Source organism: Mycolicibacterium sp. ND9-15 (assembly GCF_035918395.1).
In the GTDB taxonomy this organism is placed as follows: Bacteria; Actinomycetota; Actinomycetes; order Mycobacteriales; family Mycobacteriaceae; genus Mycobacterium.
In genome coordinates this window covers 3857365-3972151 of record NZ_CP142362.1, presented here as the reverse complement: position 1 = coordinate 3972151, position 114787 = coordinate 3857365, and the positions used below count along the sequence as shown (strand labels likewise).

103 protein-coding genes, 1 tRNA gene and 3 rRNA genes (2 of these 107 running past the window's edge) are annotated in these 114787 nt (G+C 66.4%); 40 read left to right on the top strand and 67 right to left on the bottom strand.

All coding sequences use genetic code 11. The annotated features are described in order from the left end of the window. The 3 genes in view from QGN32_RS18965 to QGN32_RS18955 are tightly spaced (at most 43 nt apart) and all read right to left on the bottom strand, a layout consistent with a single transcriptional unit that may run on beyond the window. Nucleotides 1-674 carry the 5' portion of a tetratricopeptide repeat protein gene (locus QGN32_RS18965; protein ID WP_326545830.1) on the bottom strand. It extends 220 nt beyond the left edge of the window, so the window shows 674 of its 894 coding nt (coding positions 1-674); the start codon lies at nt 672-674; its stop codon lies off the left edge, out of view. Between the two features lie 13 nt (nt 675-687). Further along, on the bottom strand, nt 688-1071 hold the full coding sequence (locus QGN32_RS18960) for a DUF3817 domain-containing protein (protein ID WP_326545829.1): 384 nt from the start codon (nt 1069-1071) through the stop codon (nt 688-690). Nucleotides 1072-1114: 43 nt separating this feature from the next. Next, nucleotides 1115-2296, bottom strand: a complete 1182-nt coding sequence (locus QGN32_RS18955; protein ID WP_326545828.1) for an acetyl-CoA C-acetyltransferase — start codon at nt 2294-2296, stop codon at nt 1115-1117. Between the two features lie 82 nt (nt 2297-2378). On the opposite strand from QGN32_RS18955, the gene mce reads away from it, so the two are divergent. After that, nucleotides 2379-2858, top strand: a complete 480-nt coding sequence (gene mce / locus QGN32_RS18950; RefSeq protein ID WP_326545827.1) for a methylmalonyl-CoA epimerase — start codon at nt 2379-2381, stop codon at nt 2856-2858. Here the strand turns inward: mce and QGN32_RS18945 are convergent. Then, nucleotides 2855-3145, bottom strand: a complete 291-nt coding sequence (locus QGN32_RS18945) for an Rv1322 family protein (protein ID WP_326545826.1) — start codon at nt 3143-3145, stop codon at nt 2855-2857. The two genes, mce and QGN32_RS18945, sit on opposite strands and share 4 nt — an antisense overlap. Further along, on the bottom strand, nt 3145-3816 hold the full coding sequence (gene nucS, locus QGN32_RS18940; RefSeq protein WP_326545825.1) for an endonuclease NucS: 672 nt from the start codon (nt 3814-3816) through the stop codon (nt 3145-3147). The genes QGN32_RS18945 and nucS overlap by 1 nt, the downstream gene beginning before the upstream one ends. 135 nt (nt 3817-3951) lie before the next feature. On the opposite strand from nucS, the gene QGN32_RS18935 reads away from it, so the two are divergent. Together QGN32_RS18935 and QGN32_RS18930 are read left to right on the top strand one after the other, a co-directional pair. Continuing rightward, on the top strand, nt 3952-5358 hold the full coding sequence (locus QGN32_RS18935) for an IS1380 family transposase (RefSeq protein WP_326545277.1): 1407 nt from the start codon (nt 3952-3954) through the stop codon (nt 5356-5358). Nucleotides 5359-5559: 201 nt separating this feature from the next. Beyond that, on the top strand, nt 5560-7164 hold the full coding sequence (locus QGN32_RS18930; RefSeq protein ID WP_326545824.1) for an adenylate/guanylate cyclase domain-containing protein: 1605 nt from the start codon (nt 5560-5562) through the stop codon (nt 7162-7164). Here the strand turns inward: QGN32_RS18930 and glsA are convergent. Beyond that, nucleotides 7153-8436: a glutaminase A gene (gene glsA / locus QGN32_RS18925; RefSeq protein ID WP_326545823.1), complete on the bottom strand. Its 1284-nt coding sequence runs from the start codon at nt 8434-8436 to the stop codon at nt 7153-7155. The genes QGN32_RS18930 and glsA overlap by 12 nt on opposite strands. Before the next feature lie 149 nt (nt 8437-8585). Further along, nucleotides 8586-8858, bottom strand: coding sequence for a DUF1918 domain-containing protein (locus tag QGN32_RS18920; RefSeq protein ID WP_326545822.1), 273 nt, complete (start codon nt 8856-8858; stop codon nt 8586-8588). 221 nt (nt 8859-9079) lie between these two features. On the opposite strand from QGN32_RS18920, the gene wrbA reads away from it, so the two are divergent. Beyond that, nucleotides 9080-9679: an NAD(P)H:quinone oxidoreductase gene (gene wrbA, locus QGN32_RS18915; protein ID WP_326545821.1), complete on the top strand. Its 600-nt coding sequence runs from the start codon at nt 9080-9082 to the stop codon at nt 9677-9679. 7 nt (nt 9680-9686) lie between these two features. On the opposite strand, the gene QGN32_RS18910 is transcribed toward wrbA, so the two are convergent. Then, entirely contained in the window at nt 9687-10118 is a 432-nt protein-coding gene (locus QGN32_RS18910) for a hypothetical protein (protein WP_326545820.1), read from the bottom strand. Nucleotides 10119-10336: 218 nt separating this feature from the next. On the opposite strand from QGN32_RS18910, the gene QGN32_RS18905 reads away from it, so the two are divergent. Both QGN32_RS18905 and QGN32_RS18900 read left to right on the top strand, forming a co-directional pair. Next, entirely contained in the window at nt 10337-11821 is a 1485-nt protein-coding gene (locus tag QGN32_RS18905; RefSeq protein ID WP_326545819.1) for an AlkA N-terminal domain-containing protein, read from the top strand. Then, nucleotides 11821-12324: a methylated-DNA--[protein]-cysteine S-methyltransferase gene (locus tag QGN32_RS18900; protein WP_326545818.1), complete on the top strand. Its 504-nt coding sequence runs from the start codon at nt 11821-11823 to the stop codon at nt 12322-12324. The genes QGN32_RS18905 and QGN32_RS18900 overlap by 1 nt, the downstream gene beginning before the upstream one ends. An 80-nt stretch (nt 12325-12404) precedes the next feature. Here the strand turns inward: QGN32_RS18900 and rrf are convergent. The 4 genes from rrf to murA all read right to left on the bottom strand — a co-directional run bounded on the left by rrf (nt 12405) and on the right by murA (nt 19210). Beyond that, nucleotides 12405-12519 (bottom strand): 5S ribosomal RNA (gene rrf, locus QGN32_RS18895). Nucleotides 12520-12609: 90 nt separating this feature from the next. After that, a 23S ribosomal RNA gene (locus QGN32_RS18890) occupies nt 12610-15737 on the bottom strand. Between the two features lie 373 nt (nt 15738-16110). Further along, nucleotides 16111-17632, bottom strand: a 16S ribosomal RNA gene (locus QGN32_RS18885). Together the 16S, 23S and 5S rRNA genes form the textbook arrangement of a ribosomal RNA operon. Before the next feature lie 324 nt (nt 17633-17956). Further along, a complete protein-coding gene (murA, locus tag QGN32_RS18880) occupies nt 17957-19210 on the bottom strand; it encodes a UDP-N-acetylglucosamine 1-carboxyvinyltransferase (protein ID WP_326545817.1) in 1254 nt (417 codons plus the stop codon). Nucleotides 19211-19280: 70 nt separating this feature from the next. On the opposite strand from murA, the gene QGN32_RS18875 reads away from it, so the two are divergent. Beyond that, complete coding sequence (locus tag QGN32_RS18875; protein WP_326549149.1) at nt 19281-19859, top strand: cob(I)yrinic acid a,c-diamide adenosyltransferase; 579 nt, start codon at nt 19281-19283, stop codon at nt 19857-19859. On the opposite strand, the gene QGN32_RS18870 is transcribed toward QGN32_RS18875, so the two are convergent. The 16 genes from QGN32_RS18870 to fadD1 all read right to left on the bottom strand — a co-directional run bounded on the left by QGN32_RS18870 (nt 19856) and on the right by fadD1 (nt 34470). Beyond that, nucleotides 19856-20302 (bottom strand): DUF2550 domain-containing protein, encoded by a 447-nt coding sequence (locus QGN32_RS18870; protein ID WP_326545816.1) that lies wholly within the window; start codon nt 20300-20302, stop codon nt 19856-19858. The genes QGN32_RS18875 and QGN32_RS18870 overlap by 4 nt on opposite strands. A 39-nt stretch (nt 20303-20341) precedes the next feature. Next, a complete protein-coding gene (locus QGN32_RS18865; RefSeq protein WP_326545815.1) occupies nt 20342-20707 on the bottom strand; it encodes a F0F1 ATP synthase subunit epsilon in 366 nt (121 codons plus the stop codon). A gap of 2 nt (nt 20708-20709) precedes the next feature. Then, complete coding sequence (gene atpD, locus QGN32_RS18860) at nt 20710-22239, bottom strand: F0F1 ATP synthase subunit beta (protein WP_326545814.1); 1530 nt, start codon at nt 22237-22239, stop codon at nt 20710-20712. Nucleotides 22240-22261: 22 nt separating this feature from the next. Continuing rightward, on the bottom strand, nt 22262-23188 hold the full coding sequence (locus QGN32_RS18855; protein ID WP_326545813.1) for a F0F1 ATP synthase subunit gamma: 927 nt from the start codon (nt 23186-23188) through the stop codon (nt 22262-22264). A 13-nt stretch (nt 23189-23201) separates the two neighbouring features. Then, the gene (gene atpA / locus QGN32_RS18850; RefSeq protein ID WP_326545812.1) at nt 23202-24851 is read right to left on the bottom strand and encodes a F0F1 ATP synthase subunit alpha; all 1650 of its coding nucleotides are present in this window, start codon (nt 24849-24851) and stop codon (nt 23202-23204) included. Between the two features lie 78 nt (nt 24852-24929). Beyond that, entirely contained in the window at nt 24930-26261 is a 1332-nt protein-coding gene (locus tag QGN32_RS18845) for a F0F1 ATP synthase subunit B/delta (RefSeq protein ID WP_326545811.1), read from the bottom strand. Between the two features lie 4 nt (nt 26262-26265). Further along, nucleotides 26266-26784, bottom strand: a complete 519-nt coding sequence (locus QGN32_RS18840) for a F0F1 ATP synthase subunit B (RefSeq protein ID WP_326545810.1) — start codon at nt 26782-26784, stop codon at nt 26266-26268. An 8-nt stretch (nt 26785-26792) separates the two neighbouring features. Next, complete coding sequence (locus QGN32_RS18835; protein WP_064347125.1) at nt 26793-27041, bottom strand: F0F1 ATP synthase subunit C; 249 nt, start codon at nt 27039-27041, stop codon at nt 26793-26795. Nucleotides 27042-27106: 65 nt separating this feature from the next. Then, nucleotides 27107-27889, bottom strand: a complete 783-nt coding sequence (gene atpB / locus QGN32_RS18830) for a F0F1 ATP synthase subunit A (RefSeq protein ID WP_326545809.1) — start codon at nt 27887-27889, stop codon at nt 27107-27109. Then, nucleotides 27886-28341, bottom strand: coding sequence for an ATP synthase subunit I (locus QGN32_RS18825; protein ID WP_326545808.1), 456 nt, complete (start codon nt 28339-28341; stop codon nt 27886-27888). The genes atpB and QGN32_RS18825 overlap by 4 nt, the downstream gene beginning before the upstream one ends. A gap of 234 nt (nt 28342-28575) precedes the next feature. After that, on the bottom strand, nt 28576-29784 hold the full coding sequence (locus QGN32_RS18820) for a glycosyltransferase family 4 protein (RefSeq protein ID WP_326549148.1): 1209 nt from the start codon (nt 29782-29784) through the stop codon (nt 28576-28578). A gap of 11 nt (nt 29785-29795) precedes the next feature. Continuing rightward, nucleotides 29796-30449: an L-threonylcarbamoyladenylate synthase gene (locus QGN32_RS18815; RefSeq protein WP_326545807.1), complete on the bottom strand. Its 654-nt coding sequence runs from the start codon at nt 30447-30449 to the stop codon at nt 29796-29798. Nucleotides 30450-30490: 41 nt separating this feature from the next. Then, a complete protein-coding gene (gene prmC / locus QGN32_RS18810) occupies nt 30491-31324 on the bottom strand; it encodes a peptide chain release factor N(5)-glutamine methyltransferase (RefSeq protein ID WP_326545806.1) in 834 nt (277 codons plus the stop codon). Further along, nucleotides 31321-32421 carry a peptide chain release factor 1 gene (gene prfA, locus QGN32_RS18805; protein WP_326545805.1) on the bottom strand — a complete coding sequence of 367 codons (1101 nt, stop codon included), beginning with the start codon at nt 32419-32421 and terminating at the stop codon, nt 31321-31323. Before prfA ends, prmC begins: the two co-directional genes overlap by 4 nt. An 82-nt stretch (nt 32422-32503) precedes the next feature. Then, nucleotides 32504-32737 (bottom strand): 50S ribosomal protein L31, encoded by a 234-nt coding sequence (gene rpmE, locus QGN32_RS18800; RefSeq protein ID WP_326545804.1) that lies wholly within the window; start codon nt 32735-32737, stop codon nt 32504-32506. Nucleotides 32738-32898: 161 nt separating this feature from the next. Further along, nucleotides 32899-34470, bottom strand: a complete 1572-nt coding sequence (fadD1, locus tag QGN32_RS18795; protein ID WP_326545803.1) for a fatty-acid--CoA ligase FadD1 — start codon at nt 34468-34470, stop codon at nt 32899-32901. 101 nt (nt 34471-34571) lie between these two features. Here fadD1 and QGN32_RS18790 point away from each other — a divergent pair, with 101 nt between their 5' ends. Together QGN32_RS18790 and QGN32_RS18785 are read left to right on the top strand one after the other, a co-directional pair. Next, nucleotides 34572-35180: a TetR/AcrR family transcriptional regulator gene (locus tag QGN32_RS18790; protein WP_326545802.1), complete on the top strand. Its 609-nt coding sequence runs from the start codon at nt 34572-34574 to the stop codon at nt 35178-35180. A gap of 97 nt (nt 35181-35277) precedes the next feature. Then, the gene (locus tag QGN32_RS18785; RefSeq protein WP_326545801.1) at nt 35278-35475 is read left to right on the top strand and encodes a winged helix DNA-binding protein; all 198 of its coding nucleotides are present in this window, start codon (nt 35278-35280) and stop codon (nt 35473-35475) included. 57 nt (nt 35476-35532) lie between these two features. Here the strand turns inward: QGN32_RS18785 and rho are convergent, their stop codons facing one another. The 6 genes from rho to argS all read right to left on the bottom strand — a co-directional run bounded on the left by rho (nt 35533) and on the right by argS (nt 44128). Then, nucleotides 35533-37407: a transcription termination factor Rho gene (gene rho, locus QGN32_RS18780; RefSeq protein WP_326545800.1), complete on the bottom strand. Its 1875-nt coding sequence runs from the start codon at nt 37405-37407 to the stop codon at nt 35533-35535. Nucleotides 37408-37699: 292 nt separating this feature from the next. Continuing rightward, nucleotides 37700-38647 carry a homoserine kinase gene (gene thrB / locus QGN32_RS18775; RefSeq protein WP_326545799.1) on the bottom strand — a complete coding sequence of 316 codons (948 nt, stop codon included), beginning with the start codon at nt 38645-38647 and terminating at the stop codon, nt 37700-37702. Nucleotides 38648-38650: 3 nt separating this feature from the next. Then, on the bottom strand, nt 38651-39736 hold the full coding sequence (thrC, locus tag QGN32_RS18770) for a threonine synthase (RefSeq protein ID WP_326545798.1): 1086 nt from the start codon (nt 39734-39736) through the stop codon (nt 38651-38653). Then, the gene (locus QGN32_RS18765; protein ID WP_326545797.1) at nt 39733-41058 is read right to left on the bottom strand and encodes a homoserine dehydrogenase; all 1326 of its coding nucleotides are present in this window, start codon (nt 41056-41058) and stop codon (nt 39733-39735) included. The genes thrC and QGN32_RS18765 overlap by 4 nt, the downstream gene beginning before the upstream one ends. 2 nt (nt 41059-41060) lie before the next feature. Then, nucleotides 41061-42479: a diaminopimelate decarboxylase gene (lysA, locus tag QGN32_RS18760; protein ID WP_326545796.1), complete on the bottom strand. Its 1419-nt coding sequence runs from the start codon at nt 42477-42479 to the stop codon at nt 41061-41063. Beyond that, a complete protein-coding gene (gene argS, locus QGN32_RS18755; protein WP_326545795.1) occupies nt 42476-44128 on the bottom strand; it encodes an arginine--tRNA ligase in 1653 nt (550 codons plus the stop codon). Before argS ends, lysA begins: the two co-directional genes overlap by 4 nt. A gap of 99 nt (nt 44129-44227) precedes the next feature. On the opposite strand from argS, the gene QGN32_RS18750 reads away from it, so the two are divergent. After that, nucleotides 44228-44303 (top strand) — tRNA-Arg (locus QGN32_RS18750). A gap of 183 nt (nt 44304-44486) precedes the next feature. Here the strand turns inward: QGN32_RS18750 and QGN32_RS18745 are convergent. Next, the gene (locus QGN32_RS18745) at nt 44487-44954 is read right to left on the bottom strand and encodes an ArsI/CadI family heavy metal resistance metalloenzyme (RefSeq protein WP_326545794.1); all 468 of its coding nucleotides are present in this window, start codon (nt 44952-44954) and stop codon (nt 44487-44489) included. Between the two features lie 97 nt (nt 44955-45051). Here QGN32_RS18745 and QGN32_RS18740 point away from each other — a divergent pair, with 97 nt between their 5' ends. Together QGN32_RS18740 and QGN32_RS18735 are read left to right on the top strand one after the other, a co-directional pair. Next, nucleotides 45052-45411, top strand: a complete 360-nt coding sequence (locus QGN32_RS18740) for an Rv2640c family ArsR-like transcriptional regulator (RefSeq protein ID WP_326545793.1) — start codon at nt 45052-45054, stop codon at nt 45409-45411. 125 nt (nt 45412-45536) lie between these two features. After that, nucleotides 45537-45848, top strand: coding sequence for a hypothetical protein (locus tag QGN32_RS18735; protein WP_326545792.1), 312 nt, complete (start codon nt 45537-45539; stop codon nt 45846-45848). 46 nt (nt 45849-45894) lie between these two features. Here the strand turns inward: QGN32_RS18735 and QGN32_RS18730 are convergent, their stop codons facing one another. Next, on the bottom strand, nt 45895-46785 hold the full coding sequence (locus tag QGN32_RS18730) for an SDR family NAD(P)-dependent oxidoreductase (protein ID WP_326545791.1): 891 nt from the start codon (nt 46783-46785) through the stop codon (nt 45895-45897). Nucleotides 46786-46847: 62 nt separating this feature from the next. Here QGN32_RS18730 and QGN32_RS18725 point away from each other — a divergent pair, with 62 nt between their 5' ends. Further along, nucleotides 46848-47291, top strand: coding sequence for a nuclear transport factor 2 family protein (locus tag QGN32_RS18725; protein WP_326545790.1), 444 nt, complete (start codon nt 46848-46850; stop codon nt 47289-47291). A gap of 9 nt (nt 47292-47300) precedes the next feature. On the opposite strand, the gene QGN32_RS18720 is transcribed toward QGN32_RS18725, so the two are convergent. Next, the gene (locus tag QGN32_RS18720) at nt 47301-47540 is read right to left on the bottom strand and encodes a hypothetical protein (protein ID WP_326545789.1); all 240 of its coding nucleotides are present in this window, start codon (nt 47538-47540) and stop codon (nt 47301-47303) included. Between the two features lie 133 nt (nt 47541-47673). Then, nucleotides 47674-48558 (bottom strand): LLM class flavin-dependent oxidoreductase, encoded by an 885-nt coding sequence (locus QGN32_RS18715; RefSeq protein ID WP_326549147.1) that lies wholly within the window; start codon nt 48556-48558, stop codon nt 47674-47676. A 48-nt stretch (nt 48559-48606) separates the two neighbouring features. Here QGN32_RS18715 and QGN32_RS18710 point away from each other — a divergent pair, with 48 nt between their 5' ends. Further along, nucleotides 48607-49020 (top strand): VOC family protein, encoded by a 414-nt coding sequence (locus QGN32_RS18710; protein WP_326545788.1) that lies wholly within the window; start codon nt 48607-48609, stop codon nt 49018-49020. 2 nt (nt 49021-49022) lie between these two features. Here QGN32_RS18710 and QGN32_RS18705 read toward each other — a convergent pair whose 3' ends face one another. After that, nucleotides 49023-50036 (bottom strand): nitronate monooxygenase, encoded by a 1014-nt coding sequence (locus tag QGN32_RS18705; RefSeq protein WP_326545787.1) that lies wholly within the window; start codon nt 50034-50036, stop codon nt 49023-49025. 54 nt (nt 50037-50090) lie between these two features. Between QGN32_RS18705 and QGN32_RS18700 the strand changes: the two genes are divergently transcribed. Beyond that, on the top strand, nt 50091-50483 hold the full coding sequence (locus QGN32_RS18700; protein ID WP_326545786.1) for a VOC family protein: 393 nt from the start codon (nt 50091-50093) through the stop codon (nt 50481-50483). A 9-nt stretch (nt 50484-50492) separates the two neighbouring features. Here the strand turns inward: QGN32_RS18700 and QGN32_RS18695 are convergent, their stop codons facing one another. From QGN32_RS18695 to QGN32_RS18655, 9 genes are all read right to left on the bottom strand, one after another. Continuing rightward, nucleotides 50493-50969, bottom strand: a complete 477-nt coding sequence (locus QGN32_RS18695; protein WP_326545785.1) for an Rrf2 family transcriptional regulator — start codon at nt 50967-50969, stop codon at nt 50493-50495. Nucleotides 50970-50977: 8 nt separating this feature from the next. Beyond that, a complete protein-coding gene (locus QGN32_RS18690) occupies nt 50978-51709 on the bottom strand; it encodes a 3'(2'),5'-bisphosphate nucleotidase CysQ (protein ID WP_326545784.1) in 732 nt (243 codons plus the stop codon). Continuing rightward, nucleotides 51706-53574, bottom strand: coding sequence for an adenylyl-sulfate kinase (cysC, locus tag QGN32_RS18685; RefSeq protein ID WP_326545783.1), 1869 nt, complete (start codon nt 53572-53574; stop codon nt 51706-51708). The genes QGN32_RS18690 and cysC overlap by 4 nt, the downstream gene beginning before the upstream one ends. Next, complete coding sequence (gene cysD / locus QGN32_RS18680; RefSeq protein ID WP_326545782.1) at nt 53574-54515, bottom strand: sulfate adenylyltransferase subunit CysD; 942 nt, start codon at nt 54513-54515, stop codon at nt 53574-53576. Before cysD ends, cysC begins: the two co-directional genes overlap by 1 nt. Before the next feature lie 390 nt (nt 54516-54905). Beyond that, complete coding sequence (locus QGN32_RS18675; RefSeq protein ID WP_326545781.1) at nt 54906-55397, bottom strand: beta-class carbonic anhydrase; 492 nt, start codon at nt 55395-55397, stop codon at nt 54906-54908. A gap of 75 nt (nt 55398-55472) precedes the next feature. Further along, nucleotides 55473-57002 (bottom strand): sensor histidine kinase, encoded by a 1530-nt coding sequence (locus QGN32_RS18670; protein ID WP_326545780.1) that lies wholly within the window; start codon nt 57000-57002, stop codon nt 55473-55475. Further along, entirely contained in the window at nt 56980-57684 is a 705-nt protein-coding gene (locus QGN32_RS18665; RefSeq protein ID WP_326549146.1) for a response regulator transcription factor, read from the bottom strand. The genes QGN32_RS18670 and QGN32_RS18665 overlap by 23 nt, the downstream gene beginning before the upstream one ends. Before the next feature lie 120 nt (nt 57685-57804). Further along, nucleotides 57805-58050, bottom strand: coding sequence for a hypothetical protein (locus QGN32_RS18660; RefSeq protein WP_326545779.1), 246 nt, complete (start codon nt 58048-58050; stop codon nt 57805-57807). Nucleotides 58051-58152: 102 nt separating this feature from the next. Next, nucleotides 58153-58419, bottom strand: a complete 267-nt coding sequence (locus QGN32_RS18655; RefSeq protein ID WP_326545778.1) for a hypothetical protein — start codon at nt 58417-58419, stop codon at nt 58153-58155. A gap of 156 nt (nt 58420-58575) precedes the next feature. On the opposite strand from QGN32_RS18655, the gene QGN32_RS18650 reads away from it, so the two are divergent. The 5 genes from QGN32_RS18650 (at nt 58576) to QGN32_RS18630 (ending at nt 65467) form a co-directional block, all read left to right on the top strand. Continuing rightward, entirely contained in the window at nt 58576-59553 is a 978-nt protein-coding gene (locus QGN32_RS18650; RefSeq protein ID WP_326545777.1) for an ABC transporter permease, read from the top strand. Next, on the top strand, nt 59550-60482 hold the full coding sequence (locus QGN32_RS18645) for an ABC transporter permease (protein ID WP_326545776.1): 933 nt from the start codon (nt 59550-59552) through the stop codon (nt 60480-60482). The genes QGN32_RS18650 and QGN32_RS18645 overlap by 4 nt, the downstream gene beginning before the upstream one ends. Then, complete coding sequence (locus tag QGN32_RS18640) at nt 60479-62320, top strand: dipeptide ABC transporter ATP-binding protein (RefSeq protein ID WP_326545775.1); 1842 nt, start codon at nt 60479-60481, stop codon at nt 62318-62320. Before QGN32_RS18645 ends, QGN32_RS18640 begins: the two co-directional genes overlap by 4 nt. Before the next feature lie 11 nt (nt 62321-62331). Next, nucleotides 62332-64002: an ABC transporter family substrate-binding protein gene (locus tag QGN32_RS18635; RefSeq protein WP_326545774.1), complete on the top strand. Its 1671-nt coding sequence runs from the start codon at nt 62332-62334 to the stop codon at nt 64000-64002. Nucleotides 64003-64102: 100 nt separating this feature from the next. Further along, nucleotides 64103-65467, top strand: coding sequence for a wax ester/triacylglycerol synthase domain-containing protein (locus QGN32_RS18630; protein ID WP_326545773.1), 1365 nt, complete (start codon nt 64103-64105; stop codon nt 65465-65467). Nucleotides 65468-65557: 90 nt separating this feature from the next. Here the strand turns inward: QGN32_RS18630 and QGN32_RS18625 are convergent, their stop codons facing one another. Genes QGN32_RS18625 through QGN32_RS18615 form a run of 3 tightly spaced genes read right to left on the bottom strand, consistent with a single transcriptional unit; the run spans nt 65558 to nt 69826 of the window. Continuing rightward, entirely contained in the window at nt 65558-66034 is a 477-nt protein-coding gene (locus tag QGN32_RS18625) for a DUF309 domain-containing protein (protein WP_326545772.1), read from the bottom strand. Nucleotides 66035-66059: 25 nt separating this feature from the next. After that, nucleotides 66060-68681: an AAA family ATPase gene (locus tag QGN32_RS18620; RefSeq protein WP_326545771.1), complete on the bottom strand. Its 2622-nt coding sequence runs from the start codon at nt 68679-68681 to the stop codon at nt 66060-66062. After that, nucleotides 68678-69826, bottom strand: a complete 1149-nt coding sequence (locus tag QGN32_RS18615) for a metallophosphoesterase family protein (protein ID WP_326545770.1) — start codon at nt 69824-69826, stop codon at nt 68678-68680. The genes QGN32_RS18620 and QGN32_RS18615 overlap by 4 nt, the downstream gene beginning before the upstream one ends. A gap of 104 nt (nt 69827-69930) precedes the next feature. Here QGN32_RS18615 and QGN32_RS18610 point away from each other — a divergent pair, with 104 nt between their 5' ends. Next, entirely contained in the window at nt 69931-70449 is a 519-nt protein-coding gene (locus QGN32_RS18610; protein WP_326545769.1) for a SixA phosphatase family protein, read from the top strand. Here QGN32_RS18610 and QGN32_RS18605 read toward each other — a convergent pair. Together QGN32_RS18605 and QGN32_RS18600 are read right to left on the bottom strand one after the other, a co-directional pair. Beyond that, complete coding sequence (locus QGN32_RS18605) at nt 70446-71006, bottom strand: DUF3558 domain-containing protein (RefSeq protein WP_326545768.1); 561 nt, start codon at nt 71004-71006, stop codon at nt 70446-70448. The two genes, QGN32_RS18610 and QGN32_RS18605, sit on opposite strands and share 4 nt — an antisense overlap. Next, the gene (locus QGN32_RS18600; RefSeq protein WP_442791727.1) at nt 71003-71569 is read right to left on the bottom strand and encodes a DUF3558 domain-containing protein; all 567 of its coding nucleotides are present in this window, start codon (nt 71567-71569) and stop codon (nt 71003-71005) included. The genes QGN32_RS18605 and QGN32_RS18600 overlap by 4 nt, the downstream gene beginning before the upstream one ends. A gap of 77 nt (nt 71570-71646) precedes the next feature. Here QGN32_RS18600 and QGN32_RS18595 point away from each other — a divergent pair, with 77 nt between their 5' ends. The 3 genes from QGN32_RS18595 (at nt 71647) to QGN32_RS18585 (ending at nt 77566) form a co-directional block, all read left to right on the top strand. Beyond that, the gene (locus QGN32_RS18595) at nt 71647-73395 is read left to right on the top strand and encodes an ABC transporter ATP-binding protein (protein WP_326545766.1); all 1749 of its coding nucleotides are present in this window, start codon (nt 71647-71649) and stop codon (nt 73393-73395) included. 8 nt (nt 73396-73403) lie between these two features. Further along, nucleotides 73404-75308, top strand: coding sequence for an ABC transporter ATP-binding protein (locus QGN32_RS18590; protein WP_326549145.1), 1905 nt, complete (start codon nt 73404-73406; stop codon nt 75306-75308). Between the two features lie 89 nt (nt 75309-75397). Continuing rightward, nucleotides 75398-77566, top strand: a complete 2169-nt coding sequence (locus tag QGN32_RS18585) for a molybdopterin-containing oxidoreductase family protein (RefSeq protein WP_326545765.1) — start codon at nt 75398-75400, stop codon at nt 77564-77566. Here the strand turns inward: QGN32_RS18585 and abmR are convergent. The 3 genes from abmR to dtd form a co-directional block, all read right to left on the bottom strand. Further along, nucleotides 77556-78122 carry an ATP-binding transcription factor AbmR gene (abmR, locus tag QGN32_RS18580; RefSeq protein ID WP_442791726.1) on the bottom strand — a complete coding sequence of 189 codons (567 nt, stop codon included), beginning with the start codon at nt 78120-78122 and terminating at the stop codon, nt 77556-77558. The two genes, QGN32_RS18585 and abmR, sit on opposite strands and share 11 nt — an antisense overlap. A 63-nt stretch (nt 78123-78185) precedes the next feature. Further along, nucleotides 78186-78389 carry a hypothetical protein gene (locus tag QGN32_RS18575; RefSeq protein WP_326545764.1) on the bottom strand — a complete coding sequence of 68 codons (204 nt, stop codon included), beginning with the start codon at nt 78387-78389 and terminating at the stop codon, nt 78186-78188. Nucleotides 78390-78450: 61 nt separating this feature from the next. After that, nucleotides 78451-78882 carry a D-aminoacyl-tRNA deacylase gene (dtd, locus tag QGN32_RS18570; RefSeq protein WP_326549143.1) on the bottom strand — a complete coding sequence of 144 codons (432 nt, stop codon included), beginning with the start codon at nt 78880-78882 and terminating at the stop codon, nt 78451-78453. Between the two features lie 85 nt (nt 78883-78967). Here dtd and QGN32_RS18565 point away from each other — a divergent pair, with 85 nt between their 5' ends. Both QGN32_RS18565 and QGN32_RS18560 read left to right on the top strand, forming a co-directional pair. Then, the gene (locus QGN32_RS18565) at nt 78968-79174 is read left to right on the top strand and encodes a heavy-metal-associated domain-containing protein (RefSeq protein ID WP_326545763.1); all 207 of its coding nucleotides are present in this window, start codon (nt 78968-78970) and stop codon (nt 79172-79174) included. Continuing rightward, nucleotides 79174-81396: a heavy metal translocating P-type ATPase gene (locus QGN32_RS18560; RefSeq protein WP_326545762.1), complete on the top strand. Its 2223-nt coding sequence runs from the start codon at nt 79174-79176 to the stop codon at nt 81394-81396. Before QGN32_RS18565 ends, QGN32_RS18560 begins: the two co-directional genes overlap by 1 nt. Here the strand turns inward: QGN32_RS18560 and QGN32_RS18555 are convergent. Next, nucleotides 81380-81790 carry a hypothetical protein gene (locus QGN32_RS18555; protein ID WP_326545761.1) on the bottom strand — a complete coding sequence of 137 codons (411 nt, stop codon included), beginning with the start codon at nt 81788-81790 and terminating at the stop codon, nt 81380-81382. The genes QGN32_RS18560 and QGN32_RS18555 overlap by 17 nt on opposite strands. 138 nt (nt 81791-81928) lie before the next feature. Here QGN32_RS18555 and QGN32_RS18550 point away from each other — a divergent pair, with 138 nt between their 5' ends. Then, nucleotides 81929-83473 carry an adenylate/guanylate cyclase domain-containing protein gene (locus QGN32_RS18550; protein ID WP_326545760.1) on the top strand — a complete coding sequence of 515 codons (1545 nt, stop codon included), beginning with the start codon at nt 81929-81931 and terminating at the stop codon, nt 83471-83473. Nucleotides 83474-83509: 36 nt separating this feature from the next. Here QGN32_RS18550 and QGN32_RS18545 read toward each other — a convergent pair whose 3' ends face one another. Next, nucleotides 83510-84628, bottom strand: coding sequence for an adenylate/guanylate cyclase domain-containing protein (locus QGN32_RS18545; protein ID WP_326545759.1), 1119 nt, complete (start codon nt 84626-84628; stop codon nt 83510-83512). 123 nt (nt 84629-84751) lie between these two features. On the opposite strand from QGN32_RS18545, the gene QGN32_RS18540 reads away from it, so the two are divergent. Continuing rightward, nucleotides 84752-84967: a hypothetical protein gene (locus QGN32_RS18540; protein ID WP_326545758.1), complete on the top strand. Its 216-nt coding sequence runs from the start codon at nt 84752-84754 to the stop codon at nt 84965-84967. A 49-nt stretch (nt 84968-85016) separates the two neighbouring features. Here the strand turns inward: QGN32_RS18540 and QGN32_RS18535 are convergent, their stop codons facing one another. Next, nucleotides 85017-86396 carry an amidase gene (locus tag QGN32_RS18535; RefSeq protein WP_326545757.1) on the bottom strand — a complete coding sequence of 460 codons (1380 nt, stop codon included), beginning with the start codon at nt 86394-86396 and terminating at the stop codon, nt 85017-85019. Nucleotides 86397-86510: 114 nt separating this feature from the next. Here QGN32_RS18535 and QGN32_RS18530 point away from each other — a divergent pair, with 114 nt between their 5' ends. Then, nucleotides 86511-86948: an HIT family protein gene (locus QGN32_RS18530; RefSeq protein WP_326545756.1), complete on the top strand. Its 438-nt coding sequence runs from the start codon at nt 86511-86513 to the stop codon at nt 86946-86948. A gap of 11 nt (nt 86949-86959) precedes the next feature. Beyond that, on the top strand, nt 86960-87427 hold the full coding sequence (locus tag QGN32_RS18525; RefSeq protein ID WP_442791849.1) for a nitroreductase family deazaflavin-dependent oxidoreductase: 468 nt from the start codon (nt 86960-86962) through the stop codon (nt 87425-87427). On the opposite strand, the gene QGN32_RS18520 is transcribed toward QGN32_RS18525, so the two are convergent. Both QGN32_RS18520 and QGN32_RS18515 read right to left on the bottom strand, forming a co-directional pair. Next, a complete protein-coding gene (locus QGN32_RS18520; protein ID WP_326545754.1) occupies nt 87424-88461 on the bottom strand; it encodes an LLM class flavin-dependent oxidoreductase in 1038 nt (345 codons plus the stop codon). The two genes, QGN32_RS18525 and QGN32_RS18520, sit on opposite strands and share 4 nt — an antisense overlap. Nucleotides 88462-88537: 76 nt before the next feature. Then, nucleotides 88538-89380, bottom strand: a complete 843-nt coding sequence (locus tag QGN32_RS18515) for a uracil-DNA glycosylase (RefSeq protein ID WP_442791725.1) — start codon at nt 89378-89380, stop codon at nt 88538-88540. Between the two features lie 60 nt (nt 89381-89440). Here QGN32_RS18515 and tap point away from each other — a divergent pair, with 60 nt between their 5' ends. Further along, nucleotides 89441-90670: a multidrug efflux MFS transporter Tap gene (gene tap, locus QGN32_RS18510; protein ID WP_326545752.1), complete on the top strand. Its 1230-nt coding sequence runs from the start codon at nt 89441-89443 to the stop codon at nt 90668-90670. 94 nt (nt 90671-90764) lie between these two features. On the opposite strand, the gene QGN32_RS18505 is transcribed toward tap, so the two are convergent. Then, entirely contained in the window at nt 90765-93380 is a 2616-nt protein-coding gene (locus QGN32_RS18505; protein ID WP_326545751.1) for a LuxR C-terminal-related transcriptional regulator, read from the bottom strand. 72 nt (nt 93381-93452) lie between these two features. Here QGN32_RS18505 and QGN32_RS18500 point away from each other — a divergent pair, with 72 nt between their 5' ends. The 3 genes from QGN32_RS18500 to QGN32_RS18490 all read left to right on the top strand — a co-directional run bounded on the left by QGN32_RS18500 (nt 93453) and on the right by QGN32_RS18490 (nt 96755). Next, nucleotides 93453-94817 carry an FAD-binding oxidoreductase gene (locus QGN32_RS18500; RefSeq protein ID WP_326545750.1) on the top strand — a complete coding sequence of 455 codons (1365 nt, stop codon included), beginning with the start codon at nt 93453-93455 and terminating at the stop codon, nt 94815-94817. A gap of 127 nt (nt 94818-94944) precedes the next feature. Continuing rightward, on the top strand, nt 94945-96174 hold the full coding sequence (locus QGN32_RS18495) for a cytochrome P450 (RefSeq protein WP_442791848.1): 1230 nt from the start codon (nt 94945-94947) through the stop codon (nt 96172-96174). Then, on the top strand, nt 96174-96755 hold the full coding sequence (locus QGN32_RS18490) for a TetR/AcrR family transcriptional regulator (protein ID WP_326545748.1): 582 nt from the start codon (nt 96174-96176) through the stop codon (nt 96753-96755). Before QGN32_RS18495 ends, QGN32_RS18490 begins: the two co-directional genes overlap by 1 nt. Before the next feature lie 12 nt (nt 96756-96767). Here QGN32_RS18490 and QGN32_RS18485 read toward each other — a convergent pair whose 3' ends face one another. The 3 genes from QGN32_RS18485 to QGN32_RS18475 form a co-directional block, all read right to left on the bottom strand. Next, a complete protein-coding gene (locus QGN32_RS18485; protein ID WP_326545747.1) occupies nt 96768-97484 on the bottom strand; it encodes a siderophore-interacting protein in 717 nt (238 codons plus the stop codon). A 146-nt stretch (nt 97485-97630) separates the two neighbouring features. Further along, the gene (locus tag QGN32_RS18480; RefSeq protein ID WP_326545746.1) at nt 97631-98773 is read right to left on the bottom strand and encodes an acyltransferase family protein; all 1143 of its coding nucleotides are present in this window, start codon (nt 98771-98773) and stop codon (nt 97631-97633) included. Beyond that, nucleotides 98770-100443 carry a DEAD/DEAH box helicase gene (locus QGN32_RS18475; RefSeq protein ID WP_326545745.1) on the bottom strand — a complete coding sequence of 558 codons (1674 nt, stop codon included), beginning with the start codon at nt 100441-100443 and terminating at the stop codon, nt 98770-98772. Before QGN32_RS18475 ends, QGN32_RS18480 begins: the two co-directional genes overlap by 4 nt. Nucleotides 100444-100531: 88 nt before the next feature. On the opposite strand from QGN32_RS18475, the gene QGN32_RS18470 reads away from it, so the two are divergent. From QGN32_RS18470 to QGN32_RS18460, 3 genes are all read left to right on the top strand, one after another. Further along, nucleotides 100532-101092 carry an LppP/LprE family lipoprotein gene (locus tag QGN32_RS18470; RefSeq protein WP_326545744.1) on the top strand — a complete coding sequence of 187 codons (561 nt, stop codon included), beginning with the start codon at nt 100532-100534 and terminating at the stop codon, nt 101090-101092. A gap of 133 nt (nt 101093-101225) precedes the next feature. Continuing rightward, complete coding sequence (locus QGN32_RS18465; protein ID WP_326545743.1) at nt 101226-104660, top strand: TM0106 family RecB-like putative nuclease; 3435 nt, start codon at nt 101226-101228, stop codon at nt 104658-104660. After that, nucleotides 104660-106012, top strand: coding sequence for an FAD-binding oxidoreductase (locus QGN32_RS18460; RefSeq protein WP_326545742.1), 1353 nt, complete (start codon nt 104660-104662; stop codon nt 106010-106012). Before QGN32_RS18465 ends, QGN32_RS18460 begins: the two co-directional genes overlap by 1 nt. Nucleotides 106013-106053: 41 nt before the next feature. Here the strand turns inward: QGN32_RS18460 and QGN32_RS18455 are convergent, their stop codons facing one another. Together QGN32_RS18455 and QGN32_RS18450 are read right to left on the bottom strand one after the other, a co-directional pair. Continuing rightward, entirely contained in the window at nt 106054-107997 is a 1944-nt protein-coding gene (locus QGN32_RS18455) for an MFS transporter (RefSeq protein ID WP_326545741.1), read from the bottom strand. Nucleotides 107998-108082: 85 nt separating this feature from the next. After that, nucleotides 108083-109297, bottom strand: coding sequence for a multidrug effflux MFS transporter (locus QGN32_RS18450; protein WP_326549142.1), 1215 nt, complete (start codon nt 109295-109297; stop codon nt 108083-108085). 220 nt (nt 109298-109517) lie between these two features. Here QGN32_RS18450 and QGN32_RS18445 point away from each other — a divergent pair, with 220 nt between their 5' ends. The 3 genes from QGN32_RS18445 to QGN32_RS18435 all read left to right on the top strand — a co-directional run. Further along, entirely contained in the window at nt 109518-110282 is a 765-nt protein-coding gene (locus QGN32_RS18445) for a hypothetical protein (RefSeq protein WP_326545740.1), read from the top strand. A 214-nt stretch (nt 110283-110496) separates the two neighbouring features. Further along, complete coding sequence (locus QGN32_RS18440) at nt 110497-114231, top strand: multifunctional oxoglutarate decarboxylase/oxoglutarate dehydrogenase thiamine pyrophosphate-binding subunit/dihydrolipoyllysine-residue succinyltransferase subunit (RefSeq protein WP_326549141.1); 3735 nt, start codon at nt 110497-110499, stop codon at nt 114229-114231. A gap of 147 nt (nt 114232-114378) precedes the next feature. Continuing rightward, nucleotides 114379-114787: the beginning of an SDR family NAD(P)-dependent oxidoreductase gene (locus QGN32_RS18435; RefSeq protein ID WP_326545739.1), read on the top strand. Its footprint extends 422 nt past the window's final position; 409 of the gene's 831 nt are visible here — the first part of the coding sequence; the start codon lies at nt 114379-114381; its stop codon lies beyond the right edge, outside the window.

The following is a 114787-nucleotide window of genomic DNA, read 5'->3' as shown; positions in this document are numbered from 1 at the left end:
GCGGCGTCGGCCGCGACGATCGCATCGGGGGCCCGGGCGGTTGCGCGCTGCAGGAACTCGATCTGGCGCACGGCGCCCTTGGCCTCGGCGTGATTGGGATTGGCCTCCAGGATCGCCTGGTAGGACGTGCGGGCCGCGTCGAAGTCACCGGCATCCAGATGTGAACGGGCTTGTGCGAGAGCGGGATCAACCTCTTCGGCTTCACCCGGCTCACCGTTTCCGGGCAGCTTCCCCGCGACGGCGTTCAACAGGGAATCGATCCACCTGCGCAACTGCTCGGGCGGCTGCACTCCCTGAAAACTCGACAGTGGCTGACCGGCGGCCAACGCCACCACGGTCGGAATCGCCTGCACCCCGAACATCTGGGCGACCCGGGGCACGACGTCGACGTTGACGGTCGCCAAAGACCACTTGCCGTGGTCGGCGGTGGACAGTTCGGCGAGCGCATCGCCCAATTGCACGCTGGCGTCGCTGCGCGGCGACCAGAGCAACACCACGACGGGAACCTGGTTGGACCGGACCAGCACCTCGTCTTCGAGGTTGGTCTCGGTGATCTCCACCCCGCCGGCCGGCGCCGACGAACCGCCGTCACCGGTCGAGGGCCGCTGTTTGAGGGCGGACAGATCAACCGCACCGGCCATCGAGGCCGCTATAGGGGGGCGTGGACGACTCACGCCCTCAAGTTTGTCATGTCGTTTCCGGAACTGACCGCCCCGGTTGCGACATGCCCGCGACGGCCGGCTCGGCACCCAGCCGGCCGGTGCGATCCACCCAGATGAGGAAGACCACACTTGCCAGCGGCAAGATGCTCGCCAGGACCCCCAGCAACCACGTGCCGGTCGTCCATCTGAAGGTGATGGCGGCGACCAGGCCCAGCACGACGAACGCGATGAAGACCGCCCCGTGCGCCGGCCCGAACACCTTGACACCGATCTCGGTTCGCGGAGTCCCGAGGTACTTGAAGTACATGCCGATCAGCAGCCCCGCCCAGCTGACGGCCTCGAGCAAAGCTACGAGACGAAACCACCCGGCGACGGACCGCAGATCGAAGGCGCTAGTCATGGCCGCCATTGTGCCCGAAGACCGGGCCTATTACTACGCGCCGTCGTAGAACTTACGGTCTGCGCAGGATCAGCGCGTCACCCTGACCGCCGGCGCCGCACAACGCCGCCACGGCGTAGCCGGAACCGCGTCGGGCCAGTTCGAGCGCGGCGTGCAGGGTGATGCGAGCACCCGACATGCCGATCGGGTGGCCGACGGCAATCGCGCCGCCGTTGACGTTGACCTTGTCGGGGTTGACGCCCAATTCTTTGGTCGACGCCAGGGAGACCGCGGAGAACGCCTCGTTGATCTCGATGACGTCTAGCTGATCAAGCGAGATTCCCTCGCGCGCAACGGCTTTCTTGATGGCATTGGCCGGCTGAGACTGCAACGTCGAGTCCGGCCCCGCGACGACACCGTGCGCGCCGATCTCCACGAGCCAGCTCAGGCCCAGCTCCTCGGCCTTGGCCTTGTTCATCACGACGACGGCACACGCGCCGTCGGAGATCTGCGACGCCGACCCGGCGGTGATCGTGCCGTCCTTGCGGAAGGCTGGCTTGAGACCGGACAACGACTCGGCGGTGGTGTTGGCGCGGATGCCCTCGTCCTCGTTGAACTCCAGCGGGTCGCCCTTGCGCTGCGGGATCTGCACGGGCACCACCTCATCGGCGAACACACCGTCTTTCCATGCCGCGGCAGCTTTTTGATGCGAACGGGCCGCGAACTCGTCCTGCTCGGCGCGGGTGAACTGGTCGGCGTCGTTACGTTGTTCGGTAAGGGCGCCCATCGGCTGATCGGTGAACACGTCGTGCAGTCCGTCGTAGGCCATGTGGTCGAGCACGGTGACGTCGCCGTACTTGTAGCCCGACCGGCTGTTGATCAGCAGGTGCGGCGCCTGTGTCATCGACTCCTGCCCCCCCGCCACGACGACGTCGAACTCGCCTGCCCGGATCATTTGATCGGCCAGCGCGATGGCGTCGATACCGGACAGGCACATCTTGTTGATGGTCAGCGCGGGAACATCCCAGCCGATGCCGGCGGCGACCGCGGCCTGCCGCGCCGGCATCTGCCCGGCGCCGGCGGTCAGAACCTGGCCCATGATCACGTACTGGACAGCCGAAGCCGGAACCTTCGCCTTCTCCAGCGCCCCCTTGATCGCGATCGCGCCCAGATCGCTGCCCGAGAAATCCTTCAGCGAGCCCATGAGCTTGCCCACGGGAGTGCGCGCCCCAGCAACTATCACCGACGTCGTCATTTAGTACCTCCCGAAAGTGGGTATAGGGTTATGTGTCCCATGACACATTCCGCAACATCTGTCACAAGGTTACCGTTACGTTATGACCACTGAACACGTAGACGCTCGTCCCGCGCTCGCGAGCGCGCTCGTGACGGCGATCGATCACGTGGGCATCGCGGTGCCGGATCTCGACGCCGCGATCAAGTGGTATCACGATCAGCTCGGCATGATCGTGCTGCACGAGGAGGTCAACGAGGATCAGGGTGTCCGCGAGGCCATGCTCTCGGTGCGTGGCGCTCCGGTCGGCAGCGCCCAGATCCAGCTGATGTCACCGCTGGACGAGACCTCGACGATCGCGAAGTTCCTCGACAAACGCGGCCCCGGTCTTCAGCAACTGGCCTACCGTGTCAGCGACATCGATGCGCTCAGCGAACGACTCCGCGCCGACGGCGTCCGGCTCCTCTACGACGCCCCGCGCCGGGGCACCGCAAACTCGCGGATCAACTTCATCCATCCGAAGGACGCCGGCGGGATACTCGTCGAACTCGTCGAGCCCGCTGCGGACGGGCGCGAACACTAAGACCATTTGCGGGTCGGGCCTCGGGTGGCCCGGTGCGTCCAGCACGGCCTGTGCCAGTGTCGACGGTCCTCGACCGCCCGATCCTCCCCCATGCCGGTAGGTAATACCACCAAATGCGTTGTGCCCGGGCGTATTTCGTGGTCGCACCCGGGACAGCGGTAGGTCTTGACCGCCCGTGCCGCCGGAATCGACCGCACTTCGTACTCGTATCCATCCGGTCCTGCCTCGACGCGACGCGGCGCGGGCAGGGGCGGCGGTGGCCGCTTGGCGCGGCGCTTGCGACCCATCAAAACAGCCGGAACTCGTCGCTGTCCATGCCGCGCATCTGGTCATAATCCAGCGTCACACAGCGGATCCCACGGTCGACGGCCAGCGTGCGCGCCTGCGGCTTGATCTGCTGGGCCGCGAAGATCCCCGTCACCGGGGCGAGCAGGCTGTCGCGGTTGAGTAGTTCGAGGTAGCGGGTGAGTTGTTCGACCCCGTCGATCTCGCCGCGGCGCTTGATCTCCACGGCCACCGAACCACCGTTCTCGTCGCGGCAGAGCAGGTCGACGGGGCCGATCGCAGTCATGTACTCGCGTCGCACCAACGTGTAGCCCTTCCCCAGCAGCTCGACGTGTTCGGCCAACAGCTCCTGCAGATGAGCCTCGACCCCGTCCTTGACCAGACCCGGATCGACACCGAGTTCGTGGCTGGAGTCGTGCTCGATGTCCTCGACGGTGATCCGCAACTGCTCACCGACCTTGTTCTCGACTACCCAGACCGTAGTGGACCCGGTGTTGTCCTCGGTGAGACGACACGGCGGGCTCATCCAGTTCAACGGCTTGTACGCGCGGTCGTCGGCGTGCACGCTGACCGAACCGTCCGCCTTCACCAGCAGCAGGCGCCGTGCCGAAGGCAGATGTGCGGTCAGACGTCCGACGTAGTCAACGGTGCATTGGGCGATCACGAGACGCACCCGACCACCTTAGCCCGGATTTTTCGCGGTTTGTCGCTATGTAGCGGTGTGTAGATATGCGAAAGTGCCTGTCCTGCAAGGAATAATCGGACTTGTCTAAGGTTCAGATCGTTCCAGCTGGAAGGCACCTCGCAGGTGAAGAATATCGTGGCCGGTTCGCGGGTGAAAGTGTCGGCTGATGGGCATGGGGTCGTGTCGCACGCCGGGATGGGCATGCTGCGCGAACTCGCCGACCGGACCGGCCTATCAGCGCAGGTCACCGCCGCGTTGGCCGACACCTACCGGGGTCCGTGGGTGTACGCGCCCGGGGAGGTGTTCGCTGACCTGGCCGCCGCGGTCGCTGACGGGGCCGATTGCATCGACGGCGTTGGCCAGCTGTGCGGGGACCGTGAGCACGTGTTCGGTGCGAAGGCGTCGACGACCACGATGTGGCGGCTGATTGATGAACGGATCGACGCCGCGCACCTACCGGCCGTGCGCGCCGCACGTGATGCGGCCCGGGCGGCGGCCTGGGCCGCTGGCGCTGCCCCGGCGGCCGGAGAATGGCTGCATATCGACATCGACGCCACCTTGGTGATCGATCATTCCGACAACAAGGCCGGCGCTACACCGACCTGGAAGAAGACGTTCGGTCTTCATCCGCTGCTGGCGTTTCTGGATCGCCCCGAGATTTCCGGTGGGGAAGCCCTGGCCGGGCTGCTGCGCACCGGTAACGCCGGCTCCAACACCGCCTCTGATCACGTCATCGTCCTGGCCCAGGCGCTGGCCGCCCTGCCCGCGGCGTGGCAGCCCGACCCCGATCATTGCGACGACCCCGATAAGCCGAACGTGCTGGTGCGCTGCGACACCGCCGGGGCCACCCACAAATTCGCCGACGCCTGCCGCACCGCCGGGGTCGGGTTCTCCTTCGGCTACCCCGTCGACATCCGGGTGCAGGACGCGGTGGACACCCTCAACCTCGCCGAGGGCTGGTACCCGGCGATCGACACCCACGGCGGCATCCGCGACGGCGCCTGGGTCGCTGAGGCCACCACCTTGGTCAACCTGTCTGCCTGGCCGCCCGGGACCCGACTGATCCTGCGTAAAGAACGCCCGCATCCCGGGGCCCAGCTGCGGTTCACCGACACCGACGGGATGCGGGTCACCGCGTTCATCACCGACACACCCGCCGGTGTCATCCCCGGACAGGTCGCCGGCCTGGAACTGCGCCACCGCCAACACGCCCGCATCGAAGACCGCATCCGCGAACTCAAAGCCACCGGCCTGCGTAACCTGCCGTGTCAGTCCTTCTGGGCCAACGCCGCCTGGCTGGAAATCGCCCTCGCCGCCGCCGATCTGGTCACCTGGACCCGGCTCATCGGCTTTCGCAGCCATCCCGGCCTGGCCCGCGCCGAGATCACCACGTTCCGCTACCGGGTCCTGCACGTGGCCGCCCGCATCACCCACGGCGCCCGCCAACTGCGACTACGCCTCGACGCCACCTGGCGCTGGGCCGCAGCGATCGCGACCGCCTGGCAACACATCCGCACCGCCTTCGGATAGAACTCCGGCCCACCTGACCCACCGATCAGAAAGACCAGGCCCCCAGGAAAGCCCGCACACCCGGCGACACGGGACCGATCAACCACGTCACCACACCGAAACCACTCCCCAGCAACACAATTCAGCAGCGGAACGGCACCGCATAAACTTCGATGCAAAATCGAGGTTAGGCTCCCGCCCGGCAAATTAGGCTCAGGGCCGATGACTGCCAGCAAGAGCGTCGCGCAGCGGCTGGGTCGCGTCCTGGAGACGGTGAGCCGCCAGAGCGGGCGGCTGACCGGCGCCCCCGACTACGGATCGTGGGTATTGGGTAAGGCCTCCGAGAGCCAACCGCGGCGTCGAATCAGGATCCAGCTCATCCTGACCACAATCGTCGTCATCGCCAACCTGATCGGCATCGGTGTCGCGATCCTGGTCGTCACCATCACGTTCCCGATCCCGAGCGTCTTCGACCCGGAGGTCCGCTGGATCACCGCCATCGTGGCGCCTGCCTACATCCTTATCGCTCTGGTGATCGGCGTGATCTGGGCAACCCGCCGGGTCATCAACAACGTGCGGTGGTCCATCGAGGGCCGCGCTCCGACACTGCAGGACCAGCGCAACACGTTCTACGCTCCATGGCGCCTGACGCGGGTGCTGCTGGCGCTGTGGGGCGTGGGGGCGGCGCTGCTCACCGTGCTCTACGCCTTGGACGACGCGAGATACATCCCCAAGGTCGCACTGGGCATCACCTTCCCTGGCATCGTGGTATCCGCCGGCTGCTACTTGTTCACCGAATTCGCGCTGCGGCCCGTTGCGGCCCAGGCACTCGAGGCGGGTCGCCCGCCGCGACGGTTCGCCGCCGGGATCATGGGCCGCACGATGCTGGTGTGGGCGCTGGGCTCCGGGGTTCCGATGCTCGGCATCCTTCTCTCGGCGGTCATCACCCTGTCGCTGCGAAACGTCACCCCGACGCAGTTCACTGTGGCGGTGATCATCCTGGCGCTGTTCGCGCTGGCCTTCGGCTTCGTGTTGATGTGGATCCTGTCCTGGCTCACGGCGACACCGCTGCGGACCGTGCGCTCAGCACTCAAGCAAGTCGAGCGGGGCGACATGAGTTGCGATCTTGTCGTCTTCGACGGAACGGAGCTCGGCGAGCTGCAGCGTGGATTCAACTCGATGGTCCAGGGGCTGAAGGAGCGCGAGCGCCTGCGCGACCTGTTCGGCCGTCACGTCGGACGCGAGGTCGCGGCGGCCGCGGAAATGCAGCGACCCAAGCTCGGCGGTGAGGAACGCCATGTCGCCGTGCTCTTCGTCGACATCATCGGCTCGACGAGGTTGGTGACGGCCAAACCTGCGACCGAGGTCGTCGGCCTGCTGAACCGGTTCTTCTCGGTTGTGGTGGAGGAGGTCGACCGCCACCACGGCTTTGTCAACAAGTTCGAGGGCGACGGGGCGATGGCCGTCTTCGGCGCCCCCAACCGCCTCGACCGCCCCGAGGACGAAGCGCTGTCCGCCGCCAGGGCGATCGCGCACCGGGTTAGCGCCGAGGTACCCGCGTGCGAGGCGGGAATCGGGGTGGCGGCGGGTGAGGCGGTGGCCGGCAACGTCGGCGCCAAGGAGCGCTTCGAGTACACCGTGATCGGCGAACCCGTCAACGTGGCGGCGCGGCTGTGCGAACTGGCCAAGGAGACTCCCGACCACCTGCTCGCGTCCTCGGCTGCGGTGTCCGGTGCCAGCGAAAGTGAGCGAACCCATTGGAGATTTGGCAATGAGGTGACCCTGCGCGGGCACGACGAGCCGACGGGGTTGGCCCTACCCGTCTGAGCCGGCGCGATGAGCCCTGGCCGCGTTCAGCGCCTCGTCGAGCGTGCCGAACACCCTCGCGTACGTCTGCTGAGTTACTCTGAGCACATCGTCGGGATCCACCACAAAGCCCTCTTTGCCTGCCGCGCTGAGGGATTGGCGCATGCCGGCGAGCATCCGGCGGGCGGCGTCGTCGATGTCGTCGATCCGCGACAACTCCAGAATCGCCACGTCGAACTCCCCGCACTCCTGATCGAGAGTGCGTAAGACCTGCTCGGCGCCGGTGAACAACAGGTCACCGTGCAGTTCGTAGACCCGGACGCCGGGCGAGGCGTCGTAGGTATGCCGGATCGTCGAACGGGATTCCCGGGTGACCGAGAGGAAGTGCAGTCCCAGGTTGGCCGACAGCGCACGGCACACCTCGACGCCGCGCACGCTGTTGCCCTTCGAGTCCAGGCGCGGTGAGTACACGCCGATCCCGAGTTGACCGGGCAGCACAGCCGCAATGCCGCCGCCGACACCACTTTTCGCGGGCATACCGACGGCGCTCACCCAGTCTCCCGCCGCGTCGTACATCCCGCAGGTGACCATCACGCTCAGCGTCCGCTGCACCACTTCCGCCGAGGCGACGCGCCGCTCCTCAACCGCTTCGACGCCTCCGCGGGCGAGCGTGGCGGCCATGCGGGCCAGATCGGTGGTGGTCACCTTGATCGAGCATTGCCGGACATACACGTCGAGGATCTCGTCCGGGTCGCCGTCCAGCACGCCGAAGCTCTGCAACATGTAGGCGATCGCGCGGTTGCGGCTACCGGTCACCTTCTCCGAGGAGTAGACGTCATCGTCGACCGCAAGCTGGCGACCTGCGCATGCCGAATAGAACTCGTGTATCTGGTTGAACCGTTCGTCGGCAGTGGCGCCGGGTATCAGGGAGACCGCGGCGATGGCACCGGCGTTGATCATCGGGTTCATCGGCGTCTTGGTGGCCTCGTCGACACTGATTACGTTGAACGCCTCACCGGAGGGTTCCACGCCGATCTTCGCGTCGACAGCGTCGCGGCCGATACGCTCCAGTGCGAGTGCATAGGTGAACGGCTTGGACACCGACTGGATGGTGAATTCGATTGTCGGGTCGCCGGATTCGTAGACGTATCCGTCCGCCAGTGACAACGACAGGCCGAATCCGTCGGGGTCGACCCGGGCCAGTTCGGGAATGTAGTCGGCCAGCGCCCCGTCGGTGCTGGAGACGTGGTCAGCAAGAATCTGGTCCAGGTACCGCTGCACCAGTTCGGCCATGGACGGATCCTAGGCGGCCGTGGAAGTCCGCCGGCACGCGGTGCGGGACCTTGATGCCGGCGAGGTGTTGCAGGGTCCGAGCGCCGGCCCGCCGCGATCGGGTTCTTCGACACACGAAGGGCGGTGGGCCGAGCGGCCTCAGAACCTGCTCACGAGTCCTTCTTGGTGCGATGCCTGAGATCCTCCTGAATCGATTCGAAACGCTTCTCCGCCCGCAGGTCCGCGGCGTGTTGCTCGGCAGCCGTGACGACGATCGCGTCCGGCCCCGGAAAGACCGTGGCCACATGGTCGTCGTCGAGCCAATGGACCACGTAGGGGGGCGAACCGTCCGTCGAGTGCACTTCGGTGATCAGGCCGTGCCGCTCCGGTCGGTCCACCGTGAGGCCCTTGATCACCAACCAGTCTCCGACTTGCGCCTTCATGGGCCGACTCCTTCCCTCCGCGTCACGGTCGACTCGTCACATTCGAATGATCCCGCTCCAGTGTCGCGGTGACCAGGGCAGGAAGTCCCGACCGTCCGATCACGCTCGGCCCAACGTCCGGTGGGCGCGCTCGGTGTTTTCTGCTGCGCCTCCAGTGTGGGCGGATCTCTCGGTAGGGGTATATGACGGCAGACCAGGACTACGAGGAAAGGAATCCCACGATGACGAAGTTGGCTGTGATCTACTACTCGGCGACCGGACATGGCACGAAGATGGCCGAGCATCTCGCCAAGGCAGGCGAACGTGCCGGTGCAGAGGTCAAGGTGCGTCACATCGCCGAGACCAGAAATCCGCAGGCATTCGCCGAGAATCCGGCATGGTCGGCGAATTACCAAGCGACAAAAGATCTCCCGGCAGCAACCGGCGACGACATCGTCTGGGCCGATGCGGTTATCTTCGGCTCGCCCACGCGCTTCGCGAGCACCGCATCGCCGTTTCAGACATTCATGGACTCACTGGGCGGACTGTGGGCGCAGGGGAAGCTCGCCGACAAGGCATACGCCTGCTACACCTCCAGCCAGACGACGCACGGAGGCCAGGAGACCACGCTGGTCGGGTTGTACATCTCGTTGATGCACTTCGGCGGCGTGCTGGTGCCGCCGGGATACACCGACGGCCTGAAGTTCGCCGACGGCAACCCCTATGGCGTCAGCCACGTCACCGGGCCCGACAACCAGAACGATCTCGACGACGCCACGCTCGCCGCGCTTGACCATATGGCCACCCGCATCGTGACGGTCGCCGCGAAACTTGCCGCCTGATCCGGCGTCAACTCTCGGTGTGTCCCACTTCCGCCGGCAACGGTGGCGGCAGGGGCTTCGCAGACGTCGTCGGTGCCGAGGTCAGGCCGGACGCGGAACCTTCGTGGAAATCCAGCATGGTTTCATCGCGGATGATCCGCGACTCTGCGGCAAGAATCAGCGATTCGTCGGAGACGGTGTAGGTGATCCCGTTGTTGTCGACCGTGAACTCGTCGCCGGACTTCTCGGCGGACTTGATCAGCGACGCGCCGTCGCGGACCCGCACCCCGCGGTACTCATACCGCCCGTCGGGCATCTTGCAGATCGCCACGCGCGACGTGGCGGTGCTTCCGAAGATCACCGCTTCACTTGGCGCCCCACAGCGCGCGGTCGAGTCGACGTAGCCCCGTGCGTCCGTCGCGGGCGCGGCGACGGCCGATGGCAGGCCGAGTGTAGCCACGGCTGAGCAAGCCGCGACAGCACCGACAAGAGACCAGGTCCGATTAGGCATCGTGTCCACGACACCACGGCAGCGGTCGTTGTGCACGTGGCAATGTCGCCTCAGCACCGGATCGTTAGCATGTCGCAACCGACATGTTAAGAATCGCGCTCTGGCCCGTCGACGGCGATGTCGGTTTTCCGCCAGTGTTGTCGGTGGCAGCGTGTAATTGTGAAAGCGTGCACGACGATTTCGAACGCTGCTATCGGGCCGTCCAGTCCAAGGATGCCCGGTTCGACGGCTGGTTCGTCACCGCCGTGCTGACCACCAAGATCTATTGCAGGCCGAGCTGCCCGGTCCGGCCCCCTCACGCCCGCAACATGCGGTTCTATCCGACCGCCGCGGCCGCCCATTCGGCCGGCTTCCGCGCCTGTAAGCGGTGCCGGCCTGATGCCTCGCCCGGCTCGCCGGAGTGGAATGTGCGCGGCGACGTCGTCGCCAGGGCCATGCGTCTGATCGCCGATGGCACCGTGGACCGCGAAGGTGTCACCGGGCTGGCCGACCGGCTCGGGTACACCACCCGCCAACTCGAGCGGCTCCTGCGGGCGGAAGTCGGAGCGAATCCGCTCGCGTTGGCCCGGGCTCAGCGTTCGCAAACCGCGCGCGTCCTTATCGAGACGACCGAATTGCCGTTCAGCGACGTGGCGTTCGCGTCGGGCTTCTCCAGCATCCGTCAATTCAACGACACGGTGCGAGCGGTGTGCGGCCTCACGCCGACCGCGCTGCGCCAGCGTGCGCGTAACCGGTTCGGCCGCAGCGACGGCGGCGCCGGGACACTGTCGCTGCGGCTGCCCGTTCGCACCCCCTTCGCATACGAGGGGGTGTTCGGACACCTGGCCGCCAGCGCCGTTCCCGGCGTCGAGGAAGTGCGCGGTGGCGCCTATCGTCGCACGCTGCGTCTGCCCAACGGTAACGGAATCGTCTCTCTGACACCGCAGCCCGATCATGTTCAGTGCCTGGTGGTGCTCGACGATTTCCGTGACCTGACCACGGCCATCGCCCGCTGCCGGCGCCTGCTCGACCTCGATGCCGATCCCGAGGCGGTGGTCGACGCGCTGGGCGCCGACCCCGATTTAAGCGCCCTGGTAGCCAAGGGTCCCGGGCAACGCATTCCACGAACCGTCGATGAACAGGAGTTGGCGGTGCGGGTGGTGCTCGGCCAGCAGGTTTCGGTGAAGGCAGCACGCACCCACGCCGGTCGAATTGCCTCGGCTTACGGACAACCTGTCGCCGACCCCAACGGCGGTCTGACACATGTCTTTCCCGCGGTCGAACACCTCGTCGAGCTCGACCCTGTGCACCTTGCATTTCCCAAATCGAGGCAACGCTCGTTGACAGCGTTGATCAATGCTCTCTCGGGCGGTGATGTCGTGTTGGATGCGGGTTGCGATTGGGACCGGGCGCGCGAACAGATTCGGGCGTTGCCCGGCATCGGCCCGTGGACCGCTGAGGTCATCGCCATGCGCGGGCTCGGCGACCCGGATGCCTTCCCGGCCACCGATCTCGGGGTCCGGCTCGCCGCCGAACAGCTCGGCCTTCCCACCGACCCGCATCCGCTCACCGAGTACAGCAGCCGATGGCGACCGTGGCGGTCCTACGTCACCCAGCACTTATGGTCTGCCCTCGATCATGCCGTCAATGACTGGCCACCAAAGGAGAAGTGATGGCAGCCTTGCAGTTTCGCACGATACCCAGCCCGGTCGGGAAACTGACGCTGGCGGGTAAGAACGGCCGACTCATGCATCTGCGGATGGTCGACCAAACCTATGAATCCAGCCGCGACGGCTGGGCTCTCGACGACAGCGCCTTTCCCGATGCGGTCGAGCAACTCGAGGCGTACTTCGCCGGTGACCGCACCGAATTCGATTTGCAGCTCGACATGATCGGCACGGCTTTCCAACGCAGAGTCTGGGCTGCACTGCTGACCATCCCCTTCGGGGAGACCCGGTCGTACGGTGATATCGCCCGGCAGATCGGAGCGCCCGGGGCGTTCCGGGCGGTCGGACTGGCCAACGGGCACAACCCGATCGGGATCATCGTCCCGTGCCATCGGGTCATCGGGGCCAACGGCAACCTGACCGGGTACGGCGGCGGACTCGACAGGAAGAGGGCGTTGCTTGAGATGGAGAAGAGCCGCGTCTCGCCGGCATTGACCTTGTTCGACTGAACGATGTTTTGACTGGAACCACGAAGCCTACAAATGCCTGTGGCCCCCAATCGAATTGGGGGCCACAGGGCTTAATTTGTGTTCGGCGGTGTCCTACTTTTCCGCCCGGGTTGGGCAGTATCATTGGCGCTGGCAGGCTTAGCTTCCGGGTTCGGGATGGGTCCGGGCGTTTCCCTGCCGCTATTGACCGCCGTAACTCTATTTTTTTGGGGTGTCCACGTGGTGTGGCCGGTGGTGTTTTTGGTGGTGGGGTGTGGTTGGTTTGTGTGGGGTGTGGTTGCGAGTGTGTGTAAGTTTTCGGCCGGTTAGTGCCAGTTCCCTGCGCCCATTGCTGGGTGTGTAGGTCTGGTCTATCGATCCCGTGGTCTGCGGGGGGCCTTATCCCACTTGATGGGTGAGAAGCCTGGTCTTGGAGGGGGTTTCCCGCTTAGATGCTTTCAGCGGTTATCCTGTCCGAACGTGGGTATCCAGCGGTGCCCCTGGTGGGACAACTGGTGGACCAGAGGTTCGTCCGTCCCGGTCCTCTCGTACTAGGGACAGGTTTCCTCAAGCTTCTGACGCGCGCGGCGGATAGAGACCGAACTGTCTCACGACGTTCTAAACCCAGCTCGCGTGCCGCTTTAATGGGCGAACAGCCCAACCCTTGGGACCTGCTCCAGCCCCAGGATGCGACGAGCCGACATCGAGGTGCCAAACCATCCCGTCGATATGGACTCTTGGGGAAGATCAGCCTGTTATCCCCGGGGTACCTTTTATCCGTTGAGCGACACCCCTTCCACTCGGGGGTGCCGGATCACTAGTCCCGACTTTCGTCCCTGCTTGACATGTCCGTCTCGCAGTCAAGCTCCCTTGTGCACTTACACTCAACACCTGATTGCCGTCCAGGTTGAGGGAACCTTTGGGCGCCTCCGTTACTTTTTAGGAGGCAACCGCCCCAGTTAAACTACCCACCAGGCACTGTCCCTGAACCGGATAGACGGTTCGAGGTTAGAGGCCCAATACGATCAGAGTGGTATTTCAACAACGACTCCACCATCACTGGCGTGACGGCTTCACAGTCTCCCACCTATCCTACACAAACCGTATCGAGCACCAATACCAAGTTGTAGTGAAGGTCCCGGGGTCTTTTCGTCCTGCCGCGCGTAACGAGCATCTTTACTCGTAATGCAATTTCGCCGAGTCTATGGTTGAGACAGCTGAGAAGTCGTTACGCCATTCGTGCAGGTCGGAACTTACCCGACAAGGAATTTCGCTACCTTAGGATGGTTATAGTTACCACCGCCGTTTACTGGGGCTTAAATTCTCCGCTTCACCCTTGCGGGTTAACGGGTCCTCTTAACCTTCCAGCACCGGGCAGGCGTCAGTCCGTATACATCGTCTTGCGACTTCGCACGGACCTGTGTTTTTAGTAAACAGTCGCTTCTCACTGGTTTGTGCCACCCACTCCCGCTGCCCACCGCAAAGGGTGTTGACGGTGTGTGGGTCCCCCTTCTCCCGAAGTTACGGGGGCATTTTGCCGAGTTCCTTAACCATAGTTCACTCGTACGCCTTGGTATTCTCTACCTGACCACCTGTGTTGGTTTGGGGTACGGGCCGTGTATGCGCTCGCTAGAGGCTTTTCTCGACAGCATAGGATCACCGAATTCGCCTCACTCGGCTATGCATCACCTCTCAGGATATGTGAAACCCGGATTTGCCTAGGTTTCTCCCTACCGGTTTGCCCCAGTATTACCACTGACTGGTACGGCTGCCTTCCTGCGTCACCCCATCGCTTGACTACTACCCACACGGGTCCCACGCAGCCCCCGACCCCATCACCCCGAAGGGATCAGTCGGCCAGGTTTTGGGTGGTTAGCAGAATGGATTCGTCAGGGACGCTCATACACGGGTACGGGAATATCAACCCGTTGTCCATCGACTACGCCTGTCGGCCTCGCCTTAGGTCCCGACTCACCCTGGGCGGACTGGCCTGGCCCAGGAACCCTTGGTCTTCCGGCGGGCAAGGTTCTCACTTGCCTTATCGCTACTCATGCCTGCATTCTCACTCCCACACCCTCCACCACTAGATCACTCTGTGGCTTCACCGGATGCAGGACGCTCCCCTACCCAACACACACCAAAAGGTGTGCGCTGCCGCGGCTTCGGCGGTGTGCTTGAGCCCCGCTACATTATCGGCGCACAATCACTTGACCAGTGAGCTATTACGCACTCTTTCAAGGGTGGCTGCTTCTAAGCCAACCTCCTGGTTGTCTTCGCGACTGCACATCCTTTTCCACTTAGCACACGCTTAGGGGCCTTAGCCGGCGATCTGGGCTGTTTCCCTTTCGACGCACGGAGCTTATCCCCCGCCGTCTCACTGCCACGCTTTGACTTGTCGGCATTCGGAGTTTGGCTGACGTCAGTAACCTAGTAGGGCCCATCGGCCATCCAGTAGCTCTACCTCCAACAAGAAACACGCAACGCTGCACCTAAATGCATTTCGGGGAGAACCAGCTATCACGGAGTTTGATTGGCCTTTCACCCCTACCCACAGCTCATCCCCTCAGTCTTCAACCTAAGTGGGTTCGGGCCTCCACGCGGTCTTACCCGCGCTTCACCCTGGCCATGGGTAGATCACTCCGCTTCGGGTCCAGAACACACCACTACACACGCCACTGCTGACGTGATACGCCCTATTCAGACTCGCTTTCGCTGCGGCTACCCCACCCGGGTTAACCTCGCGACATGTCCCTGACTCGCAGGCTCATTCTTCAAAAGGCACGCCATCACCCCACGACAAGCGGAGGCTTTGACGGATTGTAGGCACACGGTTTCAGGTACTCTTTCACTCCCCTCCCGGGGTACTTTTCACCATTCCCTCACGGTACTGATCCGCTATCGGTCACTGAGAAGTATTCAGGCTTACCGGGTGGTCCCGGCAGATTCACAGCAGATTCCACGGGCCCGCTGCTACTCGGGGATCCTGCGACAACAGGCAGCACGTTTTCGGTTACGGGGCTCTCACCCGCTACGGCAGACCATCCCAGGCCACTTCACCTAACCCACTGCTTTATCACTGCTGCTCCTGACGGCGGTCAGAAGAACACAGGCCCCACAACACCGCACACACAACCCCCGCCGGGTATCACATGCACACGGTTTAGCCATCCTCCGCGTTCGCTCGCCACTACTAACGGAATCACACTTGTTTTCTCTTCCTACGGGTACTGAGATGTTTCACTTCCCCGCGTTCCCCCCCAACGCCTATACATTCAGCGCTGGGTGACACGACATCACTCGTGCCGGGTTTCCCCATTCGGACATCCTCGGATCCACGCTCGGTTGACAACTCCCCGAGGCATATCGCAGCCTCCCACGTCCTTCATCGGCTCTCAGTGCCAAGGCATCCACCATGCGCCCTTAAACACTTACACACAAAACAGATCAAAAAATTCTCGGAAGAATCAAAAAATTGCATTATCACACAACAAACCACCCCCAAAAAGAGGAGGCAATCCATTGCGAGATGCTCGCAACCACTATCCACAAATCAAACACCACACCCCACCACCAAAGACAGGGCAACAACACGCCTCCCGGCCACAACCAGGAACAACGGGCTTGTTGTCTCAAAGCCCAATAGTGTGTCTGGCAATCCCTCATCACCAGCGTTTCCCACGCCGGCTCAACGTTTGTCGTGCACCAGACCCCCACCCACTACAGGTGAAAGGCCATCCAACGAATCGGTCTGAGACACCGGACAATCCGCGATCTGCGGGCCGGCCCAAACATCGTGGTGCTCCTTAGAAAGGAGGTGATCCAGCCGCACCTTCCGGTACGGCTACCTTGTTACGACTTCGTCCCAATCGCCGATCCCACCTTCGACGGCTCCCTCCCACACGGGGTTAGGCCACCGGCTTCGGGTGTTACCGACTTTCATGACGTGACGGGCGGTGTGTACAAGGCCCGGGAACGTATTCACCGCAGCGTTGCTGATCTGCGATTACTAGCGACTCCGACTTCACGGGGTCGAGTTGCAGACCCCGATCCGAACTGAGACCGGCTTTGAAAGGATTCGCTCCACCTCACGGCATCGCAGCCCTTTGTACCGGCCATTGTAGCATGTGTGAAGCCCTGGACATAAGGGGCATGATGACTTGACGTCATCCCCACCTTCCTCCGAGTTGACCCCGGCAGTCTCTCACGAGTCCCCACCATCACGTGCTGGCAACATGAGACAAGGGTTGCGCTCGTTGCGGGACTTAACCCAACATCTCACGACACGAGCTGACGACAGCCATGCACCACCTGCACACAGGCCACAAGGGAACCGACATCTCTGCCGGCGTCCTGTGCATGTCAAACCCAGGTAAGGTTCTTCGCGTTGCATCGAATTAATCCACATGCTCCGCCGCTTGTGCGGGCCCCCGTCAATTCCTTTGAGTTTTAGCCTTGCGGCCGTACTCCCCAGGCGGGGTACTTAATGCGTTAGCTACGGCACGGATCCCAAGGAAGGAAACCCACACCTAGTACCCACCGTTTACGGCGTGGACTACCAGGGTATCTAATCCTGTTCGCTCCCCACGCTTTCGCTCCTCAGCGTCAGTTACTGCCCAGAGACCCGCCTTCGCCACCGGTGTTCCTCCTGATATCTGCGCATTCCACCGCTACACCAGGAATTCCAGTCTCCCCTGCAGTACTCCAGTCTGCCCGTATCGCCCGCACGCCCACAGTTAAGCTGTGAGTTTTCACGGACAACGCGACAAACCACCTACGAGCTCTTTACGCCCAGTAATTCCGGACAACGCTCGCACCCTACGTATTACCGCGGCTGCTGGCACGTAGTTGGCCGGTGCTTCTTCTGCTACTACCGTCACTTACGCTTCGTCGTAGCTGAAAGAGGTTTACAACCCGAAGGCCGTCATCCCCCACGCGGCGTCGCTGCATCAGGCTTGCGCCCATTGTGCAATATTCCCCACTGCTGCCTCCCGTAGGAGTCTGGGCCGTATCTCAGTCCCAGTGTGGCCGGACACCCTCTCAGGCCGGCTACCCGTCGTCGCCTTGGTAGGCCATCACCCCACCAACAAGCTGATAGGCCGCGGGCCCATCCCACACCGCAAAAGCTTTCCACCACACACCATGCAATGCGTGGTCCTATCCGGTATTAGACCCAGTTTCCCAGGCTTATCCCAAAGTGCAGGGCAGATCACCCACGTGTTACTCACCCGTTCGCCACTCGAGCACCCCCGAAAGGGCCTTTCCGTTCGACTTGCATGTGTTAAGCACGCCGCCAGCGTTCGTCCTGAGCCAGGATCAAACTCTCCAAACAAAAACCATTCAGAAAATCTGACACAAGCACGACACCAAAAACTGGCATCAAAAAACACCACACCCACAAACGGGAAAACAGGGCATGGCAAAAAACAACAACAAACAAAAACCACCAAACACACTATTGAGTTCTCAAACAACACACCCGCTTTTGGGGCAACCCTGCCAGTCTATACCGACTGGACAGAGACGTCAAACCCCGTCCTCCAGTCCGATTGGCCTGGGGCCGTGGGCTTCTCACAAGAGGATACGCCAGGCGCGCACGAAGTCCAAAGGGACCCTCGAACCGGCGGCAGGCTCCGGACTCACCGCCCGACCGGAGTCAGGCCACCCGCTCGATTTCTGCGCCGAGGCTCTTGAGGTTCTCGACAAATAGCGGATAGCCCCGGTCGATGTGGAAGACGTCGTGCACTTCGGTGTCGCCGTCGGCAACCAGCCCGGCCAGAACCAGGCCCGCGCCCGCGCGAATGTCCGATGCCCAGACCGGTGCGCTGGACAACTGTGGGATTCCCCGGATCACCGCGTGATGCCCGTCGGTCCGGGCGTCGGCCCCCAGGCGGACCATCTCCTCGACGAACCGGAACCGTGCTTCGAACACGTTTTCCGTGATCATCGATGTGCCGTCGGCGATCGCCGCCAGCGCGATCGCCATCGGCTGCAAGTCCGTCGGAAATCCCGGGAACGGCAGCGTCGCGACGTTCACCGCCTTCGGACGTTCGTACTGGACGATCCGGAAACCGTCGTCGGACTGGGTCACCGTGGCGCCCGCGTCGTGCAGCTTGTGCAATACCAACTGCAAATGCTGAGGGTCGACGCCGATGACCGAGATGTCGCCGTGCGTCATCGCCGCGGCGATCCCCCACGTCGCCGCCACGATCCGGTCGCCGATCACCCGGTGCTCTGTGGGATAGAGCCGGTCGACGCCGGTAATCGTCATCGTGGAGGTGCCCGCACCGGAGATCTGGGCACCCATCTGATTGAGCATCGCGCACAAATCGACGACGTCGGGTTCGCGCGCGGCGTTATGGATGGTGGTGACGCCCTCGGCGACGACGGCCGCCATCAGGATGTTTTCGGTCGCCCCGACGGAGGGAAATTCGAGCTGGATCTCGGCGCCCCGAAGATGGTCCGCCTCGGCGACCACGCAACCATGCTCGATGTTGCAGCGCGCCCCCAACTGCCGCAGGCCGGCCTGATGCATGTCCAACGGCCGCGATCCGATCGCGTCGCCGCCTGGCAACGCCACTTTGGCACGTTTACAGCGGCCGACGAGCGGACCCAACACACACACCGACGCGCGGAATTGGCGGACCGCGGCGAAGTCGGCGTCGTACTTGGGTTCGTCAGGCGAGGTGATCCGAACGACGTCGCCGTCCAGTTCGACTGTGGCCCCCAGCCCTCGAAGCACCTCGGCCATCAGCGGCACGTCGAGAATGTCCGGGCAATTGGTGATCGTGCTGGTCCCTTCGGCCAGCAGGGCCGCGGCCATCAACTTGAGGACGCTGTTCTTGGCCCCCCCGACGGCAACTTCGCCCGATAACCGGTTTCCGCCGGTCACCACGAATCGCTCGCTCACGCGGGTCAGTGTAAACAGCGCCGCGGAGCCGTGTCAGTTTCTCGGATACGCGTTCCGGTACGGTTTGACCATGGCGGTCCATCTGACCCGGATATACACGCGCACCGGCGACGACGGCACTACGGGCTTGAGCGATTTCAGCAGGGTGTCGAAAACCGACGCCCGCCTCGTGGCGTATGCCGACTGCGACGAAGCCAACGCCGCCATCGGCGTGGCAATCGCCTTGGGAAACCCCGACAGGCAAATCGTGAAGGTGCTCAAGCAAATTCAGAACGACCTCTTCGATGCGGGGGCTGACCTGTCGACACCCGTCGTCGACGACCCCGAACACCCCCCTCTGCGAATCTCTCCAACCTACGTCGACCGACTGGAAGCTTGGTGCGACGAGTTCAACGAGTCGCTGTCTGCACTGAATTCGTTTGTCCTGCCTGGTGGTACGCCTCTGTCCGCGCTGCTACACGTTGCTCGCACAGTGACCCGCCGCGCCGAGAGGTCGGCCTGGGCAGCAGTGGAGGCGCACGGCGACGCGATCAGCGTGTTACCTGCGAAATACCTGAACAGGCTGTCGGATCTGCTGTTCATCCTGTCCCGGGCGGCAAATCCCGACGGCGATGTGCTGTGGCAACCGGGCGGTCCGGCAACGGATTAGAAGCTGCGACGTCGTGCGCGGGGTGAGGGCCTGGACTCCAACCAGGACAAAAACGCCGTCAGCGCACCGCGATCCAGCGCGATTTCGTAGCGGCGGCGACGTTCAGGGCTGGTATCGCGCAATTCCAGCACCACGATCTCGTCGGTCATAATGTCGAACTCGTCGCCGCGTGGCCCACGCCGCGAGACGATCTCCAGACCGCGGCGGCTCAACCGGCGATCCGGCCACCAACGCAGGCTGGACAACCGGTAGAAACCCGCTTCGCCGCCGCGGTAACGCATTACGCCGTGACGCCAGCCATGGCCGCCGACAGCCGGTACGTCCCGCAGTATCGCCGCGGTACCACCCACCTGTCGTAGCTTCCACAGCCGGTAGGAGAGAGCCACCACGACGACGAGCAGCACGCAGATCAGCGCGACCATTATGACCATGAGCGCGCTCATCTTCCTATCCCGTCGCTCCGCTCGCCTAGGTGGCGGCCGCTAGTCGATCTGGCCCAGGGCGCGAAGCCTCGCTCGACCTTTGGCGGCGATTGCGGGATCGTCGGATTCGGAGTCCTGACGCGCGCTGTCGGCATCGATCTCGTTCTCGAGTTCGGCGGATTCTGCGAGGATGATCACTCCGTGATCGGTGACCGACATGAATCCGCCGTTCACCGCGATGCGCACATCATCCTCACCCTCTCGCTCGAGGCGCACCATGGCGTCGTCGACGAGTTGGGCAACCAGCGGGATGTGGCGAGGCAGGATTCCGATCTCACCTGCCGTGGTACGGGTGAAGAGGAACGTCGCCTTGCCCGACCAGATTTCCCGCTCGACGGCGACAATGTCGACGTCTAGTTCCGCCATCGCTATTCGCCCTTGTCGGAATCGTCGTCCTTGTCGGCGCCGCCGTTCGTGTCCGTCTGTGCCGGCGCTCCGTCGCCGCCACCGTCTTGCATCTTGGCGCCAAGGCTCTCAGCCTTCTTCTCCAGATCCTCGAGGCCGCCGATGAGGAAGAACGCCTGCTCCGGAAGATGGTCGAAATCGCCCTTGGCGAGCTTGTCGAAGGCTTCGATGGTTTCCTTCAGCGGAACGGTCGAACCCGGCTGACCGGTGAACTGCTCGGCCGCCATCATGTTCTGCGACAAGAACCGCTCGATACGGCGGGCACGCTGCACCAGCTGCTTGTCCTCCTCGGCCAACTCGTCGATGCCGAGAATCGCGATGATGTCCTGAAGGTCCTTGTAGCGCTGGAGGATTCGGATGACTTCCTGCGCGACGCGGTAGTGCTCGTCGCCGACCACGCTGGGATCGAGGATCGTCGAGCTGGACGCCAGCGGATCCACCGCCGGGAAGATGCCCTTGGAGAACACCGACCGGCTCAGCTCGGTGGTGGCATCGAGGTGAGCGAACGTGGTCGCAGGCGCCGGGTCGGTGTAGTCGTCGGCGGGCACATACACCGCCTGCATCGAGGTGATGGAGTGGCCACGCGTCGAGGTGATGCGCTCCTGCAGCTCACCCATCTCGTCGGCCAGCGTCGGCTGGTAGCCCACCGCGGACGGCATGCGGCCGAGCAGCGTCGAAACCTCGGAACCCGCCTGGGTGAACCGGAAGATGTTGTCGATGAACAACAGCACGTCCTGACCCTGCTCATCGCGGAAGAATTCGGCCATCGTCAACGCCGACAACGCGACTCGCATACGCGTGCCGGGCGGCTCGTCCATCTGGCCGAACACCAGCGCGGTGTCCTTGAGCACGTCGGCATCCGCCAGCTCGACCCAGAGGTCGTTGCCCTCGCGGGTGCGCTCACCCACGCCGGCGAACACCGATGTGCCACCGAAGTTTCGGGCGATGCGGTTGATCATCTCCTGGATCAAAACGGTCTTACCGACGCCGGCGCCGCCGAACAGTGCGATCTTGCCCCCGCGGACGTACGGGGTGAGCAGGTCGACGACCTTCAGGCCGGTCTCCAGCATCTCGGTCTTGGGTTCCAGCTGGTCGAACGCCGGCGGCTTACGGTGGATCGACCAACGTTCGAAGTCCTTGCCGTAACCGGGCTCATCCAGGCAGGCGCCGAGCGCGTTGAACACGTGGCCCTTGACGCCATCACCGACGGGCACAGAGATCGAGCTGCCGGTGTCGGTCACGTCGACGCCACGCACCAGGCCGTCGGTGGGCTGCATCGAAATGCACCGCACCAGGTTGTCGCCGAGGTGCTGGGCGACTTCGAGAGTCAGCGTCTTGGCCAGATCCTTGTAGCCGATCTCGGCGTGCAGCGCGTTGAACAGTTCCGGCACGGAACCGCGGGGAAACTCGACGTCGACAACGGGACCGGTGACACGTACGACGCGACCGGCGGTGTCGGTCGCATTTTCTGGTTTCTCAGTAGTAGCAGTCATGTCTTCTCTTCGCTTTCTGGGGCTACTTCTTGGCCGCGTCCGCAAGCGCGTTCGCGCCACCGACGATTTCGCTGATTTCTTGGGTGATCTGAGATTGCCGCTCGCGGTTGGCCATCAGCGTCAGATCCTTGATGAGGTCGTCGGCGTTGTCGGTCGCCGACTTCATGGCGCGTCGGCGCGAAGCCGACTCCGACGCCGCCGCCTCGAGCAGCGCGGCGAAGATCCGGGTGGAGACGTACCGTGGCAGCAGCGAACCGAAGAGGGTTTCGGGGTCCGGCTCGAAAGAGAACAGCGTGTGCGGTCCGGTTTCCACCTCTTCGTACTCCACCTCCATCGGTGCGATCCGGCGTGCGATCGCCGACTGCGACAGCATCGATTTGAATTCGGTGAACACGATGTGCAATTCGTCGACGCCGAGCACGTCGTCCGCCCCGGGATCGTCGCCTTCGTCATCCATGCCTGCCTGAAAGGCGTCGACCAACGTCGTCGCGATTTCTTGCGCGTTCTCGTAGTCAGGCCGCTCGGAGAAACCGGTCCACGACTCCTGGATGTCCCAGTTGCGGAAACTGTAATAGGCAAGAGCTTTCCGGCCCACCACATAGAGGATGGGATCTTTGCCCTCCTCACGGAGCAACGAGAACAGCTCTTCGGACCGCCGGAAGATGTTCGCGTTGTACGCGCCGGCGAGTCCTCGGTCCGACGACACCACCAACACCGCAGCGCGCCGGGGGTTCTCGCGCGCGACGAGCAGCGGGTGATCCAGCGCGCTCGCGGTCGCGAGTTCGGTCAGCATGTTGGTGATCTCGCGGTCGTAGGGCCGAGCCGCCTCGACTCGGGCCTGCGCCTTGGCGATCCGCGACGTCGCGATCAGCTCCTGGGCTTTGGTGATCTTCTTGATCGAGCCCGCGGAGCGGATACGGCCGCGCAATTCGCGCAGTGTGGCAGCCATCTGTTCTCAGGCCTTACTTCTTCTTCTTCGGTGCGGGCTTACGAACCTTCACCGATTCCTTTTCGACGTCTTCCTCGTCCATCGCCTCGACATGCTCGTCGGGCACGACCGAGCTGCCGTCGGTGGTGGCGAAGCCCTTCTTGAAGTCGTTCACCACTTTTCCGAGCTTCTCTTCCAGTTCCTCGGAGAGCTTCTTGCTCTCCCGGATCTCCTTGAGGATGCCCTCCTGCGAGCCCTTGACGTGCTCGAGGAACTCCCGCTCGAACTTCGAAACGTCCTCGACGGGAACGGAATCCAGGTGACCCCTGGTGCCCAGGAAGATTGCGACGACCTGTTCCTCGACCGGCATCGGGCTGTTCTGCGGTTGCTTGAGCACCTCGACGAGCCGGGCGCCGCGGTCCAGCTGTGCCTTCGACGTCTCGTCCAGATCGGAGGCGAACGCCGCGAACGATTCGAGTTCGCGGTACTGCGACAGATCTAGGCGGAGGCTTCCCGCTACTTCTTTCATCGCCTTGATCTGGGCGGCGCCGCCGACGCGCGACACCGAGACGCCGACGTTGATCGCCGGCCGGACACCCTGGTTGAACAGGTCGGTCTCCAGGAAGCACTGGCCGTCGGTGATCGAGATGACGTTGGTCGGGATGTAGGCCGAGATGTCGTTGGCCTTGGTCTCGATGATCGGCAGCCCGGTCAGTGAGCCGCCGCCCAACTCGTCGGACAGCTTCGCGCAGCGCTCCAGCAGCCGCGAGTGCAGGTAGAACACGTCTCCGGGGTACGCCTCGCGGCCCGGCGGACGGCGCAGCAGGAGCGAGATCGCGCGGTAGGCCTCGGCCTGCTTGGTCAGGTCGTCGAAGACGATCAGCACGTGCTTGCCGTCGTACATCCAGTGCTGGGCGATCGACGAGCCGGTGTATGGCGCAAGCCATTTGAAACCGGCGGAGTCCGATGCCGGTGCGGCGACGATCGTTGTGTACTCCATCGCGCCACCCTCTTCGAGGGTCTGACGCACGCTGGCGATCGTGGTGCCCTTCTGCCCGACCGCAACGTACACGCAGCGGACCTGCTGGTCGGGGTCGCCGGTCTCCCAGTTCTGCCGCTGGTTGAGGATGGTGTCCACACAGACTGCGGTCTTACCGGTCTTGCGGTCACCGATGATCAACTGCCGCTGACCGCGACCGATCGGGGTCATCGAGTCGATCGCCTTGATGCCCGTCTGCAGCGGCTCGTTCACGCCCTGGCGCTGCACCACCGAGGGCGCCTGGAGTTCGAGGGCTCGCCGTTCGGTGGTCTCGATCTCGCCGCGGCCGTCGATCGGCTGGCCCAGCGGATTGACCACGCGGCCGAGGAAGGCGTCGCCCACCGGGACCGAGAGGACCTCGCCGGTGCGCTTGACCTGCTGGCCCTCTTCGATCTTCTCGAAGTCACCGAGGATGACCGCGCCGACGCTGTGCTCGTCGAGGTTCAGCGCGACGCCGAGCACGCCACCCGGAAACTCGAGCAACTCCTGGGTCATGACCGACGGGAGGCCCTCGACGTGAGCGATACCGTCGCCTGCGTCGATGACGGTGCCGATCTCTTCGCGCTCGGTGTCCGCCTCGAAGGCAGCGACATACTCCTCAACTGCGCCCTGGATCTCATCCGCCGAGATCGTCAACTCTGCCATGGTGTACTCCTCTTCGCGCGAGCGCTCATCGGTGGCTCTTCGTCTTCCTACTTCGTGTGGTCTTGGTTTGTGGTCGGGTCAGTCGGGTAGATGGGTCTCGGCCGCCGCCAGCTTGGACGCCAGCGAACCATCGATCACCTCGTCGCCGACGGCGATGGTCAATCCGCCGAGCAGCGCGGGATCGACGTCGAGCTGAGTCGACACCGGACGGCCGTAGATACGGGTGAGCAGTTCGGTGAGCCGCTCGTTCTGGGCGCCGCTGAGTTCGGCGGCGGCCCGAACCTCCGCGACGATCTCTCCGCGCCGGGAAACGGCCAGGTTCGCGAGTTCGCGTACGGCTTCGTCGGCGCGCTCGCCGTGCAACAGGCCGAGCGTCTGGCGGAGCAGATCCGCAGTGGTCTTGCTCGCCCGACGGCCGAGCACGTTGTTCAGCAGGCCGATTCGACCATCCAGGGGCGCGGTGTACTGGCTGAGCAGCGAGATCAGCCGCGGCTCAGAATCGAGGATGCGGCTGAACCTGAACAGCTGGTCCTCGACGTCCTCGATCTGACCTTCGGCCTCGGCGCGCACCAGCAATGCCAACCTGGCGATGTGCTGGAGGGCGTGGATCAGATCCGATGTGGTCGACCAACGCTGCGAGACAGCGGTTTTGAGGATCTCAAGCGCAGCGTCCGAGACCTGGCCGGAAAACAGTCGCTCGACGAGCCGAACTCTGAGGTCGGCGGTGCTCGACGGGTCGGCCAGGTGCCTGGACAGCACGGCCTCGCCGCGTAACAGCGTCGTCGAAGACGCCAGATCGTTCGCCAACCCGGTCAGCGCGTCGGCGTCGAGACCGGAAACAATGCCGTCGAACCGTTCGACGAGTTCAGACAGCGACTCGCGGCTGGCGGCACCGAGTTTGGCCGTGACAACATCTGTGAACGTCGTGGTCGACGGAGCCATCTCGTCGAGTTCGGCGAGGAAGCGGTCAACGGTCGCGGACTGTTCGGAGCGATCGGACACGAAGTCGCGCACGATGTTTCCCGCCCGCTGCACCGACTCCGCGCCGAGGCTCTGCCGAAGCTCGCGGACGAGCTGCTGGCGCAGCAGTTGAATCTGCTGGGCGCCTTGCAACTTGATCCGCTCCAACTCCAGGTCGGCCTGGGCACGGAGTTGCTCGGCGATTTTATCGGCATCACGACGAGCCTCTTCGATCACCTCCGCAGCTTCGGCCTTCGCTGATTCCACCGCTTTCGCGTGCTCGGTATCGGCGTCGGCCACCTTCTTCTCGGCCTCGGCGTGCTCCTCGAGCTGCCTACGAACGGCTTCCTTCTGGGTGTCCATCATCTGCCGTATCAGCGGCACGACGTATCGCACCACCAGGAAGACGATCAACGCGAAACCGATCAGCTGTCCGATGAATGTCGACATGCGGCTACCGTCCCTGCCCTGTCGAAACCGGCACTGTACGAGTCGTCACATCGACCCCGAGCACCCGGCTTGCAAGATTGGCCGACAACCGTTCGACCGACGATTGAAGGTCGGTCCGCAACGCCAGCGACTGTTGCGTCAGCTCCTCGTTGGCCTGTTGGAGCAGACCCGATACCTCTGCCTGCGCACGCGTCCGCGCCTCCTCGACGATCTGGCGTCCCTCGGCGCGGGCCTCCTCGCGGACATCCGTCGCCTCGCGGCGTGCGGTCGCCATCACCTCACGGGTGTCGGCATCGGCGGCGGCGCTCAACTGGGTCGCCCGTCGATTGTCCTCGGCCGTCTTGTGCACCATGGCTTCGCGTTCGTGCAGCACCCTGGAAATCGGTGGCACGACCCACTTGGCGATCACTCCGAGCACGATCAGGAAGATCAGCAGCACGAAGATGAAGGTGCCGTTGGGGATGAGGAAGTTGCTCTGGCCGCCTTCCTCCACCGCCAACAGAACGACGTTCGGGTCAGCCATGGCCGGCTTTAACCCCCGACCGGGGTGGCGAACACGAACAGCGCCATGAATGCCAGGTTGATGAAGTACATGGCCTCCACCAGACCGACCGTGATGAAGAACGGGACGAACAACCTGCCCTGAGCCTCCGGCTGCCGGGCCACGCCGTTGACCAGCGCGCTACCGACGACGCCGTCACCGATCGCGGCACCGATAGCACCGCCACCGAGAAGAAGTCCACCGCCAATGAGCGCTCCGGCAGCGATTGTGGGATCCATTCCTTATCCTCCTTGATATCTGGTAGCAGTCCTACCAGGTGGTTTGTCGAGCATTTCCGCTTTGGTCAGTGGTGTTCTTCGTCCAGCTCCATCGACTGGCCGAAGTACAGAATGGTCAGCAGCGCAAAGATGAATGCCTGGATGGCGCCGATGAACAATTCGAACGACTTCCACAGCGCGTTCGGCGCCCACATGATGTAGGCCGGGAACAGGGCGATGATCGTGACCATGATGCCGCCGGCGAACACATTGCCGAAAAGTCGGAGTGACAACGAAACTGGCTTGGCGAGTTCCTCGACGAGGTTGATCGGTGCGAGGAACGCCACGTGTCCCTTGAGCAGTTTGATGGGGTGGCCAAGAACCCCTCGGCGCCAGAATCCCGCGAGGTGATAGCAGATGAAGACGAACAGGCCCAGCGCCAGCACGAAGTTGATGTCAGAAGCAGCGGGCTTGAGGAACTCGTGGATACCGGTCTCGTTGGAGTATTGCCACGGGAAGACCGACAGCCAGTTCGCGATCAGGATGTACACGAACAGCGTCACTGCCAGGGGCACCACGAACGGTGCGACTCTGATACCGATCGCGGACTCAACCTGGTTGCGAACCTGGACGGTGATCGCTTCCCAAAACAACTGCACTCCGCTGGGGACACCACTCGAGGTGACCTTCGCGCGCAGGTAGAACGCCAGCCCCAGAACGATCACCGCGGCGATCGACGCGGACAGAATCGTGTCGGTGTTGACTGTCAGCCCGAACCAGTTGGCCTCGGTGTGGGTGCCGACGTGGATACCGGAATCGGCGGCGAGGATCGTCACCGGTGTCGTAACGGCGGCATCGAGTCCTGTCATTCCCGTGTGGCCTCCCCTTGGGATCCGTCAGTGTCAGTCGGGCTGCCGGCCCGAAGCTTTCGGGCAACGGGCAGCGCGGTCGAGAACACGAGCAGCATTTGAAAGATTGCCATTCCGAAGACCACACCCAGACCCTCGGGCCGGAACAAGAACGCGATCGTCAGGCCGATCACCGTGAGGAACATCAAGCGGACGGCCGAGTTCACGGCCATCTTGCTCTTCAGCGGGTGAGCGTCGGCGGTGATCCTGAGCGCGGATCGTCGTACCAGTACTGCGTTGAGTAAGCCGAGTCCCAAGCCGATACCGAAGAAGATTCCAACCATCGCGTGACCGAGTAGAGCGGTTCCCGCGGTCGCCGCCGCGGCCAACGCGATGCAGATCATCGAGAGGCGCACCGGCCGGAAGGCAACCGATGGCAACACCAACGGCGCGTCTTGCGCGGGCGTCGTCACAACTTCACCTCAATCCGCGGTCACGGTGGCTGCCCCGATGATTAGCGTGCGTGGCGCCCTGAGCGTAACGGAGGGCGGTTGGCTCGCTGGAATCACCCACGGGGCAGCTCCCTTTGTCGGTCGTAGTTCCGTTCCGATCGGTAATTCACCGACGGCCCGGGGCCGGCAACCCGCGAGGTTTTTTCGGGTTCTGACTGCACCCTAACACATGGTGGGAGGCCTAAAATCGGCCTACTACTTTTCGTCGTACATTGCCTGCAACTGGCCGTTTCGCCGGCGCAGAAGAGGGATGAGCGTCACTACGACGGCGACCAGAATCGCGGCCAGCATCACTGCCCCGCTGTAGCGCGGATCGAAGAAGATCGTGCTGGCGGCGCCGAAGCAGACGATGCTCACCCACAGATAGATGACCAACACCACGCGCCGGTGCGAATGGCCGATCTGAAGCAACCGGTGGTGCAGGTGCATCTTGTCCGGCGTGGTGAAGTGAACGCCCGCTCGGGTGCGCCGGATGATCGCAAGCAAAGTGTCGAGTGCCGGCACGAACATGACCGCCACCACCAGCAGGAAGGGTGAGAGCAACGCAAACACGTCGCGCACCCCGTACGCGGTTTGCGAGATGGGCCCGGCAGCGGTGGTGGCCGCCGCCGCCAACATCAAGCCGATCAGCATCGAACCGGAATCGCCCATGAAGATCTTGGCGGGATGGAAGTTGTGCGGCAGGAAGCCGAGACAGACGCCCGCAAGCACCACCGAGATCACGGCGGGCGGGTAGAACAGCACGTCGCCGCCATGGTCACGCAACAGTCCGACCGAGAAGATGCAGATTGCCGACGCGGTGATCAGCCCCAGACCGGCAGCGAGGCCGTCGAGTCCGTCGATGAAATTCATCGCATTGACGATCGACACCGTCAGCGCCAACGTCAGGAGGATCGACGACACCTGGTCGAGCACGATGGTGCCGACACCGCCGATCGGGATGTAGAGCACGCTCCACGCGACCCCCATGGTGACGAGGACACTCGCGGCGGTGATCTGCCCGGCGAACTTGGTCAAGGAGTCCAGGCCCCAGCGGTCGTCGATCAACCCGACGATCATGATCAGGCCGCCGGCCACCACCACGGCTGGCATGCCGGTCGAATACACGAAGCCCCGCGTCAGCGCCGGCAACTGGGACGCCAGGAGCACGGCGAACGCGACGCCGATGTACATGGCAAGACCGCCCATCCGCGGGATCGGTTGCGAGTGCACATCCCGGTCGCGCGGGATCGCGACCGCTCCCAGCCGGCGCGCCAGCACCCTGACCCACCCGGTCGCGAAATAGGTGATGATCGCAGCGGTCAGCCCGACGAGTGCGAGCTCCCGAATCGGTACGCCCGCACCGCGGTCACTGAGTGCCAGCAACGTGTCGGCGGCATAGACCACCGGTGAACCGTACTGCACGAAAGTCACTATCAGTCCGTCAAAGTCGTGGGTTCAACACCGAGCACGGTGGCGATCGCCTCGACGGTCACCGGGCCCTGGCGCAGCACCCGCGGGTGCGCACCGGTCAGGTCCACGATCGTCGACGCCGCCTGCTGCTGTGACGGCCCGGCGTCGAGATAAACCTCCACCTGCTCGCCGAGTTGCTCGCGCGCCTCCTGTGCGGTCACCGCTGCGGGTCGTCCAGAGACGTTGGCACTCGAGACCGCCATCGGGCCGACGCCCCGCAGCAGTTCGATGGCAACCGGATGCAACGGCATGCGCAGCATCACGGTGCCCTGCGCATCGCCGAGGTCCCATTGCAGCGACGGCGCCTGGCGCACCACCAGGCTCAGCGCGCCCGGCCAGAACGCGCGGATGAGCTCGCGTGCGGTGTCCGGAACGTTGTACACCAGGCCTTCGATCGTGTGCCATGAGCCGACGAGGACGGGAACCGGCATGTCGCGGCCACGTCCCTTGGCCGCCAGCAGGGCAGCGACGGCTTCGCCGTCGAACGCGTCGGCGGCGATGCCGTAGACGGTGTCGGTCGGCAGGACGACCAGACGGCCACCCTTGAGCGCGCTCATCGCCGACGCGATACCGGTTGCGCGCTGTTCGGCATCGGAACAGTCGAACAGCTGGGTCATGCCTCGGCCTCCCCCTCGCTCGTCGTCGCCTTCGGCTCTCATCAGACCCTCCGTGCCGTCACGAACCGTGGCCGCCCGGCGAGGTCGCGTCGAGCGCGGACGTCGCGAAATTGCGCGGTCCGGCGGAAGCGCTCGACGGTCCGCTCCGACGTCGTGTCGTCGTGCTCGACGGCGGTGCGGCCATCGCTGCGCAGCCACCTCGCTGCGATCCCGGCGATCGCGTCGATCACCCGCATCCCGTCCGGTCCGCCGAACAACGCGTGTGCCGGGTCATGTTCGGCCACTTCGGGTTCCAGTTGCGCACCGTCGGGGATGTACGGCGGGTTGGCGACGATGAGGTCGACCGAGCCGTCGAGTTCCGGCAGCAGGCCGGGTTCGGTGACGTCGGCATTCACGAGTTCGGCGCGGGTGTTGGCGAGGTTGTGCCGCGCGTACTCGAGGGCCGACTCGGAGTCGTCGACGGCGATGATGCGGGCGTGGGGCCAGTTCCTCGACAACGCGAGCGCCAGCGCACCGCTGCCCGTGCACAGGTCGACGATCACCGGTGCGTCGGGCAACCGTTGTGCCAGCGCCCATTCCAGCAGCGCCTCGGTTTCGGGGCGGGGGATGAAGACCCCGGGACCGACGTGTACGTCGACCGAACCGAATGGTGCGGTGCCCAACAAGTGCTGCAGCGGTACCCGTCGGGCGCGTCGGGCGACGAGTTCGTCGTAGTGCTCTGCGAAACCGGGGCCGGCCTCGACGAACCTGACGCGTCCGCGATCGGTGCCCGTGGCGTGGGCGGCCAACAGTTCGGCGTCGACGCGCGGCGCTGCGACACCGGCCTTCGCCAGCGCCGCCGCCGCCGCGTCGATCATCTGGCCAAGCCGGGTCATGTTCTCTGCAGTCGCGCTTGCTTGTCGGCGGCGGCAAGGGCGTCGAACAGGTCGTCGAGGTCGCCGTCGAGCACCTGGTCGAGGTTGTGTGCTTTGAAGTTGATCCGGTGGTCGGCGATCCGGTTCTCCGGGAAGTTGTATGTGCGGATGCGCTCGCTACGGTCCACCGTGCGGATCTGGCTGGCCCGGTCGGCCGACGCGTCGGCCTGCGCCTGCTCCTCGGCCAGCGACTGCAGGCGTGCCGCGAGCACCTGCATCGCGCGGGCCTTGTTCTGTAACTGAGACCGCTCGTTTTGACAGGTGACGACGATGCCCGTGGGCAGGTGGGTGATGCGCACCGCGGAGTCGGTGGTGTTGACGCCCTGGCCGCCCTTGCCCGACGACCGGTAGACGTCGATACGCAGATCCGATTCGTCGATCTGCACCTCTTCGACTTCCTCTGGCTCCGGGTAGACGAGCACGCCGGCCGCCGAGGTGTGCACCCGGCCCTGCGACTCCGTGACGGGCACCCGCTGCACCCGGTGCACGCCGCCCTCGAACTTCAGCCGCGACCAGACCCCGTCGGCCGAGTCTCCCTTGCTGCGGATGGACAGCGTGGCCTCTTTGTAGCCGCCCAGGTCCGAGAAGGTCTCGTCTAGCACGGTGACGGCCCACCCGTGCCGCTCGGCATAGCGGATGTACATCCTGGCCAGATCGGCGGCGAACAGCGCGGACTCCTCACCGCCCTCCCCCGACTTGACCTCGAGCACGATGTCGTCGGCGTCGTGCGAGTCACGGGGCGCCAGCAGGTCGGTCAACTGGGTGTCGAGCCGTTCGACGGTGCCGGTCAGCTCGTCCACCTCGGCGACGAACGACGTGTCGTCGGCCGCCAACTCCCGTGCGGCCTCCAGATCACCGCGAGCGGCTTCCAGTTTGCGGTAGGTCGCGACGATCGGCGACACCTGGGCGAAGCGCCTGCCGACTTTGCGGGCATGGGCGGCGTCGGCATGCAGGTTCGGATCGCTGAGCTGCCGTTCGAGGTCGGCATGCTCGGCAAGCACCGCATCGATTGCTCCGCCCGGCTGAGCCGGGAATTCGGCGCGAGCGGTGTCCGTCATCCCGACCTCCTCTCTTTCCCGCGAACGCAAACCGGCGCCCGGCCTGGCCGCTGATGCGGCAGATCGGGCGCCGGGAAGAAAGCTACTTGTCCGTGGCGTTCTTGTCGGTCTTGCGCTTGCCGTAGCGCTTCTCGAAGCGGGCCACGCGGCCGCCGCTGTCGAGGATCTTCTGCTTACCGGTGTAGAAGGGGTGGCACTGAGAGCAGACCTCGACGTGAATCTGTCCGCTCTGCTTCGTGCTCCGCGTGGTGAACGTGTTACCGCAGCCGCAGTGCACGGTGGTCTCGACGTAATCGGGGTGAATACCCGTTTTCATGGTGTCCTCTTCGAATCGTGGCCCCGGGTCGCCCCTCCGTGCTGGAGGTGACGGGCGTGAACCGGAACTTCAGCGTCGGCGGTCCATTATGCCAGCTCAACCGCCAAGTGCCCAAACGCGTGCGCAGCCCCGGGTATTCCGCCTTCAATACGCGAACGGCACTACGGGTTGGGGTGGAACTTGCCGCCGTCGCGGCGCCAGAGCTTTCTGCCATCCGGTGTGGTTCCTCGCGCGACCAACTCACGCTTGAGAATTTTGTTGGTGGCGGTGCTGGGCAGGTCGTCGGCGATCCACACGTGCCGCGGCCACGCCTTCGGCGAGAGGTCACGCTGAGCGGCCAGGAACTGCTCGAACGTCTCCGGATCGAGATCGGCGTCGTCTTGCAGCACGAGAGCCGCCATCACCTGATCGCCGACGAGTTCATCGGGGACCGGATAGACCGCGACACGGTTGACCGCCGGCAGCCGGAGCAGGATCCGCTCGATGGGCGCCGTCGCGAGGTTCTCACCGTCGACCCGCATCCAGTCCGCAGTGCGCCCGGCCAGATAGATGTAGCCGTCGGCGTCGCGGTAGGCCAAGTCCCCCGTCCAGTACATGCCATGGCGCATCCGCTCGTCGGTCGCCTCGCTGTCGTTGTAGTAGCCCCGGAACAGTCCGCTGCCGTCGGTGTTGACCAGTTCCCCCACCGCGGCGTCCGCGTTGCTCAGCGCCCCGTTCTCGTCGAACTCCGCCACCGGACACTCGGTCACCGTCTCGCTGTTGTAGATCGCAACACCCGGGAACCCTTGTCCGATAGACCCTTTCGGCGTGTCCGGGGTGCGGGTGATGATCACGGCGTTCTCCGTCGAGCCGAACCCGTCGTCGACGGTCACCCCGAAGCGCCTGCCGAACTCCTCGATGTCCCGGTCGGTGGCCTCGTTTCCGAACGCGACTCGCAGCGGGTTGTCGCGATCGTCGGGCTGCTCCGGCGTCGCCAGCACGTACGCCAGCGGTTTGCCGACGTAGTTCATGTACGTCACGCCGTGACGTCGGATGTCGGCGAGAAAGCCGGACGCGGAGAACTTGGCCGGCACCATCGCGGCACCGGCGACGAGCGCGGGCGCCCACCCGCCCACCACGGCGTTGGAATGAAACATCGGCATCGAGAGGTAACAGACGTCCTGGTCGGTGATTTCGAACCTCTCGACCAGCGCGTTGCCGGCGAACAACACCATCAGGTGGGCGACCTGGACTGCCTTCGGGTCGCCGCTGGTTCCGGACGTGAAGATCATCATGAACGTGTCGTCGACGGCGGCTTCCCGGTACGGGACGAATGCCGTCGCGGTGGCCAGGAAGTCGGTCCAGCCCGTGCTGGACGTGTCGAACACCGTGACGCCCGACAGGTCCAGGCCGTCGAGCAGCGGTCGATGCTCTGCGTCGGTGATCAGGAATTGACAGTCCACCTTGGCGATGTCACCCGCCAGGGCTTCGCCGCGGCGCGTGGTGTTGATGCCGCACACCACATAGCCACCCAGGGCGCCCGCCGCGAGTGCGATCAGCATGTCCGGGGTGTTTCCCAACAGCATGCCGACGTGCAGGGCATGGTTCGGGTCGGCGGCTCCGATAAGGGCAGCGGCCTGCGTCTTCGCCTCGGCGACGTACTGGCGGTAGGTCCATGTGCGGTCTCCGTGCCTGACCGCAACGGTGTCGCGGTCGGCGCGCTCGTTGAGCAACTGCTGGAGTGTGTCCGCCATGGCTCACCTCTCGACCGTGAACAGATTTCGGATTGTGTCTACCATGGCACAATGCTCCGATCGGCCCGCTTGAGGGCGAGATTAACCGAGGAGCCCATCCGGTGACGAGCGACACCGCCACCAATAATGTTCGCGATCGCCTGATCGACGCCGCCGAAACCTGCCTGCGCGCCAAAGGAATCCGCTCGACGACCGTGTCGGAGGTCGCGGAGGTGGCCGGTGTTTCCCGCGGCTGGCTCTACCGCCACTTTCCCGACAAGGTGTCGCTTCTGGGTGCGGCTATCGTCCGGCTGAACGACGCGTACTGGTCGGAGGCGCACGCGATTCTCGAGCGCGTCGAGGGCTTCGACCGACAACTCGCGGTCGGCGTCGTCCACGGCCGCACCGCCTATGACGACCCGGGCGCCTTGCTGATGAAGCTGCGCGTCGACGAGCCTGAGGAGTTCGCCGCTTGCGCCGGCGCCGGCGTGCAGGGACTGGTGCCCGACCTGGCCGACTTCTGGTCGCGATACTTGGTCGCGGCGCGCGAATCCGGCGAGGTCCATCCCGACGCCGACATCGCAGAGGCATCGGAATGGCTTGCCCGCGTGCTCATTTCGCTTGCCACCGTGCCGGGCACGATGCTGGACCCCAGCGACGGCGACGCGGTGCTGCGACACCTGCGCCGCTACGTCATGCCGGGCTTGCGTACCGACCCCGCCGTCGTGTGATCTCGGTGCCCTAACGATCGGTGAGCGACTGAATCCGCGCCGAAATCGCCGTGCCGCGGGCGCGCTGGTCGACCAACTGGAACGCGCCGGCTATGTGGTGCGCACTCCGGAGCCGCCCGATGCGCGCGCCAGGCTCGTCACGCTGAGTGAGAAGGGCAGTGCGGTGTGCCGGGCGGCTGGAGCCGCGATAGCCAGGGTCGAGAACGAGTGGCGAGAGTTCCTCGGTGAGCGCAGGCACACGCAGATGCGCGACGCGCTGGTGGCGCTGCGCGAGATCACCGACCCCTATCGCTGAGGTGGTTTCGGTGCGCTACCGATCGCTGAGCGACCGATTGAGCACCGAAATCACCGGTCAGTCGACGTCCGCCGAACCCGGAGCGGTCTTGGAGACCTGCACCAGGAACTCGTAGTTGTTCTTGGTCTTGCGCAACTGGCTCATCAACAGGTCGATGGCCTGATGTGGGTCGAGACCCGACAGCACCCGACGCAGCTTGTGTACGACCGCGAACTCGTCCGGGCCGAGCAACAACTCGTCCTTACGGGTGCCCGACGGGTTGACGTCGACGGCCGGGAAGACGCGTCGCTCGGCGATCTTGCGGTCGAGTTTGAGCTCGGCGTTGCCGGTGCCCTTGAACTCCTCGAAGATCACGGTGTCGCCGGTGGACCCGGTTTCCACCATGGCGGTGGCGACGATGGTCAGCGAGCCACCCTCTTCGATGTTGCGGGCCGCCCCGAGGAACCGCTTCGGCGGGTACAGCGCGGTCGAGTCGACACCACCGGACAGGATGCGCCCCGACGCCGGTGACGCGTTGTTGTACGCGCGGCCCAACCGGGTGATCGAGTCCAGCAGCACGACGACGTCCTTGCCCTGTTCGACCAGGCGCTTGGCGCGCTCGATCGCGAGCTCGGCGGCCTGGGTGTGATCGGACGGCGGCCGGTCGAAGGTCGAGGCGATGACTTCGCCCTTGACCGAGCGCTGCATGTCGGTCACCTCTTCCGGACGCTCGTCGACGAGCACCACCATCAGATGGCATTCCGGGTTGTTCGTGGTGATCGCGTTCGCGATGTCCTGAAGGATCGTGGTCTTACCGGCCTTCGGCGGTGACACGATCAGCGCGCGCTGACCCTTGCCGATCGGCATGATCAGGTCGATGACGCGCGTGGTGAGTCGCTCGGGCGTCGTCTCCAGGCGAAGCCGCTGATTCGGGTAGAGCGGGGTGAGCTTGTTGAAGTCCGGGCGCTTTTTGGCCTCCTCGACCGGCTTGCCGTTGACCGTGTCGAGCCGGACCAGCGGATTGAACTTCTGCCGCGGATTCTGGCCGCCGCCTTCACCTTCTTTGGGCACCCGCACCGCGCCCGTCACCGCGTCGCCGCGGCGCAAGCCGTTCTTGCGCACCATGTTCATGGAGACGTACACGTCATTCGGGCCGGCTAGATAGCCGGAGGTGCGGACGAACGCGTAGTTGTCGAGCACATCGAGAATGCCCGCGACGGGCTGGACGACGTCGTCCTCGCGGAGTTCGGTGTCGCGGTCACCGCCGCCCTCGCCGCCGCGCTCACGGCGCCTGCGGTCGCGGTAGCGGCGACCCCGGCGGCCGCCACGGCCCTCGCCGTCGTCGTCGCCAGCGTTGCCGCGGTTCTGGCCGCCCTGCTGGTCGCCTTGCTGCTGATCGCCGTCGGACCTGGCATCCGACTTGGACTGGTCCTTCTGCGGGGCGCCGGACTTGTCGTCCTGAGCGTCGGGCTGGCCACCGGAGGAATCCGGCGCGCCCGTCCCGCGCGACGCGCCGCGGCGCTCGCGACGGCGGGGTTGCTGCTCTGCGTCCGCATTCGAGCCTCGGTCGTCGCTCTCGGCGTCCGACTCGGTTTTCGGAGCATCCTTCGCAGGTTCGGCGGTTTTCGTCTCGCCGGCGGCGGACACCTGGCTGCGGCCGTTCGACTCGCCGCGGCGTTCGCGGATCGCTGCGACCAGTTCGCTCTTCCGCATCCCGGATGCGCCCTCGACGCCGATCTCCTTGGCCAGAGCACGCAGCTCCGGCAGCACCATGGTCGACAGTGAGCCGGCGCGGTTACCGGACGCGACGTCGGCGGTTGGCGCGGTCTCTGCGGTGGGCGTGGCCGTCGGCTCGTCTGCCGCCGCAGAACTCGAAGTATCTGAACTCACGGTATCCGGCAACGCGCCGATGTCGCTGCTGCCGCCGGCCGTGATGAGGTCCGTTTCAGTCACGGATTTCCTTTCTTTCCCTCGCAGAACGGAGTGCGGGGATTCGGTGCGATCAGTTGATCCACTGAACGCATAAGCTCCACCATTGCCCCTGCAACGGTGATGGCCGGGTCTCACCGGTGTGCGGCGAACCGTCAATCCACGAGTAGCCCCAGAGGGAAATGAGTGGTGTCCTAGTGTCGGCGCAGGTAGAGACGCTGCAATTGCCGGACGACAGCGAGAATATCCCGCATTGCGACGGGACGCAACAAAGACACGTGTGTCGTGTTGATCCTGTGATCGCTTCTCCGCGGCCCTATCCGGTTTGGATGACCACGCCGGGCGCCCACTGGACGCCGTCGCCAACGGTCATCCTCCGCACGGTGAACCCGTTCGCGGTGCCGTACTCCGCTGCTTCATCGGGCAATTCCGGTGAAGTGCTCAGTGCGAGCACAGAGGGACCCGCCCCGGACAATACCGCTGGTACGCCACAACGTCGCAACACCTGTAGGTATTCCGCGGAGGCCGGCATCGCGGCCGCGCGCTGTGGCTGATGCAGCACATCCTCGCTGGCCGCCATCAGCAGGTCCGGTCTCTGAGTGAGCGCGACCACCATCAACGCCGCCCGGCTCACGTTGAACCGCGCATCCGAATGGCTGACTTTCTCCGGCAGCAGCACGCGTGTCTCGGCGGTCGACGAACGCTCGTCCGGGATCGCGATGAACAGGTGGATGTCGGGATGCACCCGGATCGACGCGGCCTCGTACCGAGGCGCCGGGTCGTCGCCCTCGGTCCACGCCACCACACCCCCACCCAACACCGCCGCCGAGGCGTTGTCGGGATGACCTTCGAACTCCGAGGCCAACTGAACGAGGTCGCGCTGCGGCAGCGGCGGTGAACCGACCTGTACTGCAAGGCCGTTGACGACGGATAGCCCACCAACCACGGCCGCGGCCGACGATCCCAGCCCACGCGAGTGCGGAATGTCGTTGCGGCACCGCACAATCATGCCGGAGGCACTGACCGACACCGCCTGCAAACCTCGGCGGACCGCCCGCACCACCAGATGCGTTTCGTCCAGCGGCAGGTGACCCGCACCCTCGCCCTCGACTTCGACCGTGAGACCGGAACCGGTTGTCTCGATGACGATCTCGTCGTACAGACTCAAGGCGATGCCCAGGCTGTCGAAACCCGGACCGAGGTTCGCACTGGATGCGGCCACCACGGAGGTGGCTCTCAGCCCAGGCGGCAGTACTCGAGTCACCGGCTATCCCAGCCCCAACTGCTCGACTACGGCCACCGGGTCCACCGGTACCGCGATGACCGACGGCATACCCTTCAATGCGGTATCGGGGTCCTTGAGTCCGTTGCCCGTCACGGTGCACACGACGGTCGAACCCTTGGCCACCCAGCCCTCCTCGATCGACTTGAGCAGACCCGCGATGCTGGCCGCTGATGCAGGCTCGACGAACACGCCCTCGGTCTGCGCGACCAGGTGATAGGCCGAGAGGATCTCATCGTCGGTGGCCGCCAGGAACCGACCGTCGGACTGCTGCTGCGCCTCTACGGCCGTCGCCCACGACGCAGGCGAGCCGATCCTGATCGCGGTCGCAACGGTTTCCGGATTGCTGACGGGTTCGCCGAGCACGAGCGGCGCCGCACCGGCCGCTTGGGTTCCCAGCATGCGCGGAAGACGATCCGAGATTCCATCGCGGTGGTACTCGGTGTAGCCCTTCCAGTAGGCGGTGATGTTGCCCGCGTTACCCACTGGCAGGGAGTGCACGTCGGGCGCGGCGCCCAACGCATCGACGATCTCGAAGGCCGCGGTCTTCTGCCCTTCGATGCGGTACGGGTTGACGGAGTTGACGAGCGACACCGTCGGGAAGTCGGCGGTGAGCTTACGAGCCAGTTCGAGGCAGTCGTCGAAGTTGCCGTCGATCTGGATGATCTTGGCTCCGTGCATGACTGCCTGCGCCAGCTTGCCCATTGCAATCTTGCCCTGAGGCACCAGCACCGCACAGGTGATACCCGCCCTGGCCGCATAGGCCGCGGCCGATGCCGACGTGTTTCCCGTCGAGGCGCACAGCACCGCCTGCTGGCCGCGCGCCACCGCTTCCGTCACTGCCATGGTCATGCCTCGGTCCTTGAAGGACCCGGTCGGGTTCAGTCCCTCCACCTTCAGATGCACTGTGCAACCGGTTAGTTCGGACAGCCGCTGCGCGGGCAGCAGCGGAGTTCCGCCCTCGCGGAGCGTGATCGGCCTCCAACCGTCCTCGACTGGAAGGCGATCGCGGTATGCGGCGATCAGACCCGGCCAAGGCTGGTGCACCGCAAGCGACTCATCGCTTCTCATTCGTCGGTTCCTTCCATGCGGAGCACGCTGTTGATGCTTTGCACCACATCGAGATCCGCCAACGCCGCCACCGTTTCCGAGAGCGCCGCGTCGGTAGCCTGATGCGTCACCACGACGAGGCGCGCGCCGCTAGGGTTACCGCTTTCGTCGACCATGCCCTCCTGGCGCACCTCGGCGATGCTGACGTCGCGCTTTCCGAATTCTGCTGCCACAGCAGACAACACGCCAGTCCGATCGGCGACGTTCATGTTCACGTAGTAGCGGGTCGGGATGAAGCCGATCGGCGCGATCGGGAGCTTGGCATACTTCGACTCGCGCGGCCCGCGGCCGCCCTGAACCCGGTTGCGGGCCGCCATCACAAGATCGCCCATCACCGCCGACGCCGTCGGCGCGCCGCCGGCTCCTTGTCCGTAAAACATCAGACGACCGGCGGCTTCCGCCTCGACAACCACCGCGTTGAAGGCGCCGTTGACGGTGGCGAGCGGATGGCTCAGCGGCACCAGCGCTGGGTACACCCGGGCCGAAACCCGTTGCTGCCCCTCGTCACCGGTGAGCCGTTCGCAGATGGCCAGCAGCTTGATGGTGCAGCCCAGCGCCTTGGCGGATTCGAAATCGGCGGTGCTGACCTTCGTGATGCCCTCGCGGTAGACGTCGTCGGCCGTCACCCGGGTGTGAAAGGCGATCGAAGCCAGAATCGCAGCCTTCGCCGCGGCGTCGTCTCCCTCGACGTCCGCGGTCGGGTCGGCCTCGGCGTAACCAAGAGCGCTGGCGTCGGCCAGCGCACTGGTGTAGTCGGCGCCCGTGCTGTCCATTTCCGAGAGGATGTAGTTGGTGGTGCCGTTGACAATGCCCGCCACGCGGATCACCGAGTCCCCCGCCAGCGACTGGGTCAGCGGACGGATGACGGGGATCGCGCCGGCCACCGCAGCTTCGAAATAGAGGTCAACGCGGGCGGTTTCGGCCGCCTGGGCCAATTCACCCGTCGACACGGCCATCAACGCCTTGTTGGCGGTGACCACGGACTTGCCCTGTTCCAGCGCCGCCAGGATGGCCTTGCGCGCCGGTTCCACGGGTCCCATCAACTCGACGACGATGTCGACATCATCACGCGAGACGAGTTCTTCGACGTCGTCGGTGAGCAGGTCGACGGGAACCCCACGGTCGTCGGCCACCCGACGGACGCCGACACCGCGGAGCACCAATGGGGCGCCGATCCGGGCGGCCAGGTCATCCGCGCTCTCCTCGATGATGCGCACGACCTGACCTCCGACGTTTCCCAAACCGAGAACGGCTACGCCGATGGGCTTTTCGGGATCAGCCATCGCTACCTCACTTCCAGACTCAGCAGATCGTCGACCGTCTCCCGGCGCAAGATCAGGCGGGCCCGCGCATCGCGCACGGCCACCACGGCGGGTCGGCCAATCATGTTGTAACGGCTCGACATCGAATAGCAGTAGGCGCCGGTAGCCGCGACTCCCAACAGATCGCCAGGCTCGACGTCATCGGGCAGCCAGGTGTCTCGTACGACGATGTCGCCGCTCTCACAATGCTTGCCGACGATGCGAGCGAGCACCGGCGCGGCATCGGTCACCCTCGAGATCAGTCGCACGTCGTACTCCGCGCCGTAGAGCGATGTCCGGATGTTGTCGCTCATTCCCCCGTCCACGCTGACGTAGCGGCGGCTCGAGGTCTGGCTCACGGCAACGTCCTTGACGGTGCCGACCTGATAGAGAGTGATCGTACCGGGACCCGCAATGGCCCGACCCGGTTCGACCACCAGCCGCGGCGTGGGTAGGCCGACGGCGGCCGACTCGTCGCGCACGATCGCGCTGAGCTTGGCCGCCAGCTCGGCGACGGGAGGCGGATCGTCCTGCGGCAGATACGAGATGCCAAGGCCACCGCCCAGGTCGACGATGGACATCTGGGACGTCTTCTCGAGACCGAACTCGGCGACCACGTCGCGCAGGAGACCGATCACGCGGTGTGCGGCGAGTTCGAAACCCGCGACGTCGAAGATCTGTGATCCGATGTGGCTGTGCAGGCCCACCAGGCGCAGGTGGTCAGCTTCGAACACCCGGCGGACGGCATCCATCGCGGCACCGCTGGCCAGTGAGAGCCCGAACTTCTGGTCTTCATGCGCGGTCGAGATGAATTCGTGGGTGTGGGCTTCGACCCCGACGGTGACACGGACCAAGACGTCCTGCACCACTCCGGCTGCACCGGCGATCGCGTCAAGCCGCTCGATCTCGGTCACCGAGTCGACCACCACGTGCTCGATACCCGCCTTGACCGCGGCCGTCAACTCGTCGACGGATTTGTTGTTGCCGTGCAACGCGATCCGCTCAGCGGGGAAGCCACCGCGCAGGGCCACGGCCAGCTCACCGCCGCTGGCCACATCGAGCGAGAGGCCCTCTTCGGCGATCCAACGGGCCACCTCGGCGCACAGGAACGCCTTGGCGGCATAGTGCACGTTCTCGCCGCCGCCGAACGCGGCTGCGATCTCGCGGCAGCGCGACCGGAAATCGTCTTCGTCGACCACGAAAGTCGGCGTGCCGAACTGCGCGGCGATGTCGGTGACCGGCACGCCGCCGATCGACACCACCCCTCGCTCGTCACGAAGTGTGTTGCGCGGCCAAACATTCGGCGCCAATAGGAGGGTCTCTGCCGGTGACTGCGGACGCGGCGGAGCAGCACCGTGGTGTAGCTCCTCGGCATGCCGGGGGCCAGCGGGATGGGCGATCACATGCGCTCCGGAGCGCTGACACCCAGGATGCCCAGGCCGTTCGCGATCACCTGCCGGGTCGCCTGACACAGTGCCAGGCGGGCGCTGTGCAGTTCGTTCGGCGTCTCGTCGCCTTGAGGCAGCACGCGGCACGAATCGTAGAACCGGTGGTAGTCACCGGCCAGATCTTCGAGGTAACGTGAGATGCGATGCGGTTCCCTTAGTGCCGCAGCGGTTTTGAGCACACGAGGGAACTCGCCGAGGTTGCGGACCAGCGTGCCTTCCTTGTCGTGATCCAACAACCGCAGGTTCTCGGTGCTGGGCGCGACGCTAAGTTCGGCGGCGTTGCGGGCCAGAGCGGACAGCCGAGCGTGCGCGTATTGCACGTAGTAGACCGGGTTTTCGTTCGATGCCGATGACCAGAGTTCAAGGTCGATGTCGATCGCGCTGTCAACCGATGACCGGATCAGCGAGTATCGTGCGGCGTCGACGCCGATGGCCTCGACCAGGTCGTCGAGCGTAATCACCGTGCCGGCCCGCTTGCTCATCCGGACCGGCTGACCGTCGCGCACCAAGTTGACCATTTGGCCGATGAGCACCTCCACCGTGGCGGGGTCCTCGCCCAGCGCGGCCGCCACGGCCTTGAGCCGGGCGATGTAGCCGTGGTGGTCGGCACCGAGCATGTAGATGCACAGGTCAAAGCCGCGCTTGCGCTTGTCGAGGTAGTAGGCGATGTCCGCGGCGATGTAGGCGGGGGCGCCGTCGCTCTTGATGACGACGCGGTCTTTGTCGTCGCCATAGTCGGTGGTGCGCAACCAGACTGCGCCGTCTTCTTCGTAAATGCTGCCCGCCTCGCGGAGCCTGGCGATGGCTTGTTCGACACGTCCGGAGGTGTGCATCGACTCTTCGTGGGTGTACACGTCGAAGTCGGTGCCGAAGTCGTGCAGAGACTCTTTGATGTGGGCGAACATCAGGTCGACGCCGATGGCGCGAAACGTCTCGCGCATCACGTCCTCGGGGAGGCTCAGCGCATCGGGCTCCTTGGCAAGCACCTGCGCGGCGATGTCCTTGACATAATCACCTGCGTAACCGTCGTCGGGGGTCGCGTCGCCCTTGGCGGCGGCGATCAGCGAATTGGTGAACCGGTCGATCTGCGCGCCGTGGTCATTGAAGTAGTACTCGCGGGTGACCGCGGCGCCCTGAGTGAACAGCAGACGGCCCAGCGCGTCGCCGACCGCGGCCCACCGGGTGCCGCCGATGTGGATCGGCCCGGTGGGGTTGGCGGAGACGAACTCGAGGTTGATGTTCTGCCCGGCGAGGGCCTCCGAGTGGCCGTAGGTTGCGCCGGCCGCCAAGACCTCGATGAGGATGACGTTCTGTGCCGACGCCTCGATACGCAGGTTGACGAAGCCCGGACCGGCGACGTCCGCAGCGGCGATGCCGGCTGTGTCGGCCAGCGCCGCCGCCAGCCAGCCGGCCAGTTCCCGCGGGTTGGCGCCGACCTTCTTCGCGACCTGAAGCGCCAGGTTGGTGGCGTAGTCCCCGTGCTCAGGGTTGCGCGGGCGTTCGACGGTGACCGTCTGCGGCAGCGCGGACGTGTCGAGGCCATGCTCGGCAAGCACCGCGGTGGCGGTGGTCTTGAGCAAGTCAGCCAGATCGGCGGGGGTCACGAGGGTCCATCCTAGGGTCTGCGGTGGTCAGCCCCGAATCCGTTTCCGGGGACCGACATGCGTTAGGCTGTGCAGGCCCATCGGCGCCGCTTCTCGTGCGCCCCCGTAGCTCAGGGGATAGAGCGTCTGCCTCCGGAGCAGAAGGCCGCAGGTTCGAATCCTGCCGGGGGCACCAGGCTCGGGTCCGCCTCTCACCAGCCAGTATGTGGTCAGCGACCTATGCGGCCGCGGCTCGGGTGACCCACGCGTCGCGATAATGTCGCTAAGGGGTCGATTGCACGCAAGTGCTGCATGGGATCAACCGGTTAGAGGGCAAGTGTGCTATCGAACCCGCGTTCCCTAGTCGACCGCTTCTCGGCTAACAGCAAGAGTTCGCCGCTTCGCCGTCTCGCGCTGTCGCGCCGCAGCAGAGTTCGTCTTCGGCTTCGGGGTCGCGCCGCTGCGGGCCGTTGCCGAAAGTCTCGGAGTCAGCCAGCACGGTGTAGACCTCCCATTTTTCGCCGGCCGGGCCGCTGACCCATACCTTGTCTTGTTTGGCGAAGCAGCAGGTCGTGCCGATCTCCTCGGCGGTGAAAAGTCCTTCCCCCGCAAGCCGCGCGATCTCGGCGTGGACCGTCTCGCTGGATTCGACTTCCACCCCGAGGTGGTTGATGCTGCCGCCTCTTCCGGGGTTTTCCAACAGCACGAGCTTGAGCGGCGGCTCGGCGATGGCGAAGTTGGCGTAACCCTCTTTGAGTTTGGCAGGCTCCGTGTTGAACAGCTTGGAGTAGAACGTGACGGCCTTGTCGAGGTTGTCGACGTTGAGGGCCAGTTGGACGCGGGACACGATGACCTCCATACCTGTGTGAGATATATCGAACTACGACGAACCGATGATGCCTCACCTTTTTGATATATGTCAAGATTGCTGGCACCATCGAGCCATGCCCAAGACACTGCCCATCGTCGACATGTCCGCTCCGGTGTGCTGTGAGCCGGTCGCAGCCGGCCCGCTCGATGACGACGCCGCGCTGGGTATCGCGCTGCGCCTCAAGGCGCTGGCCGATCCGATGCGCGTCAAACTGGTGTCGCTGCTGTTCAGCTCAGCCGAGGGTGAAGTGTGCAGCGGCGATCTCGCGGCGGATGTCGCACTGTCGGAATCGACCGTGAGCCATCATCTTTCGCAACTCCGTAAGGCTGGCCTGGTGAAATCCGAGCGGCGCGGGATGAACGTCTTCCACCGCCCAGACCGCGATGCATTGATTGCACTGTGCCGCGTACTCGATCCAAGCTGCTGCGCGTAGGGCATCCAGGTATCCCCGTCGCCACGGTCATTGAAAGTGGCAAACCTCTGCTATGCGGTGCGCTGGGCTGACACTATGTGCAGCAAGCGTCTCGGGGGCGCGGGTGCACCACGGGGAGGACTCGAATGTCTGCGATCGGCACCGCTGTCCGGGCCCTCGTCATCGGGACCGTCGCTACGAGCGCAGTCCTGGGCGTGCCGATCGCGAGCGCCGATCCGGGCGATGTCGGCGTCTGCGCCCGCAAGAACGGCCAGCCGTTCTACATTCCACCCCAGGGCTATATGCCGCAGCCAGGGGAAGTCATCACCGGTCCGGTCACCGCAGGTCCGTGCCAGGATGCGCCGTCGTCGTCTCCCCCAGATGTCCCTTCTCTACCGGACCTTCCCGGAAAGTCGACGTCGACGACCCCGACGTCTCCGCCGCCGCCGCCTGCGTAGGCGCGACGGCCGGACGTGGACGTCGCAAACTGCGCCCCGCCGCTGACTACACCGGCAGTTTCGTACCGGTTTCCTTCTCAGCGAACTCCCAGAGTTTCTTGGCGTCCGCGTAATCGCACGCCACGGCCGCGCGGCCGCTCAGGGTCGGCGCGCCCTTCAGCCCGTACCTGCTGTCGACTCCGACATAACTGCCCGGGGGAATCGGCTCGGTGATGCAGTACAGCGTCGGCGCGGCGCCCGCCTCGAGGTCGTTGGCGAGCACGCCGGCCGCCGCTTTGACCACCGAGTGGAACGCCGCCATCACCGGCTTGTCGGAGATGTTGGACAGGTTCGACGCCACCCAACCCGGATGGGTCAGGAAGCTGGTGATCGGCGAGCCGGCCTCGCGTAATCGGCGGTCGAGTTCGAGGCCCCACAGCATCACCGCCAGCTTCGATCGCCCGTACGCCGGGAACGCCTTCCACTTGGTCGAGCGCAGGTGCGGATCGTCGAAGTTCAGCGTCGCCGACTTGTGCGCATCTGAGCCGACATTGACGATCTTCGACCGCACCCGGTCGAACAGCAGGTTGGTCAGCGCGAAGGGCCCCAGAAAATTGGTGCCGAGCGTGATTTCGAAGCCGTCCACGGTCTCGCGTCGGTGCTGGGCGACCAGGCCCGCGTTGTTGATGAGGATGTCGACATCGCCCTCGACAAGGTCAGGAAACGCCCGCACCGACGACTGGTCGGCGAGGTCGAGTTCGACCACGCAGGTATCGCCACCCATCTCCGCCGCACGTTGCGCGCCGAGTTCGAGGTTGCGGACCGCGAGGATCACGTGGGCCCCCGCACCCGCGAGCGCCCGCGCGGTCGCGAGGCCGACGCCGTTGGTCGCACCGGTGACGATGATCCGCTTACCGCTCAGATTGCCGAGCCGGCTCGGCGACCAGTTCGTAGCCACGCTCCGAGGCTAGCGATGCGCCCACGTTGACATGACACATCGGTGCTGGTTGTCTACCGCCGATGAGCGACGCCGCCCGTGAGATCGAGAACCTCGTCTACACCTATGCCGAGCGGATCGACGCCGGCGACCTTGACGGCGTCGCGGCGCTCTTCGCGCAAGGCCGGATCCACGCCGTCGAAAACGGCCCACCCGACACGGTGTTCGAGGGGGCGACTCGGGCCCGACAGATGTTCGAGATGGCGGTGCGCCTCTACGCCGACGGCACACCCAAGACCAGGCACTTCACCACCAATGTGAAGGTGCACGTCGACGACGAGGCCGGAACCGCACGCAGCAGCGCTTACTACTGCGTCACGCAGGCCACACCCGACCTGCCGCTGCAGGTCATTGTGACCGGCCGCTACCGCGACACCTTCCACCGCATCGACGGCCGCTGGTGGTTCGACACCCGCACCATGTTCGTCGACCAAGTCGGCGACACCAGCCACCACCTCAAGTTATAGAGGTGCCCGCTACCTCCACCACTTCCAGGGCTTGTCCCAGTGGCCCGGTGGCGGGACGCCAGGGATGTGGGCGATATGCCCCGGCGGCGGGACACCAGGAATGTGGGCGATATGCCCCGGTGACGGCGGATCCCACCACCAATGGTCGTCGGCGACCGCTTGACTTGCGCCAAGTCCAACTGACGTAAACCCGAGCGCACCGACCATCACGGATCCGGCTGCGATCTTCTTCAGTGTTGTCATCGTCATCGTGAATCCTTTCGGCTGTCTGCCCCGCCGCTGCACAGGACGCTTGACGCTTTGGTCCAACGCGACAGGGCGCTCACGACTTCCCCGACAGTCCCATCGTGCCACCCTTGTGGGTTCGTCGGCCACCGCACCTCTACGGAGTGAACTCCTTCACGACCTCGGCGGCCCTGCGCACCTGGTCGATGTCCGAACTTGTTGGGATCAGGTGTATCTCGTCGGTGCCGATGTCCTCAAACCGGTGCAAGACGTCGAGCAGCTCCTGTTCACTGCCCGCCCAGCCGGTCGTGGGTGCCATCGCGTCGACGACGTCGGCGGGTATCCAGTTCATGTAGCGCCGCAGATGCCGATGCACCTGCACGCGTGGTTCGTCGCCCTCGCCGATCGCGAACCAGAACGAGGTGGCGAGGTGCGGCGCGGGCTTACCCGCCTGCGCCCACGCGGTGCGGGCGACGTCGAACAGTTCGTTCTGTCGGTCGGCGTCGAGATCGAGCGTCGTGCCGGCCACTCCGTCCGCCCATCCGGCGGCGCTGCGAATCGTCTTCGGACCGATGGTCCCGACCAGCAACATCGGCCCCCCGGTCTGCACAGGCGCCGGACCCACCGGGAGGACGGACTCGGTGACCTTCTCGCCTGCCCATACTCGTCGCATCACCGCGACGCGCTCGGCCATACCTCTGATGGTCTGCGTGGCCGGGTCCGCGGCGACCGCACGGTAGTCCTCTTCTCTGCCGCCGACGCCGAGGCCGACGGTCAACCGCCCTCCGCAGAGCATGTCGCCGGTGGCCAGCGCCTTGGCCAGCATCACCGGATCGTGTAGTTGCGGGACCACGACCGTCGTCACCAACCGAACCCGGTCGGTCCACGCGGCGAGTCCGCCGAGCAGCGTGAGCGAGTCCGGGTTGCCGAAGGCGATGCGCTCACCCCAGCACAGTGAGGAGAACGGCCCGTCGTCGATCATCCGCGCCCATGCCTTGAGCGTGTCCGCATCAAGGTGGGCTTCCATGACCGGCATCGTCATCCCGATTCGCACGACGGCGATTCTGGCACGGCTGGCAACATGAGGGCCATGGCGATCACCACTACGTCCATCGGACACATCCGTCTGACCGTCACCGATATCGAGCGGTCGCGGGCGTTCTACGAAGCCGTGTTCGGTTGGCGCGTCCTCATCGAGCTACCCGAGGGCGCCGATGCGGCCACCCGCGAAGCGCTGAGCTTCCTGTTCGGCGGCGTGATCTACGACCTCGGCGGCACGCTGGTGGGTTTGCGGCCCGCGGCCACCGACCGCTTCGACGAGAATCGAACCGGTCTCGACCATGTCGCGTTCCGCCTGCCAAGCAAGGACCAACTCGATTCGGCCGCAAGACATCTCGACAATCTCGGTGTCGCCCGCGAACCCATCAAGGACATCGGTCCGTCCTACATCCTCGAGTTCCGCGACCCTGACAACATCGCGCTGGAGTTGACCGCTCCGAAGTGAGGTCAGGCAAGGGTGTGCATGATGTCGGCGACCGAACCCGTCCTTGCCTCGCGGAAACCGGTGCCTGCCCACACGTTCACCCCTTGCGGATCGCCCGCGCGGACGGCTGCCGCTCGCAGCGGGCTGGTCAGATAGTGCACCTCGGGGTATCCGAACGGCGCCTCGGCGTCGTGCTCGTCGATGAACCGATTGTGCAGACCGCGCGCGTAGCGACCGGAAAACGCCTTCGTCACAGCGGTTTCGGTGAACGCCTCGTCTTGCAGCGCCGCGCGGTGCACGGCACTGCTGCCTGCTTCGTCGGCGAGCAAGAAGGCCGTACCGAGTTGCGCGGCCACCGCGCCCGCTCTGCGGACTCGGGCGACATCCTCGGCGGTCATCAGGCCCCCGGCGGCGACGACGGGCACGTCGACGGATGCGATCAACGACGCCAGCAGGGTGTCCAACGGGACGTCCGACGGCAGCGCGGCCGGATCGAAGGTGCCGCGGTGCCCACCCGCCGCCGGGCCCTGCGCGGCCACGGTATCCACACCACGCGCGACCGCCTGCTGCGCTTCTGCCACCGTGGTCACGGTGGCGACCGTGGCGATACCGGCCGCCCGCAGCCGCTGTATTTCCACTGCGGTCGGCAGACCGAAGGTGAATGATGCCACCGCCGGCTTGAGGTCGAGCAGGACGTCGAGCTTGCCGGCCCAGCCGTCGTCGTCGAAACGGGGTTCGCCGAGCGTGATGCCGTACCGCTGTGCGTCGCGGGACAGCGTGTCGGCGTAACGCGCAATCGCGTCGGGAACGGCCGCACTGGGCTGCGGGACAAACAGGTTGGCGCCCACCGGGCCGGATGTCAGCCGCTGCGCCGCGCCGAGGCGCTCTGCGAACACCTCGACGGCGAGATAGCCGGCCGGCACGAAGCCGAGGCCTCCCGCGCTGGCGCCGGCGGCGGCCAGTTGCGGTGTCGACGGCCCGCCCGCCATCGGCGCCACCACGACCGGATATTCGAGATCCCCGAAGTCGAACGTCACCCCTACATCGTGGACGTTGTCGGCGTGCCGCCGACAGTGGTTGACTGAATCGGTATGGCCATCACGTTCAACCACACCATCGTTGCCGCGAAGGACCGCGAGGAGTCGGCGAGGTTCTTCACCGAGTTGTTCGGGCTGCCGCCGGCCGAAGAGTTCGGTCACTTCCTGGCCGTTGCGCTCGCGCACGACGCCAGCCTCGATTACGCGCAGGTCGGTCCGGATGAGGAGATCCGCCCGCAGCACTACGCATTCCTGGTCTCCGAGGACGAGTTCTCCCAGATTTACGGACGCATTCAGGAGCGCGGCCTGCCGCACTGGGCCGATCCCCGGCGTTCGCGCCCGGGCGAGATCAACCACAACGACGGCGGTCGCGGTGTCTATTTCCAGGATCCGGCGGGTCACTACCTCGAGATCATCACTCGGCCCTACGGGTCCGGCACTGACTGACGCGCGACGTTAGCCGAGCGAGTGCCCGCGCTTGGACTCCTGATCGCGGTAGTCGTCGGCGAGCTTGCGGACATGCCGGGGCAACGCGTCAGCGGCCACGTCGGCAACGCTCGTCTGCTCGAGCACCGACCGCATGCTCGCCCGCAGCGCACGCCAGACGTCGGTCAGCGGCGTCGTCGGCCCCGTGTACGGCAGGTCCCCGAGGCCCATGTCCCTGACACTGGCCAACGGGCCGTCCATGCAGCGCAGCACATCGGCGATGCTGATGTCCTTCGCAGGGCGCGACAGCTCGTAGCCGCCCTCGCGGCCGCGATGGCTGCGGACGAGGCGGTCGGTGCGCAGCGCGGACAGGATGTCGACGAGAAACTGCGGCGGGATGCCCTGCGCCTTGGCCAGGTCGTCGGTGGTGACGAGGACCCCCTCGCCGGCGGCGGCCAGTTGCACCATCGCGCGGACGGCGTACTCCGCTTTGGCCGACATGCGCATGAGACCAGTCAATCACGCGTGACCGCAAGCACCGCTTCGGCGAACTGGGGTCGGCACACCACCAGGTCTGGCAGTAGCGGGTCGGACCGGTTGTAGAGCAGCGGGGAGCCGTCAATGCGCGAGGTGTACAAACCGGCAGCGCGCGCGACCGCGACCGGCGCCGCCGAGTCCCACTCGTATTGACCGCCCGCATGCACGTACACATCCGAGCGCCCCTGCACGACAGAGGCGACTTTCGCTCCGGCCGAACCCATCTCGACCAACGTGCCGCCCAAGGCGTCGCGCACCGCCAGCGCGACGGCCGGTGGACGCGTCCGCGACACCACGATCCGCGGCGTGTCGGGAGCCGCGGGCGGTGACTCGACCGTCGGCGTGGCCAGCGTTATGCCCTGTGCCGGAAGGGCGACCGCACCGGCCACCAGCTCCCCGGCCTCCCAGAGTGCGACGTGCACGGCCCAGTCGTCGCGGCCGAGTTCGGAGAACTCGCGGGTGCCGTCGAGGGGATCGACGATCCAGACGCGTGCGGCGGTCAGCCGGGCCGGGTCGTCGGCGCCCTCCTCCGAGAGGACGGCGTCGCCCGGCCGCTCGGCCGCCAGCTCTTCTGTTAAGAAGTCGTGAGAGCGCTTGTCCCCCGCCGCTTTCCGCTCCGGCCCAGAGGCATCGGCCAACTCGGCGCGAACGTCGAGCAGGAGCTTCCCGGCCGCCGTGGCGAGATGCGCCGCGAGGTCGTGATCGCTCACCTGTGTCCTTCCAGCAGGTCGATCACCATGTCGGCCAACTCCTCGGGGTCGCGATCGGGCGTCAGACGCAGATCCGGGCTCTTCGGCCGCTGATAGGGGCTGTCGATGCCGGTGAAGTGCGTGATCTCGCCCGCGCGGGCCTTGGCGTACAGGCCCTTCGGATCGCGTCGTTCGCAGTCCTCCAGCGGGGTGTCGCAAAACACCTCGAAGAAGTCCAGCCCCGCTTCGGTGGTGACCTGTCGCGCCAGCGCTCGGTGCTCTTCGAGCGGGCTGATCGCCGGCACCAGCACCACCTGCCCGGAGTCGGCGAGGATCGCCGCGACGTGGGCCAGTCGGCGCTGATTCTCGGCGCGGTCGGCCATCGAGAAACCGAGGTCGGCGTTGAGGCCGTGCCGCAGGTTGTCGCCGTCGAGAACATAAGCGGGAACGCCCTTCTCGATCAGCTTGTGCTCGACCAGCATCGCCACCGACGACTTGCCCGAGCCGGACAGACCCGTGAACCACACGGTCCTGCCCTTGCTCAGCCGGTCTTCGGCCTTGCACAGCGATTCGTGCCGGACGGTGTTCGGACTGGAGGTGCGGGCCGTGACCTGCGGTAGGATCATGCCCGCCGCGACCGTGCCGTTGGTGTTCGGGTCGATCAGGATGAACGAACCGGTGGCGGCGTTGCGGCTGTACTCGTCGAGCAACAGCGGCGTCTGGGTGCGCAGCGAGATGCGGCCGAGCTCGTTGAGTTTGAGCGCGGTGGCCTCCTTGTCACGGTGCAGCGTGTTGACGTCGAGGCGGTAGTCCAACGCGGTCACGCGGGCCCGCGTGGTGCGGGTGGTGTGCTTGATCAAGTAGTCGCGGCCCGGTTCCAGAGCGGACCCGTCGGCCATCCAGCAGACGGTTCCGTCGAATTCCTGTGTCACTCTCGGCTGGTTGTTCGGCCGCGCGATCAAGTCGCCGCGAGAGATGTCGATGTCGTCGGACAGGCTGATGGCCACGGCCATCGGAGGGAAGGCCTCATCGACCGGGCCGCCGGGTCCCTCGATCGCCGCGATCCGTGAGGTGATACCAGCGGGCAACACGACGACGTCGTCACCGACCCGCATCACACCACCGGCGACAGTGCCGGCGTAACTGCGGTGGTCGTGGTGCTCCAGGGATTGCGGGCGAATCACGTATTGGACGGGGAACCGTACGTCGACGAGGTTGCGGTCGCCGGCGACGTAGACCTCTTCGAGGTGGCTCAGCAGCGGCGGACCCTCGTACCACGGGCTGTTGTCCGATTTGGTGACGACGTTGTCGCCGTTCAGCGCCGACAGCGGAATCGTCGTCACGTCGTGAATGTCCAGGCGCGCGACGAAATCGTGGAAGTCGTCGCGGATTTTCTCGAACCGGTCTCTGTCCCAGCCGATCAGGTCCATCTTGTTCACCGCGAGCACGATGTGCCGGATGCCGAGCAGCGACGCGAGGAACGCGTGGCGGCGGGACTGCTCGAGCAGACCGTGGCGGGCGTCGACCAGGACGATCGCCAACTGCGCGGTGGACGTGCCGGTCACCATGTTGCGGGTGTACTGAATGTGGCCGGGCGTGTCGGCGATGATGAACTTGCGCTTGGGCGTTGCGAAGTATCGGTAGGCGACGTCGATCGTGATGCCCTGCTCGCGTTCCGCGCGCAAGCCGTCGGTCACCAGCGCCAGATCGGTGTAGTCGTGGCCGCGTTCCTTGGAAGTGCGCTCCACCGAGGCCAATTGGTCTTCCATGACGGCCTTGGAATCGAAGAGCAGGCGACCGATGAGCGTGGACTTGCCGTCGTCGACCGATCCCGCGGTCGCGATCCGGAGTAGTGTCGCCGCGGGCCGCGCAGTGGTGCGAGTCATCAGAAGTACCCCTCACGCTTGCGGTCTTCCATGCCGGCCTCGGAGATGCGGTCGTCGGCGCGGGTGGCACCACGCTCGGTGAGCCGCGACACCGCGGTCTCGGCGATCACCGCGGAAACCGTTGCGGCGTGGGACTCCACGCAGCCGGTGCAGGTGACGTCGCCGACAGTGCGGAACCGCACGGTCTTCTCGACGATCTCTTCGTCTCTGCGCGGCTGCAGGTGGCGGTGGACGGCCAGCAGCATTCCGTCGCGCTCGAACACCTTGCGGCGGTGTGCGTAGTAGATCGACGGCAGCTTGATCTTCTCGGCGCCGATGTAGGACCAGATGTCGAACTCGGTCCAGTTCGACAGCGGGAACACGCGGATGTGCTCGCCTTTGTGGTGCCGGCCGTTGTACAGGTTCCACAGCTCGGGCCGTTGCGCCTTCGGGTCCCACTGGCCGAACTCGTCGCGGAACGAGAACACCCGCTCCTTGGCTCGCGCCTTCTCCTCGTCGCGGCGGGCGCCCCCGAACGCGGCGTCGAACTTGTTCTCGCGGATCGCGCGCAGCAACGTGACGGTCTGGATGGGGTTGCGCGACGGGATCGTCTCGACCACGCGTCCGGCGTCGATGTCGTCCTGCACCTTCGCGACGACCAGCCGCACACCGAACTCCTCGACGAGTTCGTCGCGGGTCTGCAGGACCTCGTCGAAGTTGTGGCCGGTGTCGACGTGCATGACCGGGAACGGCAGCCGGCCCGGCCGAAAGGCCTTCAGCGCGAGATGCAGCATGACGATCGAGTCCTTGCCGCCGGAGAACAGCAGCACAGGCCGCTCGAATTCCGCGGCCACCTCCCGGATGATGTGGATGGCCTCGGCCTCCAACGATCGCAGATGGCTGAGCTCGTAGCGACCGGCGTTCAGTTGCTCTGTGTGTTCGGCCTGCTCGGTGACGGTCATCGTATCCTCGCAAAGTTGGTAGAAATGACCATATTTACGATCATTACCCGATATTAGACACCCACGTCGCGTCGAGTGTCAACGCAGGCGTTCTTGCGCGAGAGTGCGTGTTTGCGCACGACACGCGGCCATCGGACCCCGATCTGCGCACGCTCGACCGGCTGCGAGCGCGCGTCGACTGCTGTTTCACGCTTACTCGGGAGGTAGTTGTACTCGCGCGAACGCCGTCGATGATGTCGCGGTGACGGCCTCGGCGTGGGCGCAGTCGGTGGCGAAGGCGATCGCGACCTACAATTCGGCTAGCTCGCCGAGCGCGAGCGTGCATAGAGCGTTGTTTCTCCGCGGCGTGTCGTGATCAGACATGCACGCTCGCGCCAAGAAGAAGGGGTGCTACACGGTCACTTCGGTGAGCCGGCCCGTCGCGACGTCGAACACGAAGCCGCGCAACGACTCGTGCTTGGTGACGAACGGACTCGCCTCGATCCGTCGCAGCGACTGCCGCACGTCCTCCTCGATATCGATGAACGACTCGGCGGCCCACTCGGGCTTGATGCCGATCTCGTCTTGGATCTGCTGTTTGAAGCCGTCGTCGGTGAACGTCAGCATGCCGCAGTCCGTGTGGTGGATCAGGATGATCTCTTTGGTGCCGAGCAGCCGTTGGCTGATGGCCAGCGAGCGGATCTCGTCGTCGGTGATGACACCGCCCGCATTGCGGATGACATGCGCCTCACCGTCGCCGAGGCCGAGAATCCGGTACACGTCGAGCCTGGCGTCCATACACGCCACCACGGCGACGTGCTTGCTCGGCGGTAGCGGCAGCGGCCCGGAGAAGGTGCTCGCGTAGGCCTCGTTGTTCTTCAGGTACTCGTCTGTCACGGACATCCGTCGACCATATATGCACGCGAGCGTTTCGCGGCCGAAGAAAATCAGGGCGATCGAATAGATGCCCGGCTCAGGTCAATCGGCGGGAAGCGTGACGGTGAAGCGCGTGTCGCCGGGCACGCTGTGCAACTCGATGGTGCCGGAGTGCGCCTTGACGACGGCCGCGACGATCGCCAACCCGAGGCCGGTGCTGCCGTCGCGACGAGAGCGTGACGAGTCGCCGCGGGCGAACCTCTCGAAGATCTCGGGCTGCAACCAGACCTGAATGCCCGGGCCGTCGTCGGCCACTGTCAGCACCGCCGAACCGTCCGGGGCCACGGCCAGCGAGGTGGTCACCGACGTGCCCGGCGGCGTGTGGGTGCGGGCGTTGACAAGCAGGTTGGCAAGTACCTGGTGCAGGCGCGCCTCGTCCCCGACGACGACCACCGGTTCCTCGGGAAGGTCCAGCGCCCATTGATGCTCCGGACCCGCGATGTGGGCGTCGCTGACCGCATCGACGATCAGGTGCGACAGATCGACCGGCTCATGTCGCAGGGGTCGGCCGGTGTCGAGCCTGGCCAGTAGCAGCATGTCCTCCACCAGTCGGGTCATGCGGCGCGTCTCCGACTCCACGCGGCTCATCGCATGAGCGACATCGTCGGGTACGTCATCGCGTTTGCGTTGCGCCAGTTCGGTATAGCCGCGGATGGCTGCCAGCGGCGTGCGCAACTCATGGCTCGCGTCGGCGACGAACTGGCGCACCCGGGTCTCGCTGGCGTGCCGCGCTGACAGCGCCGACGCGATCCGGTCCAGCATCCGGTTCAGCGCGGAGCCCAACTGACCCACCTCGGTGTGCGCTGCCTCTGGGTCGATCTTGACGATCGGCGTCGGCAGCAGGACTTCGCCACGGTCGAGTTCGAGGTCGGCCACCTGGATGGCAGCATCGGAAACCCTTGCCAGCGGGGCAAGTTGACGGCGGATGATCAGAATTCCGACGCTCGTTCCGCCGATCAGCGCCGTCGCCCCGACTGCGCAGAAGATGACCGCGACGGTCAACAGGGTGTCGTCGACATCCGAGGTCGGCAACCCGATGACGATGTTCTCGCGGCCCCGGGGCGAGTGCAGTGCGACCACCCGGTATCGGCCGAGTCCGTCGAGGCCGATAGTCGTCGGCGTATCCGGCGCCACCTGTGCCAGCTGTTGCGCTGCGGCCGTGCTGATCTCGCTGCGGGCGCCGTCAGCGGTGATCACCCCGGCGTCGACTCCGGTGCCGCGCGAGACGACCGCGCCGACGGTGCGGGCCGCCTGCCCCGGCGCGTTGAGAAAGGCCGGGCCGGGCCCGAAGTCGTCACGGCTCATCATGCGCTGGCGGAAACCCGGGCGCGGGAATCCGGGCGGCGGTGGCGGACCGAACTCGAACAGACCCGCCGACCGGCGGGCGGTCTCGGCCAGGCGCTCGTCCAGCTGGTTGTACAGAAAGTGTTGCAGCGCAAGCACTGTGCCGATGCCGACAGCCACACACACCAATGCAAGCAATACGATCTGGGAGGCGAGCAACCGTGCTCGCAACGACCACGTCTGCGGCGAACGGATCCGCGGGCCGTCAGCGCGCAGGCTTGAGGACATACCCGGCACCACGCAGGGTGTGGATCATCGGCTCGCGCCCGTTGTCGATCTTCTTTCGCAGGTAGGAGACGTACAACTCGACGATGTTGGACCGGCCGCCGAAGTCGTAGCTCCACACCCGATCGAGGATCTGCGCCTTGCTCAGCACGCGTTTCGAGTTGCGCATCATGAACCGCAGAAGTTCGAATTCCGTCGCGGTCAGCGTGATCGGTTCACCGCCGCGAGTCACCTCGTGACTGTCCTCGTCGAGCACGAGGTCACCGACCACGATCTTCGCGCCGCCCGGTTCGCTCGCTACGCCCGTGCGCCGCAGCAGCGCCCGCAGCCGCAACACCACTTCCTCGATGCTGAACGGTTTGGTGACGTAGTCGTCGCCGCCGGCGGTCAGCCCGGCGATCCGATCCTCGACGGAGTCCTTGGCGGTCAGCAGCAGCAACGGTAAGCCGGGAGTCCGCTCACGCAACCGGCGCAGCACATCCAGCCCGCTCATATCCGGCAGCATGACGTCGAGCACCACCACGTCTGGCGGGGTTTCGCGGGCCGACGCGATGGCCGACGCCCCGTCGGCCGCGGTCGCGATGTCCCAGCCCTCGTAGCGAAGCGCCATCGACATCAACTCGGCGAGGACCGGTTCGTCGTCGACGACCAGCACGTGTATCGGCTTCCCGTCGGCACGGCGCATCACGGCCCTACCCGGGTCCTGCACGCTCACGGCTGGTGATTGGGGGCGGTCACGGCTCCATTATCGCGGCCACCGTGAGCTGCGGCTGTGCGTTTCCTATGCGCCCGCTGTGGAGTGGGTCTAGGGGGTCGGCGGCGGCTCCGCGGTCACCTCGGGTGTCACCACCGACGTCTCCGGCGTCTCGGGCGCCGCCGAATCGGTGATCGTCTCGCCGGTGGTGATTGCAGACGTGGTCACCGGACCCGGGGTGACGGGCGGCTCATCGTCCTGAGCGGCGGTAGTGGATGCCACGGAGAACGCCCCCATCGCCAGCAGGGCGCTGACGCCTACCGTCGCCGAGAGCAGCTTGATCTGCTTCGAGTTCACTTTGACGCCTCCGTTGGTCCGGTGGGCGGCGTCAGCCAGCGTCGCAGCCCGTCTAACCGTGCTGGATAGCCCAACGGGCAGCCGGTGAAACGGCCGAACGAGCTACTTGGCGGCTTCCTCCTCCGACGGCAACGGCGCCGGACCCTTCATCGCCGGCACCGCCATCCCGACCGCGGGCGCTTTGGCCGGCGTGGTCTGCGTACTCGTCGCGCCGACGGTCATATTCGGCTTTGCCAGCGTCGCGGCGCCCGACGTGTGGGGGACCGCGACTCCGAGCGCGGCCATCCCGAGGACCGCACCGCCGCCGATCGCGGCGGAGATCGTCTTCACATAAGTGGCCCGTCGGGCCCTGTGACGTACCACCTGCATCCGTCCAGTTCACGCGGCATTGCTGGACGCACGCTGGGCACCGGGTAAGAGTTCGCCAACACCCGCAGGTCGCCGCGCTGTCGACGGCCACATCGCGGCCATCGGAGCCGTTATCTCCTAACCTGAGCGCATGCAGCCGACGGACGGAAACTCCGCATGACGCGGTTCTTGGTACGCCGACTGCTGAACTATCTGGTGTTGCTGGCGCTGGCCTCGTTTCTCGTCTTCCTGCTCGCATCATGGCAGTTCGATCCGCTCGACAGTCTGGAGAGCCGCAATCCTCGGCCGCCCCAAGCCGTCATCGACGCCAAACGCGTCGAGCTCGGGCTGGACAAGCCGGTGCTCGAGCAGTACGTCCACTGGGCCTCCGGGGCCATTCGCGGTGACTTCGGTGTGACGATCGGCGGGCAGCCGGTGACCGACGAGCTGTGGCGTCGGGTCGGAGTCAGCCTCCGGCTGCTGATCATCGGCTCGGTGGTCGGCACGGTGATCGGCGTCGCCGCCGGCGCGTGGGGCGCCATCAGGCAGTACCGGCTCAGCGACCGTGTGGTCACCGTGGTGTCGCTGTTGGTGATCAGCACCCCGACATTCGTGTTGGCCAACCTGTTCATCCTCGCGGCGCTGGGCGTGAACAACGTGCTGGGCGTCCGGATCTTCGAGTACACCGGCGAGACGTCGGCCTACCCGATCGAGGGCGCGTGGAACGAGTTCGTCGACCGGTTGCAGCACCTGGTGTTGCCGAGTATGACGCTCGCGCTTTCTTCGATCGCGATCTACAGCCGGTACCAACGCAACGCGATGCTCGACGTCCTCGGCCAGGACTTCATCCGCACCGCGCGGGCCAAGGGGCTGACGCGCCGGCGGGCGCTGTTCAAGCACGGGTTACGCACGGCGCTGATCCCGATGGCGACGCTGTTCGCCTACAGCGTCGCGGGATTGGTCACCGGTGCGGTGTTCACCGAGAAGATCTTCGGCTGGTACGGCGTCGGTGAATGGATCGTCACCGGCATCGGCAACCAGGACATCAACATCGTCGCGGCGATCACGGTGCTCTCCGCCGCGATGATCCTGTTGGCGGGCTTGCTCTCCGACGTGGTCTACGCCGCACTCGATCCGAGGGTGCGGGTGTCATGACCGAACCCGTCAGCACGGAGCCGTCGACCACCGCGCAGTCCGGCATCAACGCTGAGGACACCGGGGGCTTCGCCTCACGACGATCGCTGGTGTTCCGCCGGTTCCTGCGCAACAAGCCGGCGGTGATCTCGTCGGCGTTGTTGGTACTGCTGTTCATCGCCTGCTATGCACTGCCGCCGCTGTTGCCGTACAGCTACAGCGATCTGGACTACTACGCGCTGCAGCAGCCGCCCAGTCCCGATCATTGGTTCGGCACCAACGCGTTGGGACAGGATCTGTTCGCCCAGACACTGCGGGGGATGCAGAAGTCGATGCTGATCGGCGTCTGTGTGGCGTTCATCTCGACGATCATCGCGGCGACAGTCGGGACGATCGCCGGGTACTTCGCCGACTGGCGCGATCCGGTCTTGATGTGGCTGGTCGACCTGATGCTCGTGGTGCCGAGCTTCCTGCTGATCTCAATCGTCGTGCAGCGCACCAAGGGTGACATCGTGTGGATGATCTTGCTGCTGTCATTGTTCAGCTGGATGGTCAGCTCACGGATCGTGCGCGGCATGACGATGAGCCTTCGCGACCGTGAGTTCGTCGCCGCCGCAAGGTATATGGGCGTCAGCAACGGGCGGATCATCGTTCGTCACATCCTCCCCAATGTCGCGTCGATCATCATCATCGACACCGCCCTCAACGTCGGGGTGGCGGTGCTTGCCGAAACGGGACTGAGCTTCCTGGGATTCGGCATCCAGCCACCCGATGTGTCGCTCGGCACCCTGATCGCCGACGGCACCAAGTCCGCGACGACGTTCCCGTGGCTGTTCCTGTTTCCCGGTGGTGTGCTGGTGTTGATCATCTTGTGTGCCAACCTGGTTGGTGACGGGCTGCGCGACGCGCTGGATCCTGGTGCGCGGCAGCTGCGGAGGCGCAAGCGGTGAGCCTGCTCGAAGTCCGCGACCTCACGGTCGCGTTCCCGACGGACACGGCGGCGGTGAATGCGGTGCGCGGCATGAACTTCGACGTCGGCAAGGGCGAGGTCGTCGCGCTGGTCGGCGAGTCGGGAGCGGGCAAATCGGCCAGCGCGATGGCAGTGGTCGGCCTGCTGCCCGAATACGCCGACGTGTCCGGTTCGATTCGGCTCAACGGTGACGAACTGGTCGGGTCATCGGATCAACGGATGTCGGCGATCCGCGGGAAGGCCATCGGCACGGTGTTCCAGGACCCGATGTCGGCGCTGACGCCGGTCTACACCGTGGGTGACCAGATCGCGGAGGCGATCGAGATACATCAGCGCGGCACCGGCCGACGGACCGCGAGGAAACGGGCGGTCGAACTGCTCGAGTTGGTCGGCATCGCGCAACCCGACCGGCGAGCCAGGTCCTTTCCCCACGAACTGTCCGGCGGCGAGCGTCAGCGGGTGGTGATCGCGATCGCGATCGCCAACGACCCCGATCTACTCATCTGCGACGAGCCGACGACCGCGCTGGACGTCACGGTGCAGGAGCAGATCCTCGATGTGCTCAAGACGGCGCGCGACGTGACCGGCGCCGGCGTCTTGATCATCACCCACGACCTCGGGGTGGTCGCCGAGTTCGCCGACCGTGCCTTGGTGATGTACGCCGGACGTGCGGTCGAGGTGGCCACGGTCGAGCAGTTGTACCGCGACCGGCGCATGCCGTATACCGTCGGCTTGCTCGGCTCCGTCCCGCGGCTGGACGCCGCACAGGGCGCACGGCTGGTGCCCATACCCGGCGCACCGCCGTCGATGGCCGCGCTGCCGCCCGGTTGCCCGTTCGCTCCGCGGTGTCCGCTGGCCATCGACGACTGTCGCGCCGCCGAACCGGAGCTATTACCGATGGGCGCCGGTACCGGCCACCGCGCGGCTTGCATCCGCACCGAACACGTCGTCGGCCGCAGCGCCGCCGACATCTACGGGGTGTCGACGGCCCCGCCCGACACACCGGCGGCCGCCGACGCTCCGGTGATCTTGCGCGTCGATGACTTGGTCAAGACCTACAAGCTCACGAAAGGTGTGGTGTTCCGCCGCCAGGTCGGTGAGGTTCGCGCGGTCGACGGCGTCAGCTTTGCCCTGCAGCAGGGTCGCACGCTTGGCATCGTCGGAGAGTCCGGATCGGGGAAGTCGACGACCCTGCATCAGGTCCTGCAGTTGACGGCCCCCGAGTCAGGTTCCATCGAGGTGCTCGGCAAGGATGTGGCCTCGCTGAACCGCCGCGCCCGCCGGGCGCTGCGCGGTGATCTGCAGGTCGTGTTCCAGGATCCGGTGGCATCCCTGGACCCGCGGCTCCCCGTGTTCGATGTGCTGGCCGAGCCGTTGCAGGCCAACGGTTTCGACAAGCGCAGCCGCGACGAACGCGTCACCGAGCTGCTGGGCATCGTCGGGTTGCAGCGCGCCGACGCCTCGCGGTATCCGGCGGAGTTCTCCGGCGGGCAGAAGCAACGCATCGGGATCGCGCGGGCGCTCGCGCTGCAGCCCAAGATCCTCGCGCTCGACGAGCCGGTGTCGGCCCTCGACGTCTCGATCCAGGCCGGCATCATCAACCTGCTGCTCGATCTGCAGCGGCGGTTCGGGCTGTCGTATCTGTTCGTCTCGCACGACCTGTCCGTGGTCAGACACCTCGCTCACCGGGTGGCCGTCATGTACAAGGGCACCGTGGTGGAAGAGGGCGACGGCGACCAGGTGTTCACCAACCCCCGCCACGACTACACCCGGCGGTTGCTCGCCGCGGTGCCGCGGCCTCAGGTGAATCGCAGCTAAAGTCAGAGCGCATGACGATCCGACGCTTCGCTGCGGCGACCATGATCACCGCGCTGATCCTGACCGCCTGTTCCGGCGGCAACGACGAAGCCCCCTCCGCCGGCGGCGAGGCGACGGTCGGAACCACCAACGAGATCAACCCGCAGGACGTCGCCAACCTGCAGCAAGGCGGCAACCTTCGGCTGGCGCTCGGCGACTTCCCGCCCAACTTCAACTCGCTACACATCGACGGCAACACCGGCGACAACAACTCGCTGTTGAGGCCGACGATGCCGCGCGCCTTCCGGATCGCGGCCGACGGCTCCGCCACCGTCAACACCGACTACTTCACCAGCGTCGAGTTGACCAGCACGGACCCACAGGTCGTCACATACACCATCAACCCGGAAGCCGTGTGGAGCGACGGCACACCGATCACCTGGGAGGACATCCGGTCCCAGATCAACGCGACCAGCGGCAAGGACGACAGGTTCGCGATCGCGGCCACCAACGGCAGCGACCGCGTCGAAAAGATCGAACGCGGTGTCGACGACCGCCAAGCCGTCATCACCTTCGCCAAGCCCTGGTCCGATTGGCGCGGCATGTTCGCCGGTACCACCTTGCTGCTGCCCAAGATCTCGACGGAGAACCCGGAGGTCTTCAACAAGGGGCAACTCAACGCCCCCGGCCCGTCGGCGGGACCGTTCATCGTCTCCAACCTCGACCGCGGTGCCAAGCGAATCACGTTGACCCGCAACCCTAAATGGTGGGGTGAGCAGCCGCTGCTGGACAGCATCACCTTCCTCGTCCTCGATGACGCCGCGCGGATCCCGGCGCTGCAGAACAACACCATCGACGCCAGCGGTCTGGCGACGCTGGACGAGATGCAGATTGCGCGCCGGACGGAGGGTCTGAGCATCCGGCGAGCGCCGGGGCTGGCGTGGTACCACTTCACGTTCAACGGTTCCCCGGGTTCGATCCTGGCCGACCCCGCGCTGCGGCGCGCGATCGCCAAGGGCATCGACCGCAAGACCATCGCCGAAGTGACCCAGCGTGGGCTCGCCGACAACCCGGTGCCCCTGAACAACCACATTTTCGTCGCCGGTCAGGAGGGCTACCAGGACAACAGCGGCGAGGTTGCGTTCGATCCCGAGAAGGCCAAGCAGGAACTCGACGCGCTGGGCTGGCGGCTCAACGGCCAGTTCCGGGAGAAGGACGGACGCCAACTGGTGATCCGCGACGTACTGTTCGACTCGCTCGGGACGCGGCAGTACGGGCAGATCGCGCAGAACAACCTCGCCCAGATCGGGGTCAAACTCGAATTGGACGTCCGCCCGGCGGCCGGCTTCTTCACCGACTACGTCACCGTTGGCAACTTCGACATCGCCCAATTCTCCTGGAGCGGTGACGCTTTCCCGCTGGCGAGCCTGACGCAGATCTATCGGACCGGGGCCGAGAGCAATTTCGGCAAGATCAGCAGCCCACAGATCGACGCCAAGGTCGAGCAGACCGTCGGCGAACTGGATCCCGCCAAGGCCCGCACGCTGGCCAATGAACTCGACAAGTTGCTGTTTGAGGAGGTGTTCAGCTTGCCGCTGACCCAGTCGACCGGGAACATCGCCGTCCGCAGCAATCTGGCGAATTTCGGTGCCTTCGGGCTGGCCGACGCGGACTACTCCACGATCGGCTTCATGAAGCCCTGAGTCGGGACTTTTGTGCACGCCTTCGGGGTATTAAGTCCTCTACCGCCGCAGGACCGTCGCGGCGGCTGACATCCGGTCGTAGCCTGAGGACGGAGCCCTCATGACAGCATTCATGCGCAATACGGACGCCTTCACCTGGGCGATGGAAAGCGACCCGCGGCTGAGGTCAACGGTGGTCACCGTGATCATGCTGGACCGGGTGCCCGACTGGGCGAGAGTCCGGGAACGCTTCGACCGGATCAGCCGGATGTTGCCGATGTTTCGGCAGCGGGTGGTGCAGTCGCCACCGCCGGCACCGCCGAGGTGGGAGCAGGCACCCGACTTCGACCTCGACTTCCACCTGCGGCGAGTGACCGCGCCGGCCCCCGGCACGTTGGACACCGTCTTGGAGATGGCGCGGCTGGCCGAGATGGCCGACTTCGACAGGGCCCGGCCGCTGTGGGAAGCCACGCTGATCGACGGGCTGTCTGGTGACGCGGCGGCATTGTTGTGCAGGTTCCACCACGCGTTGACCGACGGGGTGGGTGGCATCCAGATCGGCATGATCCTGTTCGACCTGCACGAGGACCCGGGCACCGCCGCGCCGTTGCCCGCAGAGCCGCAAGCCGCCAGCGGGTCGTGGTTCACCGGCTACGGTGACGCGATCCGCTATCACGCACGGTCGGCGGGTGCCGCGGTGAGCACCGCGGTCACGTCGGCGCCGAGATGGCTGTACCAGGGCCTCCGTCGTCCCGTTGCGGCGGTCAACTCGGCGGTGGAGACGGCGGCGTCCGTCTACCGCACGGTACGCCCGGTGACGAGCACCGGCTCACCCCTGATGACTCGCCGAAGTCTCGTCCGCCGACTCGGTGTTCACGAGGTTCCGCTGCGCCCGCTGCGGGCGGCGGCACATCGCTGCGAGGGCGCCCTCAATGATGCTTTCGTCGCCGCGGTCGCCGGCGGATTGCGCCGTTATCACGACAAGCACGGCATCGCCATCGGCGACCTGCACCTGACCATGCCGATCAGCTTGCGCACCGACGGCGACGAGATGGGTGGCAATCGGATCACGCTCATGCGATTCGACATCCCCGCGGGACTGCCCGACCCGTCCGAAAGGATCAGCGAAATCCGCTGCCGCACCGACAAAGTCCGCAGTGAAAGCTCGCTACCGTACACGCAGACGATCGCCGGGGCACTCAACCTCATGCCCCGTTGGTATATCGGTTCGATCTTGCGCAACGTCGACTTCCTTGCCAGCGACGTGCCGGGAATCCCGGTGCCGGTCTACCTCGGTGGGGCGAAAGTCAGCGGCCAGTACGCATTCGGCCCGACGATCGGCGCAGCGGTCAACGTCACACTGTTGACGTATGCGGGCACCTGCTATTTCGGCATCACCGTCGACACGGCCGCGATACCTGACTACGACCTCTTCCACACCTGCCTCGTCGAGGGCTTCGACGAGGTCCTGGCCTTGGCGGACTGACCGCCCCACATCGGCGGTTTGTGGAGTGCTACCGGCGCTCACCGCCGGTAGCACTCCACAAATCACCCGAAAAGCTGCGCGCAGTCGGAGCTAGTTTTTCGTGAACCTGGGGCGCAGCCGCGCGGGTGTGAGCTCCCTGCCCTGCGCGAGGTCGACGATCAGTGCGTCGGCGTAGTCCACCAGTCCCGCCACGTCCGTACCGTGTGACGTCGGGCCGTCGCAATCGGTAAGGCCGGTCGACGCCCGGCGCAGCACACCCAGCGCACCTTTGGTGTTGCCGCGTTGAACATGGGTGATGCCGACGGCGAGCTGGGCGAGCCCCTGCCAGAGCGGGCGTTCGTCGTCGGGGCGGCTCTTCCACGCCGCCTCGAACACCTCATGGGCGTGAAAGGCCAACCCCTCGTCGAGAAGCTGCTGGGCGTATGCGAGCGTTTCGGCCGGCGACAGGTCCAGCTCGTCGGGGATTCGCGCTACGCCCTCGCTGCCGCGGGGCAGCGGACGTCCCAGCGCATCGCGCGGGCGGGTGTTCCTGGGGCGCCCGGCTTCGTCGCGGTCACGTTCGGCCATGAACCCATCTTGGCACTGGCCGCGACTACACCGTCAGCGCGATGTGCTGGGCGTAATCGACCGCGGCATACCTCTCCGGGCTGCACGTCAGCACGATCACCTGACCCTCGCCGCCGACGGCGTTGAAGACCGCGCCCATCTTGACCAGGCGGTCGGGATCGGTGAACCCGAGCGCGTCGTCGATGACCACCGGCACGCTGTCCTCCTTGGCCACCAATGCCGCGCTCGCCAGGCGCGCCACGATGCCGAGTTGCTCCTTGGCGCCGCCGGACAGCGAATCGTAGGGCACCGTTCGGCCCGACAGCGTGCGAGTGCAGATCCGCAACGCGCTGTCGATCTCCACCTCGAAGCTGTCGCCGAACACTATGCGGCCCAACCGCTCCACCTCGGCGCGGAACGGGTCGACATAACGCAGCCGGGTCGCGTCGCGGTGCCGCGAGATCACCGATCGCAGCAGCTCGGCGGCCCGCGCGCGGCGCTGCACCCTCGAATACTCGGCGGCGGCGTGCTCCCGCTCGGTCTCGGCCTCGTCGAGCCTGCCCTTACGGCCCTCGGTCCCGTACACCTTCAACTGCGTGCTGACCTCGCGCAGCGCATCGGCCACCTCGTCGTGGCCGGCCGCCAACTCCTCCTCCCGGCGCACCGCCTCGCTCAGAGCCGTGGCCACCGCAGCGGGCTGCGTGCGGTCCAACTCCTCGCTGAGCCCGCCGACCAAGGTGGCGGCTCGCAGCGCTTCGTCGGCATGCGTTTGAGCCTCGACCGCGAGTTCGTCGTCGCCGGCGACCGCGCGCTGCGCCTCCAGCCGTTCGAGGGCCAACGCAAGCTCTGCGTGTGCACCGGTGAGCTTCTCGCGCGCGACGGTGAGCCGAGTATCGCACTCCCCCAACCGCTTTGATGCCTCCTCAGCGACCTTTCGATGCGTCTCGCAATCGGCGATCACCTGCTTCTGCGCGACCGTCGCGGTGTCGAGTTCGGCCCGGGCGGCGCCGGCGTCCACGTCGGACGATTCGGCCACTTCTGGCTGACGTTCGTTGAGGTCGGCCAATCGGGCCCTGAGTAATACCGCCGATTCGTCTCCGACCAACGCCTCGGCAGTCGCCTTCAGCCGGTCTCGGGCCGTCGTCAATTGTTGACGTCGCTGGTCGAGGGTGCGGGCGCCGGCGATGTCATCGACACCGCACACCTCGAGCGCCGAAGCCAAGACCGCTTGTGCGGCATCGAGTTTGGCCTGGGTGTCGGACGCGGGCATACCCGGCATCAAGCGAGCAGTCAGCAGATCCGGCACCTCGACAGCGGTCTCGGCGCTGACATTGGCGGTCCACGCCTCACCTGCAACCAGCGAGACAGTCTGGCCCCCGACGCGCACCTCGATGTCGGCGGTCGCGACCAATTCTATCTGCGCCGACGCCAACTCGACCTGTCCCTTCGCCACATCCACCGCACCTTTGGCGGCCTCGATGGTCCGCATGCCCTCGTCGGACAAGCGGATCTCGCCGAGTTCGTCCTGCACACTTGCCAGGTCACGGTGTGCGGCGTCGATCTTCGCCAGTCGGGCGACGATCCGGTCCGCTTCGTCGCGGTCGGCGAGCTGCTGGACCGATCGGCGTGCCGCGTCGACGCGACCCTGCGCCATTTCCAACGTATCTCGTGCTTGCTCGGCGGCGGCCTCCGCGATCGCGGCCACCTCGGCGGCCCTCGACCGCTCTTCGGCGGCCTGGGTGACGGTGGCCTTCAGATCGACGATCGTGGTGGTCCGCTGTTCGATGTCGGCACGCAACCGCCGCCGCTCGTCAACCGCTCTGCGCGATGTGTCGTGGGTGGCCTGCGCCGCCGCGGCAACCAACTCCGCTTCCTTGAGCTGTCTGGTCAGCGCGGCCACCGCTTCGGCTGCCTTCTGCGCGTCGGCCAGTTGCTTCGCCGCGTCGGCGCGTTGTGCCGTCAGCCGGGCCAGGTCGTCGGTCAGGGTCGCGTGCCTGCGGACCGCATCGTCGACCTGCGCGACCGCGGCGGCAGCCTCGGCCAGCGCTTCCTCGGCGGCCCGCAACCGGTTGATGGCAGCGGCCCATTCACCGGTGGGCCTGCCGGTGCGAGTGAAGTAGCGCAAGTGCTCCTCGTCGATGCGGTCGATCAGCAACGGTTCGGCACCCGACAGCGCCACCGAATCGCCGGCGGCCACGTCGAGCGCACGCGACAGCGCGTCACATCCGGACAGGTCCACCGCCGAGGTCGAGGCCGACTGCAACACCCGCTGCGCCTGCCACAGGCACGTGTCGACGGTCTCGTCGAGCATGGCCCGGACCCGCTCGTGCGCCTCGTCGCCGGTGAGCTGCTCGCGCCGCGGCCGCAATACCGTCAGCTCGGTCTCGAAGCGCTTGTGGAAGCGCTTGCGGTACACGAATCGGTATGGGCCGGTGGAGATCTCGGCCTCGACCTCCGCGCCGACGTCGGCGTGGGTCGGTTTGACCTCTTTTACCTCTTTCTTCGCCGACCGGTCCTTGGCCTCGATCAGCAGGTCGAGCGCCTCGATCATCGACGACTTGCCGATCTCGTTGGCACCGCTGACGACCACGACCCCGCGGTCGGGGAACTCGATCTCGCGGTAAGTGATGCCGCGGTAGTTGGTCAGAACCAGGCGGTGCAGTTTCACGCCACACCTCGATCCGACAGCCGCAGAAGCAGTGCGAGCGCGGCGCGGGCGTCGTCGGCCGCCTCCCCGTCCGAACGTGCGGTGGCGACCAGCTCGTCGACGGCCGAGGCCGCGAAACCACCGATACCCAGGTCGTCGAACTCACCGTCGGCGGGAATCACCGCGATGTCGGTCTGCTTCTCGCAGAGGCTCAGCGCGGCGAACAGCCGGTCGTACTTGTCCAGGCATGTGTCGAGCGCTGCCTTGTCGGTGACAGTCAGCGACCCGGTCAGCGCGAGCCGCACCACGGTGCGTTCCTTGTCCGCCATGAGGTCGAGGTTGATGTCGAGGTCGGTGACGTCGCGGCCGGTGTCCACGGCCCGGCGCAACGTGACGAACCGCCAGCGCCCCACCTCACGCGGTTCGACGCGCACCGGATGCGCCGGGTCGTCCTCGTCGATGTCGACGATCAGCACGTGCCCGGGGTCGACCTCGATGTCGTCGTAATTGGTGACCTCCGGCGACCCGGAGTACCAGATCCGGCCGGTGGACCCGACGGGCATACGAGAGTGCTTGTCGCCCAGGGCCACATAGTGCACGGCGCCGCGACCGAGCGCCGCCTCCAGCGCCGCCAGCCGGATCAGCGACGGCCGGTCCTTGTCGGGCACGAAGATGTCCACGCCCCCGTGGCCGACGACGACCCGCGCCACGCCATCGGCGGGTAGGTCCGCGAGCACCGCCGCGACCGGATCCGACGACGGCGCCTTCGACGTCCACGGCGCCGCCACCAGTTCCAGACCTGGCCGCACCTCGTACACCCCCGCGCGGTCGAGAACCGTCACGTTGTCGGGGCGTTCGGCGGTGAACAGCGGGCTGGTGTACACCGACGAGGCGTCCAGCGGGTCGTGGTTGCCGGGCAGCAGATAGACGGGAACGCCGATGGCACGCATGGCCTCCAACGACTGGCTGACCACGCGCGGCGCCAGTTGGTTGCTCTCGAAGACGTCGCCGGCGACCACGACGAACTCCGCGCCGGCCTCGGCGGCCGTCCGCCCGAGCGCGACCACCGCGTCGCGGCGCGCGGCCGAATAACGGGGCTGCGCCTCACCATTGAGGAAGTACCGGGTCATGCCGAGTTGCCAGTCGGCGGTGTGCACGAATCGCATCTCAGCCCGTTCCTCCCCGTTGCGTGTTCGCCAGGCATCGCGAGTGTAGGGCGGGCCACCGACAAGTCCCGGGAGGCGCCTCGGCATGCCCTACCGTTAGTCCGATGAGCGACCGGTACCGCACGCTGCTGCTGCTCCGGCACGCCAAGTCCGCCTACCCGCCGGGCGTCGTCGACCACGAACGCCCTCTGGCGCCGCGGGGTGTCCGCGAGGCCGGGTTGGCCGGCGACTGGCTGCGCGCGCACGCCCCAGCGGTGGACGCGGTGTTGTGTTCGACCGCTACCCGGACCCGCGAGACGCTTGCGCGCACCCGCATCTCCGCGTCCGTCGAATACCTCGACCGCATCTACGACGCGACGCCGGGCACGGTGATCGACGAGATCAACCGCGTACAGGAGCACTTCGACGCCGACGTGCAGACCCTGCTGGTCATCGGCCACGAGCCGGCGATGTCGGCCGTCGCGCTCGGCCTGGCCGCCGCGGACGGCAGCAATAACACGGCCGCCGAACGGATCTCGATCAAGTTCCCGACGTCATCCATCGCCGTGCTGCGCACCGGCGAGCCGTGGCATCGGCTCTCGTTCGACGGCGCCGCACTCGTCACTTTCCATGTGCCCCGCTAGGCGCGGGTCGCGAGTGTCAACTCCATCAGCTTCAGCGCCATCTGGCAGGCGTCGATTCCCGGCGACTGCGGATTGATCCACCACCCGACGACACCTGCCGCATCGCTGGCCACCCCGCATGCGCCGTTCGGATCGTTGGGCCGCATCACGATCGACGCGATGCCCGCCACCGAGCGGTTCTCGATCTGGTACTTCAGCTTCTGCGCGGTTTCGCGTTCGTTGTCGAGGCTGCCCTCCTCGAACCAGAACCGGGTGATGTCGACCAGGCCGGACGGATTGGCGGCCTGCCAGCGACAGATCGCGCCGACGAATGTGCTCTGGATATCCAGGGGATCGGCGCCCACGGTCTCGGCGAGGATGTCCTCGGTCAGCACCTCGCACTCTTTGAGGAGATTCGGGTACTGCCGCTCGGAGTCTTCGTTGCGCGGACCGCTGCCTCCCGAGCCCGACTTGGCCGCGGTGCCGTCGACAGTCTTCGTGCAACCGGTGAGCAGCGACAGCACGGCGAGCACAGCGATGAGGCCCGCACTCAGCCGGCGAGCGAACGCGCTTCTCATTCGGAATTCACAATCGATTGGCGGGTCAGTTCCTTGGCGACGTCGCAGGGATCCGGGAACGGTTTGGAGGCGTAGCTGACCGACCATTCGATGAAGTCGTCATCTAACTGGATGCCGATCTCGCACAGGTTGGTGCCCAGTAGCGGGTCGTCGCCGATGGCGATGAACCCGCCGTGACCCTCGATGTCGATGTCCTCGACGCTGGTGCGGGACAATTCCTCGGTCTTGCGCTCGCGCCCGATCGGGCTTCCCCGGAACCAGCTGAACGAGAAATGGGGGCCGAGTATGCTGCCGCCGGCCAGCCACTGGCACCCGACCGAGTTCTTCGCGGTGTTCACCAGCCCCGGCACGCGGGTCAGCTTGATGACCTCCTGGTCGCCGATGCCACCGCACTCCGGGAAGAACGGCCCGTGCGAGATGTCCTGCGCAGGTCTTGGGCTGTCCTCGGGCACCTGGGGCCCGGAGGGTTCCGAATCCGAGCATGCGGCGGACAGCGGGATGACCACCGCGGCCGCGACGGCCAGGCAGCGGGTCACACGCGTGCTGTGGGTCACGCCATGCACTGTAGCGGCGGATCCCCGGGTCAACCACCGACATGCCGGTTGACCTGCTTGTATATCGGGTGTGCGACAGTAACGGGATGCTATGGGCGCTGCTGCGACAGTACGCGCGGCCATATCGGGCGCGGCTCGCCGCCGTCGCGACTCTGCAGTTGATCAGCACACTCGCCTCGCTGTACCTGCCGACGGTCAACGCATCGATCATCGACGACGGCGTCGCCGCCGGAAACCTGCGCAGAATCGTCGAGCTGGGCGGGGTCATGGTCGCGGTCACCGCGATGCAGGTGATGTGCGCGGTGGGCGCGGTGTACTTCGGGTCGCGGGCGGGCATGGGCGTCGGTCGGGACCTGCGCGCGGCACTCTTCAACCACGTGACGGGGCTCTCGGCCGAGGACACCGCACGGTTCGGCGCCTCGTCGCTGCTGACCCGCACCACCAACGATGTGCAGCAGATCCAAGTACTGGTGCAACTGACCTGCACCACGCTCGTCACCGCGCCGATCATGTCGATCGGTGGAATCTTCATGGCGGTGCACCAGGACGCCGGGCTGTCGTGGCTGCTTCTGGTCAGTGTGCCGATCCTGGCGTTGTCCAACTACTGGATCGTGGGCCATCTGCTGCCGATATTCCGCCGCATGCAGCGTCTGGTCGACGGCATCAACCGGGTGATGCGCGACCAGCTCGCGGGCCTTCGGGTGATCCGCGCGTTCGCCCGGGAGCCGTTCGAGCGCAATCGGTTCGCCGAGGCCAACCAGGCGCTGGCCGACACCGCGCTGCAGGCGGGCCGCTGGCAGGCGCTGATGCTGCCCACCACGACGCTGGTGATCAACGTCTCGAGCGTCGCCTTGATCTGGTTCGGCGGGCTGCGGATCGACGCCGGGCAGATGCAGGTCGGCTCGCTGATCGCGTTCCTGGCCTACTTCATGCAGATCCTGATGGCCGTCCTGCTGGCGACGTTCATCCTGGTCGTCATCCCGCGCGCGTCGGTGTGCGCCGAACGCATCACCGAGGTGCTGTCCACCGAACCGAAGATTCTCACCCCCGAGCAGCCGGTGCGACCGGCGAAGATCCAGGGCGAGATCCGGCTGGAGGCCGCGTCGTTCTGCTATCCGGGAGCCGAACGCCCTGTGCTGCAGGACATCTCGCTGACGGTGCGGCCCGGTACGACGACGGCGGTCGTCGGTTCCACCGGTTCGGGCAAGTCGACTCTGGTGTCGCTGATATGCCGGATGTACGACGTGACCAGCGGTTCGGTCCGACTCGACGGTGTCGACGTCCGCGACTACGATCCCGAGCAGCTGTGGTCGGTGCTCGGCGTGGTGCCCCAGCGCGGCTACCTGTTCTCGGGCACCGTCGCCGAGAATCTCCAGCTGGGCATGGTCCCCGGACAGGTGGCCACCGAGGACGAGATGTGGGATGCGCTGCGGGTCGCGGCGGCCGACGATTTCGTCCGCGCGCACGCCGACGGCTTGCACATGCGGGTCGCGCAGGGCGGCGCGAACTTCTCCGGCGGACAGCGGCAGCGACTGGCCATCGCCCGTGCGGTGATCCGTCGACCCGCCGTGTATCTGTTCGACGACGCGTTCTCCGCACTCGACGTGCACACCGACGCAAACGTGCGCTCAGCGCTGCGCGAAGTGTCGGCGGATGCCACGGTCATCGTTGTCGCACAGCGCATCTCCACCATCACACACGCAGATCAGATCGTGGTGATCGACGACGGCCGAATCGTCGGGGTCGGCACTCACGAGACCCTGCTGACTGTCTGCCCCGAATACGCCGAGTTCAGCGACTCCCAGTCCCCGGCCACAGTGGGTGACCCACGGTGAGCGGGCCGATGGCGCGGCCGATCCGCGGCATCGTGCAGGCGCCGACCCAACGTTCGCGCGACTTCACCGGTTCGGCGCTCCGGCTGGTGAAGCGGCTCACGCCGCAGCGTGGCCTGACCGCGGCGGTGATTCTGTTGGGCATCGGCGGCATCGCGATCAGCGTCATCGGGCCGCGAATCCTCGGGCACGCCACCGATCTGCTGTTCAACGGTGTGGTCGGGCGTCAACTGCCGGCGGGCCTGACCAAAGAGCAGGCCATCGAGGCCGCCCGCGCCCGGGGCGAGGACACTTTCGCCGATCTGCTCTCGGGAATGAATGTCGTCCCCGGCCGAGGCGTGGACTTCGGTGCCGTCGGGCGCACCCTGCTGCTCGCGCTGGGCCTCTATCTCATTGCTGCATTACTGGTCTGGCTGCAGGCACTGCTGCTCAACGTGGCGGTGCAGCGGACCATGGTGACGCTGCGCTCCGACGTCGAGGACAAGCTCTACCGGATGCCGCTGTCCTACTTCGACTCTCGTCAGCGCGGCGAGGTACTCAGCCGGGTGACCAACGACGTCGACAACATTCAGACCTCACTGTCGATGACGATCAGCCAGCTGATGACGTCGGTGCTGACGGTGCTCTCGGTGCTGGCGATGATGCTGACCATCTCGCCGCTGCTGACCCTGCTGACAGTGGTGACCGTGCCGCTGTCGCTGTGGGTGACCCGGGCGATCGCACGCCGGTCGCAGCGCCTGTTCGTCGCACAGTGGGCGAACACCGGCCGGCTCAACGCCCACATCGAGGAGACTTACAGCGGCTTCACCATCGTCAAGACCTTCGGCCACCGCGCGGCCGCCCAGGAACGGTTCCGCGAGTGCAACGACGACGTGTACCACGCCGGTGTCGGCGCGCAGTTCTTCTCGGGCCTGGTAGGCCCCGCCACCACGTTCATCGGGAACCTGAGCTATGTCGCGGTCGCGGTGGTGGGCGGGTTGCAGGTGGCCACCGGCCACATCACGCTCGGCAACATCCAGGCGTTCATCCAGTACGTCCGCCAGTTCAACCAGCCGCTGACGCAGCTGGCGGGCATGTACAACACGCTGCAGTCCGGCGTGGCCAGCGCGGAACGCGTATTCGACCTGCTCGACGCCGAGGAAGAGGCGCCCGACCCGCCGGCCCACCTTCCGGCGCCCGACCCGGGCCGACGGGATCTGGTCGGCCGGGTGGAGTTCGAGGACGTTACCTTCGGCTATCACCCCGGTACACCGGTGATTCGGAACCTGTCGCTGATCGCCGAACCCGGCAGCACGGTCGCGATCGTCGGGCCGACCGGAGCGGGCAAAACCACTCTGGTGAACCTGCTGATGCGCTTCTACGACGTCGACTCCGGCCGCATTCTGGTTGACGGCGTGGACATCTCGACGGTCAGCAGGTACTCGCTGCGGTCCCGCATCGGGATGGTGCTGCAGGACACCTGGCTGTTTGGCGGCACCATCTACGACAACATCGCGTACGGCAGGCCGGAAGCCACCGAGGACGAGTTGCTGTCGGCGGCCAAGGCCGCCTATGTCGACCGGTTCGTGCACATGCTGCCCGACGGGTATCAGACTCAGGTCAGCGACGACGGCGGCACGATCAGCGCCGGCGAAAAGCAGCTCATCACGATCGCCCGCGCGGTGCTGGCCCGACCCCGGCTGCTGATCCTCGACGAGGCCACCAGCTCGGTCGACACCCGCACCGAGCTGTTGATCCAGCAGGCCATGGCGGAGTTGCGGCGCGACCGGACGAGTTTCATCATCGCCCATCGACTTTCGACCATCCGCGACGCCGACGTCATCGTGGTGATGGAGGCGGGTCGAATCGTCGAACGCGGCAGCCACGCCGAGCTGCTGGCTAAGCGGGGCGCTTATTGGTCCATGACGCAGGCCTAGCCGCCGTAGGCTAGGCCCATCCCCCGCGACCGTGCGATTGGACGCGCCGACGACGGGGTATCGAAACGCACCCTCGCGACGGCGGAGATATGAGCACGACGGTCTACACGTTCTGCCGGTACTGCCTGGCGTCGTGCGGCCTCGAGGTGACGGTCGAGGACAACCGTGTCACCAAGATCGCAGCCGACAAACAGAACCCGCACACCTGGCACGACTTCTGCGCCAAGGGCCGCACGGCGCATCAACTCGTCGAACATCCGCGCCGGATCCTCAACCCGATGCGCCGGGTCGGCGACACCTACGTCGAGGCCACCTGGGACGAGGCGATCGCCGACATCGCCGCCAGGATGAACGCCGCGATCGAGGCGGGTGGACCCGACGCGGTCGGCGTCTACTACGGCAACCCGGCGGGTTTCTCCTCGTCGAACATCATCTTCATGAACGGTTGGCTGGACGCGATCGGGACCCAGAACCGTTACGCCGTGGGCTCGGTCGACCAGAACGCGATGCACGTTGTGGCCCAGGCGATGTACGGCTCGATCCTGATGGCGCCGGTATCGGACATCGACAACTGCGACTACTTCCTTCTGGTCGGCACCAACCCCGCCGTGAGCGCTTGGAATTGGCTGGAGACCGTGCCCGGCGGCTGGCGGCGCGCGCTGGCCCGCCAGAAACAGGGCGCGACGATCGTCGTCGTCGACCCGCTGCGCACCGAGTCAGCCGAGAAGGCCGACGTGCACCTCGCGGTGCGCCCCGGGCAGGACTGGGCGCTGTTGTTGGCCTTGGTGAAGGTCATCCTCGACGAGGGTCTCGAACATCGGCACGACTGCACCGAACTCGCGACCGGCGTGGACGATCTTCGTGCACTGGTCGCCGAGGCGGATCTCGACGATCTGGCTGCCCGTTGCGACATCGACCGCGAGCGAATCCGGCAGGTCGCCCGCGAGTTTTCCGCGGCGCGCGGGGCCATGGTGGTCACCCGCACCGGGGTGTCGATGCATCTGTCGGGAACCATCGCGGAGTGGTTGGGGCATGTACTCAACGTGATCACCGGCCGGATGGACCGCCCCGGTGGGCGCCGCTACGAGCCCGGCTACGTCGATGCGATCCGAATGTCGGCCATGGTCAAGGCCAAGCCGCATCACAGCCGACTGCTCGGCCGCGAAATGGTCGCCGGCGCACACGCGCTCAGCGAACTGCCCGATGAGATCACCACGCCCGGTCGGGGCCAGATCAGGGCGATGCTGATCAACTCCGGTAATCCCGTGGTCTCCGGCCCCGACGGTGCGAAGCTGGATCGAGCGCTGGCCCAACTCGACCTACTGGTCGCGATCGACTTCGTCCAGCGCGAGAGCCACCGCCACGCGCACTGGCTGCTGCCCGCGGCTCACTGGCTGGAACGCAGTGACCTGCTCGCGTTCACCAGCAACATGCACGACGAGCCCTACCTGCAGTACGGAGCGCAGGCCGTCGAACCACCGCCGGGCGTGCGGCAGGAGTGGCGGATCTTCACCGACCTCACGATTGCCATGCGCAGACCGTTGTTCGGCGCCAGGGGCCTGAACGGGTTCGTCAGGGCGACGCGGGCGGTGGCACGGCTGACCCACCGGCCGGCGATGGGGTTCGGCCCGCACTGGATCGACCGGCTGGTCGTGGCCACCGGGCGAAAGTTCAACGGACGCAGGATCAAATGGCGTGACGTCACGTCGCACCCGCACGGCTGGGTGCTGGGGCCCCGCGAGTTCGGGCACTTCCGCGACGCGCTGCGCACCGAGGACAAGAAGGTGCACGCGGCACCGCCCGAGTTTCTCGCGAGGGCCCGCGAACTGCTCGCGGCACCGCATCCCGAGCCGCCGGTCGGCTATCCGTTCCAGCTGGCCAACCGTAGGCACCGGCACTCGATGAACTCCTGGCTCAACGAGCTGCCCGGCCTGCATCCGGGCGGCAAGGGCAACGACGTCGTCATCCATCCGAAAGACGCAGCCGACCTCGGCGTAGACGACGGCGATCTCGTCAGGATCTTCTCCCCGGTGGGCGAGGTCAAGCTGACGGCGGTGGTCGACGATCGACCGCGTCAAGGCGTGATCATCGTCGACCACGGTTGGGGATCACGGGTTTTCGACCCGCGTGGAGGTGGCGAGCCCGTCGCGTTTGGCGCCAACCGCAACCTGCTGGTCGACGGCGGGCCGGTGGACCCGCTGTCACAGACCACGGCGTTGAGTTCGTCCTATGTCGGCGTGGAGCGAACTACAGCGTAGGCCCCTCGGCGCGCAGGTCGTCGACATTGCGCATCGCCTCGCGCAGCTTGCTCAGCCACTCTTCAGCGTGTTCGCCGACCAACCGCACCGACCACGCCAGCGCATCCGAACGCGACCGCGCGACGCCCGCATCGACGAGCGTGTCGAGCACCTGGCGCTCGGGTTGACGCAGCCGCGTCATCACCGGAACGGCCATGTGAGTGAACAGGATTCGCTCGTATCCGTCGTCACCGACCGCTCCGATCTCGATGCCCCACGCCACCTTGCGGCCGTACAGCGCTTCGGCTTCGTCGGCGATGCGCATGCGCTCCGACCGGGTGTCCTCCCGGAACCGCGCGGCCCTCCCGGATGCACGCGCCTCACTTTCCCCGCCCTCGGGTTCCGGAAGACGACCGATGACCGTGATCTCCTCGCGGTCGACGACCACTTTCGGGTCCCCCGTGAACCAGCCGTCGGGGAGCCGGCCGGCGAACCAGTCGGCGGCGTCGCCCGCGTCGGGCTGCTGAGCCTGCTGCCAGCCGCCCTGACGGCGCCGGCCATGAATATTGTGTCGCATGATTACATGCTTACACCGTTACAGCACAGATGACAGCGCCTTCACCGACAGCGAACGGCGTGACTACTTGCGCTTGAGCAATAGCGCGGCACCCCCGGCCACAACCGCGCCGATGAGTAACAGCACCGCCAGGGCCGGGCTAACCAGCCACCACACCAGGCCTACCGCGATGAGTGCGGGCGACGCGACGAACAGCACCATGCCCGGGTGCTGCTTGATGACCGCGAGGGCGCTCTGCGTTCGCACCCGGTCGATTTCTCTTGCCATGGCCCAAGAATGCCAGTTGGTGGGCTACTTTGTAGCGCCGCCGCCGGTTTCGACGACGTAGTCACAGCTCGAGCAGCACCGTCACCGGCCCGTCGTTGACGAGTTCCACCTGCATGTGCGCGCCGAAGACGCCGCTTTCCACCGTCGCCCCGAGGGCACGCAGCGCGTCGGCGAAGGCGGTGACGAGCGGCTCGGCCACGGCGCGGGGCGCGGCGGCGTTCCACGCCGGCCGCCGGCCCTTCGCGGTGTTCGCGTACAAGGTGAACTGGCTGACCACCAGGATCGGCGCTCCGACGTCCGACGCGGCCTTCTCGTCGTCGAGAATTCTTAGCTGCCAGAGCTTTTCGGCCATCCGCGCAGCCTTCCCCGCGTCGTCGTCATGGGTGACGCCGACCAGCGCGAGCAGCCCCTGACCTTCGGGCCGGATCTGTCCCACCACCTCACCGTCGACCTTGACGGCCGCTGAGGTGACCCGTTGGGCGAGAACTCGCATGCCCGCAGATGCTGCCACGACCTGTTCAATCCTTCCGTACCACCCCGTATTGATACCCCTAGGGGGTATCGGGTACTGTGGGTTCATGACCACCACCACTGTCACCGTCACCGGAATGACCTGCGGACATTGCGCCGCGTCCGTGCGCGAGGAGCTCGGCGAGATCACAGGCGTGACGGCGGTCGAGGTCGATGTCGCCACCGGTGCGGTGACCATCGACAGTGTCTCGCCCCTCGACGCAGCCGATATCCGGAGCGCGGTGGAAGAGTCCGGCTACCGGTTGGCCAGCTGATGAGCACCGTGGCCACTGACACGATCGAGCTGTCGATCGACGGTATGACCTGTGCCTCATGCGCGAACCGGATCGAGAGGAAACTCAACAGGATCGACGGTGTGACGGCGACCGTCAACTTCGCGACCGAGAAAGCGCGCGTCGAGTACGGCGAAGGGGTGACGCCCGCCAACTTGGTGGCCACCGTCGAAGAGGCGGGCTATCAGGCGCACCTGCAGGCAGAACAGGATGCCGCCGCTGACGAAGACCCGACCGCGGCGTTGCGCACCCGCCTGTTGGTTTCACTCGCGTTGACGATTCCGGTGATTGCCACGGCGATGATCCCCGCCCTGCAGTTCGCAAACTGGCAGTGGATGTCGCTGGCACTGGCCACGCCGGTGGTCGTGTGGGGCGCGTGGCCGTTCCACCGCGCGGCGTGGGCCAACCTGCGCCACGGCAGCGCGACGATGGACACGCTGATCTCGATGGGCACCCTTGCGGCACTGGGCTGGTCGGTCTACGCGCTGTTCTGGGGCACTGCGGGTGCCCCGGGGATGACGCACGGGTTCGAGCTGAGCCTGTCACGCACCGACGGATCCGGCAGCGTGTACTTCGAGGTCGCCGCCGGGGTGACCACATTCATCCTCGCCGGACGCTATTTCGAAGCGCGCTCGAAACGGCGCGCAGGTGCGGCGTTACGAGCGCTGCTGGAACTTGGCGCCAAAGACGTCGTCGTGCGCAGAGACGGCGCCGAACAACGGATTCCGATCGGTCAACTGCGCGTCGGTGACGAGTTTGTCGCGCGGCCCGGTGAGAAGATCGCCACCGACGGCGTGGTGGTCGAGGGTGCTTCGGCGGTCGATGCGTCCATGCTCACCGGCGAGTCCGTGCCGGTTGACGTCGGCCCGGGCGATGAGGTTGTCGGCGCGACGGTCAACGTCGATGGCCGACTAGTGGTGCGGGCCAACCGGATCGGCGCCGATACTCAGTTGGCTCAGATGGCGCGGCTCGTCGAGGACGCCCAGAACGGCAAGGCGCAAGTGCAGCGACTGGCCGACCGGATCTCGGGTGTGTTCGTGCCGATCGTGATCGCCCTGTCGGTCGCGACATTCGGCTTTTGGCTGGGCACAGGCGGATCGGTGGCGGCCGCCTTCACCGCGGCGGTGGCGGTGCTGATCATCGCGTGCCCGTGCGCGCTGGGGTTGGCGACGCCGACTGCGCTGATGGTCGGCACGGGTCGCGGGGCACAACTGGGCATCTTGATCAAGGGGCCCGAGGTGCTGGAGTCCACGCGTGGCATCGACACGATCGTGTTGGACAAGACCGGAACGATTACGACCGGCAGGATGACTTTCATCGATGTCGTCAGCGCCGAAAGCGAGCGGCCCGACGAGGTGCTGCGGATGGCGGGTGCGGTCGAAGACGCTTCGGAACATCCGATCGCCAGGGCGATCGTGAAGGGCGCGCGGGAAAAGCTGGGCGACTTGCCCTCGATCCAGGACTTCACGAACCTGCGCGGCCTCGGTGTGCGGGGACGGGTCGAAGGCCGCGACGTCACCGTCGGGCGGCAACGGCTGCTGGCATCGCACGCGATCTCAGACCTGTTGAAAACGGCGGTGCGAGAAGCAGAGTCGCAGGGCAGAACCGCCGTCGTCGTCGGGTGGGACGGCATAACGCGTGGGGTGCTGGTGGTAGCGGACGCCGTGAAACCGACCTCGCGCGAGGCGATCTTGCAGCTGCGCACGCTGGGCCTGAAGCCGATCATGGTGACCGGCGACAACGAGGCCGCGGCCGGCACGATCGCGGGACAGGTAGGCATCGAGGACGTCATCGCCGGGGTGCTGCCGCAAGACAAGGTCGACGTCGTCAAACGTTTACAGGCCGACGGCAAAGTGGTGGCGATGGTGGGCGACGGCGTCAACGATGCGGCGGCGCTCGCCCAGGCCGACCTGGGGCTAGCGATGGGAAGCGGCACCGATGTCGCGATCGAGGCAAGTGACCTGACGTTGGTGCGCGACGACCTGAACGCGGTTCCCGACGCGATACGCCTGTCGCGCAGGACATTGGGAACGATCAAAGGAAACTTGTTTTGGGCCTTCGCCTACAACGTCGCCGCGATCCCGCTGGCCGCCGCGGGTCTGCTGAACCCCATGATCGCCGGTGCGGCAATGGCGTTCAGTTCGGTGTTCGTCGTCAGCAACAGCCTTCGGCTGCGCCGCTTCACCGCTACAGCGTCGCGTTGATCGGGCCGAGGATCTGACAGTTCGGCTCCAGCGCGTCCTCGAAGACCTTGCCGCAGCCGCGACCGCTCGCGATGTACGTCGCGCCCGGCTGATACGGCTCGAAGAAGACCTGCGCTGCCCCTGGCCCTCGCGCCTGAGTGCACTGCCCTCGCGAATCGGGACCGGCGAGGTGAACACATGCGACGCTCATCGCCGGCCGGAACGGGGCACCGCATGCGTAGAACGAGACCGTCGCCGTCACCTTGCTGACTCCACCGGTGTTCACCACCTGTGGCGGCGAGAGGGTGTACCCGCACGCCGGTGCCGGTGGCTGCCCGTTCGCTGACCCGACACCCAGCAGACCGGTCGCCGCCATGAGCAGCGCGACCGACACGAGTTTGACGACCCGGCTCATCCCTGGATGGTAGATCACCGCCCGCACGGGCATTCCGGAATGGGAGCGGTCACCTACTGCTACGGCAGCGGGCTCGCGGACGAACACAAGTATGTCCAAGTCGCCGGTCGGAGCCTCCGAGATCGATACGCTCTGTTGGTGCCGGAAACCTCGTACGCGGCCTGCGGCGATCTCAGCCTGGCCTACCAAGTGTTCGGGGATGGGCCGGTCGAACTCGTGGTCGCGGGATCTTTCGTCAGCCACGTCGAGCTCTTCTGGACCATGCCCGAGTTCGAGGCGTTCATGGAGCGGCTCTCGACGTTTTGTCGCGTCCTCATATTCGACAAGGCTGGGGTGGGGCTGTCGGATCCGGTCCCGCGGGTTCGCACACTCGACGATCGAGCGGCCGAGATCGAGGCAGTCATGGACGCCGTCGGCTTCACGAGGGCGGTCATTATCGGCATCAGCGAAGGCGGCCCCGCCGCTATCGTGTTCGCGGCGACGCGGCCGGAGCGAACACGGGCTCTGATTCTCACTGGTACGAGCTCGTTCATCGGCTACTTCAACGGCTGGGACGACGTCGACCGCGACCCCGCCGAGTTGAGGCCTCGCCTACTACCTGAATTGGGTGAGCGTTACACGCCGTCGACGGGGCAGATCGCCCACTGGTTGGAATTCGCGCGCGCGGTCCGCTCGGCGTGGGGCACCGGTGCGGCACTCAAAGCGCTGCTGCCGTCTGTCTCTTCGGTGCGCCAGCTCGCGATGTTGGAGCGGATGAGCGCGAGCCCTGGGATGGCGCGTGCGACGCTGGAAGCCGTGATGCGGCTCGACGTGCGGCCGATCCTGCCGGCGATCACCGTGCCCACACTCGTTATTCATGCTCGCGGCGACTTCGTCCCGGTGCAGAGCGGCCGATACTTGGCCGATCACATTCCCGGGGCGCGGTTGCTGGAAGTCGACAGCCAGGACCACGCGCCCTGGGTATCCGATCCGGACCGGATCACTACCGAGATAGAGGAGTTCCTCACCGGCAGCCACACCGCACCCTCCCAATCGCACCGTGCGCTGCGGACCGTGTTGTTCACCGACATCGTCGCCTCGACCCAGCGCGTCGCAGCGACCGGTGACGAGCGGTGGCGTGCGGTGCTGCACCGCTTCAGTCAGATCACCGCCGAACTGACACGTCGGTTCGAGGGGACGATAGTCAAGAGCACCGGCGACGGCCATCTCGCCACCTTCGACGGCCCCACGCAGGCAATTCGCTGCGCCGAGGCGCTGCGCGCTGACGCCGAGACGATGGGCATCGAAATCCGCGCCGGTATCCACACCGGCGAGTGCGAACTGCTTGACAACGACATCGGGGGGATTGCTGTGCACATCGCGGCGCGGATCCTCGGCGAGGCTGGGCCGGGAGAGATTCTGGTGTCGAGCACGGTACGAGATCTGGTGGTGGGCTCGGGCACAGGCTTCGTCGACCACGGCAGCGTCGAGCTGCGCGGTGTGCCGGGTGCCTGGCACCTGCTCGCGGTCAACCGGCGCGGCGCGCGCGTGGGATCGGCTGAAGCGGAGCTCGCGTCGATGCCCACCCCCGGTCCTGGGTCCGCTATGCGCCGGTCCGATCGCGCCATGGCCGTAATCGCAAGGCGGACCCCCTGGGTTGTGAGGGGAATGGCCCGCCTTGCGGCCGCGAACGATCGCAGCTGAGCTCCTGTTCCACTGGTTTGGCTGACTCGGTTCCGTTCAGACGCCCGCCCGTCGCACGCGATACAGTTTCACGTCGGATTTGATGCCCTTGAGGCGCCGCGCGCCCGCGAATGACCAGTCGAACCGCTCGTCTTCGCCGACGGCGTCGCGCGTCGACTCCGCTACCAGAACGGATCCGGGACGCGCGGCCCCGGCGACCCTGCTGGCCAAGTTGACCGCGCCGCCGAACCAGTCACCGGTGCGGCTGACGGCCATTCCCGTCGCCATGCCGACGCGCAGCCGAGGGTAGTCCTCGTCGTCATTGGTTCGCTCGACCAGCATCAGAGCCGCTTCCAACAGGGGCACCGGTTCGGGGCTGACGAGCATCACCTCGTCCCCGATCGTCTTGACGAACCGCACCGGCGGAACCGACGCCTCGTGCGCGAGGTCGAAGAGCCGGCGGGCGAGTTGTTCGAGATCCTCGGGAGGCACCGCCTCACCGAGTCGGGTGAAGCCGACGAGATCGGCGAAGGCGGTCGTCACGAGTCGAGCGCCCGGCAGCCGCAGGCCCTTCGCACGTTCGGAGGCGGTGATCGCCTCGGTCTCCATCAGGTGACGCAACTGCAGCCGCAACATGTCCTGGATCATCGGGCCCAGCAACGGGTCGGCCGCGCGCACCAACGCTTCGGCGTTCTTGGCGATAACGAGTTTTGATGCGCTCGGGTCGAGCACCGAAGCCAAGCCCGCGTGACGCATCACTTCGGCCGCCTTCGACAACCCGTCGGCGAGCACGCGCGTGATCTGGATGATCTGGTCGGGCAGGATACCGATCTCGATGAAGCGCTGGGCGAACGCCGCGGCCTCGGCGTCCGCACGCAGGTGGACGGCCGCGTCGGGATCATCGACGGCGGGAAGTCCCATCGCGTGTTGAATGCGCTGCAGCAGTTCGAGATCGATGCCGGTCTTCTCGCTGGTTTCCCGCGCCGAAACGTAGACCCCGTCGTCGCCGAGCGCCTGACGCGCTCCGAGCAGCATCGGCAGGAAGGCATTTCGGATCACCTCGACGGCGATGCCTTTGCCCAACAGCCACGGGATCAACTCGGCACGTTGGGCGCGTTCCTCACCTTCGAGTCCGTCCAACAACCCAGAGGCTTCGATGTCGAAGTCATCGGCCACCGGCCCAAGGTATACCCCGTGCGATAGTGGCAGCATGGGTTCGCCGGTGCTGCACGGGTTGGCACCGATCATCGGCGAGGGGGCGCGCACCCTGGTTCTGGGCAATATGCCCACCCTGAGAGCATGGTGCCCAAGGACTTTCAGGGGTTCTTCGCCGAACACCCGCGCATCGCATTGGTGCTCTTCAACGGCGCCGCGGCGGAGAAGAACTACGCCCGACTTGTTTCCGTCGCAAACGGACCGCGCTACCGGCGACTGCCGTCCACCAGCCCCGCGCAGACGATGCCGTACGCAGACAAGCTCGCCGTCTGGCGCGAAGCCCTGTCCGCAAGGCGATAACGCCCCAGTGGCTTCGGCGGCGCTTATTCTCAGTACGGACGCGGGTGAGTCAGGACACCGGCGGGCGCCTTTGTGCCCACGGTCGCGCCTTCTCCATCTGTCCCGCTAGCGAGAGCAGCGTCGCCTCGTCGAACGGCCTACCCACCAACTGCACTGACGTCGGTACGGCGTTGTCGTCAAACCCCCACGGCACGACCGCGGCCGGCTGACCCGTCACGTTGAACAGCGCCTGAAACGGCACCCGTGCGGCGACCGACAACAGGGTGGACAGCATGCCCATGCGCTGATAGCGGCCGATGCGCGACGGCCCCTTCGCCGTTCCCGGTGTGACCACCACGTCGACGTCGTCGAAGATGGACTGGATCCGTTCGGCAGTATGGGTTTCCGCTCGGCGGATGGCGTCCATCCTCCGGTCGGAGATCATGCCGCCGACTCGCGCAAAGCTGCGCGTCCTTGCCTCCAACCGCTCCGGATGCGGCAGCGTCCGGACGTCGTCGAAGCAGCCCCGGAAGTAGCGCGGCAGGGCCTGGTCGAACATCACGGAAGCCGGATAGTCCGGATCGCGCACAACCACCTCGTGGCCCAGCTCCCGCAGCAGTTCACCCGCCTCGTGCAGCGCCGCACGCTGCAATCGACCGACCCGTGCGGTCAATAACGGGGGCACCTTGTCGCTCAACGCAATTCGGAGTGGTCGAGGTTCCCTTCCGGCGGCTGCGACGAATCCCGGCTCCCGCGTCACCGCCTCCAGGAAAAGCGCCGCATCCTCGACGGTCCTGGCGATCGGCCCGTTCACGTTCAGGCCGTTCCAGGAGTCGTCGTGCGGGGCCAGCGGCACGCGATCGCGCTGCGGTTTGAGCCCGAACAGTCCGCACCATGTCGCCGGGATCCGGATCGACCCCATCCCGTCGGACCCCAACGCCATCGGCGCGAGGCCTGCCGCCACCGCAGCGGCACTACCGCCGCTGCTGCCGCCGGGCGCGTAGTCGATGTTCCACGGGTTGCGCGTGGCGCCGAACGTCACCGTCTCCGTGAACGGCCACAGCATCATCTCCGGCACCATGGTCTTGCCGAGAATCACAGCGCCCGCATCGCGTAGGCGTCGCACCACTTCCGCATCGCGGGTCCGAGCGGGACCGTGGGCCGAGCTGCCATATGTCGTGGTCTCGCCCTCGACGTCGACGTCGTCCTTGATCGCGATCGGCACACCCAACAGCGGTCGCCGCTCCCCCGCGTCGATCCGCTCCTGCGCGGCGGCCGCTTCCCGCTGTGCGCTGTCCTCGAGCACCACACGGTAGGACCGAAGCGTCGTGTCGAGGCGCGCGATGCGCTCCAGGTAGTGCCCGAGCAGTTCGGGAGCGGTGATCTCGCCCGCGGCCAGCAGACGCGCCTGCTCGGCGGCGCCCGCGAAGACAAGCACGCTGGTATCCACGGCGGCAGCGTAGCCGCTGCGCCACCCTGCCCGGCGGCATATGCGCCGGGCGTGGTGCCGGGGTGGCCGAGTGGGCGAACAAGAACGTCGCCGGCCGACCGCTACCGTGGCGGGATGTCCTGTGTGTTCTGCACGATCGTTGCCGGCGAGGCGCCGGCCATCCGTATCTACGAAGACGACGACTTCCTGGCAATCCTCGACATCCGCCCGTTCAGCCGCGGTCACACGCTGGTGATTCCCAAGCGTCACACCGTCGACCTGACCGACACCCCGCCGGAGACCGTCGCCGCGCTGGCGCGAATCGGTCAGCGCATCGCGCGGGCCGCGCGGATCTCGGGGCTGCACGCCGACGGCAACAACGTTGTGATCAACGACGGTAAGGCGGCGTTCCAGAGCGTCTTTCACATTCACCTGCACGTGTTGCCCCGGCAGAGCGGCGACAAGCTGTCGGTCGCCAAGAACATGCTCCTTCGCCGCGACCCGGACCGCGAGGAGTCGGGACGGCTCCTGCGTGAGGCCCTGGCGCAACTCGACTCCGCTGCGCAAGACTGAACCCCATGAGCATGCCCTGGTGGGAGAAGTACATCGGAATGCCGATGCTGTTGCTGCACGACAAGGTCTACAAGGGCACCAATGGCCGGATCGGGCACACGATCCCGGGCGGTCCGCCGATGCTGATCCTGCACACGGTCGGTGCGAAAACCGGTTTGCAGCGGGCCAACTCGCTCGCCTATGCCCGCGACGGCGACGACTACCTCGTCGTCGCGTCAAAAGGCGGCGAGCCGCGGGCGCCGGGTTGGTACCACAACCTCAAGGCCAACCCGAACGTCGAGATCAACGTCGGACCCGAACGCATCAAGGTGACGGCCACACCCGTCACCCCCGACGATCCGGACTTCCCGCGGCTCTGGGGCATCGTCAACAACATGCGCGGCAACAAGGACCGCTACATCGGCTACCAGAAGCGGACGTCGCGGCCGATCCCGGTGATCAGGCTGACGCCTGATGGCCGGCCCGCCGGCGCGCCTTAGAACAGTTCCTTGGCCAGCAACTCCAGCGTCTTGTCGCGTGCCGGAGCCGTCGCCGGATCGGTGCCGCGCCGGGCCGAGGCCACCGGGTTGACCATGACCTCGTCGACGCCGAACCCATCGGCCAGCGCGCGCAGCTGATCGGCGGCCCCTGTCGGATCGCCGACGACGGCGCGCCCGAATGCGGCCTCAGCGATTCGTTGCGCCTGCGGTGCGAGTTCCTGCTGCTGGGCGTCCTCGACGAGATCGAGCGGGCCCAGCGGCTGACCGGTTCGCAGCCGCGCCATCATCTGCAGGTTCGGTAACGCCAACGCCTTTGCCTCGTCGTGTGTTTCGGCGACCACCGCGTTGACGGTGAGGAACGTCACGGGTCCGGGAGCCAGGTCGCTGGGCCGGAACTCGGAGCGGTACACGGCCAACGCCTCCGCTGTGCCCTGGCCCGAGAAGTGATGCGCGAACACGTACGGCAGCCCCTTGGCAGCGGCCAGGTGCGCCGAGTACATCGAGGAGCCAAGTAGCCACAGCTTCGGTTCGGTCACGGCGGCGGGCGTGGCCTTGAGGATGTAGCGCTGGTTCGGGATCGGCACCCGCACGCCGCGGGGGCTCATCAGCGCGACGACATCGTCGAGGTAGTCGGGAAAGGCCTCGATGTCACGATCGTCGCGCCCGGCGGCGCCGCGGAGCGCCATCGACGTGACGGGGTCGGATCCGGGCGCCCGGCCGATGCCGAGGTCGATGCGTCCCGGGTGGGCGGCCTCCAGCAGCGCGAACTGCTCGGCGACGGCCAGCGGCGCGTGGTTGGGCAGCATCACGCCGCCCGACCCGAGCCGCAGTTGCGCGGTATGCGCAGCCAGGTGCGCGACGAGTACCGGCGGACTGGTCGCTGCCACCGATGGCATGTTGTGGTGCTCGGCTACCCAGTACCGGGTGTAGCCGAGGCGGTCGGCGGTCTGCGCGAGCCGGGTCGAGGCCGCCAGCGCGTCGGAGGTCGACTGGTCGGTGCGCACCGGCACGAGATCGAGAACTGATAGGCGCATGGCAGTCACAACGCGTTCGGCCGCACGGACGTTCCCCGCACCGCCTCGCAGCACGTCGGGATCGGGTTGTTCGCGACTATCCGACGGATGCTCGCGCCTTAGCCTGCCGGAAGACGTCGTCGAACATTTCAGGCGTCAGCTTTCCGGTGAACGTGTTCTGCTGGGAGGGGTGGTAGCAACCGATCAGCGTGACGCGGCCCAGCTCGGCGGCGGCCCCGTGGCCGAACTTCGGTGCGGGCACCGGCACCGGCACTCCCCCGCCCCGCAGCATCTGCAGCGCTGCGCGCCAGGCGAACCCGCCGAGCGCGACGACCACCCGCACGCCGTTCGCCGTCAACCGCCACTCGGCGTCCAGCCACGGCGCGCACGTCGCACGCTCGGCCGGTGTCGGGGCATTGGCCGGTGGCGCGCACCGCACCGCCGCGGCCACCCGGGTTCCGTTGAGCGCCAAGCCGTCACCCGCGTCCACACACAGCGATTGGTTGGCCAGCCCCACCCGGTGCAGCGCCGCGTACAGGAAGTCTCCGGACCGGTCACCGGTGAACACCCGCCCCGTCCGGTTGGCACCGTGCGCAGCAGGCGCGAGGCCGACGACGAGCACCCGGGGCCGCGCCGCTCCGAAGCCGGGCGCCGGGCGGCCCCAGTACGGTTCGTCGGCGTACGACTTGCGTTTGACGACGGCCACCTCCTCGCGCCACTCCACCAGGCGGGGGCAGGCTCGACACACCGACACCTCCGCGTCGAGTTCCTCGATGGACCGCACTGCGGCGGCCATCGAGGCCACCTGCGCGGCGTTCGTCGCCACCGCGGTGTGTGGTGTCGCGGGGTCGCCCGGCCAACCCGAGCCCGGAGGCACCGGCGATCCGAACGGCGTACCGGTCCGCGGATGAGGCAGCAGCTGCACAGCACCACTGTGCACGCGTACACAATCGGGGTGCTGACCGGCCCTGTGCGCTGTTAGATTCTGCGGCGAGAACCCATGACCGATACCAAGCGCGGCCCCCTTGTGCTGATCATGTTCGCCGCGCTGATGGCCGGCGCAGGCAACGGCATATCGCTGATCGCCTTCCCGTGGCTGGTGTTGCAGCGCAACGGTTCTGCGCTGGACGCTTCGGTCGTGGCGATCGCAGGCTCCCTGCCGTTGCTGGTGGCGACGCTGATCGCGGGCGCCGCGGTGGACTATCTGGGGCGGCGGGTGGTTTCGATGATCTCCGATGCACTTTCCGCCCTGTCGGTGGCCGCCGTGCCGGTGCTGGCGTTGATGTTCGGGGTGGATGCCCTGAACGTCGCAGTGCTGGCCACGCTGGCCGCGCTGGGTGCGTTCTTCGACCCCGCAGGGATGACGGCCCGCGAGACGATGCTGCCCGAGGCGGCGAGTCGCGCCGGGTGGACGCTGGATCGGGCCAACAGCTTCTACGAGGCGGTGTTCAACCTGGCCTACATCGTCGGTCCCGGCATCGGCGGCCTGCTGATCGCGACGCTGGGTGGAATCAACACGATGTGGGTGACCGCGTCGGCCTTCGTCCTGTCGATCATCGCGATCGCGGTTCTGCGGCTGGAGGGCACCGGCAGACCGGACCGAACCGTGTTGCCCGAAGGTGTCCTCGCGGGCATCGTCGAGGGCCTGCGGTTCGTCTGGCAGAACAAGGTGCTGCGCACGCTGGCGGTCGTGGACCTGGCGGCTACCGGACTGTACATGCCGATGGAAAGCGTGCTGTTTCCGAAGTACTTCACCGACCGCGACGAACCGGCGCAGCTCGGGTGGGTGTTGATGGCGTTGAGCGTCGGCGGTCTGGTCGGCGCGCTCGGTTATGCGGTGTCATCGAAGTACCTGAGCCGGCGGGTGACCATGCTGGCCGCGGTGCTGACACTCGGGGTCGCGATGACGGTGATCGCGTTCCTACCGCCGCTGCCGCTCATCCTCGCGTTGTCCGCGATCGTCGGCCTGGTTTACGGGCCGATCGCCCCGATCTACAACTACGTGATGCAGACCCGGGCACCGCAGCATCTGCGCGGCCGGGTGGTCGGGGTGATGGGCTCGCTGGCCTACGCCGCGGGCCCGCTCGGACTGATCGTGGCGGGCCCGCTGGCCGACTCCGCCGGCCTGCACGTGACGTTTCTGGCCCTGTCGCTGCCGATGCTCGTGCTCGGAATCGTCGCGGTGTTCCTGCCCGCATTGCGCGAACTCGACCGCCCGCTGACGGTTTGAGGCGTGGAGATTTGGACCCCCCCGGAATCGCTACGCAGGCTGATCTTGAGCACCTTCCACAGGCCGAACGTGAATCCCATTCATGCGCAGACCGTCAGCGCACGGGGCCCCGCCTGGCGATCGAAGCCAGTTCCTCCCGGGAGCTTGCCCCCACCCGCTGACAGGCGCGGTAGATGTGACCTTCGACGCTGCGCACCGACATCACCAGCCGGTTGGCGATCTCGCGGTTGCTCAGCCCGGCCACCACGAACTCGACGATCTCGCGCTGACGGCCGGTCAACGGCTGGCTTGCCGGGCTGCGCAGTGCCGGGGTGCAGAGCCCACCGCAGGCGTCGCTGAGCTCCTTGGCCACCGCGGCGGCATACAGGCCGCGTCTGCGTTGCTGGTCGCGGGTGAACGCGACGGCGGCCTGCGCGGCGGCGTCGGCGGCGGCGGCCCGGTCGCCGATCTCCGCGTAGGCTTCGGCGGCCGCGAGCAAACCCTCACCATCGGAAGCGGCGAGCGACTCCACATGTCGCGCAACAGCATCGGCTAACGGCAACCGGAGCTCGTCGGCGAGCTGACGCACCCGAATCCGGTTCGACGAGTCGCCCCACTGCGCGGCCGCTTGATAGCACGCCACCTCATGGGTCGGCTGATCGCGCGCCCAGGCTTCCGATGCCGCCGAGCGCACGGTGTCGATGGCCTCGGTGACGCATCCGTTCGCAACCAGCGACCAACCGGTGGCGACGCCCAATGCGGTCTGCATGAACAAGTAATCGGGCGGAACGCTGGCCCGCGCCTGGTTGATCGCTTCCTCGGCGGCCGCTCCCTCACCGAGTTTCGCGTGCGCCTCCGCCAGCGCGAAGCATGTCGCCGGGCCTAAACCGCTTGTCACATCGTGCCTTTGGACACCGGCAAGCGCTTCATGCAAGAGCTTGCACGCGGCTCGGGCATTTCCACGCATGAGTTCGGCATTTCCCAGCAGCGACGCGAGGTTGGCGTAGGCCAGGCTCGGAATCTCACCCGCCGAGTCGGCTACCCGCCGCACCATCGCCGCACATTCGTCGATGCGCCCCGTCAGCCGGCAGGCGCGGGCGTACACGCTGGCGAACCAGAACCGCATGTGCGATGCCTGAAACGATGTCATCGCGCGGTTCAGCGCCGACTGCGCGACCGCCGTGAGGTCGTCGGCGCGGCCCAGCGCGCCCAGGGCCATCGTCAGCGCCACCGACGCCATGATCGCGTCGAAGTCGGTGAGGAGCCCCGATTCCAATGCGACGGTGGCTTTTTCCGCCGCCGCCTCACAGCGGGCCGACGCCGCGTCGACGCACGCCTCCGCCGCCATCCGTGCGAACCGTTCCGCGGTGGACTCAGGCTCGGCGGCAAGTCCGGCGAGAACGTCCGCTGCGTCGCTGATCCGACCCAGCATCCACATGAGGTTGGCCGCCCTCAGGATAGTCCATCGGTGCATACCCTCTGAGTCGTCAATCACATTGCGGCGCAATACTTCCTCTGCCTGCGCGCCGCGGCCCAGGAGGAACAGGTTCAATGCCCGGATACCCGGCGCCTCCGGCGCGCCCGCCTCGGCGGCGGCCGTCGCGAACCGGTCGGCCAGTTCCAAGTCGAGCAGCGTCATCGCGTGCTGCGCCGCCTGCAGGCAGACTTGCGGGTCCGGCGGCTGATCCGATTCGAGCGCGAGCAGCGCCCGGCGCACCGTCGCCTGCATGTCGGGTTCGCTCTCCTGGGCCAGCCGGGCGGCCAGCCTGCCCCGGATCTTCGACAGATAGATCTCTCCCGCTGCCGCCCGGCGCAGTTCCCCGAACAACGGGTGGGCCAGCCGCGCCACGAGAGCGCCGCCGCTTCGCTCGATGGTCACCAGCCGCATCCGCTCGGCGACCTCCAGATCGGCCTGGTCGACCACGTCGCACAACACGTCGACCGCCAGCGGTTCGCACTGCGAAAGGGTGTCAACGACGAGAGCCACTTCGGGCGTGAGTTGTCGCAGTTGGCGGCCGACCATGTCGCTGATGCTCTGCGACACCGCGACTTCGCCGTCCCACATCCACACCCCCGCCCGCAGCCGCATCCGTCCCGCGGCGATCTGGTCTTTGACCAGCTGGCGCAGGAAGAGCGCGTTGCCTCCGGTCAGCTTCCAGAACCGCTGGGCGCTGCGCGCGTCGAGCACGCCGCCGAGCGTGTCCTCGATCATGCTGCGGGCCGCCTCGGCCGACAGCGGGGCGAGGTCGAGGCGGGCCAGCAACCCGTCTTTCCACAGCGCGGTGATCGCGTCGGGTTCGTCGGCGCCCGACCGGAGAGTGACGACGAGCCGGGCCGCGCGGGTCTGCGCGAGCTGATGCACCACGTGCGCCGACAACCCGTCGAGCAGGTGCGCGTCGTCGACCCCGATCAGGGTCCGCCCGTGGCGCTGTTGCGCGACAAGGGAATTGATCAGATGGCGCACGTTCGGCAGCGGATCGGAAATCGTGTCGCTGATCAACGCGGTGAAAGCACCGAGCGGAAGAGCCCGCGCGGACTCGGTGCCGACGATCCAGTTCGTGCGTTCGCCCGCGCATTCGGCGAGCCGCAGCACCTCACGCGCGAGCCGGGTCTTGCCCACCCCCGCGGCGCCGACGATCACCACGCCGGACTTGTTGGCACCCCCGGTGGTTGCGCGGCGAATGGTCGCCAGTTCGCCGTCGCGTCCCGCCAGCGGATCCCCGCTGATCACGGCGGAAATATAACCCGCGGCGCCCACCCCCGCGCGAATTTCTGCAGGTCTCGACCGATCTACGATTGACGTGTGAAGTCCACGCTCGAAGACCTGGTCGCCGCGCTGCCCGAGGGCGCCGTCGTCACCGATCCGGACATCCTGGGGTCATACCGGCACGACCGGGCCTTCGATCCGAACGCGGGGACACCGCTCGCGGTGGTGCGGCCGCGCAGCACCGAGGATGTGCAAGCAGTGCTGCGCTGGGCCACCGCCAGCAAGGTCGCGGTGGTGCCGCGCGGAATGGGTACCGGCCTGTCCGGCGGCGCCTCGGCGCTCGACGGTGCCATCGTGCTGAGCACCGAGAAGATGCGCGACATCACCGTCGACCCGGTGACCCGCACCGCCGTCGTCCAGCCCGGGCTGCTCAACGCGGAGGTCAAGAAGGCGGTCGCGGAGTACGGGCTGTGGTATCCCCCGGACCCGTCGTCGTTCGAGATCTGCAGCATCGGCGGGAACGTCGCCACCAATGCCGGCGGCCTGTGCTGCGTGAAGTACGGCGTCACAACGGACTACGTGCTCGGCCTGCAGGTCGTGCTTGCCGACGGCACGGCGGTGCGACTCGGAGGTCCGCGGCTCAAGGACGTCGCCGGATTACCGCTCACCAAGCTGTTCGTCGGCAGCGAAGGCACGCTCGGCGTGGTCACCGAAGCGACGCTGAAACTGCTGCCCGCCCAGTCCGCCGCGTGCACGGTGGTGGCGAGCTTCGACTCGGTCGAGTCGGCCGCCACCGCCGTCGTCGCCATAACGGGCAAGATCCGGCCGTCGATGCTGGAGTTCATGGACTCGGCCGCCATCAACGCCGTCGAAGACAAGCTCAAGATGGGCCTGGATCGCAGCGCTGCCGCGATGCTGGTGGCCGCGTCCGACGATCGCGGCCCGTCCGGCGCCGAGGACGCCCGGTTCATGGCCGACGTCTTCGCCGAACACGGGGCGAAGGAAGTGTTCTCGACATCGGATCCCGAGGAGGGTGAGGCGTTTGTCGCCGCGCGGAGGTTCTGCATTCCCGCCGTCGAGTTGAAGGGTTCGCTGCTGCTCGAGGACGTCGGAGTTCCGTTGCCGGCGTTGGTCGATCTGGTCGGCGGCGTGGCCAAGATCGCCGCCAACCACGAACTGCTGATCTCGGTGATCGCGCACGCCGGCGACGGCAACACGCACCCGCTGATCGTCTACGACCCCGCCGATGCCGCGATGACCGAACGCGCCCACCGCGCCTTCGGCGAAATCATGGACCTGGCGGTCAGCCTCGGCGGCACGATCACCGGCGAGCACGGTGTCGGCCGGTTGAAGCGGCCGTGGTTGGCCGGTCAGATCGGACCCGAGGCGATGGCACTCAACCGGCGGATCAAGCAGGCGCTGGACCCGGACAACATCCTCAACCCAGGCGCTGCGATCTGAGGCCCGGCGCCGAGACTGACGTAATGGCTGCTATCCGACTCGATCAACGACCAATTCGCCGGTTTCGCGGCAACTCCTATTGACAGCCCCCGTAGTTCTGTCGTACCAATGAGACGTGACGGCAACTATGTCTCATGGCACGCCGGTTCGGTTCGAGCTCGCCAACGCCGAAACGTGGGCCGATCCCTGGCCGATGTACCGAGCGCTGCGTGACCATGATCCCGTCCACCACGTGGTGCCGCGGGACAAGCCCGATCACGACTACTACGTAATGTCGCGGCATGCCGACATCTGGGCCGCCGCGCGTGACCACGAGACGTTCTCGTCGGCGCAGGGGCTGACCGTCAACTACGGCGAACTCGAACTCATCGGCCTGGCCGACAACCCGCCGATGGTGATGCAGGACCCACCGGTGCACACCGAGTTCCGCAAGATGGTGTCGCGCGGCTTCACCCCGCGGCAGGTCGAGGCGGTCGAGCCCAAGGTGCGCGAATTCGTCATCGAGCGCATCGAGCGCATCCGAGACAACGGCGGCGGCGATATCGTCGCCGAACTGTTCAAGCCGCTGCCGTCCATGGTCGTCGCGCACTATCTGGGCGTGCCGGAGGTCGACCGCGACAAGTTCGACGGCTGGACCGATGCGATCGTCGCCGGCAACACCGCCGACGGCGGCATCGGCGGTGCGCTGGACACGCTCGGCGACAAGTTGGGCGAGATGATGGCCTACTTCACCGCGCTCATCGAACGGCGGCGGACCGAGCCGGAGGACGACACGGTCTCGCATCTGGTGGCCGCGGGCGTCGGCGCAGACGGCGACATCGCTGGTGTCCTATCCATCCTCGCGTTCACCTTCACCATGGTCACCGGCGGCAACGACACCACCACCGGCATGCTCGGCGGTTCGGTGCAGCTGCTGCACCAGCGGCCCGACCAACGCCGACTGCTGGCCGAAAACCCGGAGCTGATCCCCGATTCCGTCGACGAGTTTCTTCGGATGAGCTCGCCGGTGCAGGGGTTGGCCCGCACCGTCACGAGCGACGTGACTGTGGCGGACACGACCATCCCGGAGGGCAGGCGGGTGCTGCTGCTGTACGCGTCGGCCAACCACGACGAACGCCAGTTCGGCGACGATGCCGAAGAACTCGACGTGACCCGCAAACCGCGCAACATCCTGACGTTCAGCCACGGCGCCCACCATTGCCTCGGCGCGGCGGCGGCGCGGATGCAGTCACGCGTCGCGCTGACCGAACTGTTGACGCGGATCCCCGATTTCGAGGTCGACGAGAGCGGAGTCGTGTGGTCCGGCGGCAACTACGTGCGGCGGCCATTGTCCGTGCCGTTCAAGGTGACCGCCTGATGGCCGGTGACTGGTTGGCCGCGCGACGCACGGAAGTGGCCGCCGACCGCATTCTCGACGCGGCGGGCGAACTGTTCACGCACAAAGAGGCCGCTACCGTCGGCATGCACGAAATCGCCTCGGCGGCAGGGTGTTCGCGCGCCACGCTGTACCGGTACTTCGAGAACCGCGACGCACTGTACACCGCGTACGTGCACCGCGAGAGCTACCGGTTGTACCGGGAGATGACCGAGCAGATCAATGCGCTCACCGATCCGCGCGAGCGCCTCATCGAGGGAATGCTGGCCTCACTGCGCAACGTTCGCGAGAGCCCCGCTCTCGCATCCTGGTTCGCAACCACGCAGCGGCCGATCGGCGCGGAGATGGCCGAGGAATCCGAAGTCATCAAGGCGCTGACCGAGGCGTTCGTCATCTCGCTGGGTCCCGACGAGCCGCAGGTGGTTGCGCACCGGGCCAGGTGGCTGGTGCGAGTGATGACCTCGCTGATGTTGTTCCCCGGGCATGACGAGGCCGACGAGCGGTCGATGCTCGAGGAGTTCGTCGTACCGATCGTGCTGCCGAGTCGTCAGGCCACCCAGTAGCGCCCGGAGCCGTCAGGCGACCCAATACGCTTGCGCCTTGATCGACTTCTTCGAGATCTTGTACTGCTCACGGAAGACCTTGGCCACGGCGCGGGTGGTGCGGTTGTCGCACGCCACCCAACCGAAGTGATCGGAGGCCTCGAACGACGCCGCAGCCACGGCTTCGACCAGCGCCTCGCCGGCATTCTTGCGGTCCACCCACGTCACATCGGTGCTGCGGGCCACCGGCAGCTGCCGGTCGTCGTCGTGCGCGGCCTCCAAAAACACCCGCGCCGGGGTGTCGCCGATCGCCGTCAGCAGCGAGTTGATGGCGGGCAGCGATGCGGTATCGCCGACGATCACATAGCCGGCGGGCTGTGGTTCGGGCAAGGTGAAGTTGCTGCCCAACACCGTCACGTCGACCGTGTCGCCGGGTTGCGCGTTCTGCGCCCACTGCGAGGCGATACCGTCGTGCAGCGCGAACTCGATGTCGACGGCATCGGCGGTCGGGTTCGGGTCGACCAGCGTGTAGCCGCGCTGATGCAGTTTGTCGCCGTCGGCGAACCACATGCGGATCCACATCGTCGGGTGCAGCGGCCGGTCGGCGAGCAAGCCGCCCGCATCGAAAGTCAGCCGCAGGTAATGCGGGCCGATCTCACGCCTACCCGTCACGGTCAGTCGATAGTCGCCCGCGCGCAGCAGCTTGAGCACCGCACCCTGGAAACCGCGCGTTGGCTTCTTGTCTGACATCACTGGCCCTCCGTGTCGCATTGCAGTTAGGCAACCCTACCCTAAGGTCGCGTACCTGACGCTGCCACAACGGCCTTAACTGGTTACTTGCCCGCACCACATGCGTGCGATCAACCAATTAGCGCCAAATCCGGCTGCATGCGGCGTCAGGTGGTCCGCACCCGGGTGAACCGGTGCAGCAGCCAGGACAGCGGGACCGTCACCACGAAGGTGACGAGGAAGAGCATGACGACGGAACCGGTGTAGATCGGATAGCGCAGGATCTCCACCATCACCAGCTCCATCGTGATCAGGTGGATCAGGAAGATCTCGTAGGAGATCTCGCCGAGGAAAACCATCGGCCGGCTGGACAGGAACCGCGCATAGAGGCCCCGGTCGCCGAGCGCCAACGGCGCCACCGCCAGCGTGGCGATCACCGCGTAGAACAACACCTTCACCAAGGCCTCGCGCAACTCGTTGGGCGAGGTGGTCGGCTCACCGGCGATCGGTGTGGACACGATGAAATAGCACGCGACCGCCAGCGGTATGCACGCCAGGCCGTAGGCCCGCACGCCCAGCGGTTGCAACACCGCGAGCATCATCCCGCCGATGAACCAGACCAGATACGCCGGCAGCCACAGCCGCGCACCGTCGGCCAGGAAGTCGGTGGTGTGCACCAGGATCAACCACGCCGGGGTGATCAGCGCCAGTGCGGCCAGTCCGCCCATCAGCAGGCCGGGCCGCCACCGTCGCCGGCACAGCGCCACCAGCAGCAGCCACGCCAACAGCGGCAGCACCACGTAGAACGCGACCTCCACCGCAAGGCTCCACATCTGCGTCAGACCCTGATGCAGGAACGAATACAGATAGTCGTCGGTGTAGATCTGGGTCAGCGTGAGGTTGCGGAACAACCCTTCCCAGGTGTGGCCGGGATTCGGGCCCGCGGTGCGGAAGTGGTAGACGAGGTAGGCCGCCAAGACGGTGACGATGTAGGCAGGCATGATGCGGCGCACCCGGCGCCAGGCGTAGCGACGCACCGACGGCGGCGGGCGCCCGGTGAGCGCGGCCTTCACCCACGGCGAGAACAACAGAAATCCGCTGAGCACGAAGAAGATCGGTACCCCGATCTCGGCGCGGGAGTACACCAGGCCGACGTAGCCCTGGGGGTACTTACCCGTCGTGTACGCGGCGTGGGTGAGCATCACCAACAGCGCCGCGACGGCGCGGATACCGGTGAGCGAGGCGACGCGTTCGGGCTTGCCGACGGATTCCAGGCCGCCCTGCGCGTCCAGTCCGCGCGACAGCGTCATCTGCCCTTGCGCCGGCCCTTGTCCGGCCGTCGGTCGGGCTGCAGGTTGATCTTCACCCCCGAGATACGGGTGTTCTCAAGGGCTTTGAGTGTCTTTCTGGGCAGATCGGCGGGTAGCTCGACCAACGAGAAATCGGGGCGGATCGTGATGTGGCCGAAGTCGCTGCGGTGCAGTCCCCCTTCGTTGGCGATCGCGCCGACGATGTGACCGGGTCCGACCTTGTGCCGCTTACCCACATCGATGCGGTACGTGGTCAAGCCCTCGCGCCGTCTGCGATCGGGCTTCTCGCGCCGCGGCCGCTCCTCGCGCTCGCGGCGCTTCTCCGGCGGCGGCTCGACCATGAAGAACTGGTCACCACCGTGCGCCTGCGCGGCCAGCGCCGCCGCGATATCGGCGATCGGCACGTCGTGCTCGCGTTCGTACTCCTCGATGATGTTCCGGAAGACGTCGGTGCCGGGAGCGTTGAGCGCCTCGGTGATCGAGTCGCGGAACTTCGCCACCCGCTGGGCGTTGACGTCCTCGACCGTCGGCAGTTCCGCCTCGACCAGCTTGGACCGGGTGGCCTTCTCGATGGCCTTGAGCAGATGGCGCTCGCGGGGGGTGACGAACAGCAGCGCCGCCCCGGACCGGCCGGCCCGACCGGTGCGCCCGATGCGGTGCACATAGGACTCGGTGTCGTGCGGGATGTCGTAGTTCAGCACGTGGGAGATGCGTTCGACGTCCAGCCCGCGCGCTGCCACATCGGTGGCGATCAGGACGTCGATGCTGCCGTCCTTCAACGCGGCGATGGTGCGCTCACGCTGTGCCTGCGGGATGTCCCCGTTGATCGCCGCCGCGGCGAAACCCCTGGCCTTCAGCCGTTCGGCGACCTCTTCGGTGGCTTGTTTGGTGCGGACGAACACGATCATCGCGTCGCCCTCCTCCACCTCGAGCACCCGCGTCAGCGCATCCATCTTGCGGTGGCCCGCCACTTGGATGTAGCGCTGCGAAATGTTCTCGGCGGTGGTGGTTTTCGCCTTGACGGTCACCTCGACCGGGTCGTGCAGGTACTTGGTGGTGATCTTGCGGATCGCGGGCGGCATGGTCGCCGAGAACAACGCGACCTGTTTGTACTCGGGGGTGTCGGACAGGATTCGCTCGACGTCTTCTGCGAAGCCCATCTGCAGCATCTCGTCGGCCTCGTCGAGCACCAGATAGTCGAGCCGCGAGAGATCCAACCGGCCCTTCTCGAGGTGATCGATCACCCGGCCTGGCGTGCCGACCACCACCTGGGCGCCACGCTTGAGCCCTGCCAGTTGCGGACCGTAAGACGATCCGCCGTATATCGGCAGCACGTTGACCTCGGGCAGGTGCGCGCCGTAGCGGCCGAACGCCTCGGCCACCTGCAGCGCCAGTTCCCGCGTCGGCGCCAGCACCAGCGCCTGGGTGACGCGACTGCTGGTGTCGATCTTCGACAGAATCGGGATGGCGAACGCGGCCGTCTTGCCGGTGCCGGTCTGGGCCAGACCCACCACGTCGGAGCCCGCCATCATGGCCGGGATGGTGGCCGCCTGGATGGCCGACGGTGTCTCGTAGCCGACGTCGGCGACGGCCTGCAGCACCGACGGGTGAATCTGCAGGTCGTTGAAGGTCAGCTCGGCGTCAGTGGCGTCCGGCTCAGAGGGCGTCATCGGCTACCGAGTCTAATAGCCACCGGCTGCCCGACCCGCCGCGCCGCGTGCCATGGCACCGGCCTTCCGTTCGGTACGGTGCGCTGTTGTGAAGTGGGCGGTCCTCATCTGCAGCTGCATCGGCACCGCAGCGGTGCTCGTCGCCGGTTGTGGCGCCAGCGACTCGACGGTCTCCAAGACCCCGTCGGCCACACCCCCCGCTCCCGCGGCGACGCCGGCGCCGCCGGCGCCGACTCCGACGATCGCACCGCCCAGCACGCAAGCCCCCGCGGATCCGTGCGCGGTGAACCTCAACGCACCGGAGATAACGGAGGCCGTCGCGGCATTGCCGAAGGACCCGCGCAGCAACCAGGGCTGGTATCCGGTGCCGATCGCCGGCAATTACAACGAGTGCGCGCAGTTGTCGGTCGTCATCGTCAAGGCCAACACCAACGCCGAGAACGCCAACACCCGGGCGGTGATGTTCCACCAGGGCAAGTTCATCCCGAGCGGGGTTCCCGACACCTACGGGTTCAACGGTGTGGACAGCTCGGAGAGCACCGGCGACACCGTCGCGCTGCGCTACTCCAGCGGCATGCCAGGCCTCGACAGCGTGGTCCGATTCCGCTGGAACGGCAACGGTGTCGAGCTGATCGGCAATACCGGCTGACCGCGACCGCTGTTCACCCGACGTGGCTCCTTTGACGACGAATCGAGGAAGACAGCCCCATCCTCAGGACCGGCCACCGAGCTGAGAAGCGCTGCGGCGCTGAGGTGTCGGCGGGGTCACATACAGTGGCACCGTGTTCGTGGACTCGCATGGCGCTGAAACCCGCGTCATCTACAGCGCTTCCGACCTCGCTGCGGCGTCCCACTGCGAGTACGCGCTGCTGCGTGCATTCGACGCGAAGCTCGGCCGGGGTCCCGCGGTCGCAGGCGAGGACGAGATGCTGCGCCGGACCGCGGAGTTGGGCGATGCACACGAGCAGCGGGTGCTCGACGCGTTCGTCGCCCAGTACGGCGAAGGCGTTGTCCGGATCGGGCGACCCGCGTACACCCTGGCCGCCTTCCAGGCCGCCGCCCGCGCCACCGCCGACGCGTTCGGTCGGCGACCGCCGGTGGTGTACCAAGCCGCCCTGTTCGACGACCGGTTCGTCGGCTTCGCGGACTTCGTCGTGCTCGACGGCGACCGGTATCGGGTACTGGACACCAAACTCGCCCGCCGCGCCAAGATCCAGGCGCTGCTGCAAATCGCGGGCTATGCCGATGCGTTGCGCGGCATGGGCGTCCCGATCGCGGACACAGCGAGCCTGATCCTCGGGGACCGCACCACGGTTGACTATCCGGTCGACGATCTCGTGCCGGTCTACCGGCAGCAACGCGATCGCCTGCGCGAACTGCTCGACACCCACCTGGCCTCGGGTGCCCCGGTCGGCTGGCGCGATACGGCGGTCAGCGCGTGCATGCGGTGCGAGTGCTGTATGCCCAACGTGGTCGCCGACGACGATGTGCTGCTGGTGGCTGGAATGCGGATGACCCAGCGCGAAACGCTGAGCTCCTCAGGTATCGACACCGTAGCGGCCCTCGCAACGTCGTCGGGACCCGTCGAAGGTATGGCGGCGAGCACGCTCGCGGGTCTGCGTACCCAGGCGCGCTTGCAGGTCAGACAGCTCGATACCGGTTTACCTCAGTTCGAGATCGCCGACCGCGACGCGCTCGGCGCGATTCCCGCGGAGGACCCGGGTGACCTCTTCTTCGACTTCGAGGGTGATCCCTTGTGGACCGACGACGGCGTCACCTGGGGACTGGAGTACATGTGGGGAGTCCTGGACACCGCCGACAACTTCACCCCGCTGTGGGCAGAGGACCGACGATCGGAACGCAAGACGTTCACCGACTTCCTCAACCTGGTGCGCAAGCGCCGCAGTCGCTATCCCGGTATGCACATCTACCATTACGCGGCGTACGAGCGCACCAAGCTGTTGGAGTTGGCCGCCCGCTACGGGGTGGGCGAGGACGAGGTCGACGACCTACTGCGGGCCGATGTCCTGGTCGATCTGTTCCCGATCGTTCGTAGCAGCCTTCGCGTCGGCGCCCCGTCCTATTCGCTGAAGGCGCTGGAGCCCCTGTACATGGGCTCGGAGCTGCGCTCGGGTGAGGTTACCAACGCCGCAGCCTCGATCACGCAGTACGAGCGATACCGCGCGCTGCTCGACGAGGGCCGAACGGACGAAGCCGCCGGCGTGCTCAAGGAGATCAGGGACTACAACGAGTACGACTGTCGTTCGACGCGCCGGTTGCGAGACTGGTTGTTGCTGCGGGCTTTCGAGTGCGGTGTCACACATCTGACCCGGCCCGCCGAGAAGGGCGATCCGGTGCCGCCCCTCGACGAAACCGCACAGGTGCTGCAGGGGTTCGCCGGTGACGGCGTGAGTACCGACCGTACCCCGGAGCAGACCGCCGTCGCACTGATCCAGACCGCGCGTGGCTACCTCCCCCGGGAACGAAAGCCGTACTGGTGGGGGCACTTCCAACGGCTCAATCACCCCGTTGACGAATGGGACGACGTATCGGGCGTCTTCCTCGTCGACAGTGCCACCGTCGAACAAGACTGGCACAAGCCACCCCGGAAGCATAAGTACCGCAGGCATATTCGCCTCACTGGAGTGCTGCAGGGCGGCACCCTCGACGGGCGGCCGCGGGCCCTCTATGACCGTCCCGCTCCCGCCGGACTCGACGACGAGCACCCCGATCGCCGGGCCGCACACGATGTGACGGTGGTCGATACTGTCAAGGTGGATGGGGTTCCGGTCGAGGTTCTCGTCGAGGAACTTGCGGTGGACACCGAACACTTCGCGAACCTGCCGATGGCGTTGACACCGGCGAAGCCGATCCCGACCGCCAAGCTGGAAGAGGCCATCGAGGCATTGGCCACCGAGACGGCGACCGCCGTGCTCGAAAGCCGCCTCCCCAGGTGCGCAGTTGTCGATATCCTGCGACGCGCTCGACCCATCACACGATCCGGTGCCGGTCTGCCACGCCTCGACAACGATGTCGCATCCATCACCGCGGCGGTCCTGGATCTCGACAAGTCGTACATCGCCGTGCACGGTCCGCCCGGCACCGGCAAGACATTCACCGCGGCGCGGGTCATCGCATCGCTGGTGAACGACCACGGTTGTTCCGTCGGCGTCGTCGCACAGTCGCACTCGGTGGTCGCCCATCTGCTCAACAAGATCGTCCACGCCGGGGTCGACCGGAGCCTCGTCGCGAAGAAGTCGAGCAACGACACGGCGCCCACCGATCGGTTCACGGTGATCGGCGACGACGGCCACGCAACCTTTCTCGCCGAGCACGACGCGTGCGTGATCGGCGGCACGGCATGGGATTTCGCCAACGATGCCAGGGTTGGATCGGAGCGCCTCGACCTGCTCGCCATCGACGAGGCCGGTCAATTCTCGCTCGGCTACACGATCGCCGTCGCTCGGGCAGCGCGCAACATCATGCTTCTCGGCGATCCGCAACAGCTCGGCCAGGTGTCTACCGGGAGTCACCCCGAACCCGTCGACCATTCGGCGCTCGGCTGGCTCATGGCAGGCCATGACGTGTTACCCGTCGAGTACGGCTATTTCCTTGAGCACACGCACCGCATGCACTCTGCGCTGTGCCGGGTTGACTCCGCGCTGTCCTATGACAATCGGCTGCTGCCGCACCCGAAGACGGACGCTCGCACGTTGGCCGGCTTCGACCCGGGCCTGCACACCCGATGTGTCGCCCACGACGGACGCTCCACCTCAAGTCCCGAAGAGGCCGCGGTGATCGCCGAGGAGATCGGCGGAATGATCGGCGCGCTCTGGACCGACGAACACGGCTTCCGGGCGCTCGATCAGGACGATGTGCTCGTCGTCGCGCCGTACAACGCCCAGGTGTTGCAGGTGCGCTCGGCGCTGGAGGGCGCGGGGCTGAGCGACGTCTTGGTCGGCACGGTCGACAAACTGCAGGGCCGCGAGGCCGCCGTCGTGTTCGTTTCGATGACGGCCTCGGCGATCGAGGACATCCCGCGCGGGATGCCGTTCCTGCTCAACCGCAACCGACTCAACGTGGCGATCAGCCGCGCCATGTATCGGACGGTGATCGTGCGCTCGCCGCTGCTGACCGAGTATCTTCCGTCCACCCCGGCGGCCCTTGTGGATCTCGGCGCGTTCCTGTCGCTGGCCCCGTGTGATACACCCGCGTAATGAGCTTGACCGACCGGCTGGCCGGGATCGTCGGGGACGGCTACGTCAGCACCGATCCCGACGTGCTCGCCGGGCGCAGCGTCGACCACACCGGCCGGTACCGCGGCCGGGCTAGCACCCTGGTGCGTCCGGCGTCGGCCGACCAGGTCGGCGCCGTGCTGCGTACCTGCCGCGATGCGGGCGCTTATGTCACCGTGCAAGGCGGCCGCACATCGCTGGTGGCCGGGACCGTACCCGAGCACGACGACGTGCTGCTGTCCACCGAACGGCTGCGCGACGTCTCCGCGGTCGACGTCACCGAGCGCCGAATCTCAGTGGGCGCCGGTGCGACTCTGGCCGCGGTGCAGCGCGCGGCCGCCGAGCACGGTCTGCTGTTCGGCGTCGACCTGGCCGCACGCGACACCGCGACAGTCGGAGGGATGGCGTCGACGAACGCCGGCGGACTGCGCACCGTGCGCTACGGCAACATGGGCGAGCAGGTGATCGGGTTGGACGTCGCGCTGCCCGACGGCACCTTGGTGCACCGGCACAGCCGGGTGCGGATGGACAACACCGGCTACGACCTGGCGTCGCTGTTCGTCGGCGCCGAGGGCACGCTCGGCGTTATCACCGCTGTCGACCTGAGGCTGTACCCCGCCCCACTCCACCGCGTGACGGCGATCTGCGGGTTCGCCGACCTCGACGCGCTCGTCGCCGCGGGACGGGTCTTCCGCGACCTCGACGGTATCGCCGCGCTGGAGTTGATCGACGCGCGCGCCAGCGCACTGACCGGCGAGTATGCCGGGGTGCCCGCGCCCGTCGACGGCGCGTGGCAGTTGCTCATCGAACTGGCCGGCGACAGCGACCAAACCGAGCGGCTGGCCGACGCGATCGATGGCGCCGATCTGTACGGCGAGCCGGCCGTGGGCGTCGACCTGACCGCACAGCAGCGGATCTGGCAGGTGCGCGAGGCCGTCGCCGACGTGCTCGGCGTTTACGGGCCGCCACTGAAGTTCGATGTGTCGCTGCCGATTTCGGCCATCGCATCATTCGCCACCCAAGCGGTCGAACTGGTCGCAACCCATGCGCCAGAGGCGATTCCGGTGTTGTTCGGTCACATCGGTGAGGGCAACCTGCATCTGAACCTGGTGCGGTGCACGCTCGCCAGCGAGCCCGAGCATGTGCTGTACTCGGCGATGATGGAACTCATCGCCCGCCTCGGCGGCAACGTCAGCTCCGAGCACGGAGTCGGCACCCGTAAGCGGGCCTACCTCGGAATGTCACGCACCGACGCCGATATCGTCGCGATGCGGACCGTGAAGGCGGCGTTCGACCCATCCGGCTACCTCAACCCCGCGGTGCTTTTCAGCTGAAGCGTGTCGACCGGGATGTCGGCACGGGCGGCGTACGGCCGTCATTGGCGATCGTCGCCGCGCGCGTGCCTGCCTTTGGGCCTGGGCCTGAACTGCCCGGGGACAGAGCGCTCGTTCCAGACCTGATGGCGAACGGGCCGGTCGTGACCTCCGTTGCGCGGATAGGCGTCGGCAGGAGGGCCTGGCGGCTGCAACGGGTTGAACCGCCGCTCGTCATCGACATGCCAACCGCCGTGCGTGCCGCCGAACGGTTCGGCGGTCGGCTTGGCTCGCGGTGCCGGGGGGATATCGGCGAGCAGTTGGTCGAGGATCGCGCGCCACGAGTCACCGGCCTGCTCGGGCGGAGGTTCTTCGCGCGGCGCCGGCGCCCCGGCCGTCGGCTCTCGCTTGGCGATCCCTGACAGCGCAGGCTCGGCGCGTTCGAAGTCATCCCAGCTGACGGTGTATTCGAGGTAGTCGTCACCGTCGTCGTCGAACGCCCCGTCATCGTCCCCATGCTCGACCGCCCGCGGGTGGTCATCGTCGAGCGGCCCACGCGCGTAGCCGAGCAGGAACAGCGCCGCGACCACCCCGAACAGCGCGACGAACGCGGGTAGCAGCAAGGACAGCGACATGGCCGCCGCGAACGGTCCGTGCAGAAACGACGGTAGCTGCGTCGCACCGGCAGCACCGTGGGCCGAATCGGTCGCCCAGGGGGGCATCTGGGAGTTCACTTGCCACGTCATGAACGCCGCCATGCTGGCGCTGCCGAGCACCGCCCCGACCTGCCGGGTGGCGTTGTAGACGCCAGAGCCCGCACCGGCCAACCGCGGCGACAGGTTGCGGGTCGCGGTCGCGGCCAGCGGCGACCAGATGAACGCCATACCGATGCCCGTCGCGGTCAGCGGCAGAACCAGTCGCCAGATCGGGGTGGTCGGCGACATCTCGATCGACAGCCAGGTCATCGAGATCGCGAGCACCGAGAAGCCGAAACCGACCACGGGACGGGGATGCCACCGGTCGATGATCCAGCCGACGACCGGGGCCAACACCCCGGTCGCGATCGCCATCGGCGCGGTCAACAGCGCCGATCGCGTCGGCGACAGTCCAGTCACCGCCTGGGCGTAGAACATGACCGGCACGATCATCCCGGTCGCCACGAACCCGATCGTCGCGACGCCGAACGTCGACAGCGAGAAATCGCGGTCGCGGAAGATCTCCAGCGGCAGTAGCGGATCGTTCGGGTTGACGGCCTGCCAGAACAGGAACGCGGCCATCGCCCCGGTGCCCAGCGCCATCAGGCCCCACACCCAGTGCGTCCACTCGTGCGCCTGACCCTCCTGCAGCGCGAACACGATCAGGAACATCGCGACCGCCGAGAGCACCACCCCCAGCACGTCGAACCGCTGCCTGTGCCTCGGCAACTCGGGGATCAACCGAAGCGCCAACGCCACGCCCAGCACGCCGATGGGCACGTTGACGAAGAAGATCCACTGCCAGCCGAGTGCGTCGACCAGAATCCCGCCGGCGAGCGGGCCGACGAGCGTCGCGACACCGGCCGTCGCACCCCACACGCTCATCGCCACACCGCGCCGTTCGACGGGGAAGATGCGGGTCACCGTCGACAGCGTCTGCGGCGTCAACAGGGCCGCGCCCAGCCCCTGAACGACGCGCGCGACGATCAGCATCCCGATCGTGTCGGACAGTCCGCACCACAGGGATGCGACCGTGAACACGGTCAGGCCGAGAAGGTAGATGTTCTTGGGCCCGAATCGGTCGCCGAGGCGGCCCGCCACAAGCAACGGCACCGCGTAGGCGAGAAGGTAAGCACTGGTGACCCAGAGGACGGCGTCGTAGCTCGCGTCGAACCTGGCCATGATCGACGGATTGGCGACGGCGACGATCGTCGCGTCGACCAGGATCATGAAAAAGCCGACCATCATCGCCCAAAGCGCATGCCAAGGGTTCGGGGAGGCGTCCTGCCGGGGACTAACAGTTGAGAACATCTCGAGTCGACCAGTGCTCGGCCGGGCCCGGACGCTACGGAGCGTGGCCGGTCCCGACAAGTGGGACCGTTCGCGCTGCGCGGTGTCAGGCCGGCTCTGGCACGACGTCGCCGGTGACGTCGTGTTCGGAGTCGTCCGCGCGTTCGGCCGCTGGGACACCGACGGCCATGAGCGCGAGCAACGCGATCACCATACCCACCGTCATCACCGATGCCAGCGCGAACTCGTCGTTGCCGAGCGCACCGACCAGCGGGGCGATCGCGGCCCCCAGGCCGAACTGCGCGGCGCCGAGCAGAGCCGCTGCGGTACCCGCGGCGTCGGGGTGCCGGGTCAACGCCACGGCGGGCGCGTTCGGTATGACGAGACCCATCGCCGCCAGGATCACCCACACCGGGACGACGAAACCGGCCGGCCCGCCGAGTTTCGCAAGCGACAAGCCGACGAAGACCGCGCCGGTGACCGATGCCACCACGAGCGCCCACAGCACGATCGTCTGCGGCGTGAACCGGCGCAGCAGGGCGACGTTGCACTGCGTTGCCGCGATCAACGCGATCGCACCCGCACCGAACACGAGCGCGAACGCCTGCTGATCCAGTCCGTAGCGGCCCTGCAGGACGAACGGTGCGGCGGCGATGTAGGCGAACAGCCCTGACATACCCAGGGCGGCGACCAGGACCAACACGACGAACCGGGCGTCGCGCAGCAACTCGAGGTACGTCGCGGCGATGCCACGCGCCTTCAATGGGCGGCGGTGCCCGGCCGCCAGCGTCTCTGGCAGCGCCAGCGCGGCCACCAGCAGCAGCAGACCGGCGATCACCACCAGCGCGGCGAACACCCAATGCCAGGAAGCCTTCAGCAGCACCGCGGCGCCCAGCGACGGGGCCAGCACCGGCGCCACGCCGAGCACCAGCATCAGCCGAGACATCACCGTTGCGGCGACCGAGTCGGTGAACAGATCACCGACGACGGCGATCGCCACCACCATGGCCGCGGCAGCCCCCATCCCCTGCAGTCCCCGGGCCACCCCGAGCACTTCGATGTTCGGCGCGAACAAGCACAGCAGCGATGCCGACATGTGCAGCACGATTCCGGCCATCAGCGGTCGGCGGCGGCCCAGCGAGTCCGACAGCGGCCCGACGACGAGCTGGCCGAGCGCCAGCCCGGCGAGCGTCCCGGTGAGCGTCAGCTGCGCGACCGACGAGGACACGCCCAGCTCGTCGGCGATCTTCGGCAACGCGGGCAGATACATGTCGATGGTCAGCGGACCCAGCGCGACCATCACCCCAAGCACGACGATCATCCGGATGCGGCTCGGCGGCTGTCCCTCCGCAACCGAGGCGGGGGCGGTCGTCAGGTTCACAGCCGGTGATGGTGCCACGAGAATGGTCAGCGTCGCTTCTCGTTTTTTTCTTCCCGGCCGGGCAGACAGTGAGCGCGATAACTGCCGGGCACCGGCAGCCCCCGTCGTTCGTTAACCGAGGCGTTAGCCTTGAGGCGAGTCATCCCGACAGGAGACCCCCATGCGTGCCCGGTCCAAGGCCAAAAGCCGGCTACCCGCGGTCGACCCGGAAGTCAACGGTGGCCCCGGCGACGATCCGAGCGTCGCGGCGAAGGCGCTTTCCCGAATCATCGAGCGCGGGTCACGCTTACAGGCACCGGCGGTCAAGACCTATGTAGACCGTCTGCGCGATCAGCACCCGCAGGCGACGCCCGCCCAGATAGTCAAGAAGCTCGAGAGGCGCTACCTGAGCGCGGTGGCGGCCAGCGGCGCCGCGGTCGGGTCGGCTGCGGCTTTCCCCGGAATCGGGACACTGACCGCGATGGCGTCGGTGGCCGGCGAGACGGTCGTCTTCTTGGAGGCGACCGCGTTGTACGTGCTGGCGGTCGGCGAGGTGCACGGTATTCCCACCGATCATCTCGAGCGCAGACGCGCCCTGGTGCTGGCGGTGCTGGTCGGCGAGGACAGCAAGCGCGCGATCGCCGACCTGGTCGGTTCGGGCCGCACGAAGGGCGCTTGGGTCGCCGACGGGGCGGCCACGCTGCCGCTACCGGCGCTGTCACAACTGAACTCGCGTCTGCTGAGGTACTTCGTCAAGCGCTACACGCTCAAGCGGGGTGCGCTCGCGTTCGGTAAGACGCTTCCGGTCGGGGTGGGTGCCGTCGTCGGTGGTGTGGGTAACCGTCTGATGGGCAAGCGGATCGTTGCGAACGCGCGCGCGGCGTTCGGCGATCCGCCGGCGCAGTGGCGAGCGACACTGCACCTGCTGCCTCCCCCGCGCGGCTAGCGGGGCGTGGCGTGCGTTTCGCGACGGCCATACGGCCGTTGTCGTGGCTTGGCCATTGGTTCAGCGCTAGCCTTTAGGCGGCGGAAATGCGGGGTAACCGTAGAGAACCTGGCGAGCGTGGGAGACGCGCTCGCGCGAAGCGAAGGAATCGAGGCGAGTAGCTACCGTGAGCTCACCTTCACCATTCGGCCAGAACGAGTGGTTGGTCGAGGAGATGTATCGCAAGTTCCGCGAGGATCCCTCGTCGGTTGATCCCAGTTGGCACGAATTCCTGGTCGACTACTCCCCTGAGCCGACCTCCGACAGTTGGAATGGTCAGCGTGGGGCGGCGCCGGTGAGTCCGCCCGAGCCCGCGCCCGCCCCGGCACCCCAGAAGACCGACGGCAACGGCTCTGCGGCACCCGCGAAGGAGCCCAAGGCGAAGACCCCGGACACAAAGGCATCCGACACCGAAGCTTCTGCGAGCGCGGCGAGCAAGCCCAAGGAGTCCGCACCCAAGCCCAAGGAGTCCGCACCCAAACCCAAGGAGTCCGCGCCCAAGGAGTCCAAGGAGCCCGAGGGCCGGGAGACGCAGGTGTTGCGGGGCGCGGCCGCGGCCGTCGTGAAGAACATGGCGGCGTCGCTGGAGGTGCCGACCGCGACCAGTGTCCGCGCGGTGCCCGCCAAGTTGATGATCGACAACCGGATCGTCATCAACAACCACCTCAAACGCACTCGGGGCGGGAAGATCTCGTTCACCCACCTCATCGGGTACGCGGTCGTGCAGGCGGTCAAGAAGTTCCCGAACATGAACCGGCACTTCGCCGAGATCGACGGTAAGCCGCACGCGGTGACACCCGAACAAGTCAGCCTCGGGCTCGCGATCGACCTGCAGGGCAAGGGCGGTAGCCGCCAACTGGTGGTGGCCGGCATCAAGGGCGCCGAAGCCATGTCGTTCGGCCAGTTCATCGCCGCCTACGAGGACATCGTGCGACGCGCCCGCAACGGCAACCTCACCGCCGAAGACTTTGCCGGCGTGACGATTTCGCTGACCAACCCCGGCACCATCGGCACCGTGCACTCGGTTCCGCGGCTGATGCGCGGTCAGGGCGCGATCATCGGCGTGGGCGCGATGGAGTATCCGGCCGAGTTCCAGGGGGCCAGCGAGGAGCGCATCGCCGAGCTCGGCGTGGGCAAGCTGGTCACACTGACATCGACGTACGACCACCGGATCATTCAGGGTGCCGAGTCCGGTGACTTCCTGCGCACCGTGCACGAACTGCTGCTCGACGACGACTTCTACGACGAGACCTTCCGCGAGCTCGGCATCCCGTACGAGCCGGTTCGGTGGCGAACCGACAACCCGGACTCGATCGAGGACAAGAACGCGCGTGTCATCGAGTTGATCGCCGCGTACCGCAACCGCGGTCACCTGATGGCCGACATCGACCCGCTGCGCCTCGACAAGAACCGGTTCCGCGGCCACCCCGATCTCGACGTGCTCACCCACGGGCTGACGCTGTGGGACCTGGACCGGGAGTTCAAGGTCAACGGCTTCGCCGGCGCCGAGCACAAGAAGTTGCGCGGCGTGCTCGGGCTGCTGCGTGACTCGTACTGCCGCCACATCGGCGTCGAGTACACCCACATCCTCGAGCCCGAGCAGCAGCAATGGCTGCAGGATCGCATCGAGAAGAAGCACGAGAAACCGACGGTTGCCGAGCAGAAGTACATTCTGAGCAAACTCAACGCGGCCGAGGCATTCGAGACGTTTCTACAGACCAAATACGTTGGGCAGAAACGATTCTCGCTCGAGGGTGCCGAGACGGTCATCCCGACCATGGATGCCGTCATCGACCAGTGCGCCGAGCATGCGCTCGACGAGGTTGTGATCGCGATGCCGCACCGGGGCCGGCTCAACGTGCTGGCCAACATCGTCGGCAAGCCGTACTCCCAGATATTCTCCGAGTTCGAGGGGAATCTGAACCCGTCGCAGGCGCACGGCTCCGGCGACGTGAAGTATCACCTCGGCGCGTCCGGCAAGTTCATTCAGATGTTCGGCGACAACGACATCGACGTGTCGCTGGTGGCCAACCCGTCGCACCTCGAAGCCGTCGACCCGGTCCTGGAAGGTCTGGTGCGCGCCAAACAGGACCTGATCGACGCGAACGACGACGAAAACTCGAAGGTCTTCAGCGTCGTGCCGCTGATGCTGCACGGCGACGCGGCGTTCGCCGGACAGGGGGTGGTGGCCGAAACCCTGAACCTCGCCCTGCTGCGGGGGTACGGCACCGGCGGCACCATCCACATCATCGTCAACAACCAGATCGGTTTCACCACATCACCTTTCGACGCCAAGTCCTCGGAGTACTGCACCGACGTCGCGAAGATGATCGGCGCGCCGATCTTCCACGTGAACGGCGACGATCCCGAGGCCGCCGACTGGGTGGCCAGGCTCGCGGTCGACTTCCGGCAGAAGTTCAAGAAGGACGTCGTCATCGACATGCTGTGCTACCGCCGTCGCGGGCACAACGAAGGCGACGACCCCTCGATGACGCAACCGGCGATGTACGACGCGATCGACGTCAAACGCGGTGTGCGCAAGAGCTACACCGAAGCGCTGATCGGCCGCGGCGACATCTCGATGAAAGAGGCCGAAGACGCGCTGCGCGACTACCAGGGCCAGTTGGAACGGGTCTTCAACGAGGTCCGCGAGCTGGAGAAGCACGCGATCGAGCCGAGCGCCTCGGTGGAGGCCGACCAGATGGTGCCCGCCGGCACCAACACCGCGGTGGACAAGTCGCTGCTGGCCCGCATCGGCGACGCGCACCTGGCGCTGCCCGAAGGCTTCAACGTGCATCCGCGGGTCAAGCCGGTGCTCGAGAAGCGGCGCGAGATGGCCTACGAGGGCAAGGTGGACTGGGCCTTCGCCGAGCTGCTGGCGCTCGGCTCGCTGATCGCCGAGGGCAAGACGGTGCGGCTGTCGGGGCAGGACACCCGGCGCGGCACGTTCACCCAGCGCCATTCGGTGATCATCGACCGCAAGACGGGCCAGGAGTTCACCCCGCTGCAGCTGTTGACCGTCGACAAGGACGGCAGCCCGACGGGCGGCCGGTTCATGGTGTACGACTCGCCGCTGTCGGAGTTCGCCGCCGTCGGCTTCGAGTACGGCTACTCAGTGGGCAATCCTGACGCAATGGTGTTGTGGGAGGCACAGTTCGGCGACTTCATCAACGGAGCGCAGTCGATCATCGACGAGTTCATCAGCTCCGGCGAGGCCAAGTGGGGCCAACTCTCCGACGTCGTGCTACTGCTGCCGCACGGGCATGAGGGCCAGGGGCCGGACCACACGTCGGGCCGCATCGAGCGGTTCCTGCTGCTGTGGGCCGAGGGCTCGATGACGATCGCGGTGCCGTCCACGCCGGCCAACTACTTCCACCTGCTGCGGCGCCATGCTCTGGACGGCATTCACCGGCCGCTCATCGTGTTCACGCCGAAGTCGATGCTACGAAACAAGGCCGCCGTCAGCGACATTCGCGACTTCACCGAGCAGAAGTTCCGCTCGGTACTCGAGGAACCGACCTACACCGACGGTGACGGCGACCGCAGCAAGGCCAAGCGCATGCTGTTGACGAGCGGCAAGATCTACTACGAGTTGGCGGCCCGCAAGAACAAGGAGAAGCGCGACGACCTGGCGATCGTCCGGGTCGAGCAACTCGCGCCGCTGCCGCGACGGCGCTTGGCCGAGACACTGGACCGGTACCCCAACATCGAGGAGTACTTCTGGGTGCAGGAGGAGCCGGCGAACCAGGGCGCGTGGCCGACGTTCGGGCTGACTCTGCCGGAGGTGCTGCCGGAGAAGCTGTCCGGCATCACTCGGATCTCGCGGCGGGCGATGTCGGCGCCGTCGTCGGGGTCGTCGAAGGTGCACGCCGTCGAGCAGCAGGAGATCATCGACGAGGCCTTCGCCTAGCTCTATTGCGCGACCGTGCGTGTTTGCATACGACGCGCCGCGGATTCACAGCAGTTCGCGCACGCTCGCGCACAATCGAGGGTGCGTGACGGCGCTACCGGCGGTACCGGCTAACCTCTTGACGGCAACGGACACGAGGGAGTGGTTATGCAGGGCTTCGCCGGGAAGGTCGCCGTGGTGACCGGCGCCGGGTCGGGTATCGGGCAGGCGCTGGCGATCGAACTGGCCAGGTCGGGCGCCAGTGTGGCGATCAGCGACGTCGACCCCGAGGGCTTGGCATCGACCGAAGAGAGCCTTAAGGCGATCGGCGCGCCCGTGAAGGTGGACCGTCTCGACGTGACCGAACGTGAGGCGTTCGAGTTGTACGCCGACGCGGTGGTCGAGCACTTCGGCAAGGTCAACCAGATCTACAACAATGCGGGCATCGCCTATGTCGGCGACGTCGAGGTCACGCCGTTCAAGGACTTCGAACGCGTGATGGACGTCGACTATTGGGGCGTGGTCAACGGCACCAAGGTCTTCCTGCCGCATCTGATCGCCTCGGGCGACGGGCATG

What these genes read in the sequence shown, in the direction of transcription:
- QGN32_RS18960 (WP_326545829.1), bottom strand. Translation starts at nt 1,071, where the DNA reads ATGGCGGCCATGACTAGCGCCTTCGATCTGCGGTCCGTCGCCGGGTGG.
- QGN32_RS18955 (WP_326545828.1), bottom strand. Translation starts at nt 2,296, where the DNA reads ATGACGACGTCGGTGATAGTTGCTGGGGCGCGCACTCCCGTGGGCAAG.
- mce (WP_326545827.1), top strand. Translation starts at nt 2,379, where the DNA reads ATGACCACTGAACACGTAGACGCTCGTCCCGCGCTCGCGAGCGCGCTC.
- QGN32_RS18945 (WP_326545826.1), bottom strand. Translation starts at nt 3,145, where the DNA reads ATGGGTCGCAAGCGCCGCGCCAAGCGGCCACCGCCGCCCCTGCCCGCG.
- QGN32_RS18930 (WP_326545824.1), top strand. Translation starts at nt 5,560, where the DNA reads ATGACTGCCAGCAAGAGCGTCGCGCAGCGGCTGGGTCGCGTCCTGGAG.
- glsA (WP_326545823.1), bottom strand. Translation starts at nt 8,436, where the DNA reads ATGGCCGAACTGGTGCAGCGGTACCTGGACCAGATTCTTGCTGACCAC.
- QGN32_RS18920 (WP_326545822.1), bottom strand. Translation starts at nt 8,858, where the DNA reads ATGAAGGCGCAAGTCGGAGACTGGTTGGTGATCAAGGGCCTCACGGTG.
- wrbA (WP_326545821.1), top strand. Translation starts at nt 9,080, where the DNA reads ATGACGAAGTTGGCTGTGATCTACTACTCGGCGACCGGACATGGCACG.
- QGN32_RS18900 (WP_326545818.1), top strand. Translation starts at nt 11,821, where the DNA reads ATGGCAGCCTTGCAGTTTCGCACGATACCCAGCCCGGTCGGGAAACTG.
- QGN32_RS18875 (WP_326549149.1), top strand. Translation starts at nt 19,281, where the DNA reads ATGGCGGTCCATCTGACCCGGATATACACGCGCACCGGCGACGACGGC.
- QGN32_RS18870 (WP_326545816.1), bottom strand. Translation starts at nt 20,302, where the DNA reads ATGAGCGCGCTCATGGTCATAATGGTCGCGCTGATCTGCGTGCTGCTC.
- QGN32_RS18865 (WP_326545815.1), bottom strand. Translation starts at nt 20,707, where the DNA reads ATGGCGGAACTAGACGTCGACATTGTCGCCGTCGAGCGGGAAATCTGG.
- atpD (WP_326545814.1), bottom strand. Translation starts at nt 22,239, where the DNA reads ATGACTGCTACTACTGAGAAACCAGAAAATGCGACCGACACCGCCGGT.
- QGN32_RS18855 (WP_326545813.1), bottom strand. Translation starts at nt 23,188, where the DNA reads ATGGCTGCCACACTGCGCGAATTGCGCGGCCGTATCCGCTCCGCGGGC.
- atpA (WP_326545812.1), bottom strand. Translation starts at nt 24,851, where the DNA reads ATGGCAGAGTTGACGATCTCGGCGGATGAGATCCAGGGCGCAGTTGAG.
- QGN32_RS18845 (WP_326545811.1), bottom strand. Translation starts at nt 26,261, where the DNA reads ATGTCGACATTCATCGGACAGCTGATCGGTTTCGCGTTGATCGTCTTC.
- QGN32_RS18840 (WP_326545810.1), bottom strand. Translation starts at nt 26,784, where the DNA reads ATGGCTGACCCGAACGTCGTTCTGTTGGCGGTGGAGGAAGGCGGCCAG.
- QGN32_RS18835 (WP_064347125.1), bottom strand. Translation starts at nt 27,041, where the DNA reads ATGGATCCCACAATCGCTGCCGGAGCGCTCATTGGCGGTGGACTTCTT.
- atpB (WP_326545809.1), bottom strand. Translation starts at nt 27,889, where the DNA reads ATGACAGGACTCGATGCCGCCGTTACGACACCGGTGACGATCCTCGCC.
- QGN32_RS18815 (WP_326545807.1), bottom strand. Translation starts at nt 30,449, where the DNA reads ATGACCCAGCTGTTCGACTGTTCCGATGCCGAACAGCGCGCAACCGGT.
- prmC (WP_326545806.1), bottom strand. Translation starts at nt 31,324, where the DNA reads ATGACCCGGCTTGGCCAGATGATCGACGCGGCGGCGGCGGCGCTGGCG.
- prfA (WP_326545805.1), bottom strand. Translation starts at nt 32,421, where the DNA reads ATGACGGACACCGCTCGCGCCGAATTCCCGGCTCAGCCGGGCGGAGCA.
- rpmE (WP_326545804.1), bottom strand. Translation starts at nt 32,737, where the DNA reads ATGAAAACGGGTATTCACCCCGATTACGTCGAGACCACCGTGCACTGC.
- fadD1 (WP_326545803.1), bottom strand. Translation starts at nt 34,470, where the DNA reads ATGGCGGACACACTCCAGCAGTTGCTCAACGAGCGCGCCGACCGCGAC.
- thrC (WP_326545798.1), bottom strand. Translation starts at nt 39,736, where the DNA reads ATGAGAAGCGATGAGTCGCTTGCGGTGCACCAGCCTTGGCCGGGTCTG.
- QGN32_RS18765 (WP_326545797.1), bottom strand. Translation starts at nt 41,058, where the DNA reads ATGGCTGATCCCGAAAAGCCCATCGGCGTAGCCGTTCTCGGTTTGGGA.
- QGN32_RS18740 (WP_326545793.1), top strand. Translation starts at nt 45,052, where the DNA reads ATGCCCAAGACACTGCCCATCGTCGACATGTCCGCTCCGGTGTGCTGT.
- QGN32_RS18735 (WP_326545792.1), top strand. Translation starts at nt 45,537, where the DNA reads ATGTCTGCGATCGGCACCGCTGTCCGGGCCCTCGTCATCGGGACCGTC.
- QGN32_RS18725 (WP_326545790.1), top strand. Translation starts at nt 46,848, where the DNA reads ATGAGCGACGCCGCCCGTGAGATCGAGAACCTCGTCTACACCTATGCC.
- QGN32_RS18720 (WP_326545789.1), bottom strand. Translation starts at nt 47,540, where the DNA reads ATGACGATGACAACACTGAAGAAGATCGCAGCCGGATCCGTGATGGTC.
- QGN32_RS18715 (WP_326549147.1), bottom strand. Translation starts at nt 48,558, where the DNA reads ATGACGATGCCGGTCATGGAAGCCCACCTTGATGCGGACACGCTCAAG.
- QGN32_RS18710 (WP_326545788.1), top strand. Translation starts at nt 48,607, where the DNA reads ATGGCGATCACCACTACGTCCATCGGACACATCCGTCTGACCGTCACC.
- QGN32_RS18700 (WP_326545786.1), top strand. Translation starts at nt 50,091, where the DNA reads ATGGCCATCACGTTCAACCACACCATCGTTGCCGCGAAGGACCGCGAG.
- QGN32_RS18695 (WP_326545785.1), bottom strand. Translation starts at nt 50,969, where the DNA reads ATGCGCATGTCGGCCAAAGCGGAGTACGCCGTCCGCGCGATGGTGCAA.
- cysC (WP_326545783.1), bottom strand. Translation starts at nt 53,574, where the DNA reads ATGACTCGCACCACTGCGCGGCCCGCGGCGACACTACTCCGGATCGCG.
- cysD (WP_326545782.1), bottom strand. Translation starts at nt 54,515, where the DNA reads ATGACCGTCACCGAGCAGGCCGAACACACAGAGCAACTGAACGCCGGT.
- QGN32_RS18675 (WP_326545781.1), bottom strand. Translation starts at nt 55,397, where the DNA reads ATGTCCGTGACAGACGAGTACCTGAAGAACAACGAGGCCTACGCGAGC.
- QGN32_RS18670 (WP_326545780.1), bottom strand. Translation starts at nt 57,002, where the DNA reads ATGTCCTCAAGCCTGCGCGCTGACGGCCCGCGGATCCGTTCGCCGCAG.
- QGN32_RS18665 (WP_326549146.1), bottom strand. Translation starts at nt 57,684, where the DNA reads ATGCGCCGTGCCGACGGGAAGCCGATACACGTGCTGGTCGTCGACGAC.
- QGN32_RS18655 (WP_326545778.1), bottom strand. Translation starts at nt 58,419, where the DNA reads ATGCAGGTGGTACGTCACAGGGCCCGACGGGCCACTTATGTGAAGACG.
- QGN32_RS18650 (WP_326545777.1), top strand. Translation starts at nt 58,576, where the DNA reads ATGACGCGGTTCTTGGTACGCCGACTGCTGAACTATCTGGTGTTGCTG.
- QGN32_RS18645 (WP_326545776.1), top strand. Translation starts at nt 59,550, where the DNA reads ATGACCGAACCCGTCAGCACGGAGCCGTCGACCACCGCGCAGTCCGGC.
- QGN32_RS18635 (WP_326545774.1), top strand. Translation starts at nt 62,332, where the DNA reads ATGACGATCCGACGCTTCGCTGCGGCGACCATGATCACCGCGCTGATC.
- QGN32_RS18630 (WP_326545773.1), top strand. Translation starts at nt 64,103, where the DNA reads ATGACAGCATTCATGCGCAATACGGACGCCTTCACCTGGGCGATGGAA.
- QGN32_RS18625 (WP_326545772.1), bottom strand. Translation starts at nt 66,034, where the DNA reads ATGGCCGAACGTGACCGCGACGAAGCCGGGCGCCCCAGGAACACCCGC.
- QGN32_RS18615 (WP_326545770.1), bottom strand. Translation starts at nt 69,826, where the DNA reads ATGCGATTCGTGCACACCGCCGACTGGCAACTCGGCATGACCCGGTAC.
- QGN32_RS18610 (WP_326545769.1), top strand. Translation starts at nt 69,931, where the DNA reads ATGAGCGACCGGTACCGCACGCTGCTGCTGCTCCGGCACGCCAAGTCC.
- QGN32_RS18605 (WP_326545768.1), bottom strand. Translation starts at nt 71,006, where the DNA reads ATGAGAAGCGCGTTCGCTCGCCGGCTGAGTGCGGGCCTCATCGCTGTG.
- QGN32_RS18595 (WP_326545766.1), top strand. Translation starts at nt 71,647, where the DNA reads ATGCTATGGGCGCTGCTGCGACAGTACGCGCGGCCATATCGGGCGCGG.
- QGN32_RS18590 (WP_326549145.1), top strand. Translation starts at nt 73,404, where the DNA reads ATGGCGCGGCCGATCCGCGGCATCGTGCAGGCGCCGACCCAACGTTCG.
- QGN32_RS18585 (WP_326545765.1), top strand. Translation starts at nt 75,398, where the DNA reads ATGAGCACGACGGTCTACACGTTCTGCCGGTACTGCCTGGCGTCGTGC.
- abmR (WP_442791726.1), bottom strand. Translation starts at nt 78,122, where the DNA reads ATGCGACACAATATTCATGGCCGGCGCCGTCAGGGCGGCTGGCAGCAG.
- QGN32_RS18575 (WP_326545764.1), bottom strand. Translation starts at nt 78,389, where the DNA reads ATGGCAAGAGAAATCGACCGGGTGCGAACGCAGAGCGCCCTCGCGGTC.
- dtd (WP_326549143.1), bottom strand. Translation starts at nt 78,882, where the DNA reads ATGCGAGTTCTCGCCCAACGGGTCACCTCAGCGGCCGTCAAGGTCGAC.
- QGN32_RS18565 (WP_326545763.1), top strand. Translation starts at nt 78,968, where the DNA reads ATGACCACCACCACTGTCACCGTCACCGGAATGACCTGCGGACATTGC.
- QGN32_RS18560 (WP_326545762.1), top strand. Translation starts at nt 79,174, where the DNA reads ATGAGCACCGTGGCCACTGACACGATCGAGCTGTCGATCGACGGTATG.
- QGN32_RS18555 (WP_326545761.1), bottom strand. Translation starts at nt 81,790, where the DNA reads ATGAGCCGGGTCGTCAAACTCGTGTCGGTCGCGCTGCTCATGGCGGCG.
- QGN32_RS18540 (WP_326545758.1), top strand. Translation starts at nt 84,752, where the DNA reads ATGGTGCCCAAGGACTTTCAGGGGTTCTTCGCCGAACACCCGCGCATC.
- QGN32_RS18530 (WP_326545756.1), top strand. Translation starts at nt 86,511, where the DNA reads ATGTCCTGTGTGTTCTGCACGATCGTTGCCGGCGAGGCGCCGGCCATC.
- QGN32_RS18525 (WP_442791849.1), top strand. Translation starts at nt 86,960, where the DNA reads ATGCCCTGGTGGGAGAAGTACATCGGAATGCCGATGCTGTTGCTGCAC.
- QGN32_RS18520 (WP_326545754.1), bottom strand. Translation starts at nt 88,461, where the DNA reads ATGCGCCTATCAGTTCTCGATCTCGTGCCGGTGCGCACCGACCAGTCG.
- tap (WP_326545752.1), top strand. Translation starts at nt 89,441, where the DNA reads ATGACCGATACCAAGCGCGGCCCCCTTGTGCTGATCATGTTCGCCGCG.
- QGN32_RS18495 (WP_442791848.1), top strand. Translation starts at nt 94,945, where the DNA reads ATGTCTCATGGCACGCCGGTTCGGTTCGAGCTCGCCAACGCCGAAACG.
- QGN32_RS18490 (WP_326545748.1), top strand. Translation starts at nt 96,174, where the DNA reads ATGGCCGGTGACTGGTTGGCCGCGCGACGCACGGAAGTGGCCGCCGAC.
- QGN32_RS18485 (WP_326545747.1), bottom strand. Translation starts at nt 97,484, where the DNA reads ATGTCAGACAAGAAGCCAACGCGCGGTTTCCAGGGTGCGGTGCTCAAG.
- QGN32_RS18480 (WP_326545746.1), bottom strand. Translation starts at nt 98,773, where the DNA reads ATGACGCTGTCGCGCGGACTGGACGCGCAGGGCGGCCTGGAATCCGTC.
- QGN32_RS18475 (WP_326545745.1), bottom strand. Translation starts at nt 100,443, where the DNA reads ATGACGCCCTCTGAGCCGGACGCCACTGACGCCGAGCTGACCTTCAAC.
- QGN32_RS18460 (WP_326545742.1), top strand. Translation starts at nt 104,660, where the DNA reads ATGAGCTTGACCGACCGGCTGGCCGGGATCGTCGGGGACGGCTACGTC.
- QGN32_RS18455 (WP_326545741.1), bottom strand. Translation starts at nt 107,997, where the DNA reads ATGTTCTCAACTGTTAGTCCCCGGCAGGACGCCTCCCCGAACCCTTGG.
- QGN32_RS18450 (WP_326549142.1), bottom strand. Translation starts at nt 109,297, where the DNA reads ATGATCGTCGTGCTTGGGGTGATGGTCGCGCTGGGTCCGCTGACCATC.
- QGN32_RS18445 (WP_326545740.1), top strand. Translation starts at nt 109,518, where the DNA reads ATGCGTGCCCGGTCCAAGGCCAAAAGCCGGCTACCCGCGGTCGACCCG.
- QGN32_RS18440 (WP_326549141.1), top strand. Translation starts at nt 110,497, where the DNA reads ATGTATCGCAAGTTCCGCGAGGATCCCTCGTCGGTTGATCCCAGTTGG.